The sequence below is a fragment of the Streptomyces sp. NPDC111802 genome (genome assembly GCF_055634335.1).
Genome location: NZ_JBVKCZ010000011.1, coordinates 1 through 109,814, shown reverse-complemented (window position 1 = coordinate 109,814; position 109,814 = coordinate 1). Strand labels below are relative to the sequence as shown.

At 69.9% G+C, this 109,814-nt stretch carries 114 protein-coding genes, 1 tRNA gene and 1 riboswitch (1 of these 116 running past the window's edge); of the genes, 53 read left to right on the top strand and 62 right to left on the bottom strand.

Features of this window, described 5'->3' with window-relative positions:
* Positions 1-500, top strand: the 3' portion of a protein-coding gene (locus ACZ7NC_RS14390; RefSeq protein ID WP_471488088.1) for an aldo/keto reductase. 346 nt of this gene lie to the left of the window's left edge; the window shows 500 of its 846 coding nt (coding positions 347-846); the start codon falls outside the window, past its left edge; it ends in the stop codon at positions 498-500.
* Here ACZ7NC_RS14390 and ACZ7NC_RS14385 read toward each other — a convergent pair.
* A complete protein-coding gene (locus tag ACZ7NC_RS14385) occupies positions 497-760 on the bottom strand; it encodes a hypothetical protein (RefSeq protein ID WP_471488086.1) in 264 nt (87 codons plus the stop codon). The two genes, ACZ7NC_RS14390 and ACZ7NC_RS14385, sit on opposite strands and share 4 nt — an antisense overlap.
* A gap of 115 nt (positions 761-875) precedes the next feature.
* On the opposite strand from ACZ7NC_RS14385, the gene ACZ7NC_RS14380 reads away from it, so the two are divergent.
* The 6 genes from ACZ7NC_RS14380 (at position 876) to ACZ7NC_RS14355 (ending at position 3,822) form a co-directional block, all read left to right on the top strand.
* Positions 876-1,715: a helix-turn-helix domain-containing protein gene (locus ACZ7NC_RS14380; protein ID WP_471488084.1), complete on the top strand. Its 840-nt coding sequence runs from the start codon at positions 876-878 to the stop codon at positions 1,713-1,715.
* Positions 1,699-2,034: a DUF397 domain-containing protein gene (locus ACZ7NC_RS14375; protein WP_471488082.1), complete on the top strand. Its 336-nt coding sequence runs from the start codon at positions 1,699-1,701 to the stop codon at positions 2,032-2,034. The genes ACZ7NC_RS14380 and ACZ7NC_RS14375 overlap by 17 nt, the downstream gene beginning before the upstream one ends.
* Positions 1,943-2,317, top strand: coding sequence for an RICIN domain-containing protein (locus ACZ7NC_RS14370; RefSeq protein WP_471488080.1), 375 nt, complete (start codon positions 1,943-1,945; stop codon positions 2,315-2,317). Before ACZ7NC_RS14375 ends, ACZ7NC_RS14370 begins: the two co-directional genes overlap by 92 nt.
* Positions 2,318-2,419: 102 nt before the next feature.
* Positions 2,420-2,593 (top strand): RICIN domain-containing protein, encoded by a 174-nt coding sequence (locus tag ACZ7NC_RS14365; RefSeq protein ID WP_471488078.1) that lies wholly within the window; start codon positions 2,420-2,422, stop codon positions 2,591-2,593.
* Positions 2,594-2,671: 78 nt separating this feature from the next.
* Entirely contained in the window at positions 2,672-3,205 is a 534-nt protein-coding gene (locus ACZ7NC_RS14360) for a DinB family protein (protein WP_471488076.1), read from the top strand.
* A gap of 41 nt (positions 3,206-3,246) precedes the next feature.
* Positions 3,247-3,822: a hypothetical protein gene (locus ACZ7NC_RS14355; protein WP_471488074.1), complete on the top strand. Its 576-nt coding sequence runs from the start codon at positions 3,247-3,249 to the stop codon at positions 3,820-3,822.
* On the opposite strand, the gene ACZ7NC_RS14350 is transcribed toward ACZ7NC_RS14355, so the two are convergent.
* From ACZ7NC_RS14350 to ACZ7NC_RS14280, 15 genes are all read right to left on the bottom strand, one after another.
* Positions 3,823-5,274 (bottom strand): MFS transporter, encoded by a 1,452-nt coding sequence (locus tag ACZ7NC_RS14350; protein WP_471488072.1) that lies wholly within the window; start codon positions 5,272-5,274, stop codon positions 3,823-3,825.
* A 75-nt stretch (positions 5,275-5,349) separates the two neighbouring features.
* A complete protein-coding gene (locus tag ACZ7NC_RS14345; protein ID WP_471488069.1) occupies positions 5,350-6,597 on the bottom strand; it encodes an aminotransferase class I/II-fold pyridoxal phosphate-dependent enzyme in 1,248 nt (415 codons plus the stop codon).
* A gap of 26 nt (positions 6,598-6,623) precedes the next feature.
* On the bottom strand, positions 6,624-7,994 hold the full coding sequence (locus tag ACZ7NC_RS14340; protein WP_471488067.1) for a condensation domain-containing protein: 1,371 nt from the start codon (positions 7,992-7,994) through the stop codon (positions 6,624-6,626).
* On the bottom strand, positions 7,991-9,553 hold the full coding sequence (locus tag ACZ7NC_RS14335; protein WP_471488065.1) for an amino acid adenylation domain-containing protein: 1,563 nt from the start codon (positions 9,551-9,553) through the stop codon (positions 7,991-7,993). The genes ACZ7NC_RS14340 and ACZ7NC_RS14335 overlap by 4 nt, the downstream gene beginning before the upstream one ends.
* Positions 9,546-9,833, bottom strand: a complete 288-nt coding sequence (locus tag ACZ7NC_RS14330) for a phosphopantetheine-binding protein (RefSeq protein WP_471488063.1) — start codon at positions 9,831-9,833, stop codon at positions 9,546-9,548. The genes ACZ7NC_RS14335 and ACZ7NC_RS14330 overlap by 8 nt, the downstream gene beginning before the upstream one ends.
* 59 nt (positions 9,834-9,892) lie before the next feature.
* Positions 9,893-10,645 (bottom strand): thioesterase II family protein, encoded by a 753-nt coding sequence (locus tag ACZ7NC_RS14325; RefSeq protein WP_471488061.1) that lies wholly within the window; start codon positions 10,643-10,645, stop codon positions 9,893-9,895.
* Positions 10,646-10,698: 53 nt separating this feature from the next.
* On the bottom strand, positions 10,699-11,415 hold the full coding sequence (locus ACZ7NC_RS14320; RefSeq protein ID WP_471488059.1) for a V-type proton ATPase subunit F family protein: 717 nt from the start codon (positions 11,413-11,415) through the stop codon (positions 10,699-10,701).
* Between the two features lie 125 nt (positions 11,416-11,540).
* Positions 11,541-12,197, bottom strand: coding sequence for a hypothetical protein (locus tag ACZ7NC_RS14315; RefSeq protein ID WP_471488057.1), 657 nt, complete (start codon positions 12,195-12,197; stop codon positions 11,541-11,543).
* A gap of 440 nt (positions 12,198-12,637) precedes the next feature.
* Positions 12,638-13,435, bottom strand: coding sequence for a dihydrodipicolinate synthase family protein (locus ACZ7NC_RS14310; RefSeq protein WP_471488055.1), 798 nt, complete (start codon positions 13,433-13,435; stop codon positions 12,638-12,640).
* Positions 13,428-14,594 carry an aminotransferase class I/II-fold pyridoxal phosphate-dependent enzyme gene (locus tag ACZ7NC_RS14305; RefSeq protein ID WP_471488053.1) on the bottom strand — a complete coding sequence of 389 codons (1,167 nt, stop codon included), beginning with the start codon at positions 14,592-14,594 and terminating at the stop codon, positions 13,428-13,430. Before ACZ7NC_RS14305 ends, ACZ7NC_RS14310 begins: the two co-directional genes overlap by 8 nt.
* A gap of 62 nt (positions 14,595-14,656) precedes the next feature.
* A complete protein-coding gene (locus ACZ7NC_RS14300) occupies positions 14,657-15,523 on the bottom strand; it encodes a hypothetical protein (protein ID WP_471488051.1) in 867 nt (288 codons plus the stop codon).
* A 55-nt stretch (positions 15,524-15,578) separates the two neighbouring features.
* Positions 15,579-16,571, bottom strand: coding sequence for a cytosylglucuronate decarboxylase (blsE, locus tag ACZ7NC_RS14295; RefSeq protein ID WP_471488049.1), 993 nt, complete (start codon positions 16,569-16,571; stop codon positions 15,579-15,581).
* A 51-nt stretch (positions 16,572-16,622) separates the two neighbouring features.
* Complete coding sequence (locus ACZ7NC_RS14290; protein WP_471488048.1) at positions 16,623-17,444, bottom strand: phosphotransferase family protein; 822 nt, start codon at positions 17,442-17,444, stop codon at positions 16,623-16,625.
* Positions 17,441-18,628, bottom strand: coding sequence for a DegT/DnrJ/EryC1/StrS family aminotransferase (locus ACZ7NC_RS14285; protein WP_471488046.1), 1,188 nt, complete (start codon positions 18,626-18,628; stop codon positions 17,441-17,443). Before ACZ7NC_RS14285 ends, ACZ7NC_RS14290 begins: the two co-directional genes overlap by 4 nt.
* Positions 18,612-19,901, bottom strand: a complete 1,290-nt coding sequence (locus tag ACZ7NC_RS14280; RefSeq protein ID WP_471488044.1) for a hydroxymethylcytosylglucuronate/cytosylglucuronate synthase — start codon at positions 19,899-19,901, stop codon at positions 18,612-18,614. The genes ACZ7NC_RS14285 and ACZ7NC_RS14280 overlap by 17 nt, the downstream gene beginning before the upstream one ends.
* A 395-nt stretch (positions 19,902-20,296) precedes the next feature.
* Here ACZ7NC_RS14280 and ACZ7NC_RS14275 point away from each other — a divergent pair, with 395 nt between their 5' ends.
* The 4 genes from ACZ7NC_RS14275 to ACZ7NC_RS14260 are packed head-to-tail and all read left to right on the top strand — an operon-like array spanning position 20,297 to position 24,117.
* On the top strand, positions 20,297-20,827 hold the full coding sequence (locus ACZ7NC_RS14275) for a nucleoside 2-deoxyribosyltransferase (protein ID WP_471488042.1): 531 nt from the start codon (positions 20,297-20,299) through the stop codon (positions 20,825-20,827).
* Between the two features lie 14 nt (positions 20,828-20,841).
* Positions 20,842-21,987, top strand: a complete 1,146-nt coding sequence (locus tag ACZ7NC_RS14270) for an acyl carrier protein (RefSeq protein WP_471488040.1) — start codon at positions 20,842-20,844, stop codon at positions 21,985-21,987.
* The gene (locus tag ACZ7NC_RS14265; RefSeq protein WP_471488038.1) at positions 21,984-22,847 is read left to right on the top strand and encodes a hypothetical protein; all 864 of its coding nucleotides are present in this window, start codon (positions 21,984-21,986) and stop codon (positions 22,845-22,847) included. The genes ACZ7NC_RS14270 and ACZ7NC_RS14265 overlap by 4 nt, the downstream gene beginning before the upstream one ends.
* 13 nt (positions 22,848-22,860) lie before the next feature.
* Positions 22,861-24,117 carry an MFS transporter gene (locus tag ACZ7NC_RS14260; RefSeq protein WP_471488036.1) on the top strand — a complete coding sequence of 419 codons (1,257 nt, stop codon included), beginning with the start codon at positions 22,861-22,863 and terminating at the stop codon, positions 24,115-24,117.
* A 21-nt stretch (positions 24,118-24,138) separates the two neighbouring features.
* On the opposite strand, the gene ACZ7NC_RS14255 is transcribed toward ACZ7NC_RS14260, so the two are convergent.
* Positions 24,139-24,912 carry a phosphotransferase gene (locus ACZ7NC_RS14255; protein WP_471488034.1) on the bottom strand — a complete coding sequence of 258 codons (774 nt, stop codon included), beginning with the start codon at positions 24,910-24,912 and terminating at the stop codon, positions 24,139-24,141.
* An 87-nt stretch (positions 24,913-24,999) separates the two neighbouring features.
* Here ACZ7NC_RS14255 and ACZ7NC_RS14250 point away from each other — a divergent pair, with 87 nt between their 5' ends.
* Both ACZ7NC_RS14250 and ACZ7NC_RS14245 read left to right on the top strand, forming a co-directional pair.
* On the top strand, positions 25,000-25,587 hold the full coding sequence (locus ACZ7NC_RS14250; RefSeq protein WP_471488032.1) for a phosphopantetheine-binding protein: 588 nt from the start codon (positions 25,000-25,002) through the stop codon (positions 25,585-25,587).
* 34 nt (positions 25,588-25,621) lie between these two features.
* Entirely contained in the window at positions 25,622-27,472 is a 1,851-nt protein-coding gene (locus ACZ7NC_RS14245; protein ID WP_471488030.1) for a hypothetical protein, read from the top strand.
* 26 nt (positions 27,473-27,498) lie between these two features.
* Here the strand turns inward: ACZ7NC_RS14245 and ACZ7NC_RS14240 are convergent, their stop codons facing one another.
* The 8 genes from ACZ7NC_RS14240 to thrC form a co-directional block, all read right to left on the bottom strand.
* On the bottom strand, positions 27,499-28,527 hold the full coding sequence (locus tag ACZ7NC_RS14240; RefSeq protein WP_471488028.1) for a helix-turn-helix transcriptional regulator: 1,029 nt from the start codon (positions 28,525-28,527) through the stop codon (positions 27,499-27,501).
* 63 nt (positions 28,528-28,590) lie between these two features.
* Entirely contained in the window at positions 28,591-29,700 is a 1,110-nt protein-coding gene (locus tag ACZ7NC_RS14235; RefSeq protein ID WP_471488026.1) for a hypothetical protein, read from the bottom strand.
* Positions 29,701-29,740: 40 nt separating this feature from the next.
* Complete coding sequence (locus ACZ7NC_RS14230; protein ID WP_471488024.1) at positions 29,741-30,685, bottom strand: hypothetical protein; 945 nt, start codon at positions 30,683-30,685, stop codon at positions 29,741-29,743.
* A 167-nt stretch (positions 30,686-30,852) separates the two neighbouring features.
* Positions 30,853-31,980, bottom strand: a complete 1,128-nt coding sequence (locus tag ACZ7NC_RS14225; protein WP_471488022.1) for an NADH:flavin oxidoreductase — start codon at positions 31,978-31,980, stop codon at positions 30,853-30,855.
* 338 nt (positions 31,981-32,318) lie between these two features.
* Positions 32,319-33,941 (bottom strand): chaperonin GroEL, encoded by a 1,623-nt coding sequence (gene groL, locus ACZ7NC_RS14220; protein WP_471488020.1) that lies wholly within the window; start codon positions 33,939-33,941, stop codon positions 32,319-32,321.
* Positions 33,942-34,334: 393 nt separating this feature from the next.
* Positions 34,335-34,541, bottom strand: a complete 207-nt coding sequence (locus ACZ7NC_RS14215; protein WP_006382349.1) for a cold-shock protein — start codon at positions 34,539-34,541, stop codon at positions 34,335-34,337.
* Positions 34,542-34,991: 450 nt separating this feature from the next.
* Positions 34,992-35,267, bottom strand: a complete 276-nt coding sequence (locus ACZ7NC_RS14210) for a MoaD/ThiS family protein (RefSeq protein WP_062927577.1) — start codon at positions 35,265-35,267, stop codon at positions 34,992-34,994.
* A complete protein-coding gene (thrC, locus tag ACZ7NC_RS14205; protein WP_471488018.1) occupies positions 35,264-36,550 on the bottom strand; it encodes a threonine synthase in 1,287 nt (428 codons plus the stop codon). The genes ACZ7NC_RS14210 and thrC overlap by 4 nt, the downstream gene beginning before the upstream one ends.
* A gap of 18 nt (positions 36,551-36,568) precedes the next feature.
* Positions 36,569-36,738, bottom strand: a riboswitch (SAM riboswitch).
* Between the two features lie 146 nt (positions 36,739-36,884).
* On the opposite strand from thrC, the gene ACZ7NC_RS14200 reads away from it, so the two are divergent.
* Positions 36,885-37,829 carry a glucosyl-3-phosphoglycerate synthase gene (locus ACZ7NC_RS14200; protein ID WP_471488016.1) on the top strand — a complete coding sequence of 315 codons (945 nt, stop codon included), beginning with the start codon at positions 36,885-36,887 and terminating at the stop codon, positions 37,827-37,829.
* 95 nt (positions 37,830-37,924) lie between these two features.
* The gene (locus ACZ7NC_RS14195; protein WP_471488014.1) at positions 37,925-39,337 is read left to right on the top strand and encodes an alpha,alpha-trehalose-phosphate synthase (UDP-forming); all 1,413 of its coding nucleotides are present in this window, start codon (positions 37,925-37,927) and stop codon (positions 39,335-39,337) included.
* A 1-nt stretch (position 39,338) separates the two neighbouring features.
* Here the strand turns inward: ACZ7NC_RS14195 and otsB are convergent, their stop codons facing one another.
* The 3 genes from otsB to ACZ7NC_RS14180 form a co-directional block, all read right to left on the bottom strand.
* Positions 39,339-40,157, bottom strand: a complete 819-nt coding sequence (gene otsB, locus ACZ7NC_RS14190) for a trehalose-phosphatase (RefSeq protein ID WP_471488012.1) — start codon at positions 40,155-40,157, stop codon at positions 39,339-39,341.
* 324 nt (positions 40,158-40,481) lie between these two features.
* On the bottom strand, positions 40,482-40,745 hold the full coding sequence (locus ACZ7NC_RS14185) for a DUF3263 domain-containing protein (RefSeq protein ID WP_471488011.1): 264 nt from the start codon (positions 40,743-40,745) through the stop codon (positions 40,482-40,484).
* A gap of 90 nt (positions 40,746-40,835) precedes the next feature.
* On the bottom strand, positions 40,836-42,140 hold the full coding sequence (locus ACZ7NC_RS14180; RefSeq protein WP_471488009.1) for an ABC transporter substrate-binding protein: 1,305 nt from the start codon (positions 42,138-42,140) through the stop codon (positions 40,836-40,838).
* Between the two features lie 110 nt (positions 42,141-42,250).
* Here ACZ7NC_RS14180 and ACZ7NC_RS14175 point away from each other — a divergent pair, with 110 nt between their 5' ends.
* The 3 genes from ACZ7NC_RS14175 (at position 42,251) to ACZ7NC_RS14165 (ending at position 45,480) form a co-directional block, all read left to right on the top strand.
* Complete coding sequence (locus ACZ7NC_RS14175; RefSeq protein ID WP_471488007.1) at positions 42,251-43,195, top strand: ROK family protein; 945 nt, start codon at positions 42,251-42,253, stop codon at positions 43,193-43,195.
* A complete protein-coding gene (nagA, locus tag ACZ7NC_RS14170) occupies positions 43,195-44,406 on the top strand; it encodes an N-acetylglucosamine-6-phosphate deacetylase (RefSeq protein WP_471488005.1) in 1,212 nt (403 codons plus the stop codon). Before ACZ7NC_RS14175 ends, nagA begins: the two co-directional genes overlap by 1 nt.
* A gap of 144 nt (positions 44,407-44,550) precedes the next feature.
* Complete coding sequence (locus ACZ7NC_RS14165; RefSeq protein ID WP_471488003.1) at positions 44,551-45,480, top strand: 1-phosphofructokinase family hexose kinase; 930 nt, start codon at positions 44,551-44,553, stop codon at positions 45,478-45,480.
* Positions 45,481-45,483: 3 nt separating this feature from the next.
* On the opposite strand, the gene ACZ7NC_RS14160 is transcribed toward ACZ7NC_RS14165, so the two are convergent.
* Both ACZ7NC_RS14160 and cdgB read right to left on the bottom strand, forming a co-directional pair.
* A complete protein-coding gene (locus tag ACZ7NC_RS14160; protein ID WP_471488001.1) occupies positions 45,484-46,431 on the bottom strand; it encodes a CBM35 domain-containing protein in 948 nt (315 codons plus the stop codon).
* Between the two features lie 118 nt (positions 46,432-46,549).
* On the bottom strand, positions 46,550-48,205 hold the full coding sequence (cdgB, locus tag ACZ7NC_RS14155; RefSeq protein ID WP_471487999.1) for a diguanylate cyclase CdgB: 1,656 nt from the start codon (positions 48,203-48,205) through the stop codon (positions 46,550-46,552).
* A gap of 336 nt (positions 48,206-48,541) precedes the next feature.
* Here cdgB and ACZ7NC_RS14150 point away from each other — a divergent pair, with 336 nt between their 5' ends.
* On the top strand, positions 48,542-49,141 hold the full coding sequence (locus ACZ7NC_RS14150) for a flavin reductase family protein (protein ID WP_471487997.1): 600 nt from the start codon (positions 48,542-48,544) through the stop codon (positions 49,139-49,141).
* Between the two features lie 115 nt (positions 49,142-49,256).
* On the top strand, positions 49,257-49,772 hold the full coding sequence (locus ACZ7NC_RS14145) for a GNAT family N-acetyltransferase (RefSeq protein WP_471487995.1): 516 nt from the start codon (positions 49,257-49,259) through the stop codon (positions 49,770-49,772).
* Positions 49,773-49,792: 20 nt separating this feature from the next.
* Here the strand turns inward: ACZ7NC_RS14145 and ACZ7NC_RS14140 are convergent, their stop codons facing one another.
* A complete protein-coding gene (locus ACZ7NC_RS14140) occupies positions 49,793-50,671 on the bottom strand; it encodes a sigma-70 family RNA polymerase sigma factor (protein WP_471487993.1) in 879 nt (292 codons plus the stop codon).
* A gap of 92 nt (positions 50,672-50,763) precedes the next feature.
* Entirely contained in the window at positions 50,764-51,201 is a 438-nt protein-coding gene (gene arfB / locus ACZ7NC_RS14135) for an alternative ribosome rescue aminoacyl-tRNA hydrolase ArfB (protein ID WP_471487992.1), read from the bottom strand.
* A gap of 167 nt (positions 51,202-51,368) precedes the next feature.
* On the opposite strand from arfB, the gene ACZ7NC_RS14130 reads away from it, so the two are divergent.
* The 3 genes from ACZ7NC_RS14130 (at position 51,369) to ACZ7NC_RS14120 (ending at position 53,043) form a co-directional block, all read left to right on the top strand.
* A complete protein-coding gene (locus tag ACZ7NC_RS14130; protein ID WP_471487990.1) occupies positions 51,369-51,944 on the top strand; it encodes a TerD family protein in 576 nt (191 codons plus the stop codon).
* Positions 51,945-52,020: 76 nt separating this feature from the next.
* Positions 52,021-52,563, top strand: a complete 543-nt coding sequence (locus ACZ7NC_RS14125) for a GNAT family N-acetyltransferase (protein WP_471487989.1) — start codon at positions 52,021-52,023, stop codon at positions 52,561-52,563.
* 6 nt (positions 52,564-52,569) lie between these two features.
* Entirely contained in the window at positions 52,570-53,043 is a 474-nt protein-coding gene (locus tag ACZ7NC_RS14120) for a hypothetical protein (RefSeq protein WP_471487987.1), read from the top strand.
* 13 nt (positions 53,044-53,056) lie between these two features.
* Here the strand turns inward: ACZ7NC_RS14120 and ACZ7NC_RS14115 are convergent, their stop codons facing one another.
* Complete coding sequence (locus ACZ7NC_RS14115) at positions 53,057-54,493, bottom strand: M1 family metallopeptidase (RefSeq protein ID WP_471487985.1); 1,437 nt, start codon at positions 54,491-54,493, stop codon at positions 53,057-53,059.
* A 43-nt stretch (positions 54,494-54,536) separates the two neighbouring features.
* Between ACZ7NC_RS14115 and ACZ7NC_RS14110 the strand changes: the two genes are divergently transcribed.
* Positions 54,537-55,037, top strand: coding sequence for a hypothetical protein (locus ACZ7NC_RS14110; protein WP_471487984.1), 501 nt, complete (start codon positions 54,537-54,539; stop codon positions 55,035-55,037).
* 344 nt (positions 55,038-55,381) lie between these two features.
* Here the strand turns inward: ACZ7NC_RS14110 and ACZ7NC_RS14105 are convergent, their stop codons facing one another.
* Positions 55,382-56,059 carry a pentapeptide repeat-containing protein gene (locus ACZ7NC_RS14105; protein WP_471487982.1) on the bottom strand — a complete coding sequence of 226 codons (678 nt, stop codon included), beginning with the start codon at positions 56,057-56,059 and terminating at the stop codon, positions 55,382-55,384.
* 189 nt (positions 56,060-56,248) lie between these two features.
* On the opposite strand from ACZ7NC_RS14105, the gene ACZ7NC_RS14100 reads away from it, so the two are divergent.
* The 5 genes from ACZ7NC_RS14100 (at position 56,249) to ACZ7NC_RS14080 (ending at position 61,537) form a co-directional block, all read left to right on the top strand.
* Positions 56,249-57,427 (top strand): FAD-dependent oxidoreductase, encoded by a 1,179-nt coding sequence (locus ACZ7NC_RS14100; protein WP_471487981.1) that lies wholly within the window; start codon positions 56,249-56,251, stop codon positions 57,425-57,427.
* A 60-nt stretch (positions 57,428-57,487) separates the two neighbouring features.
* Positions 57,488-58,468, top strand: coding sequence for a zinc-binding dehydrogenase (locus ACZ7NC_RS14095; protein ID WP_471487979.1), 981 nt, complete (start codon positions 57,488-57,490; stop codon positions 58,466-58,468).
* 173 nt (positions 58,469-58,641) lie between these two features.
* Positions 58,642-60,075, top strand: coding sequence for an MFS transporter (locus ACZ7NC_RS14090; RefSeq protein WP_471488294.1), 1,434 nt, complete (start codon positions 58,642-58,644; stop codon positions 60,073-60,075).
* Positions 60,076-60,145: 70 nt separating this feature from the next.
* A complete protein-coding gene (locus ACZ7NC_RS14085; protein WP_471487978.1) occupies positions 60,146-61,033 on the top strand; it encodes an aminoglycoside phosphotransferase family protein in 888 nt (295 codons plus the stop codon).
* A 9-nt stretch (positions 61,034-61,042) separates the two neighbouring features.
* Positions 61,043-61,537: a GNAT family N-acetyltransferase gene (locus ACZ7NC_RS14080; protein ID WP_471487976.1), complete on the top strand. Its 495-nt coding sequence runs from the start codon at positions 61,043-61,045 to the stop codon at positions 61,535-61,537.
* A 290-nt stretch (positions 61,538-61,827) separates the two neighbouring features.
* On the opposite strand, the gene ACZ7NC_RS14075 is transcribed toward ACZ7NC_RS14080, so the two are convergent.
* From ACZ7NC_RS14075 to ACZ7NC_RS14050, 6 genes are all read right to left on the bottom strand, one after another.
* Positions 61,828-63,120, bottom strand: a complete 1,293-nt coding sequence (locus ACZ7NC_RS14075; protein WP_471487974.1) for a wax ester/triacylglycerol synthase domain-containing protein — start codon at positions 63,118-63,120, stop codon at positions 61,828-61,830.
* Between the two features lie 50 nt (positions 63,121-63,170).
* A complete protein-coding gene (locus ACZ7NC_RS14070; protein WP_471487973.1) occupies positions 63,171-64,379 on the bottom strand; it encodes a beta-ketoacyl-[acyl-carrier-protein] synthase family protein in 1,209 nt (402 codons plus the stop codon).
* Positions 64,376-64,666, bottom strand: coding sequence for a phosphopantetheine-binding protein (locus ACZ7NC_RS14065; RefSeq protein WP_471487972.1), 291 nt, complete (start codon positions 64,664-64,666; stop codon positions 64,376-64,378). The genes ACZ7NC_RS14070 and ACZ7NC_RS14065 overlap by 4 nt, the downstream gene beginning before the upstream one ends.
* Before the next feature lie 26 nt (positions 64,667-64,692).
* Positions 64,693-65,940 (bottom strand): wax ester/triacylglycerol synthase domain-containing protein, encoded by a 1,248-nt coding sequence (locus ACZ7NC_RS14060; RefSeq protein ID WP_471487970.1) that lies wholly within the window; start codon positions 65,938-65,940, stop codon positions 64,693-64,695.
* Between the two features lie 79 nt (positions 65,941-66,019).
* On the bottom strand, positions 66,020-66,301 hold the full coding sequence (locus ACZ7NC_RS14055; RefSeq protein ID WP_471487968.1) for a hypothetical protein: 282 nt from the start codon (positions 66,299-66,301) through the stop codon (positions 66,020-66,022).
* A 74-nt stretch (positions 66,302-66,375) separates the two neighbouring features.
* Positions 66,376-67,146, bottom strand: a complete 771-nt coding sequence (locus tag ACZ7NC_RS14050) for a hypothetical protein (RefSeq protein ID WP_471487967.1) — start codon at positions 67,144-67,146, stop codon at positions 66,376-66,378.
* A 411-nt stretch (positions 67,147-67,557) separates the two neighbouring features.
* Here ACZ7NC_RS14050 and ACZ7NC_RS14045 point away from each other — a divergent pair, with 411 nt between their 5' ends.
* The 3 genes from ACZ7NC_RS14045 (at position 67,558) to ACZ7NC_RS14035 (ending at position 69,092) form a co-directional block, all read left to right on the top strand.
* Positions 67,558-68,043, top strand: a complete 486-nt coding sequence (locus ACZ7NC_RS14045) for a hypothetical protein (protein WP_471487966.1) — start codon at positions 67,558-67,560, stop codon at positions 68,041-68,043.
* Between the two features lie 212 nt (positions 68,044-68,255).
* Entirely contained in the window at positions 68,256-68,543 is a 288-nt protein-coding gene (locus ACZ7NC_RS14040) for a hypothetical protein (RefSeq protein WP_471487964.1), read from the top strand.
* A gap of 258 nt (positions 68,544-68,801) precedes the next feature.
* Complete coding sequence (locus tag ACZ7NC_RS14035; RefSeq protein ID WP_471487962.1) at positions 68,802-69,092, top strand: hypothetical protein; 291 nt, start codon at positions 68,802-68,804, stop codon at positions 69,090-69,092.
* 70 nt (positions 69,093-69,162) lie between these two features.
* Here ACZ7NC_RS14035 and ACZ7NC_RS14030 read toward each other — a convergent pair whose 3' ends face one another.
* The 5 genes from ACZ7NC_RS14030 to ACZ7NC_RS14010 form a co-directional block, all read right to left on the bottom strand.
* Positions 69,163-69,636 carry a hypothetical protein gene (locus ACZ7NC_RS14030; protein ID WP_471487961.1) on the bottom strand — a complete coding sequence of 158 codons (474 nt, stop codon included), beginning with the start codon at positions 69,634-69,636 and terminating at the stop codon, positions 69,163-69,165.
* 110 nt (positions 69,637-69,746) lie between these two features.
* On the bottom strand, positions 69,747-70,064 hold the full coding sequence (locus ACZ7NC_RS14025) for a hypothetical protein (RefSeq protein ID WP_471487959.1): 318 nt from the start codon (positions 70,062-70,064) through the stop codon (positions 69,747-69,749).
* A 294-nt stretch (positions 70,065-70,358) separates the two neighbouring features.
* Positions 70,359-70,736 carry a hypothetical protein gene (locus ACZ7NC_RS14020; RefSeq protein WP_471487957.1) on the bottom strand — a complete coding sequence of 126 codons (378 nt, stop codon included), beginning with the start codon at positions 70,734-70,736 and terminating at the stop codon, positions 70,359-70,361.
* Between the two features lie 279 nt (positions 70,737-71,015).
* On the bottom strand, positions 71,016-71,252 hold the full coding sequence (locus ACZ7NC_RS14015) for a hypothetical protein (protein WP_471487955.1): 237 nt from the start codon (positions 71,250-71,252) through the stop codon (positions 71,016-71,018).
* 190 nt (positions 71,253-71,442) lie between these two features.
* A tRNA-Thr gene (locus ACZ7NC_RS14010) sits at positions 71,443-71,517 on the bottom strand.
* Between the two features lie 216 nt (positions 71,518-71,733).
* Here ACZ7NC_RS14010 and ACZ7NC_RS14005 point away from each other — a divergent pair.
* The 3 genes from ACZ7NC_RS14005 (at position 71,734) to ACZ7NC_RS13995 (ending at position 74,310) form a co-directional block, all read left to right on the top strand.
* Complete coding sequence (locus ACZ7NC_RS14005; protein WP_471487953.1) at positions 71,734-72,822, top strand: ABC transporter ATP-binding protein; 1,089 nt, start codon at positions 71,734-71,736, stop codon at positions 72,820-72,822.
* Positions 72,823-73,050: 228 nt separating this feature from the next.
* Complete coding sequence (locus tag ACZ7NC_RS14000) at positions 73,051-73,509, top strand: hypothetical protein (RefSeq protein ID WP_471487951.1); 459 nt, start codon at positions 73,051-73,053, stop codon at positions 73,507-73,509.
* 69 nt (positions 73,510-73,578) lie between these two features.
* Positions 73,579-74,310 carry a nucleotidyltransferase family protein gene (locus ACZ7NC_RS13995; protein WP_471487949.1) on the top strand — a complete coding sequence of 244 codons (732 nt, stop codon included), beginning with the start codon at positions 73,579-73,581 and terminating at the stop codon, positions 74,308-74,310.
* A gap of 154 nt (positions 74,311-74,464) precedes the next feature.
* Here the strand turns inward: ACZ7NC_RS13995 and ACZ7NC_RS13990 are convergent, their stop codons facing one another.
* The 6 genes from ACZ7NC_RS13990 to ACZ7NC_RS13965 form a co-directional block, all read right to left on the bottom strand.
* Positions 74,465-76,105 carry a DoxX family protein gene (locus tag ACZ7NC_RS13990; RefSeq protein ID WP_471487947.1) on the bottom strand — a complete coding sequence of 547 codons (1,641 nt, stop codon included), beginning with the start codon at positions 76,103-76,105 and terminating at the stop codon, positions 74,465-74,467.
* A 134-nt stretch (positions 76,106-76,239) separates the two neighbouring features.
* Positions 76,240-77,181, bottom strand: coding sequence for a 23S rRNA (guanosine(2251)-2'-O)-methyltransferase RlmB (gene rlmB / locus ACZ7NC_RS13985; protein ID WP_471487945.1), 942 nt, complete (start codon positions 77,179-77,181; stop codon positions 76,240-76,242).
* 99 nt (positions 77,182-77,280) lie between these two features.
* On the bottom strand, positions 77,281-78,678 hold the full coding sequence (cysS, locus tag ACZ7NC_RS13980) for a cysteine--tRNA ligase (RefSeq protein WP_471487944.1): 1,398 nt from the start codon (positions 78,676-78,678) through the stop codon (positions 77,281-77,283).
* Between the two features lie 85 nt (positions 78,679-78,763).
* Positions 78,764-79,261 carry a 2-C-methyl-D-erythritol 2,4-cyclodiphosphate synthase gene (gene ispF, locus ACZ7NC_RS13975; RefSeq protein ID WP_471487942.1) on the bottom strand — a complete coding sequence of 166 codons (498 nt, stop codon included), beginning with the start codon at positions 79,259-79,261 and terminating at the stop codon, positions 78,764-78,766.
* Complete coding sequence (gene ispD, locus ACZ7NC_RS13970) at positions 79,251-80,027, bottom strand: 2-C-methyl-D-erythritol 4-phosphate cytidylyltransferase (protein WP_471487940.1); 777 nt, start codon at positions 80,025-80,027, stop codon at positions 79,251-79,253. The genes ispF and ispD overlap by 11 nt, the downstream gene beginning before the upstream one ends.
* Before the next feature lie 266 nt (positions 80,028-80,293).
* Complete coding sequence (locus ACZ7NC_RS13965; RefSeq protein ID WP_003953493.1) at positions 80,294-80,776, bottom strand: CarD family transcriptional regulator; 483 nt, start codon at positions 80,774-80,776, stop codon at positions 80,294-80,296.
* 614 nt (positions 80,777-81,390) lie between these two features.
* Here ACZ7NC_RS13965 and ACZ7NC_RS13960 point away from each other — a divergent pair.
* Positions 81,391-82,074, top strand: coding sequence for a copper chaperone PCu(A)C domain-containing protein (locus ACZ7NC_RS13960; RefSeq protein WP_471487938.1), 684 nt, complete (start codon positions 81,391-81,393; stop codon positions 82,072-82,074).
* A 62-nt stretch (positions 82,075-82,136) separates the two neighbouring features.
* On the opposite strand, the gene phoP is transcribed toward ACZ7NC_RS13960, so the two are convergent.
* Together phoP and phoR are read right to left on the bottom strand one after the other, a co-directional pair.
* A complete protein-coding gene (gene phoP, locus ACZ7NC_RS13955; protein ID WP_004000192.1) occupies positions 82,137-82,808 on the bottom strand; it encodes a two-component system response regulator PhoP in 672 nt (223 codons plus the stop codon).
* 5 nt (positions 82,809-82,813) lie between these two features.
* Positions 82,814-84,100 carry a two-component system sensor histidine kinase PhoR gene (gene phoR, locus ACZ7NC_RS13950; protein ID WP_471487936.1) on the bottom strand — a complete coding sequence of 429 codons (1,287 nt, stop codon included), beginning with the start codon at positions 84,098-84,100 and terminating at the stop codon, positions 82,814-82,816.
* A gap of 368 nt (positions 84,101-84,468) precedes the next feature.
* Between phoR and phoU the strand changes: the two genes are divergently transcribed.
* Complete coding sequence (phoU, locus tag ACZ7NC_RS13945) at positions 84,469-85,170, top strand: phosphate signaling complex protein PhoU (RefSeq protein ID WP_471487934.1); 702 nt, start codon at positions 84,469-84,471, stop codon at positions 85,168-85,170.
* 113 nt (positions 85,171-85,283) lie between these two features.
* Positions 85,284-85,448: a hypothetical protein gene (locus ACZ7NC_RS13940; RefSeq protein WP_148000054.1), complete on the top strand. Its 165-nt coding sequence runs from the start codon at positions 85,284-85,286 to the stop codon at positions 85,446-85,448.
* A gap of 114 nt (positions 85,449-85,562) precedes the next feature.
* On the opposite strand, the gene ACZ7NC_RS13935 is transcribed toward ACZ7NC_RS13940, so the two are convergent.
* Positions 85,563-88,235, bottom strand: coding sequence for a SpoIIE family protein phosphatase (locus ACZ7NC_RS13935; protein WP_471487932.1), 2,673 nt, complete (start codon positions 88,233-88,235; stop codon positions 85,563-85,565).
* Positions 88,236-88,479: 244 nt separating this feature from the next.
* Between ACZ7NC_RS13935 and ACZ7NC_RS13930 the strand changes: the two genes are divergently transcribed.
* The gene (locus ACZ7NC_RS13930) at positions 88,480-88,728 is read left to right on the top strand and encodes an SCO4226 family nickel-binding protein (protein ID WP_471487930.1); all 249 of its coding nucleotides are present in this window, start codon (positions 88,480-88,482) and stop codon (positions 88,726-88,728) included.
* Positions 88,729-88,764: 36 nt separating this feature from the next.
* On the opposite strand, the gene ACZ7NC_RS13925 is transcribed toward ACZ7NC_RS13930, so the two are convergent.
* The 3 genes from ACZ7NC_RS13925 to ACZ7NC_RS13915 all read right to left on the bottom strand — a co-directional run bounded on the left by ACZ7NC_RS13925 (position 88,765) and on the right by ACZ7NC_RS13915 (position 91,324).
* Positions 88,765-89,571 carry a calcium-binding protein gene (locus tag ACZ7NC_RS13925; protein ID WP_471487928.1) on the bottom strand — a complete coding sequence of 269 codons (807 nt, stop codon included), beginning with the start codon at positions 89,569-89,571 and terminating at the stop codon, positions 88,765-88,767.
* Positions 89,572-90,005: 434 nt separating this feature from the next.
* A complete protein-coding gene (locus ACZ7NC_RS13920; protein ID WP_471487926.1) occupies positions 90,006-90,554 on the bottom strand; it encodes a GNAT family N-acetyltransferase in 549 nt (182 codons plus the stop codon).
* The gene (locus ACZ7NC_RS13915; RefSeq protein WP_471487924.1) at positions 90,551-91,324 is read right to left on the bottom strand and encodes a GntR family transcriptional regulator; all 774 of its coding nucleotides are present in this window, start codon (positions 91,322-91,324) and stop codon (positions 90,551-90,553) included. The genes ACZ7NC_RS13920 and ACZ7NC_RS13915 overlap by 4 nt, the downstream gene beginning before the upstream one ends.
* Before the next feature lie 438 nt (positions 91,325-91,762).
* Here ACZ7NC_RS13915 and ACZ7NC_RS13910 point away from each other — a divergent pair, with 438 nt between their 5' ends.
* From ACZ7NC_RS13910 to ACZ7NC_RS13865, 10 genes are all read left to right on the top strand, one after another.
* A complete protein-coding gene (locus tag ACZ7NC_RS13910) occupies positions 91,763-92,023 on the top strand; it encodes a DUF6284 family protein (protein ID WP_471487922.1) in 261 nt (86 codons plus the stop codon).
* Positions 92,023-92,445, top strand: a complete 423-nt coding sequence (locus ACZ7NC_RS13905; RefSeq protein WP_471487920.1) for a hypothetical protein — start codon at positions 92,023-92,025, stop codon at positions 92,443-92,445. The genes ACZ7NC_RS13910 and ACZ7NC_RS13905 overlap by 1 nt, the downstream gene beginning before the upstream one ends.
* Positions 92,445-93,299 (top strand): protein spdB, encoded by an 855-nt coding sequence (locus ACZ7NC_RS13900; protein WP_471487918.1) that lies wholly within the window; start codon positions 92,445-92,447, stop codon positions 93,297-93,299. Before ACZ7NC_RS13905 ends, ACZ7NC_RS13900 begins: the two co-directional genes overlap by 1 nt.
* On the top strand, positions 93,299-93,646 hold the full coding sequence (locus ACZ7NC_RS13895) for an RRQRL motif-containing zinc-binding protein (RefSeq protein ID WP_471488292.1): 348 nt from the start codon (positions 93,299-93,301) through the stop codon (positions 93,644-93,646). Before ACZ7NC_RS13900 ends, ACZ7NC_RS13895 begins: the two co-directional genes overlap by 1 nt.
* Positions 93,646-93,957 (top strand): hypothetical protein, encoded by a 312-nt coding sequence (locus ACZ7NC_RS13890; protein ID WP_471487916.1) that lies wholly within the window; start codon positions 93,646-93,648, stop codon positions 93,955-93,957. The genes ACZ7NC_RS13895 and ACZ7NC_RS13890 overlap by 1 nt, the downstream gene beginning before the upstream one ends.
* A 330-nt stretch (positions 93,958-94,287) precedes the next feature.
* Complete coding sequence (locus tag ACZ7NC_RS13885; RefSeq protein ID WP_471487915.1) at positions 94,288-96,180, top strand: FtsK/SpoIIIE domain-containing protein; 1,893 nt, start codon at positions 94,288-94,290, stop codon at positions 96,178-96,180.
* Positions 96,181-96,292: 112 nt separating this feature from the next.
* Positions 96,293-97,144, top strand: a complete 852-nt coding sequence (locus ACZ7NC_RS13880; RefSeq protein WP_471487913.1) for a bifunctional DNA primase/polymerase — start codon at positions 96,293-96,295, stop codon at positions 97,142-97,144.
* A 2-nt stretch (positions 97,145-97,146) separates the two neighbouring features.
* Complete coding sequence (locus ACZ7NC_RS13875) at positions 97,147-98,622, top strand: ATP-binding protein (RefSeq protein ID WP_471487911.1); 1,476 nt, start codon at positions 97,147-97,149, stop codon at positions 98,620-98,622.
* A gap of 491 nt (positions 98,623-99,113) precedes the next feature.
* On the top strand, positions 99,114-99,353 hold the full coding sequence (locus ACZ7NC_RS13870; protein ID WP_471487909.1) for a helix-turn-helix domain-containing protein: 240 nt from the start codon (positions 99,114-99,116) through the stop codon (positions 99,351-99,353).
* A gap of 86 nt (positions 99,354-99,439) precedes the next feature.
* Positions 99,440-100,675 carry a tyrosine-type recombinase/integrase gene (locus tag ACZ7NC_RS13865; protein ID WP_471487907.1) on the top strand — a complete coding sequence of 412 codons (1,236 nt, stop codon included), beginning with the start codon at positions 99,440-99,442 and terminating at the stop codon, positions 100,673-100,675.
* Positions 100,676-100,753: 78 nt separating this feature from the next.
* Here ACZ7NC_RS13865 and ACZ7NC_RS13860 read toward each other — a convergent pair whose 3' ends face one another.
* Positions 100,754-101,515: a phosphoglyceromutase gene (locus tag ACZ7NC_RS13860; protein WP_471487905.1), complete on the bottom strand. Its 762-nt coding sequence runs from the start codon at positions 101,513-101,515 to the stop codon at positions 100,754-100,756.
* Between the two features lie 201 nt (positions 101,516-101,716).
* Between ACZ7NC_RS13860 and ACZ7NC_RS13855 the strand changes: the two genes are divergently transcribed.
* Positions 101,717-102,973 carry an MDR family MFS transporter gene (locus ACZ7NC_RS13855; protein ID WP_471487903.1) on the top strand — a complete coding sequence of 419 codons (1,257 nt, stop codon included), beginning with the start codon at positions 101,717-101,719 and terminating at the stop codon, positions 102,971-102,973.
* Between the two features lie 21 nt (positions 102,974-102,994).
* Entirely contained in the window at positions 102,995-103,531 is a 537-nt protein-coding gene (locus ACZ7NC_RS13850) for a hypothetical protein (RefSeq protein WP_471487901.1), read from the top strand.
* Between the two features lie 7 nt (positions 103,532-103,538).
* On the opposite strand, the gene ACZ7NC_RS13845 is transcribed toward ACZ7NC_RS13850, so the two are convergent.
* Complete coding sequence (locus ACZ7NC_RS13845) at positions 103,539-103,976, bottom strand: DUF2000 family protein (protein WP_471487899.1); 438 nt, start codon at positions 103,974-103,976, stop codon at positions 103,539-103,541.
* Between the two features lie 49 nt (positions 103,977-104,025).
* Between ACZ7NC_RS13845 and ACZ7NC_RS13840 the strand changes: the two genes are divergently transcribed.
* A complete protein-coding gene (locus ACZ7NC_RS13840) occupies positions 104,026-104,832 on the top strand; it encodes a helix-turn-helix transcriptional regulator (protein WP_471487897.1) in 807 nt (268 codons plus the stop codon).
* Here ACZ7NC_RS13840 and ACZ7NC_RS13835 read toward each other — a convergent pair.
* The 3 genes from ACZ7NC_RS13835 to mshA all read right to left on the bottom strand — a co-directional run bounded on the left by ACZ7NC_RS13835 (position 104,811) and on the right by mshA (position 108,440).
* On the bottom strand, positions 104,811-106,484 hold the full coding sequence (locus ACZ7NC_RS13835; RefSeq protein ID WP_471487895.1) for a glycosyl hydrolase family 28-related protein: 1,674 nt from the start codon (positions 106,482-106,484) through the stop codon (positions 104,811-104,813). The two genes, ACZ7NC_RS13840 and ACZ7NC_RS13835, sit on opposite strands and share 22 nt — an antisense overlap.
* 125 nt (positions 106,485-106,609) lie before the next feature.
* Positions 106,610-107,110 (bottom strand): type III secretion system chaperone family protein, encoded by a 501-nt coding sequence (locus ACZ7NC_RS13830; protein WP_471487893.1) that lies wholly within the window; start codon positions 107,108-107,110, stop codon positions 106,610-106,612.
* Complete coding sequence (mshA, locus tag ACZ7NC_RS13825) at positions 107,103-108,440, bottom strand: D-inositol-3-phosphate glycosyltransferase (protein WP_471487891.1); 1,338 nt, start codon at positions 108,438-108,440, stop codon at positions 107,103-107,105. Before mshA ends, ACZ7NC_RS13830 begins: the two co-directional genes overlap by 8 nt.
* A gap of 244 nt (positions 108,441-108,684) precedes the next feature.
* Between mshA and ACZ7NC_RS13820 the strand changes: the two genes are divergently transcribed.
* Complete coding sequence (locus tag ACZ7NC_RS13820; RefSeq protein WP_471487889.1) at positions 108,685-109,536, top strand: class I SAM-dependent methyltransferase; 852 nt, start codon at positions 108,685-108,687, stop codon at positions 109,534-109,536.
* Positions 109,537-109,814: the final 278 nt, after the last annotated feature.

Sequence of the window (109,814 nt, the reverse complement as noted above, 5' to 3'; positions counted from 1 at the left end):
TCGACCGGATCGAACTGCTCCAGCTCCACCGCCTCGACCCGGGCGTCCCCGTCCCCGACCAGCTCGGCGCCCTCCGCGACCTGCGTGACGAGGGCAAGATCGGCCGGATCGGCCTCTCCGAGGTCACCGTCGCCGAACTCACCGAAGCGCGTGCCGTCGTGGACATCGCGAGCGTCCAGAACCGGTACAACCTCCTCGACCGCGAGCACGAGCCCGTCCTCAAGGCGTGCGAGGAGGCTGGCATCGCCTTCCTGCCGTGGCGTCCGGCGGCGGCCGGCACCTCGGGAGCACGGTCGTCGCAGATCGCCGCGGTCGCGAAGGAAGCCGACGCCACACCGACCCAGGTCGCCCTCGCCTGGCTCCTCGCCCACTCGCCGGTGATCCTCCCGATCCCGGGGACGTCGAGCGTGGCGCACCTGGAGGAGAACGTGGGCGCGTCCGCCGTACACCTCACCCAGGACCAGTACGACCGTCTGACCGGGCCGTCGGCGGACGCCTAACGCGGCAGTCTGCTCTCCCTGTTGACCTGCCGGACCCGCGCGAACAGCTCCTCGTTCGTCGGCGAGGGATCCATGGGCCGGCCCCGCAACGCCGCCGCCAGCCGCTCGGCGGTCCGCACATTGCAGCGCCCGAGCTCGACGAGAGCGAACGGCTCCTTACTCGCACCGGTGACTGGATCCACCCGCAGGGACGGCAGCACGAGCCCTACGCCCGCGAGAGCCTCCCGCAGGGACACCACCACTTCTTCGGTCGACCGCACGTCTCACTCACCTCTCTACGCAGAGTTGCGATTCATGACACAGCGTGGCGGGTGCGGCCCTAACCTGGCCAGAGGGGGCACCCCAACAACCTCTGCTGTCCGACCGGGAGTTGCCATGCCGGGACCCAAGGACCTGGATCCTGCCTCTTCGCCACGTGCGCTGCTGGGCGCGGAGCTGCGGCACGCCCGCGAGAAGGCCGGGCTCAGTCAGGAGAAGTTGGGTCAACTGCTGTTCGCGAGCGGCTCGTTCGTGGGGCAGCTGGAGGCGGGTACGCGGCGGATCCAGCCCGAACACGCAAGGGTGTTGGACGAGGAGTTGGGGACGGGAGACTTCTTCCAGCGAAACTGCAGTGCGGCGGCCAGGTCGAAGTATCCGGAGCACTTCGCGGAGGCGGCTGAGGCAGAAGCGACGGCCACGGAAATCCGGGAGTACGCACCGCTACTCATCCCCGGGCTGCTCCAGACCCCCGCCTACACGCGGGCTGTGTGCCGTGCGCATCAGCCGACTGCACCGGAGGAGAAGATCGAGGACCTGGTGACGGCCCGTATGGACCGGGCCCGCATCCTCGATAACCCAACAGAGCCGTTGTTGTGGGTGGTGCTTGACGAGGCCGCGCTACGACGGCCCACGGGCGGGCCCGGTGTGATGGCGGGCGCCCTTCGCCACATCATCGGCCTTGCGCGTCGGAGCCGGATCATCGTGCAGGTACTGCCGTTCGAGGCGGAGGCGCACGCGGCGATGCAGGGTGCCATCAAGCTGATGGACTTCGAAGACGCGCCCCCACTGGTCTACTTCGAAGGTGTCGGCACCGGACGGCTGGAGGACGACCCGGCCATGGTGAGGTACCAGCGCCGCACCTACGACCTCCTCTCGGCCTGCGCGTTCTCGCCGCAGAAGTCTCTGGCCCTCATCGAGACCATGGCGCAGGATTACGCCCATGAGGAGCATCCCTGAGTACGACCTGGACGCGGCCACCTGGTACAAGTCCAGCTACAGCGGCGGCGATGGCGGCAACTGCCTGGAAGTCGCGCGCTGGCACAAGTCGAGCTACAGCGGCGGCGGGGGCGACAACTGCCTGGAGGTCGCGCGCTGGCGCAAGTCGACGCACAGCGGCGGCAGCGGAGGCGACTGTCTCGAAGTCACCCACGACCTCCCCACCCTCGTCCCCGTCCGCGACTCCAATGACCCCCACGGCCCCAAGCTCATATTCGGCACCCCCGCCTGGTCGGCCTTCGTCGAAGACCTCAAGGTCGGGCGGCGACCGCGCGGCTGATGGCCCGCGCCACGGTGACCACGGCGGGGACGGGACCACGGTGGAGATCCATGTCGACCACACCGATCAGAACCTGCACGTGGTGGGCGGGGACGGGGCCAACGGGAACGACATCATGCAGTTCCCCGACATCAACCACGAGTCCGCCCTCTTCCGGCTCTCCCCCAACGGGACGGACGAGTCGGGGCAGACGATGTACCGGATCGTCACCGACAGCTCGGAGCGCTGCCTGGACGTGGAGAACGGTCGGGAGTCGGTGGCGGGCTCCCCGCTGCATGTGTAGGACTGCCACGCGCCGGACGGCGCGCCCGAGCCCGGCGGCCCGCTGGCCGATTCACAGAACTGGGTCCTGGAGCACCCCGACCCGCGCTTCCCCAACCGGCTGATGCTCCGCAACGTCGAGTCCGACATGTACGCCAACGTCTCCGGCGGAAGCAGCGAGGTGCGAAGCCGGCTCATCCAGTACCCGTGGGAGGGTGACGCGGGCGGGCGGCCCGTCCGGCACGAGATCTTCTACGTCCACCCGCAGATCAGCGCGACACAGCCCGACCCCGCCTGACCGCAAGGCGGAATCCGTAGGCAAGTCCTGGGGCATAGAGGTCAGGATCTGACCTCTATGCCTCCTAACGTGGCTGTCATGACTGAGACCACGCACAACACCACCACCGACGAGCGCACCGACCTGCTGGAGGCGCTGGCCAAGCACCGGCACTTCCTGCGCTTCACCACCCGTGACCTCACCGACGAGCAGGCGGGGCAGCGGACCACCGTCAGCGAGCTGTGCCTGGGCGGCCTGATCAAGCACGTCACCTCGACGGAGCGGAACTGGGTGGACTTCATCCTTCAGGGCCCGTCGGCCATGGGCGACTTCAGCGCCATGACCGAGGCCGACTTCGCCAGGCGGGCCGACGAGTTCCGGATGCTGCCCGGCGAGACGCTGGCCGGCGTAGTGGCGGAGTACGAGGAAGTGGCCCGCCGGACGGACGAGTTGGTCGCCAAGCTGCCCGACCTGAACGCCGCTCACCCGCTGCCCACCGCCCCGTGGTTCGAGCCCGGCGCCCGCTGGTCGGCCCGCAGGGTGCTGCTGCACATCATCGCCGAGACGGCCCAGCACGCCGGACACGCCGACATCCTGCGCGAGGCCCTGGACGGGGCGAAGAGCATGGGCTGAGCGATGGCGCGAAGGGCGGGGGGCCGCACAGACTGGCAACCATGAACCACGCGCAACTGACGGCCCTGGGCCGAGCCCTCCGCCTCCTCGGCGAGCACGGCGAGGCCCTCACCACCGACACGCCGGACGCCCGGCTGCACGAGGTCAAGGCCGACCTGCGCCGCGCCCTCGATCTGCTGGACGAGAGTGTCACGACGGCCGCCCGGACCACCCGGTGCCCGGAGCACCCGGGCGGCCCGGTGGACCCTGCGGCCCCCGACCTCTGCCTGCTCTGCGAGACCCGGCGCCGGGCGGCCCGCCGCTCCGAGTACAACGGCACCGGCCCGGCGGCCCCCCGCTCCCCCGAACACCCCGTGCCGTCCCGCTACGGCGTCCGCGGCGACCGTCCGCAGCCCCAGCAGCGCTGGCTGCCGGAGCTGTGGAACGGACAGGAGTGGCAGCTGTGCGGCACCCCGCGCCGCGATCGCCGGGAGGCCGAGCTCTATCTCGCCGCCCAGCGGCACGGGCCGCGTCCCGCCATGGCCTACCGGCTGGTGCACGAGTTCACCGACTACGAGGTGCTGCGCGTCTGGGGCACGCCGGTGAAGGTCGACATCGAGCCGATGGGCAATCTGTGACTACGACTTCGCCGTCGCCCCCGCCTGCTCGGCGGCGCCCTCCGCCACCGGCCCGGCGGCACCTGCCACCGCCTGCCACGGAATGAACGACGCCACCGCGAACGCCAGCAGCGCCGCCCCGGCGCCCACCGCCAGGACCACCTTGAAGGCGTTCTCGGACGGGAGGGCGTAACCACCGAGGTCCGTCGTCATCTGAGCGAGGATGACGCCCGCGACGGCACTCGCCGTGGACGTACCGAGGGAACGCATCAGCGTGTTGAGGCTGTTCGCGGCGGCCGTCTCCGACGCGGGCACGGCGCTCATGATGAGGGCGGGCATCGAGCCGTAGGCGAAGCCGACGCCGGCGCCGATGACGCAGGCGACCAGGATGAAGTGCCAGACCTCCGACATCAGGACGATGTTGAGGCCGTAGCCCGCGGCGACGATGAGCACGCCCACCATCAGCGTGACCTTCGGACCCCTGACCCGGGAGATGGCGGCCGACACCGGGGCCGTCGCCATCATGACCAGGCCCGACGGCGCCATGCACAGGCCCGCGACCAGCATCGACCTGCCGAGGCCGTAGCCCGTCCGCGCGGGGAGCTGGAGGAGCTGCGGGATGACCAGGCTCATCGCGAACATCGCGAAGCCGACCGCGATCGAGGCCAGGTTGGTGACCAGCACCTGACGGCGGGCGGTCGTGCGCAGGTCGACCAGCGGCTGGTCGGTCCGCAGCTCCCACCAGCCCCACGCCGGCAGAATGACCGCGGCGGCGGCGAACAGCCCGAGCGTCGTGCCACTGCCCCAGCCCCAGTCCGCGCCCTTGGAGACGGCAAGGAGCAGGCACACCAGCCCGGCCGCCATGCCCATGCCGCCGACCAGGTCGAAACGGCCCCCTGTGCGCACCTTCGACTCGGGCACGAACAGCAGCACACACCCCAGCGCCACCACACCCATGCCGGCCGACGTCCAGAACAGGACGTGCCAGTCGAAGTTGTCCGCGATGAGCGCGGCGGCGGGCAGCCCGAGCGCACCGCCGATGCCGAGCGAGGCACTCATCAGCGCGGTGGCGGAGCCGAGGCGCTCGGCGGGCAGTTCGTCCCGCATGATGCTGATGCCGAGCGGGATCACCCCGGAGGCCAGGCCCTGGAGCACCCGCCCGACGATCATCGGGACCAGCGAGTCGCTCAGGGCACACACCACGGAGCCGCCCACCAGCAGCACGACACTCACGAGCAGCATCCGCCGCTTGCCGTACATGTCGCCGAGCCGCCCCATCACGGGCGTCGCGACGGCGGCGGCGAGGAGTGTCGCCGTGACCGCCCAGGCGGTGTCCGAGGCCGGGGCGTCGAGCAGCCGCGGCAGCTCCGGGACGATCGGGATGACCAGCGTCTGCATCAGCGAGACGACGATCCCGGCGAAGGCCAGCACCGCCACCACGGCGCTCGACCTCGGCGGAGAGGGGTGGGACATGGCGGGGCCTCCGTCGGCGTACGAGCGTGAAGACACGCGTGATTGACCGAGGCAACTTTAAGTCAGTTGATTGACTTACTCAAGGGTGCTTCCGGCACGCATGTCGCCCAGCGTTTCCGCGATCACTTCGATGCCGGCGATGAGTGTGTCGGCGTCGGGAGTGACGCTGACACGGAAGCACTGACGCGTATGAAGTCCCAGCCCCCGGCTGTGCTCGGGGTCGGTGAAGAAGTGCCGACCTGGTACGACGAAGACGCCCCTGGCCTTCAGTGCCTCGTACAGCGCCAGGTCGTCGAACCACTCCTCGTCCACCCAGACCCAGAAGAACATGCCGCCCTCGCCCTCGTGCAGCCGCCATGCGACGTCGGCGGGAAGGCGGTCCAGGAGCAGCGACTTCACGAACTTCCTGCGCTGGGCGTAGAACGGTCCGATCTCGAAGGCCACAAGGGAATCGAGGACGTCCGAATTCAGGGCCCGGGCCAGCGCGGCTTGGACCAGCTGTGGCGCGTGCAGCGTGGAGTTGGCCATGCAGGAGACGATCGGAGAGATGTACCGCTCGTCCGCGATGGCGAATCCGAGACGCTCTCCGGGAAGTCCGGTCTTGGAGAGCGAGAAGACGTTGATGACGCGGTCGTGTCGCAGCGGGGGTGTCGTCACCTCGCCGATGCGGGGGAACGGCGCGCCGTACGCGTTGTCGATCATCAGCGGTACGTCGTGGGCCTCGGCGGCGGAGACGAGGCTCCGGATCTCGTCGGGCGCGGCGCATCGGCCGGTCGGATTGCTCGGGGTGGACATCAGCATCAGCCCGACGTCGGTCAGCCTCTCGACGGCGGGCATGTCGAAGAGATAGCGGAACGAGCGCTCATCCTGCCGTTGCAGGATCGGTTCCACCCCGGTGACTCCTCCGGGCACCAGGGAGAGTCCTTGGTAGCCGGTGTAGTCCGGCATCATGGGCAGCACCAGCTGTGTGTCACGGACCTCGCCGGGCCCGGTGAACAGCGTCGCGGCGATGAAGCAGAGCATTTGGCTGCCGGGCCCCACCACGACGTTCTGGGGTCCGATGTCCCAGCCGTAGTGCCTGTTGAAGTAGCCGACGATCGCGTCCACGAGCGTGGGCAGCCCCCTGGACGGACCGTACTGGCAGCTGACGGTCCCGAAGCTGTCATCCAGTGCCTCGGCAGTCATGCGCCGCCAGGTGTCGCTGACCTCCGGTATGTCCGCGGGGTTGCCTATGCCGAGATTCAGCCACTCCCGGCCCGTGGCCGAGCCCATGGAGGTGGCGATGTCCTCCATGATGAGCCGCAGCCCCGACAGCCTCGCCATCTTGTTTCCCGCCCGAGAGAGCCCCACTACGTCATGTCCTTTCTGCTTTCCCCGAGGCCGTCGAGCAGCCACGCCACCGTTCCGTCCGGGTTGTCACAGGCCCTGTCGAGAAGGGCCACGAAGTCATCCGTGATCCGCTCGGCCACACCGGCGGGGAAGAGGTCCACCGCGTAGTCCAGGAATCCGCGGTAATCCCGGTCCTGTGCCACAAGGGTGAAACACAGGTCGAACTTCGAGACCCCCGAGTGCACATGGACGCGCCGAGCCTCCAGCCCGGGCAGCCGCATCCGTGACGGCTGGGCGTCATCGACCACGAGCACCGTGCGGACCAGGCCTCGGCCGCCGGCTTGGCCTCGTCGTCGTGTCATCCCGACCAGTTCGCCGTACGAGATGTCCTTGTACGTGATCGCTTCGTGCCCGCGGGTGCGCACATGGGCCACCAGCTTCGCGAAGGACGCGTCGGCGTCCACGGTCACCCGCAGCGGCAGCAACGCGAGCATCGGAGCCATCACTTGGTCGTGGCTTGCGGACTCACGGTGCGAGACAGGAGTGCCCACGATCACGTCCCGCGCGCCCCCGGCCGAGTGCAGCAGCACAGACACGATGGACGCGAATACGGCGAACGGCGTGACACGAAGCCGTCGGCAGACAGCTCGTACGCGCTGAGCTGTGTCCGCGTCGACTTCGAAGGTGATCCTCCCCCCGCGATCCGCGTGCTCGCCGCCCGCGCCGGCCGATGCCACAGCGTCATCAGCGGCGAGCGTGCCGGCCACATCCGGGGACAGTGCGCGCAGGTTCTCCCGCCAATACGCCCGCACCGACGGGTCTGTCCGGGTCGACTGCTTGGCCAACGCGTGGGCGCCCGGCTGCAGTTCCACTGGAGCGACCGCCGCAGGGCGCCGCTCGACGTAAGCCCGATAGTGCTCTTCGAACTCCCCTTCCAGGGTTTGCAGTGCCCAGCTGTCGACCACCAGATGGTGCAGCTGGACGACGAGGACGGTCGTGTGCTGCGCCACCTCGACCAACGTGGCCCTTATGGGGCTCTCGGCCACGTCCATGGGACGACGCACCAGTTCCTTCAAGGTGTCGTCGAGGGACGCGGCGGCGCAGGACACGGTCTCCAGCTCCAGTGCGTGCTTCTCGGGAAGCACCCTCTGCACCAGGCGGTCGTCGTCCAGGCCGAACCGACTGCGCAGCCCCTCATGGCGCGCCACGATCCGCTCCAGTGCCCAGTGCACAGCACCCCGGTCGAGGGCGCCTTCGAGGCGGTGGACCCATGATTCGAGGTAGCGGGACTCGCCGTCCCGCAGATGGTCGTCCAGCCAGATCGCTTCCTGTTCGGCCGTCATCGGGTAGACGCCCGGACCGGTCCGCACCTGCTGTTGTCCGCCCGTCAAGGCCGACCGCCCCGAGAGCGCGCCGCCATCCGCCGCAACTCGGCCTGATCGGCCTTGCCGTTCGCCGTCACGGGAAAGCGGTCCAGCCTCCGGATCACGCGCGGCACCAGGTAGTCGGGCAGGAGGAGGGACAGCGCTTTGCGCAGCTCTCGCTCGCCCAGGAGGCTGCCGGTGTCCCCGGAAGCGTCCGCCGGCTGCGCCACGTAGCACAACGCCAGGCCGGTCACCTGACCGTCCGGTGCGCTGAGCGGTACCACGATGCACTCGCGGACGCCTTCGATTCCACGGGCGGCGTTCTCGATCTCGGCCAACTCGATGCGGTATCCGCTGATCTTGACCTGTCGGTCACGCCGGCCGCGGAACTGCAGCACACCCTCGTCGTCGACGAGCCCGAAGTCACCGGTGCGATAGATGCGTACCGGAGAACCGTCGATCTCCACCGTCGGGAACTTCTCCGCCGTCATCTCCGGCTCGTCCAGGTAGTGGACGGCGAGACCGGTTCCCGCGACGCACACCTCGCCCGTCTCGCCGGCGGCACAGGGCGTGTCCGTCGACGACAGGATCAGTACGGTCGTGCCGGGCACGACACTGCCCACCGGGATGCCCTCAGCGATGTCGCAGTCCTGCGGACGGATGAGGTGGGTCGTGGTGAGCATGCAGTTCTCGACGGGCCCGTACCCGTTGCGCAGCGGTATCGACGGGTGGCGCTCAAGGAAGGTCCGCACATGTCCGGGGGACAGCTTCTCGCCACCGATGAGCATCTGCCGCAGCCCGGTGAAGCAGTCCACGTCCTCGTCGACGAAGAGATTGAAGAGCGAGGTCGTCAGCCACACCGTGTCCACGCGGGCGGTGTGGATCAGCTCCCGAAGCGTGTTCGGCAGCAGGTGCCCCTGCGGAACGAGAACCGCGCATCCGCCGGTGCTCAGCTGGCCCCACAGCTCGAACGCGTACATGTCCCACGCGATGGCCGCTGCCTGCGGTGTGACGTGTCCCGGCCCGAAACCCGCGAGGCCGTGGGGTCCGAAGAGCCGGGTGACGGCACGGTGCGGGACGACGACGCCCTTGGGACGGCCGGTGGTGCCCGAGGTGAAGAACACCGTCGCGGGATCGGCCGCGGTGACGTGAGCCGGGGTGAAGGCGGACGCCCTGGCCGCCGGCTCGGTGAGGTCTTCGAACTCCACACGGAGGACCTCGGCATCTGCCTCGACCCCTGTGGCGGGTCCGGTGACGACGACCTTCGGTGCCGTCTGCGCGAAGATCGCGGCCTGGCGGTCGGCCGGCCAGGTCGGGTCGATGTTCGCATAGGCCGCTCCGCACTTGAGTACCGCGAGCTCCACGGCGACCAGTTGGGGAGAGCGGGGCAGGACGAGCGGGACGATCTGTCCGGGGCCTGCCCCATGGGCGGCCAGCAGCGCGGCGTAGGCGTCCGAGGCCGCGTCGAGGACCCCGTAACTGATGGTGGAACCGTCAAGGATCAGCGCAGGGGCATCGGGCTGCTCGGCGGCGTGGCGGGAGAACGAGGCGTGGATCAACGACGCGGCTCCGCCCGGCTCAGACATGTGCCTTCTCCGCCTTGGTCCGCAGCTCCTGGACGAACTCGTGCAGGACGTCATTGGAGAAGAACCAGAGCGGCAGCGCCTTCATACCGAGGACTCGTTCGATCCGTGTGCAGATGCGGATCGCCTGCAGCGATGTTCCGCCGAAGTCGTAGAAGCTGTCGTCACGGCCCACTCGGTCCACGTCGAGGACCTCGGCCACGATGTCCGCCACCTGCTTTTCGAGCTCGTCCTGTGGTGCCTCGTAGGGAGCCTCCACGAAATCCTCGCGTCCGGCCGTCATGGGCGTACTCCTCACTGTCTCGGATAAAGGGCATACGGGCGATTGCCGTGTGTGGTCGGTCAGTTCCCGCAATACGGGGCGAGCGCCGCGGCGATGTGGGAGTGCACCGCTGCGGCGGAATCAAAGATCGCGAAATGTCCGCCGGGCAACGCGTGCAGCGCGAATTCCCGTGCGGTGTGTATCGCCCAAGGCTCTGTCGCGGCCACATCCGCGCCCTGGTCGTCGATCCCTGCGAAGGCGGTGACCGGAATGTCCAAGGGCGGTTCCACCGTGTACTCGTAACCTTCGTTGACGGAGAAATCGGCGGCCAGCAGAGGCTGGAGCAGGGCGAGCAGATCCGGCTCGGCAAGGACTTCCTCCGGTGTGCCGCCGAGCTGACGCAGCAGGTCGGCCAGCTCGACCAGGTCCATGTTCGCCAGGTCGTGTCTGGTGAGAGGGGTCTGCGGAGCGCATCGCCCGGACACGAACAGATGGACCGGAAGTGGGCCGTTGATCCGACGCAGCTCTCGCAGCGTCTCGAAGGCGCACAGTGCACCCGTGCTGTGACCGAAGACGGCGTACGGCGCCCGCACCGAGTCGGTGATCACCCCCGCCAGCTCCTTGGCCAGCGGCTCCACGCTCGTGAACGGCTGCTGCCCGAATCGTCGTTCACGACCGGGAGGCTGGACCGGGCACGCCGCGATCCCGGGCGGAAGACCCTGTCCCCAGCTCCTGTATGTGGTGGCACCGGCACCCGCGTGCGGCAGGCACAAGAGCCTTATGCCGGCCTCCGGATGGGTGCCGAACGGCAGCCAGGGATTCCCCTTCTTCATGCTGTCCCCATGGATCGTGTGCGCGTCTGTGAATTCCCCCCGCGGCCCATCGTTCAGCGAGCCAGGCTGGTCTGACGGATATGGGAAAGGATGGAGTCCCGTGTGGCGGCCTCGCTGGCCGGATCGTTCCCCACGCTGTCGACGACGACCGACTTCGTCGCCGCCGCGCCCGGCCAGTCCCCCTTGAACGGATGGTCCCGGGACACGATGTGGAGTACGTCGCCTTTCCAACGCGGTGCGGCGTTGTTGTGCGCGGCGATGAGATGGGTGATCCAGCCGGCGTAGTGCTTGATGAACAGCTCGGCCGAGTCCTCGATCTCCTCGACGCTCGCCCCCTCGTCGGCCATCATGTCCAGCGCGAAACTCCGCAGGATCTTCCGGACTTCTCCGATGGTCCGGAGCGGGTCGTTCCGCAGCGCGTCGGCGGAGAAGAGAAGGCCGCCCGAAGTCGCGTCGAGGGCCGCGACCGCCTCGTCGCCGCCGAAAGCGGCGAACGCGGTACGGCACTCCTCCTCGACCGCCTGCGCCGGACACGGCCCGCTGTCCAGAAGGATCAGCGCCGGCGCCGTTCCCCGCACGGAGGTCAGCTGCGCCGCGGCCTCCTGAGCGATATGTCCCGCCATGCAATAACCGATGACTCCGGCCACCAGTGACGGTTCGACGCCGGAATTCCCGACCAGTTCCCGCGCATATGACTCGGCGTACAGTTCGTCGGGCAGCTCGCTCTTCATCGCATAGCGAACATCGAATCCGTCGTCTTCCAGCCGCATGTCACTGACATGCTTCGTATCCCGGCGCCCGGGGTAGTCGAACACAAGGAGCTGGGGCCTTTCCATAAGCCTATGAGCCCAATCTGTAAGGTAGCCCGACTTTCAAGAAGGGGAGAGCGCGGCCCTCACCAGCTCGTCGCTCCCCGGAAGGTCCCCGGTGCGGGCATGCCGGGTGCCGGCGGCAGTACCGGGAAGAGCGGGCTGACGCCGGACGCCGCGCACCAGCTGTCGCTCCCCGACGACCTGTCGCACGAGTGGATCCGCTCCCAGCGCAGCGCCGCGGCGTTCAACTCGACCAACGCCCGGTAGATCTCGGCGGCTTCCGCGAGGCGGCCGTCCTGCGGAGCGACGGGAGCCTGGCGTTCAGCCAGCCGGCCGAGGTACTCCCAGTCGGTGGCGCCGACTGACTCGACCGCGCCGCCGAAGGCCTCCCAGAGTTCCGCCGCCACCTGCCGAAGCCGCCCGAGCAGTTCGGTTTCGCGACCGGTCGACGGGCACCGCCGCTGCGGCCCCGGGTCGGCCGTCCCAACGGCCCGCCTGTTCCCGCCCACGATGCTGACCACCTTCGCCGGGAGGCTGTCCTCGGGTGTCCGGCACCCGTCCACAACCGGGTCCTGCCGGCCTTCCGGGAACTCCCGCCCGAGTGCCGCCATCGAGCCGGCGAAGTCGATCAGCCGGACTGCTCGTCGAACGCTGTGGACCGCCAGGTGCAGGTCGCGGGCCTCAATGCAGCGTGCTGCCAACGAGAGGCCGTCGACCGAATGGGCGGCGATGAATTCCATGAGTGGCCGGGCCGCCGACGAGAACGGCCGCCGTGGGAGTCCGCTCCCGGGCACGTCCCCTCCAGAACCTTCCATCACTGCCAGCCGGTGTCGTTCAGCGACATGACGGCCGGGGAGGCCGCCGAAGCATCAACCTGCACGGGGGCGGGGTGACTGCCCCCCGACACGGAAACGACCACCGCCGAAACAGCGAGAACCACGGCGACAAGAGCGGACGAAAACTTCGCGGACATGGTTTGTTCCCCCTAAGAAAAGCTCTCAGATTTCCTCGAGCTCAACCTCTGAAACGGAGTGCACCTATCGCTCTCAACGCACTGACCGGTTCAGTGAACGAAGAATTTCCGGACACCTCAAGAGTCACCCAGCCCCCAACTGCACCGCAACACACGGGTACTGGCCACAAGTGCGCACGGAACTTGAAGCTACCGACGGCCGACCCCTCAGCTCGATTCCGCCAGGGCGGCCGTCCGCAACACCCCCTGGCGCACGAGGGCTTGCTTGGTCCGTGCGACATAGTCCGCATCGAACAGGCCGAGTCGGCGACAGGTGTCGGTGACCTCGTCCTGGAGCCCGGAGGTCGGGCGGGCCGCGAACCGGCCGCAGAGCTCCGGCTCGATCAGGGCCAGCGGTCCGATCAGCCCGGCAACCCCGGGTGTGGCGGTCAGAAGGTCCTCCCAGCCCTGATACACGTCGACATCCCCGACCGCGTCCACCAGCGACCGCGTCACCTGGGGGGCTCGGCTGGACTCCTTCACGCCGACGACGTTGGGCAGCGAGCACACCGCGACCAGCGTCCCCAGGTCCAGCTCGACGCCGCTGACCACGCTCTCGTTGTAGAGATGGACGGGGATGTCGAGGGATGCCGCGATCCGCGCGTACGCCCGGTACACCTCCCGCCGACCGTGGCCGGCCGACCAGGGCGGCCCCACGAAGACTCCCGCGGCACCGTGCCGAGCGGCCCAACGGCCCCGGGCCACTGCCTCTTCCGGGTCGGCGCACTGGATGCCGGTGAGCACCGGCAGGCCGTCGGCAGCCTCCAGGGCCGCAAGATTGACGGTGCGCCAGCTCTCCGTATCCAGCTGCCAACCCTCGCCACAGCTGATGGTGGGCACCACGGCCCGGACGTGCGGGCGGACCCGGGCCACCAGGGCGCGCACACAGGCCGGGGAAACCCGCCCATCGGCGTCGAACGGCGTGATCAGCGGAGCCATGACCCCGCCCGGACGCCACTCACCCATGACGCACCACCACCTCGCGCAGTCGGCGCATGGAGGCGGCGAACTCCTCCGGGTCGCGGGCGAGCGCCACGCGGATCCACCGCTCGCCCTGCTCCGGACGGCTCCAGAAGAAGAAGGTGCCCGGCAGCACATGGACACCCGCGTCGGCCAGTTCCTGCTGCAGTTCGGTCGCGCTGGGGGCGCTCTCGGCCAGCTTGAACCAGGCGACGCTGACCGGGACCGCGGGCTCCTGGTGGTGCAGCACGGTGCCTCGGGTGAGTTCCCGGGCCAGCGCCCGGTTCGTCGACAGCACGTCGGACACGGACGCGAACCCGTCCGCCACGGAGTCCTCGATGTACTGGGTGAGCACGTTGAGGGTGAACGGGGAGACGTTCAGCAGCACGCTGGTGTGAATGTTGTACAGCTCGGGATAGATGTCGGCACTCGCCGTGATCAAGGCGCACTTGGCGTCCTGCACCGGCCAGGTCTTGCCGGTGTCCTCCATGGCGATGTAGCTGACGCCGGACGCCTCCAGGATCTCGTAGACGTCGATCCGCCCGCCGGGAGAGCCGAGCGCGAACGCGGCGAAGCAGAGGTCGAGGACCAGCAGGCGGTCGTTCTCCCGGCAGAACCGGACCACCTCCTCGAAAATCCGCCGGCCTCCGGTCAGCAGGCTGTGACCGGTGGGGTTGTTGGGATCGACGAGGAAGACGACCTCGGTGCGGGGCTGCTGCGCCAGTTGGTCGTAGACGGTGTCCGGGGACGACAACACCCGCTCCGGCAACGGCACCAGCTCGATGTCGAGGTTGACCAGCAGATCGCGCAGATTGTCGAAGCACGGTTCGATCAGCGACACGCGCGCGCCGCGCCGCTTGAGGTACATGCCGGCGACCACGGTGGAGATGGAAGCGGCGTAGGTCAGCAGTGTCCGGTTGAGGCCGAGCGCGGTGTGCTGGCCGCGGAAGCGGAAGAACGTATCGATGAAGCGCTGTTCGAAGGTGCTCTGCTTGCCCGCTTCCGACTCGTACCAGAGCTGGGGCAGCGACGCCACGATCTCGCGCTGGCCCGGGGACTGGGACTGGTGGGTGTGGGCGTCGGCCAGGTTGTGCTCCGAGCGCAGGGCCCGGATCTCGTGCTGAGTGAGGTCAGCGGCGCTCACGGACAGGGCGGTGCCAGACATGGTGCTCCTTGGACGGTTCAACGGCTTCGGTCGGACGGTCGAAGCAGGGGGAACGGTGCGGGTCAGACCGGTGCGAGACACAGTTGCCGGATCTGGCGGGCGAGCTGCGTCGCGCCGCCGAGAGCTCCCGCCCCGCCTGTGTCCACGGGCCAGACGTCCGGAGTCACGATCAGGTCGGTACGGTCATCCGCTCCGCCTGCCAGGACGCCGAGGCCTTCCCGGACGCGCGACTGCCGGATGCCGGCGGCGGGCAGCAGCCGCAGCGGCAGGTTCGCGGACTGGGCGAAGGTCGTCGCCAGCAGGGTCGGCCCGGCCACCAGCAGGTCGGCCCGGCGCAGGGCACGGGGCCAGTCGGCGACGTCGACCCGTACGAAGGCGAACTCGTCCAGCAGGCTCGCCAACCGGGCCCAGTCCGCTGCGGCCAGGTCGGTCAGTACCGGAATCGGCCCCGCGGCCGGGCCTGCCTCCTGCAGCGCGGCGCGCAGGGCCGCCACGGTCTGTTCCGGGTCCGGGCAGCCGCCGGTCAGCTGGACGGCTGGACCGCTGCCGCCGGCCGAGCGGACCCGCCTCGACGGAGCCACGTTGGGCACCCGGATCTCGGACCGGGCGAACTGCCGTTCCCGGGTGCACGACTGGGTCAGCCAGCCCGGTACCTGCCAGCTCACGATGGTCGCGGACACGTCGGCCGTGCCCGGGTCACCGGGGGCGGCTCCGGCGGCGTGCAGGTAGACGGTGGGCAGGCCGGCCGCCATCAGTTCGGCGCACCGGTCCGGATCTCCCACGACCAGGGCGGCCGTCGCGGAGTCGTCCGCGCGGGCCCGTCGGAACTCGGCCAGGTGGGCGGCCACGAACTCCAGGTCGGCTGCGGCCTCCAGGTCGTCGGGGCGTGCGTGGAGGACGAGCGAGGGCCCGTCTTCGGGTGTGGTCAAGGCATGCTCCTCGGTGGATGATGACGCGCTCGGTCCGGACCTCCCGTGGTCGGTGTCAGTAGTGCCAGGCCGGGACGGCTCCGAGCCGGGCCATGTCGTCGCTGTAGCCCGCAGCCGTGGTCGAGCAGCCGTTGCACACGCGTGGTCCTTCGGTCCGGAACAGCTCGGCGTGCTTGCGCAGCGCGGGGCTGTCGAGGAACACACGTCCTTGCTCGTCCCGCAGCGGTGCTCCCCCGGGCCCGTCGCCGTCCCGGTGCGGCAGACAACTGCAACCGAACGCGCGCCCCTGCTTGGGGTCGAGATAGATCACGTCGTCGGTGACGTAGCAGAGCGGGAGCGAGGCCCGCGGGGTGACGCCCTGGTCGAAGAAGGCGCCCTGTTCCTCGGGCGTGTCCCCGTAGAACCGCTTTCCGAGCGGGACCAGGACCTGCTCCGGATCGCCGGTGTAGATCGGGTCGCACACCCGCAGCACGTCCTCGCGCGAGGGGTAGGTGATGGTGCGCTCCAGCTTGAGTGCCGACAGCTCCCACTGGCTCACGCCGGCTTCGGTGAGCACCCGCTGCAACTCGGGCAGCTGCTCGTAGTTGTGCGGCCCCGCAACGGTGTTGACCCGGGTGAGGATGCCGGCGGCCCTGGCCGCACGCAGTCCCTCCAACGCACGGTCGAAGCAGCCCGGGGTCCGACGGTAGACGTCGTGGGTCGCCCCGGAGGAACCGTCGATGCTGACCACGATCTGCGCGAGTCCGGCAGCGGCCAGGGTGTCGACCATCTGTGGCAGTCGGAAGCCGTTGGTGATCAGCGACATCCGCATGCCCGCCGCGGTGCCGGCCTCGACCAGCTGCACGACCTGCTGGTGCATCAGCGGCTCGCCGCCGGTGAATCTGACGTAGCCCACTCCGGCGTCGACGGCCTGCGGCAGGAGCTCGGCGAAGTCGTCCACGGTGAAGCGGTAGCTGTCCCGCGAGAGCGCGAACTCGCACATGAAGCAGTCCGCGTTGCAGGCCTCCAGAATCCTGATGAACAGGTAGCGGTGACGATCACCACTCATCGTGTCTCTCCTTGAGTCGGGTGTTCCGGGAATCGGACGGCGGGTCGGGGGTCAGCCACGGCCCCACGTCCCGCGGTGCAGCCGCTCCTTCACCAGGTCGGCGATCCGGGCACTGGTGCCGGTGGGAAAGACGCCACCCACCTCCAGCGCCACGTGCCGGGCGAGGAGGTGGCCGGCGACCAGGTCGAGGTCGGGCTGCCGTCGGGCGTGGGCCCGGTAGCCGGGCAGGAGGTGGTCCAACTGGTCGGGGGCGAGCTGGCCGAGGTCGCTCTCGGGGCTGGCCGCGCGGGCGTCGGTCCAGTCGAGGACGAGGGCGACCCGCCCCGCGCGGGAGACCAGGTTGGGCGAGCGGAAGTCGCCGTGCCCGGCCACCTCGCGACTGGTCCGCCAGTCCTCGGCCGCCTGTCGGAGCAGGGCGTCGGCCCAGGACCCACCGGGGATCCCCACTGCCCTGCCGCCGCGCAGGGCGGTGTCGTAACGTGCCCTCCGGCGCGGCAGGTTGTGGGCCTCCTGGGGGAACCGGTGCCCCGACACGGTATGCAGTGACGCGAGCGTCTCACCCGCCGCGGCGAGGCCCGACCGGCTCTCCACCGGCACCCCCGCGACGTGCCGATACACCAGGTAGGGGCGTCCGTCGGCCAGCACTCCGCTGCCCGCCTCCTCGGGCGCGGGCACACCGTGGCTGCGAGCCACCCGCCAGCAGCTCAGCTCCTGTGCGGTGTCCAGCGGCCAGGACCGGCCGACCCGCAGCACGAGTTCGGAGCCGATGTAGACCGCGCAGTTGCCGCCGTGCAGCAGGCGCACGTCGCGTACGTCCGGGTCGCCGCACCGCCGCAGCACCTCCGCCGCCCGGGCGAGCTCGCCGGCGCTCATCCCTTCAGCAGCTCCGCCGTAGCGGCCGCGATCCTCCGGGCGTCCTGAGGGCTCATCTGGGTGCCGAGCACCAGGGTCCGGTCCCACAGAGCGCGCTCGGTGCCGAGGAGGTGCTCCTCACGCTCACCCCACCAGCCCCGCGAGGTCATCCAGGGCTTGACCCACGGCATGCCGATCAGGGCGGGGTAGTGCCAGCCCGGGATGCCCTCGGCGACCAGCGCGTCCACCAGCCAGTCGCGGTGGCCCGCCCACTCCTCGTCCAGGATGAGCGCCACATCGAACCAGGCCGGAGTGCAGTCGAGGCCGACGGCCGGCCGAGCGGTGCGGATCCCGGCCGCGTCGAAGATCTCGAACATGGCGTCGGCCGTGGCGTTGCGCGCGGCGACCCGCTCGGGCAGCTGCCGCAGGGCGGCATGGGCCAGGATCGCCTCGATCTCGCCGCCGCGGAAGTTGTACCCGGGGAAGACCCCCTCGAAGTTGCCGGACTTGCCGTGGTGCCCGTAGGTGCGCATCCGCCAGTCGATGTCCGGGTCGTCATAGACGTTGAGGCCACCCTGCCCCGCGGTGACCAGCTTCTTCGTGGAACCCGCGAAGGAGCCGATCTCGCCGTACGCGCCCACCGGCTTACCGCGCAGCGTGGCGCCGTGCGCCTGGCCACCGTCCTCGACCAGGTACCGCGCACCCGAAGAGCGCCGGATGGCCTCGACGTCGGCCACGTTGCCGAAGAAGTGGGTGATCAGAGCCGTGTGCACGGGGGTTCCGTCGGTCCACTCCGCCACTTCGTCGACGCACTGCAGCGTGTCGGGATGGGTCGGCAGGAAGACCGGGCGGGCCCGAAGGTGGTAGATCGCGTTGAGACTGGCCACGAATCCCGAGTCGCTCAGCGCGACCGGCGTGCCCTCGTCGACCCCGAGTGCGAACAGCGCGGTCTGCAGCGCTGCGGTCCCGGACTGATGGAAGAAGGCGCGCTCGCGGCCGATCAGCGCCGCGAAGTCCGCCTCCAGGCGCTTGCTGTGCGGGCCTCCGCCCCAGTAGACGGTGCGCCGGGTGCGGATCAGCGCCGCCACGTCGTCGGCCGCCTCGGCGACGATTCCGGTGTCCTCCCAGGGGAGTTCGTCGAACCGGGGGGTGCCTCCGTTGATCGCCAGGGACCGGTCCTGCTTGAGTTCATCGGGATGCCGCATGGGCATATGTCTCCATCTCTCGCGCGTCGCTAAGCTGGTTGTGAATACGCAAAGTTGCTGCGGCCGGGGGGCGGACGCCCGCGTGGCCGGTCCGCGTCCGCTCGACGACCAGGTCCACGATGTCGGCCACCTCGGCGGCACCGTCGGCCCCGGTCGATCCGGAGAACGGCGCCATCCGGGCGCCGGGCCGGCCCGAGGCCGCGATGGCCTCGCTCAGCCGGGCGGTGAGCCAGGACTTGTGCTCGGACCGCCGTTCGGCGGCGGCCGCGATGCACCCGTAGAGGTAGCGGACGGCTTCCGCCTCGCCGCGCGCCTTGTGCGTGTCGAGCACGGCTTCGTCCACCACGTCCGCCGGCCAGCCGACCACGATCCGGGGATCGACCTGACCCGCGACGTCGGCCGCGTTGACGATCTGACTGAGGTTCTGCGGTGGGAGCACCACGCAACGCTGGTTCAGTGAGGCCGTCTCGAGCAGGGTTGTGCGCCCGGGCGAGGTGACGACCAGCTCGGCCGTGCGCAGCGCTTGCAGGAACTCCCCGCGTGGCAGCCGCCCGCCACGGATCGAGAGCCCGGTCGCCGCGGGCGTCCGCGGCAGCCGATCGAGGTCCAGATTGCCCGTGGTGATCACTTCCCGGAAGCCCTGATCCCGCAGCGCCGTGAGGGCGCTCTCCAGGACGAGCGACAGATAGGCGTTGTCGTCGCCGTCCCGGAACGGGGACTCCAGACCGCCCAGGTTGAGGACCGCGCGGCCGGCCACCGGTGCCGGTCCGTCGTCGCCCGCCATGCCGACCACCGGCCCGACCCAGTGCAGTGACCGGATGCGCCGCAGCGACGACCAGCAGGCCCGAGGCAGTGCCGGACACAGCTGGGCGCAGTAGGCCTCGACGTCGACGGGCAGTTCGTCGCGGTCCGTCCAGAGGAACGGGAGGCTGTCCAGGTACACCACCGGCACCCCCACCGACTGGAGCCGGGAGGCGAGTTCCGGATCGAGCACCACCAGGGCGGCCGAAACGCGATGGGCCGCGACCAGCGCGGCAAGCTCCGCGTCGTCGGCCGGCACATCCAGCCAGGCGTCGATCGGGTGCGCGCCCAGCACCGGCCGGCCGAGCGCCGAGGCCAGTCCGACAAAGCCGAGACGATCACCGTGCCTGGCACGCAATACGTCCATGACAGCGGCGATCTTTCCGACGCTGCCCCAACCGAACTGCACGCCGGCGATCGCGACGACAGGTTCTTCTCCATGGGCCGAGAAAAGCGACCCGGTGCTGGTCATGTATCCCCCAGGAGAGTCAGAAACTTCCGGCCGGGGCGACCCTCTCGCCAACTGCGCCGAATCACCCGGTCAAGAATTCCGACTGCCTTTTGCGGCAGCCCTTAGAGATACTCCACACTCCCGCTGGACGAGTCCACCGAAAGCTACTGGCCACAAGTGGCCGACAGACTTGCTGACACTGACCGAGCCGTTCTTCAGGCGCCTGAGCAGCTAGGATTTGGCTTGCCGTAACCGGACACGAATGTGTTGACAGTCCCCGACAGCCGCTTCTATGGTCATCCGCACCACAGCGCCAATGACAATTGGTGTCGGGAGAACGGCACTTAACCCCGGAGCACATTCGAGTGCTTCACGCATGCAGTTCTTTCCATTCATTCCACTCAAGAGGTGACACCTTGCAGGCTGCCCCAGTCCAGGTAAGCGTCGATCTCACGGGAATCAATGTCTTCGTCGGCGGGCCCATCCAGTACGCGATCGAGGACGAAGGGTTCTACTCGCCACTTCGCCGCACCCTTCACGGCATCATCGAGGCGGTCCAGGAAGCCAACGGCACCGTTTTCTCGGCCCACGTCGCCGAGAAGTTCGGAGTCGACACCCCGCTGTTCTCCCCCCAGCAGGTCTCGGTTCGGGACTTCGACTGGATGCGCCGGTGCGACGTCTTCGTTCCGGTGCTGCCCGTGCTGGGGGACGACCTGCTGCGTACGGACGGGACACACATCGAGATGGGCTGGGCGTCCGCGCTTGGCAAGCCCATCATGCTGGTCACGCGGCAGCCCATGGCGTCCAACGCGAGTCACCTGCTCCGCGGTCTGCCGGAGATCGCCGACGTATCGCTCTTCGACGACCTCGAAGTGACCCAGGATCCCGGAACGCTGCTCGAGTCGATCGCACGGTCCGCCCGCCCCGCGGTCCGCGCGGCTTCCTGACAGGAAGAAGCATCATGACTGACGGGTACTTTGAACGTGACTGGGTGATCCGCTGGCTCGCGAAGAACCTGGGTCTCACGGTCTCGGCGGAGAGTCCACTGCGCGGTGACATCGATTCACTCATCATGGCCGAACTCCTGACCGCGGCGGAGTACGAGCTGTCCCGCGACGCCTGGTCCGATTTCACGCCGGCCTGCTTCGACACGGTCGAAACGCTGTCGCAGCACCTGGCGAACTCCCCGGCGGGCGTGGAGAAACACTGGTACCGCCCGCTCGACGCGACCGGCCGCCTCGGAGCGGCTCACGACGGCTTCGACCGGGCCCGCACATCCCTAGGAGACGTCGTCGTCGGGGCAGCCACGAAGCCCGCCGCCACCGGCGGGACCGGCAGCGTCATGTTGGTCGGCGAGCCTGCCGTGGCGATCACGGATCTCGTCGCCGACCTCGACGCAGCTGTGGCCGCTTTCGGTCCGACCTCGGTGTGGTACCCGATGCTCACCAACGCCGGCACCGGTCGTGACCACCCGCAGAATGTCGCCTCTTCGCTGGAGACCGGTCGCCTGCAGCATGCGGCATGTCTGGAGCTGCTGGAGGAGCTCGACGAGCGTCCTGACGGCCTGTACTGCGGCATCGGGTACGCCTACCGACGGGAACCGGCACGGCGATGGGACAGCGCGGGGCGGCTCGAGGCCTACCGGGTCTGGGAGGCCGTGTGGTGCGGGCCCAGCGAGAACGCGCCGACCGCGATGGCGGAGATCAAGCGCGCGGTCGCGGCCGTCCTTGAGCGGTTCTCGAAGGGCGACTGGGCGCCGGCGCTCGACGGCTTCACGCCCGGCGTGACGCGGAAGAGCGAATGGACGGTTGCGGACGGCGAGCCGGGCGCGGGGATGGCCTTGTCGTCGCTGAACGACCACGGTACGACGTTCGTCCGCGACGGCCGGTCGAGCTTCTGCCTGGGCGTCGGAGTCGACCGCCTGGCCGACCTGGACCTGCTGTGGGCCCGCACGAACGAATGGACGATCCCGGACGGCGCCGCGGGCGCGGGGACGGCCTTGTCGTCGCCGGACGACCACGGCACGACGTTCGCCCGCAACAGGCGGCCGAGCTTCTGCCTGGGCGCCGGAATCCGCCCGAATCCCACCGGACTGGATCTGCTGTGATCGACACAATGCAGCAGTGGGGTCTGTCCGGCCGCAGGATGACGGCAGTCGGCGAGGGGACGCCGGCGATGTGGCGGGACGCGGGCCTCGTCCCCTGCCCCGGCGATCGGGGCGCGGGGATCGTTCTCGGCTCATTCGGCGACCGGACCGACGAGTTGCTCACCGCCCCCGCGTTCGCCGCGCAGCCTTGCATAGGCCAGAGTTCCGGGGACGTCCGACAGCTGCCGGTCAGCGTCGTATGGGAGGTTCTGCTCCCGATGCTGCTCGCCGCCGGCAAGCCGAGCGACGTGGTCGTCCGGATCAATCTGGCCGAGGAACAGCTGAAGTACCCGCGCCGAGCCGAGCAGTTCGCGCATGTCGCGGACGCGGTGGCGGCCGCGACGAAAGAACTCGCGGACCAGCTGGGCCTACCGAGCAAGGTGGAGGTCAACACTCGCCCCCCGGCGTCCGCGGTCTCGGTCGACACATCGACGCTGTACGGGATCTTCGCCCCGTTCCAACCCGACATCGACCACCCGCGGGGCTTCCAGAACGAGGACGACATCCTCATCGCGTTCACGTGGTACCTCGCCCGCTACCGCGAACTCCCCGACGGCGCCTGCATCGTGGAGGGGGCCCACATGGTCGACGCCGTTCGAGCCGCGCTGGGCCCCGACGCCCCCTACCTGGCAGCCCTCGCCCTGCCCGCACCGAGCGGGCGGGCATGCCTCGTCCAGGACGCACCGGTGGGCGAGAGGATCACCATGACGAACCTTGAGGCCCTGCCGCTCGACTGGTGGCCGGAGCGGGTCGTCCAGTCCGTCTTCGGGAGAAGTCTGCGGGCACTCGCCCTCGATTTCCGTGACAGCTTGACGTCCTGAGAATTGGATCACGATGAAGACTGGTAACCAGCTGAGGGTTCTCGCCGCAGTCCGCTGGGTGCATCTGCCGTTTCTCCTGGCCTTCGTCGGTCGACTGCCCCTGTACATGACCTCCGTCGCGCTGGTGCTGTGGACCGATGCCGCAGGTGGGTCCGCCGTTCTCGGTGGGTTCTACGTCGCGATGCTGAACTTCGGGGTCGCGGTGGCGGCTCCCTGGCTCGGCCACCTGGCGGACCGACGCAGTCGCCCCTTCGCCCTGCGCCTCACCGGCATCGTGCATCTGCTGGCGCTGGGGGCGTTGTCCTTCCAGTCCCCGTCCTTCGTGCCTGTGAACGCAGTCCTGTGTCTGTTGGCCGGACTGTCGACACCGCCGATCGGCTCTGTACTCCGGTCGATGGTCACGGACCGGGCGCAGGGCGACGAGCGAGAAGCGATCTTCACCGCTGAGGCCATGGCCGGATCGCTGTTCGCGATTCTCGGTCCACTGGCGCTCTCCGGCTTTGTCCTGTTCGGCGGCGCTCAGACGGCGCTGACCGCTGGAGCTGTCCTCCTGGGCGGATCGGCCGTCGGGCTGTCCTTCCTCCCGATCATGCGCACTGTCCCCCGGGCGCCGGAATCAGGCGACGGTCACGAACCCGGTTCGCACGGCGCACTCGCTCCGCTGCGGCAGCGCGGCTTTCGCGCGCTGACCATCCGGATGGTCATCGAGGCGATCGCGGGCGGTGTGGAGCAGGTCGCGGTTCCGGCGTTCGCGGTGTCGATCGGTTCCGCGGCGCTGACCGGTCCCCTGTGGGCCATCTCCGGCGGCATCGGCCTGGCCGCGGGTGCCGCGTACGCCGTCAGGACATGGCGGATGCCCAAGGAGACGCTGTACTGCATCGGTGTCACAGGCCTGGCCGTGTCGTACCTGGTGCCCGCTTTCGCGTATTCCTTCACCACGATGGTGCTGGCCCTGTCAGCGGGCGCCGTCCTGGTGGTGCCCGTGATCGCGACGGAGTACGACCTCGTGGCGCGAACGGTGCCGGAGACGCAACGCAACAGCGGCTTCGCCATCATGACGTCCGCGGCCATCTGCGGCACAGCGATCGGAGCGCAGACCGGCGGCTTCGTGATCGTGCACAGCGACTACCGAGGTGCGTTCGTCTTCGCGGCTGTCCTCGCCGGCCTTGCGGCGCTCATGTCCTGGCGGAGCCGCAGGCTGTGGGCCGAACCTCTGACCACCCCGGTCGCGCCGGCGCTCCCCGCGGCGCTCGAGGGCTCCGGCCGGTAGACGAAATGGAGCAGATCCATCTCACGCCCCGCCGAGCAGCAGGCCACGGTTCTCCTGCAGCCAGCGCGCTTCATCGCGCATCTCGGTCGCATCGCCCCGTGCCAGGAAGCCGGCCCACGGTTCGATTCCGCGCGCGCCCAGGCGTCGGATGCGTTCGGCTTCGCGTTCCTGAAGCCCCTCCAAGGCGTCCAGCACGGCCGGCGGTTGCGCCCCGTAGGCGGAGCAGAGAACCGCGAGACGGGTACGCAACTCCGTCATGCCGGTGGTGCCTTGGTCCCGTTCGGGATCCGTCGGGCGCAACGGCACAGCGTACCAGGCGAGTTGCGCCAGGTCGTCGATGGCGTATCCGGGTGCCGCGAAGTCCCAGTCGATGAAACCGGTCAGGCGGTCGCCGTCCCAGATGGAGTTCCACAGGCCGAGGTCGCCGTGCCGGATCACCATGCCCGGCTTCCATTCCTCTTCGCGCAGCTGCCAGCGAGTGCCGGGCGAAGGCCGGAAGTCACGCACGGCGTGGTGGTAGTCCCGCAGCCAGTGCCCGAGTTCCACCAGTCCGTGCGTAGAGCGCAGAAAGGGAGGCCAAGGCTTGAAGGCGGGCTCTCCGTGGAGCAGGGACAGCACCTCCTCCTGGCCGTCCACGCCCAGCGCGCGCGGCGCTTTGCGGAAGCCCACCCTCTCCAAGTGCTGCAACAGCGAATGCACCGCCGGCGTCCACTCCCTCACGGGACGTCTGATGGTGTCGCCGACCCGCCGAACCGTGGTCACGCTGCCCTGGTCGCTGGCCCCGTCCTCAATCACCCAGCGATGGTAACGCCATTGAGTTGTCGCCCGACTGAACGCTGAACAATGCCTTCCGCATCGAATTTCCGAATTGGAGATATCGCCGTGACCGCATCTTCCCAACCGGCCGCCGACCCCGAGACTCACCGCGTCGAGCCCGGCGAGGTGGAGCGCGGGCTGCGCCGCCACCGCCAGGTGCGCGAGGCCGTCGTCCTGCCCTCCGGCGAGGGCTCCGATCGCCGGCTGGTGGCGTTCGTCGTCCTCGACGACTCGCTCCCCCTGAAGGAACTGCGCGCCTACGCCGAGGCCGAACTGCCCGACTTCATGGTGCCCGGCCACTTCATCGCCCTGCCCGAGATCCCGGCGGGCGACCACGGCGAGCGTGATGTGCGGCGACTCCAGGAACTCCTCGACCAGCACCACGTACGGCAGCAGAACCACACCGCTCCCGCCACCGAGACCGAGCGTCTCCTGGCGGACGTGTGGGAGTCGCTCCTGGGCGTCGGCGACATCGGCGGCAACGACGACTTCTTCCAGCTCGGCGGCCACTCCCTGCTCGCCTTCCGTATGCAGAGCCGGATCAAACGTGAACTCGGGGTGATCCTGGAATACCGCACGGTGGTCGCCAACCCGGTCCTGTCCGCTCTCGCCGCCGAGATCGACGCAGCCAGGAACGAGGTGGACTTCCTTTGAACCGGATACAGAAACACGAGAGAGGCGATGCGCCGTGACGTCCACCGAGCGCAGTGAGATGTTCCATCCGTGCGACACCACCGCTGCCCTGTCCCAGGCGGCCACTCGTTTTCTTGACGGACAGTCGAAGGCAGTTCCCTTCCTCGCCTCCGACCGCCCCGACCTGCGTGCGTCGGCCGGCAGGGCCGAGGAGCTCTACGGCACGGTCCACGTTCCGGAACCCGCCGACACGGGCCTGGACCTACTCGGCGACGCCCCCGAGGCCGACGCCGTCCGTGTCCTGCTGCGCCCGCTGGCACGCACCTGGACGACGGACCCCGCGGTGGCGTCCGGTGCGCGCTCGCTGCTCATCTGCGGTCTCTACCAGAACCTGTTGTCGAAGATCGTGGCGCCCCTCGTGGGCTACTGCGCCCCCCGCCCAGGGGTCTCCGTGCTGACCGGTAGGGATCTGGCGTCCGTGAGCTGGATGATCGCGAAGCAGTACGCCCGGGTGAGGCCGGACGTCACTCAGCAGGCGCTGCTCACCAGCCAGGACGTCGTGGACGACCCGCCGAAGGACGTGGCAGTGTTGTCCTACGAGGACTTCCAGACCCGTGACATCCGCGGATTCCTGTCCGAGTCGCCATGGCGGCGCCTGCAGTTCCAGTCGCACGGAAAGGACCAGGTCCTGCTCCTGGGGGACTGGGCGCTGTCCGGAGTCAGCGACGTCGACGCGCCCGAAGGCCCCGTCACACTGCGGCCCCGATTCGGCTACGGCTACCCGGACCCCGAGAACAAGCTCAAGTTCATCCGGTTCTCCGAGTTCGCGGCGGCCGAACTGATATTGAGTTCCTGCCACAGCGGTCCGTTCGCCGACACCGGCTCCTACGCCGTGCGCTACCAGATGGTGCTGGCGGCCATCGACGGCACCGCGCAGACCGTCGTCGCCGCCGTCACGAACAGCAACGTCGGAATGCCGGAGTCGGCGCGGTTTCTCGCCCAGCACGACTCCGGCGAGGACATGGCGGCCGTGCTCAACGCCAGCGTCGGCGACGTCAACCCGTACGGCGTCTTCCTGCGTCACGGCGTGCAGTGGGAACCGAACGCTCCGGCGGCGGCCATGGCGGCCGTCAGCGCCGGTGATCAGAGACAACAGGAGACCGACAGGCTCCTGGCCCTCGCGCTCGACCGGGCCGTGGGATGGGCGGAGAGCGGGATCCTCCCCGCCGACCACCCGTCGAAGGCGGCCTGCGCCAAGTTCCTGAAGAAGTACACCCGGCTGCTGTGCCGGACGTCCGCCACCGAGTCGGAGCGCATCCATGCCCAACTGGTGCGCGATCTGGCCGCGTTGGACCGCTCCATCGCCGAACGGATCGCGGCCGACCCGGACGATCCGATGATGGACTACCCCGACTACTGGGCCGATCGCAGCGTGGTGCGCTCGACGCCCGAACAGGTGGCGTGCGACACCTGCGGAGACATCGCGCAGAAGTTCGTCCGGACCGGCAAGAGCCGCGTCATCCCGGACGTCGAGGTCGTCGGGTGCCTGCGCTGCGGCGACGGCGACTTCCGTCCTGCGCACGGCCCGGTTGTGATCACCAGGTCACCCGTGAGCACCTACATGGGTGCGTCGGTGACCGTGCAGCTCGAGATCTCGCAGGCCCGGAAGGGCACCGTGCACTACGGCTTCTACACGCCTCCCTACCTCACCGACTACACCCTCAGCGCCCCCTTGCGTTCCACCGCGATCGAGGAGGCCGGCGTGTTCACGGACCGGTTCACCCTGGCCCTGGGCGAGTCGGTCGTCCCGCAGATGTACTACTACACGGTGTACGCGGTCCAGGACCTGAGCATCAGCATCGCCCGCCACAACCTCGGGGTCCGACCGGGCCCGGCTCTGGTCTGAAGATCTTCCCTGCGGCGGCAGACCTGTCAGACGGCGGTGTCCTGCTGGGCGCCCTCGGTCCAGGACGTGTCGATCCAGCCGAGCCTGGCGGCGAGCATGCCGGCCTGGAAGCGACTGTCGGCTCCCAGTTCGGCGAGGATCTCGGAGATGTGACGACGGCAGGTGCGCGTGGACATGTTCATGCGCTTGGCCACCACCTCGTCCTTGGCACCCGCCGCCATCTGCCGGAGGATGCCGGCCTTGATGTCGTCGATGGTCTCTCCGTAGCCGACCCGGGTGTAGACGAACGGCGTCGCCAGCCGCCAGGTCTGCTCGAGCGACTGGTACAGGTACTCCACGACCGCGGGCTCGCGGATGATGACGGCGCCGCCCCCGCGGTCCCTCCGATCGGCCAGGAAGGCAACCTCGCGGTCGAATATGACGACCCGTTCGATGATCCCGGAGGCGGTCCGTATCTCGGAACCGGCCGCCTGCATGATCGAGAAGTGGCGCTGCACCGCCGGGCTCGACAGCACGGTGTGCGGATAGATCGTCCGCATCCGTACACCGCGCTGCAGCAGAGCCAGGTCGCGCGGACGGCTGTCGGCGACGGCACTCTCCTGCAGCGCTTCCGGCTGGGCCGTGAGCACCTCGCTCACACAGTTCTGCCCGGCGTGGCTCAGCAGCGAGCGGATGAGCTGGAGGTCGTTGCTCCGTTCGACCGTCTGCGCTTGGTCGCCGAAGCCACCCAGCGAGTCGTAGGCCTCCTGCAGGCCCTCGATTCCCGCGCGAACCTGCTCCGACTCGGCGTGCAGCCTGTTGATCTCCGCGGCGCGCTGGGCAACGGAAGCGGTGAGCGCGAGCCGCGGGTTGAGTACCGACACCACACCCGTCCCGGACTCCACGCTCACCAGGTGCAGGGAGACGAGGATGTCGATGTCGGCCTGGGTGAACGTTTCGGCGCCGGCCGACGACTCGCCGCCGAGCAGGGTGTTGCGCGGTGCCGAGCCGCCGCTCTCCACCAGAAGTCTGTAGAGCCTCTCGGCACTTGCCGTCACGGCATGTGGCATCGACATGGCATCCCCCTGCGCCGTGGTCGGCCGGAATCATGATGACCGGCACGCCGGATCATACAATCTTCAGAGACCCACCACGGGTACACGAGCAAGTTCAAGTCCGGCGTCGATACCGGATGATCTCCAACTGCGACTGAGATGACGGGCCATCAAACGCACGTCTGCCGTGTCCAGCGTCGGTCGCGACGAACCGTCATGGACCATGCCCAGGACGGGCACGAGCAGGTCGGAGAACAGCTCACACCATTCCGCGAGCGAAGTGACCTCGCGTCGACCGAGTTCGACGATCCTTTCGGAGAATCCCAGGTACCCGATGGTTTCATCGAGTTGGGCGGCGAGTTCGTCCAGCGCGCGATCATCGAACGACGACGGAGCCGGCGAATCGAAGATTTCCTGCCAGTCCGGCCCGTCACGCAGGGCGAGAGCCAACAGGAAGCGGTATTTCGCGAGTTCGAGCTCGGCATTCGCCCAGCTGTAGCTGATGAGGTCGTCGAGGTCGACCAGGTCCGCCACCCACCGGAAACGCGGCGCGCGGCGTGGCCCCAGACAGACCTCAAGGAACTCCCGGACATGACGCACAGGGCCGGAGCACGCGGCGTCCGGCGTGAGGAACACCCCGCGGTCCTCGGTCTCCCGGAAGAATTCGTCCGGACTCGGCGCCGCCTTGCAGTCGCCCCCCGCGAGCATTATGTACTCGGGCGTCATCGCCATACCGAGGCTCGGCTTGTACAGACTGGCGATGCGCCGCGGGACGATGGTGCGGCTTCCTTCGCCGGACCGCCGCGCGTACAGGGTCGGGAGCGTGGTGAGTACCCGGCCGAACACCCAGGCCCAGCGCCAGTCCAGTTCCTCGTGGCCGTACCGGCGGTGGAAGGCCTCGCGGATCTCCGCGACACCCTCGAGGACGTCGGGCCAATCGGCCTGCATGCTGCGCAGCGCTGAGACGTTCATCTCGTAGCCGGACCGGGAGCCGGAGTACGGGCAGCGGCGCATGTCATAGGGGACGCCTTCGCGTACCCGGGCGGCGGCGTACCGCTCGCCCAGTGGACGGCCGTCGTCCGCGTAGAGCAGCCGGGAGACGTCGAAGCCGAGGATGTAGAACTCGCAGAGTTCCCAGACCCGGCCGGGCGACGGCGGCTGACCCTTGTCGGTCAGGTCGTGCGCTGCGGACACGCGGATTCCTCCCAGTGGTGCGGGCGTCAGGGGCAGATGGTCAATCGAGGACGGGGGTGTGCCGGGACCGGTCGTAACCGCTGAGCTCCACCGGCATCGGAAGCGGTACCCGCCGCCAGGAACGCGGCGTGAAGCGCCAGAAGCGGCCGTTGCCTCCCGATCGTTCCGCCTCGTCCTCCCAGTGCGCGGTCGACGAGCCGGTCAACACGACGAACTCGTCACCGGCGACGAAGCCGATGCTCGCCCGCGGCTCCAGCAGGAGGTTGCCGATGGTCTGGTACATGGCGTTTCCGGCGAAGTCCGGGATCTCGAACGTGTTCCGCGCGACCTCGCGGATGAACCCCGGGTCCCCGCTGCGGGTCGCCGCGTCGAGCTGGCCCTGCGGATTCGCGGTGCCGACGAAGACCAGCGATGCCTGGCACAGCAGGGCGGCGTCGGCCCGGGTGATCGACCGGCCGCGGGTCGCCGCCTTCGCAGAGACCTGCGTCGACGTCGTCACCTGCTGACGGACCAGGTACTTCTTGCAGTTGGGGAACGCCTCGAGGATGGACACCTCGAGCGGGTCGGTGCGGGAGTCCACGACCTCACCGTTGACCCGGAAGCGCCGACGGGTGTGCGGATCGAGGTACACGAGACCGATCCGCCGATCTCGTCGCAGGTTGTCGAACAAGGCGTCCTCGGGGCTCACGGCCGCGCGCGGGATCGTGAGGCCCGACGAACCGAGCGCGCCGAATGCCCCGGCATCGGCGGCGAGCAGCGACAGCATCGGTGCGCCGTTCGTTCCGATCGTCGTTGCCACGGCAATGCGTGCGGAATCTATGAGTGATCGTCCGCCCTCCGCGAGGAACGGCTTGACGACTGGTCCGAGGCATTCTGCTTCGACTGTCTGGCCGGCCCGGATCTGAGCGGTCAGCTCACCGGAATGGAAATTCGCCGGCCGGTCGGAATCCCGTGGCATTTTCCCCCGATTCAATTTGTACGACAAGCGACGCACGCGATATTAGGCAGGGGATCCAGCGGTGATCAAGAAACTTCCGGTGGCAGGTACTGGCATGGTGTCAGAACGTGTCACCGAGCCGCGGCCATCACCGAACTGCCGGAAGCCGCGGCTTTCGTACGCCGACCAGGCCGACCAGACCGACCGGGCAGACGTCAGCTCAGGGTCTTCAGCGACGCCGCGTCGTACGGCGCGAGCTCCTCGAAGCGGCCGGCCAGCACCTTCGCCGCCCACTCCGGGTCCTGGAGCAGCGCCCGGCCGACGGCGACGAAGTCGAACTCCTCGGACTCCAGACGGTCCAGGAGGCCGTCGATGCCCTTGAGCGCGGAGCCCTGGCCGGCGAACGCGCCGAGGAACTCGCCGTCCAGGCCGACCGAGCCGACCGTGATGGCGGGCCTGCCGGTCAGCTTCTTCGTCCAGCCCGCGAGGTTGAGGTCGGAGCCGTCGAACTCCGGGATCCAGTAGCGGCGGGTGGAGGCGTGGAAGGCGTCGACGCCGGCCGCGGCGAGCGGGGCCAGGATGGCCTCCAGCTCCTCCGGGGTCTCGGCGAGACGGGCGTCGTAGGCCTCCTGCTTCCACTGCGAGTAGCGGAAGATGACGGGGAAGTCCGGCGAGACCTTCTCGCGTACGGCGGCCACGATCTCAGCGCCGAACTTCGTACGGGCGACGGGGTCACCGCCGTACGCGTCCGTGCGGCGGTTCGTCCCCGACCACAGGAACTGGTCGACGAGGTAGCCGTGCGCGCCGTGGATCTCCACGCCGTCGAAGCCGAGGCGCTCGGCGTCCGCGGCGGCCTCGGCGAAGGCGCCGATCACGTCGTCCAGGTCCTGCCGGGTCATCGCCCTGCCGGTGGCCTCGTCGGCGCCGATACGCAGACCCGAGGGGCCGACGGCGGGGGCGTCGGCGAACGGCGGCTGGCCCTGCTCGCGCACCATGCCGATGTGCCACAGCTGCGGCACGATGGTGCCGCCCGCCGCGTGCACCGCCTCGGCGACCTTCGCCCAGCCCGCCAGCTGCTCCTCCCCGTGGAACCGCGGCACCCGGTTGCTCTGCCCGGCCGACTCATGGCCGACGTACGTCCCCTCGGTGACGATCAGCCCCACCCCGGCGGCGGCCCGACGCGAGTAGTACGACAGCACGTCCTCACCGGGGACGCCGCCCGGCGAGAACATCCGGGTCATCGGCGCCATCACGATGCGGTTCGGGACGGTGAGGCCGTTGATCGCGGTCGGCCGGGACAGGATCTGGGCCGCGCGGGAGGCGGCGGACTCGGTGACGGTCACCTGGAGGGCTCCTTGGAAGCGGGACTGTTTATACCGTTCGGTATGTGCGCACGCATTGTTGCACCACATTAAGCAACGGTGGGGGTGAGGCCACGCATTCCCGAGTGGAGGGTGAGGTTTTCGTGGGCGGCTGCGGGCCGGTGGGGGCTGGTCGCGCAGTTCCCCGCGCCCCTTGGGTACGTGCAGTGGACGTCCCTCCAGGGGCGCGGGGAACTGCGCGAGCAACCACGAACCACCCGCGCCCGCCAAACGCACCGAGGGCGGCACCCCCTGTCGCAACAGGAAGTGCCGCCCTCGGTAAGGACGTTGATCAACCGGAGCCGGGGCCCCGAGGTCGATCAGAAGTCCATGTCACCGCCCGGCATACCGCCACCGGCAGGCGCGGCGGCCTTCTCCGGCTTGTCGGCGATGACGGCCTCGGTGGTGAGGAACAGCGCGGCGATCGACGCGGCGTTCTGCAGCGCGGAACGCGTCACCTTCGCCGGGTCGATGATGCCCTCGGCGATCATGTCGACGTACTCACCGGTCGCGGCGTTCAGGCCGTGACCGACCTGAAGGTTGCGGACCTTCTCCACGACGACGCCACCCTCGAGACCACCGTTGACGGCGATCTGCTTGAGCGGGGCCTCCAGGGCGAGCTTCACGGCGTTGGCGCCGGTCGCCTCGTCACCCTCGAGGTCCAGCTTCTCGAAGACACCGGAAGCCTGGAGCAGGGCCACGCCACCACCGGCGACGATGCCCTCCTCGACGGCCGCCTTGGCGTTGCGCACGGCGTCCTCGATGCGGTGCTTGCGCTCCTTGAGCTCCACCTCGGTGGCGGCACCGGCCTTGATGACCGCGACACCGCCGGCGAGCTTCGCCAGGCGCTCCTGCAGCTTCTCGCGGTCGTAGTCCGAGTCGCTGTTCTCGATCTCGGCGCGGATCTGGTTGACCCGGCCCTGCACCTGCTCCGTGGAGCCGGCGCCGTCGACGATGGTGGTCTCGTCCTTGGTGATGACCACCTTGCGGGCGCGGCCCAGCAGGTCGAGGGAGGTGTTCTCGAGCTTGAGACCGACCTCCTCGGAGATGACCTCGCCACCGGTGAGGATGGCGATGTCGTTCAGCATCGCCTTGCGGCGGTCACCGAAGCCCGGGGCCTTGACCGCGACGGACTTGAAGGTGCCGCGGATCTTGTTGACGACCAGGGTCGACAGGGCCTCGCCCTCGACGTCCTCGGCGATGATCAGCAGCGGCTTGCCCGACTGCATGACCTTCTCCAGGAGCGGGAGCAGGTCCTTGACGGAGCCGATCTTGGAGTTGGCGATCAGGATGTACGGGTCGTCGAGCGATGCCTCCATCCGCTCCATGTCGGTGGCGAAGTACGCCGAGATGTAGCCCTTGTCGAAGCGCATACCCTCGGTGAGCTCCAGCTCCAGACCGAAGGTCTGGGACTCCTCGACGGTGATGACGCCTTCCTTGCCGACCTTGTCCATGGCCTCGGCGATGAGCTCGCCGATCTGGGTGTCGGCGGCGGAGATGGAGGCCGTGGAGGCGATCTGCTCCTTGGTCTCGACGTCCTTGGCCTGCTCGAGCAGGGCGGCGGAGACGGCCTCGACGGCCTTCTCGATACCGCGCTTGAGGGCCATCGGGTTGGCGCCGGCGGCTACGTTGCGCAGGCCCTCCTTGACCAGGGCCTGGGCGAGAACGGTCGCCGTGGTCGTACCGTCACCGGCGACGTCGTCCGTCTTCTTGGCGACTTCCTTGACCAGCTCGGCGCCGATCTTCTCGTACGGGTCCTCGAGCTCGATCTCCTTGGCGATGGAGACACCATCGTTGGTGATCGTGGGGGCGCCCCACTTCTTCTCGAGGACGACGTTGCGGCCCTTGGGGCCGAGCGTCACCTTCACGGCGTCCGCGAGCTGGTTCATGCCGCGCTCGAGGCCGCGCCGCGCCTCCTCGTCGAACGCGATGATCTTGGCCATGTGAAGTGGTCCCTCCAGGACTGGGGGTGATTCCTTCGGACCGCGCCCGCGCCCGCGACGGACGGCTCGCATGCCTTGTGATTCCTTGCACCACCCGGCCTGCGGGCCTCACCGACCCGGTCCTTCGTTGTCACTCTCACCTTCAGAGTGCTAACGCCAATGATTAGCACTCGGGGTACGAGAGTGCAAGGCGCCCGCGAAGCGGGCTCGATGGGGGGTGGCGGCCGGGCGACGGGCGGGCGCAAGCGGCTCTCGGGGATCGGGCGGGCGCTCGGCCGGACGTGAACGGGTGCCGGACAGGGCCGGACAGGTCCGGACATGGCGAAGGACCCGCACCCCGGGGAGTGCGGGTCCTTCGAAGAAGAACGTCGCTGCTGTTAGTCGACGCGTGCTTCAGGTGGTCGCGAGACGGACCATGTCCGCCTGCGGCCCCTTCTGGCCCTGCGAGATCTCGAAATCGACCCGCTGACCTTCCTCCAGGGTGCGGTACCCGTCCATCTGGATCGCGCTGTAGTGGACGAAAACATCCGCACCACCGTCGACCGCGATGAAGCCGTACCCCTTCTCCGCGTTGAACCACTTGACGGTGCCCTGAGCCATGCCTAACTCCCCTATTACTGGCCCTTGCACAGATCCACACTTCGCGGATCCGGGTCAGACCTCACCCCCCATCGGTCGGGGGCGTGCGCCGGAACGCGTCGACCGCGGCTGAATGTATCTGCCCAACTGCCGTCTGCAACAGGTCAATCGGACGAGAAATCCGGGCACGACCGGTCGGGAATGTGGGGACAATTCCGCTGACTTCAGGTCAAGTCGGACCCGGCAAACGGCACAAAAGCCGCAAAAAACCCGCACACTTTGGCTACTTCTTGTCGGGCCTGCGGCAGAAATCAAGGGCAACCGACTCGGAGATCGGCCGCGCATTCCCCAACTGTACCCCGCTCAACCACACAGAATTGCCCCCTCCGCTTCTCTCACGGAGGGGGCAATTCGATGAACTCTTAGTGACCGGGGTTACCGATGGTAATGATCGGTCATTCGGTCAGCCGGTCAGCCGCCGGCCACGGCCGGAATGATGGAGACACCCGCACCGTCCGGGGTCGCCGTCTCCAGCCCCTGCTCGAAACGCACGTCGTCGTCATTGACGTACACATTGACGAACCGGCGCAGCTTGCCCTGGTCGTCGAGCACCCGGGCGGCGATCCCGGTGTGGTTCTTCTCCAGATCGGCGATGACCTCGCCGAGGTTGGCGCCGTCGGCGGCGACCTCGGCCTGCCCGCCGGTGTAGGTGCGCAGGATGGTGGGGATGCGGACGGTCACGCTCATGCGAGGCCAGCCTCTCGGAAGGAGTCCAGGTTCGGGCGGATGGTGGCGGTGAGACCGGTACCGGCCACCGCGTCAAGGGTCTTGAGGCCGTCGCCGGTGTTGAGGACGACGGTGGTCCTGGTGGGGTCGAGGACCCCGTTCTCGATGAGCTTCCTCGTGACGCCCACCGTCACACCACCCGCGGTCTCCGCGAAGATGCCCTCGGTCCGGGCGAGCACCTTGATCGCGTCCACGACCTGCTCGTCCGTCACATCCTCCACGAACCCGCCCGTGCGGCGCGCGATGTCGAGGACGTACGGGCCGTCGGCCGGATTGCCGATCGCCAGCGACTTGGCGATGGTGTTCGGCTTCTGCGGGCGGACCACGTCGTGGCCGGCCTTGAACGCCGTCGACACCGGCGAGCAGCCCTCGGCCTGCGCACCGAAGATCTTGTACGGCTTGTCCTCGACGAGCCCGAGCTTGATCAGCTCCTGCAGCCCCTTGTCGATCTTGGTGAGCTGCGAGCCGGACGCGATCGGGACGACCAGCTGGTCCGGGAGCTGCCAGCCGAGCTGCTCGCAGATCTCGTACGCCAGGGTCTTGGAACCCTCGGCGTAGTACGGCCGCAGGTTGACGTTCACAAAGCCCCAGCCCTCGCCGGCCGGGTCGCCGATCAGCTCGGAGCAGAAACGGTTCACGTCGTCGTAGTTGCCCTCGATGCCGACGAGCTCGCCGCCGTAGACCGCGGCCATGACGACCTTGCCCTGCTCCAGGTCGTGCGGGATGAACACGCAGGACCGGAAACCGGCGCGGGCCGCGGCGGCGCCCACCGCACCGGCGAGGTTGCCGGTCGAGGAGCAGGAGAGGGTGGTGAAGCCGAAGGCGCGGGCGGCCTCCAGGGCCTGGGCGACGACGCGGTCCTTGAAGGAGTGCGTCGGGTTGCCGGAGTCGTCCTTGACGAACAGCTTGCCGGCGTCGACGCCGAGCTCGTTCGCGAGGTTGTCGGCCTTGACGAGCTTGGTCCAGCCGGGGTTGATGTTCGGCTTGGTCGCCACGTCGGCCGGGACGGGAAGGAGCGGCGCATAGCGCCAGATGTTCGCGGGACCCGCTTCGATCCGCTTACGGAGCTCCTCGGTGTCGTAGGCCGAGAAGTCGTACGCGATCTCCAGCGGGCCGAAACACTCCTCGCACGCGAAGACCGGGCCGAGCGGGACCCGGTGACCGCACTCGCGGCAGGACAGCGCCGCGGCGGGACCGAGGTCTACGGTGGAGTCGGTGGTGCTTGCAACAGTCTGCACAGCCATGTGAGGCGAGGCCCTTTCTCCTCATCTTCCTCACGACGCATCTCGCCGTGAGACGGATTTGGCACCTTCCCTAGCCGGGAGCCTCGCGGAGACGATCAACGGTGACGATCGACGCTGATCTACGAGAACCGACTGGAGGGTTGCCGGGGCTTCATCGGGCCGTATCCCTCTGCCCCTCTGGATGAGCGGTATGCGGTTGTTGACGACGGTCGACCCAGGACATGCGATGGTCATCCGCGTTGTTCAAGACTGTAACCGAAGGCCAGGACAGTTGAGATAGCCGTCCGAACCGCGAGATGGATCATCGCGTCCCGACAGTGAGGAGCCGCCCACCGTGCTGGAAGAAACTGAGCGCTGGCTGAGCAGCCGCTCCTGGTCCGTTGCCGATCGCCCGCCGCATCACATCCTCGCCGCCAAGCAGCGCACGGGCCAGTCGGTGTCCGTCGTGCTGCCCGCACTCAACGAGGAGGAGACGGTCGGCGAGATCGTCTCGATCATCGCCCATGACCTGGTGCGGCAGATTCCGCTGGTCGACGAGATCGTCGTCGTCGACTCCGGGTCCACCGACCGCACCTCCGAGGTGGCCGCCGCCGCGGGCGCGCGCGTGGTGCACCGGGACGAGATCCTCCCACGCGTCCCGGCCGTGCCCGGCAAGGGCGAGGTGCTGTGGCGCTCGCTGCTGGTGACGAGCGGGGACATCGTCTGCTTCATCGACGCCGACCTGAAGGAGTTCTCCTCCGACTTCGTCTCCGGCATCGTCGGCCCGCTGCTCACCGACCCCGACGTGGACCTGGTCAAGGCGATGTACGACCGCCCGCTGGGCTCGGCGGCCGGACAGGGCGGCCGGGTGACCGAGCTGATGGCGCGCCCGCTGCTGAACATGCACTGGCCACAGCTGGCCGGTTTCGTGCAGCCGCTCGGCGGCGAGTACGCGGCGCGCAGGTCGCTGCTTGAGCAGCTGCCGTTCCCCGTCGGATACGGCGTCGAGCTCGGCATGCTGGTCGACGCCCTGCATCTGGTGGGCCTGGACGCTCTGGCCCAGGTGGACGTGGGGGTGCGCAAGCACCGCCACCAGGACGGACAGGCGCTCGGCCGGATGTCCGCCGCGATCTACCGCACGGCCCAGCTGAGGCTGGCCCGCGGTCATCTGATCCGCCCCTCCCTCACCCAGTTCGAGCGGGGCGAGGACGGTTTCGAGCCGCGTACGTACTCGGTGGACACCGAGGAGCGGCCGCCGATGGTGGAGATCGCCGAGTATGCGACGCGGAAGGTCGCGTAAACACCGGAAACCGGCCGTATACAGGGCGTACAAGTGCCGCCCACTGAGCGGAACCGCACGTTTGAGCGTTTCCGGCGCGGGCTAGGTTGAGGCGTATGGCTTCCACGCAGGGTGCTGCCAAGGTGCTGGTCGCGTCGAACCGCGGCCCGGTCTCGTACGAGGTGCGCGACGACGGCTCGCTGCACTCCAAGAGAGGCGGCGGCGGAGTCGTCTCCGGGCTGTCGGCGATCGGTCCGGACGCGGACGCCCTGTGGGTGTGCTCCGCGCTGTCCGTCGGGGACCGGGAGGCGGTGCGGCGCGGGGTCGGCGAGGACGGCGTGCTGATGCTGGACATCCTGGCCGACGTGCACGCGGACGCGTACAACGGCATCGCCAACTCGGTCCTGTGGTTCGTCCACCACATGCTGTACCAGACACCGCTGGAGCCGGTCTTCGACGCGGAGTTCCGGCGCCAGTGGGCCTCGTACGAGACCTACAACCGCGCCTTCGCCGAGGCACTGGCCCGGCAGGCGGCGCCCGGGGCGGCGGTGCTGGTGCAGGACTACCACCTGACGCTGGTGCCGGGGATGCTGCGCGAGCTGCGCCCGGATCTGCGGATCGGCCACTTCTCGCACACGCCGTGGGCGCCGCCGGAGTACTTCCGGATGCTGCCCGACGACATCGCGGGTCAGGTGCTGCGCGGGATGCTCGGCGCGGACCGGCTGGGATTCCTCACGCGGCGATGGGCGGACGCGTTCGAGGCGTGCTGCGCCGACATCGCCGGAGGGCTCGGGGGGACGCGGATCGGGGTGCACGGGCTGGGGGCGGACGCGGACTTCCTGCGGGCGCGTTCGCACGAGACCGACGTGGCCGAGCGGATGGCCGTGCTGCGCGGCGAGATCGGCACGACCGCGGACGGGAGGGCCCGCAGGACGATCGTGCGGGTCGACCGGACCGAGCTGTCCAAGAACATCGTGCGCGGCCTGCTGGCCTACCGGCAGCTGCTCGACGACCACCCCGAGTGGCGCGAACGGGTGGTGCACGTCGCCTTCGCGTACCCCTCACGGCAGGACCTGGCGGTGTACCGCGACTACACGGCCGAGGTCCAGCGGCTGGCGGAGGAGATCAACTCCCAGTACGGGACACCGGGTTGGACCCCGATCGTGCTTCACGTCAAGGACGACTTCGCCCGCTCGCTGGCCGCGTACCGGCTGGCGGACGTGGCGCTGGTCAACCCCATCCGGGACGGCATGAACCTCGTCGCCAAGGAGGTGCCGGTCGTGTCCGACGAGGGCTGCGCGCTGGTGCTGTCACGGGAGGCGGGGGCCTTCGAGGAACTCGGCGAGGACGCGTACGCCGTCAACCCGTACGACGTGATCGGCACGGCGCGGGCGCTGCACGAGGCGTTGACCATGCGGCCGGAGGAGCGGGCGGAGCGCTCGAAGCGGCTGGCGGCGGCAGCGACCGCGCTGCCGCCCGCGCAGTGGTTCCTGGATCAGTTGCGGGGGTTGGAGGAGGGGCGGGCGTAGATCAACCCGCCTGAGCGGCGATCTGCCGCAACAGCCGTACGACCCCTGCCGGGCCGTCGACCACGACGTCCGCCTGCTTCGACAGCTCGGTGACCTCCTCGCTGCCGCTGCACACCAGGAGTCCCGGGGTGCCGTCGGAGCGGAGTCGGTCGACGGCGGCGTAGGCGGGGAGGTCGCCGAGGTCGTCGCCGGCGTAGAGGACGGACTCGGCGCCGAGTTCCCGGACGTATTCGGTGAGCGCCACGCCCTTGTCCATGCCGGGTGGGCGCAGTTCCAGGACCATACGGCCGGGTTCGACGATCAGGCCGTTGCGGGTGGCGAGGTCGGCGAGGGGTTCGCGGAGGGCGTCGAAGGTGCCTTGCGGGTCTTCAGCTCGTCGCGTGTGTACGGCGATGGCGTGCCCCTTGTCCTCGATCCATGTGCCGTTGCCGCCCAGCAGCCCGGGCAGTTCCGCCCGGACGGCGGCCACGCCGGGGTGCGGGTCGGGTGCGGTGACCTCGCCGCTGACGGCGTCCCAGCGCTCGGCGCCGTAGTGCCCCAGCACGACGAGGTGCTCCAGCCCCGGGACCCCGGCGAATCCGCCGTACCGCACGGCGACGTCGGCCGGGCGGCCGGTGATCACGGCGACGGCGGCGACCTTGGGGGCGAGTGCGGCGAGCGCCGGGAGGGCGTCCGGGTGCGCCCGTGCCTTCTCCGGGTCCGGCACGATCGGAGCGAGCGTCCCGTCGAAGTCGAGTGCGATCAGCGCGCGGTCGGGACGCGCGAGGATGGCGGCGAGTCCGTCACGGCCGGGTCGGGTCGAGGGGGTGGGCAGAGCCATAGGGCGACCCTATCCACCGGTGACCGAATGAACCGCACGGAACGGAAGGTTCTCGCCCCCGCCGCCCCTACCCGTCCCATCCCTGGGGGCTGCCGCCCCCAGACCCCCGCTTCGGCCCTGAACGGGCCTCGTCCTCAAACGCCGGACGGGCTGGATATACGGACCGGCGTCGAAAACGGCGGGCGGGCCGAAATCAGCCCCTCCGGCGTTTGAGGAGCGGGGGTCCAGGGGGCGGAGCCCCCTGGCGGGGTCGAAGGGGCAGCGCCCCTGGGGGATGGGACGGGTAGGGGCGGCGGGGGCGAGAAACCTCCCGGCCCGCACCCGTCACCGCTCCCCCCGCCGAGTCTCCCGCACCCGCCGCAGCCGATTCACCGTCACCGGATCATGGGCCAGCGCCCTCGGGTCGTCCAGCAGCGCGTTCAGCAACTGGTAGTAGCGGACGGGAGCCAGGCCGAGCTCCTCGCGTATCGCCCGCTCCTTCGCGCCAGGTCCCGCAAAGCCCCGCCGCTCCAGAGCGAGCACGGCCCGCTCCCGTTCGGCGAGGCCGGAGGCGGGGTCAGAGGCGGGGTCGGGCTGGTCCTGGGTCATGGCTCGCACCGTAACCCCCGCCACCGACAACCGGCCCACCGACGACCGGCGACCGGCGACCGGCGACCGGCGACCGGCGACCGACGTCGACTACTCCGCACTCTCCGCCCGCGAAGCCGTCGACTGCAACTGCCCCAGAATCGCCGCCGGGCTACCCCCGGGGGACACGGCCTTCCCGATCCGCTGCTTGACGTCCGCACTCACCGCGGCCCACGACGTCCGACCGACCGGGTAGAGCTCGGAGAGCGGAAGTTCCTCCAGGAACGGCTTGAGGCCGGCGTCCTGCTCGGCCCCGGTCATCACCCTGGACGCGGAGTTCGTGACCGGAAGCAGGTCGTACTCACGGGAGAAGTCCAGGACGTTCTCCTTGTCGTAGACGAAGTCGAGGAACTCGCCCACCTGGTCGGCATGGCCGTTCTCCTTGAACGCCATCATCCAGTCCGCCACACCCATGGAGACCTTGCTCGGGCCGTCCACCCCGGGCATCGGCACGATGCCGTACTTCACGCCCTTCTTCCCGGCCATCTGCATCAGCGACGGATGGCCGTTGAGCATGCCCACGTCCCCCGCCGCGAACGCCGAGAACGCGTCGGCCCGGTTGAGCTCGCCCGGCGCCACCGGCCCCGTCAGCCCCTTGCCGACCAGGTCGTTCTTGAGCCAGTTGAAGGTGGCGACGTTCTCCGGGGCGTCGATGCTGTACGTACCGAGATTGCTGTCGGTGTACCCGCCCCCACCGCTCAGCAGCCACTGCATCGTCTCGGCCTGCGCCTCCTCGGGCCCGAGCGGCAGCGCGTACGGGTACTTCACGCCCTCCGCCTTCAGCGCCTCGGCGTCGGCGGCCAACTCCTTCCAGGTCGTCGGCGCGGCGACACCGGCCTTCTCGAAGAGCGTCTTGTTGTAGAAGAGCAGGCGCGTGGAGGAGGCGAACGGTATGCCGTACTGCACCCCGTTCACCTGCCCCGCGTCCGCGAACTGCGCGACGAAGTCGGCCTGGACGGGGATGGAGAGCAGTTCGTCGGCCTGGTAGAGCAGGCCCTTCGCGGCGTAGTCGGCGTACGCGCCGATCTGCGCCATGTCCGGCGCCTCCCCGGCGTCGACCATCTTCTTGACCTCGGCGTCGACGTCGTTCCAGGAGTACACCGTGACGTCGACCGTCACACCGGGGTGCTCGGCCTCGTACGCCTTGACGAGCTTGTCCCAGTACTTCTGGGAGCCGTTCGCCTCGCTGTCCCCGTAGTCCGCGGCGACCAGCCGCAGCGTCACCTCGTCCGAGCCGCCGGTGAGCCCACAGCCGCCCAGGGCCGCTGTCAGACCCAGTGCGGACACCGCCGCGATCACTCCCGTCCGACTACGACTACGACTACGCCGCTGCACGCCAACCCGCCCCACACCCATGTTCGAAAGATCGTGGTTGATTTTCGAAACGTCATACATATTGCCCCCTAAGGTCTACACCACGTAAGTGGACTAGACCTCTCCCGGGTGCGCAAGCCACACTGTCCCCCGTGAGACATGTCATCGCCCTCGATGTGGGCGGCACCGGGATGAAGGCCGCCCTGGCCGGGGCGAGCGGCGAGTTGCTGCACCAGGCCCGCCGGCCGACCGGGCGCGAGCGCGGGCCGGACGCGGTCGTCGAGGGCATCCTCGACTTCGCCGCCGAGCTGCGCGCGTACGGCGAGGAGCGCTTCGGCGAGCCCGCGGTCGCCGCCGGTGTCGCCGTCCCCGGCATCGTCGACGAGGAACGCGGCGTCGCCGCCTACGCGGCCAACCTGGGCTGGCGGGACGTACCCCTGCGGCAGCTGATGGCCGACCGGCTCGGCGGCGTGCCCGTCGCCCTCGGCCACGACGTGCGCACCGGCGGTCTCGCCGAGGGCCGCATCGGCGCGGGCAGGGGTGCCGACCGCTTCCTCTTCGTGCCGCTCGGCACCGGGATCGCCGGCGCCATCGGCATCGACGGCCGGGTGGAGGCGGGTGCGCACGGCTTCGCGGGCGAGATCGGCCACATCGTCGTACGGCCCGGCGGTGCCCCCTGCCCGTGCGGACAGCGCGGCTGCCTGGAGCGGTTCGCCTCCGCGGCCGCGGTGAGCGAGGCATGGGCCGCCGCCTGCGGTGACCCCGAGGCGGACGCCGCGGACTGCGCCAAGGCCGTCGCGTCCGGCGATCCGAACGCCGTACGGGTCTGGCAGCAGGCCGTGGACGCCCTCGCCGACGGCCTGGTCACCGCACTCACCCTGCTGGACCCCCGCACCCTGATCATCGGTGGCGGCCTGGCCGAGGCCGGGGAAACCTTGTTCACACCGCTGCGGGAGGCCGTCCGGCGGCGGGTCACTTTTCAGAAGCTGCCGGAGATCGTCCCCGCGGCCCTTGGGGACACGGCCGGTTGCCTCGGTGCCGGCCTCCTGGCCTGGGATCTCCTCGACCGAACCGACCGTACGGAGGTAACTCCCTGATGGCAGCCGACCTAGGGGCGCGGGGAACTGCGCGACCAGCCCCACACAACCCGCACCCCGCACCGCACAAGGCGCCCCTCGTCCTGTCCGGCGCCAACGTGGTCATGCCGACGGGAACCCTCAATGGGGGCCAAGTGATCGTCGACGGCACCCGAATCACCGCCTCAGCCCCGGAGAACGCCCAGGTCATCGACGTGACCGGCCACTACCTGGTGCCCGGATTCGTCGACATCCACAACCACGGCGGCGGCGGAGCCTCCTTCACCTCGGGCACCCCCGAAGAGGTACTGAAGGGCATCCACACCCACCGTCTGCACGGCACCACCACCCTCGTCGCCTCCACCGTCACCGGCGACATGGACTTCCTCACCCGGCGCGCGGGCCTGCTGTCCGAGCTGGCCGAGCAGGGCGACATCGCGGGCATCCACTTCGAGGGGCCGTTCATCTCCCCGTGCCGCAAGGGCGCCCACTCCGAGGAGCTGCTGCGCGATCCGGCCCCGGCGGACGTCCGCAAGCTGATCGACGCGGCACGCGGCCACGCGACGATGGTCACCCTCGCCACCGAACTGCCGGGCGGCATCGACTCCGTACGGCTGCTCGCCGAGCACGGTGTCATCGCGGCGATCGGGCACACCGACGCGACGTACGAGCAGACGGTGGAGGCGATCGAGGCGGGAGCCACGGTCGCCACCCACCTCTTCAACGCGATGCCGCCACTCGGTCACCGCGAGCCGGGCCCGATCGCGGCCCTGCTGGAGGACGAGCGAGTGACGGTCGAGCTGATCAACGACGGCACGCACCTGCATCCGGCGTCCCTGCAACTGGCGTTCCATCACGCGGGCGCGGACCGGGTCGCGTTCATCACGGACGCGATGGACGCGGCCGGCTTCGGCGACGGCCGCTACATGCTCGGCCCGCTGGAGGTCGAGGTCGCCGACGGGGTCGCCCGCCTCGTCGAGGGCGGCTCGATCGCGGGCTCCACCCTCACCCTGGACCGCGCCTTCAAGCGGGCGGTGACGATCGACCGGCTGCCGGTCGAGGACGCGGTGGCGGCCCTGTCCGCCAACCCCGCCAGGCTGCTCGGCCGCTACGACCGGATCGGCTCACTGGAGCCCGGCAAGGACGCCGACCTGGTGGTACTGGACTCCGACTTCGACCTCAAGGGCGTCATGCGCCGGGGAGAATGGGTGGTCGATCCCCAACTGGGGTGATGTGTCCGCCTGTTGGGGGCGGTGGTTGTCCTGCGAGACTGGGACGACTGCCGCCCGTTTGGCATGATCGGCATCTGCCGGACGGAACATCCGGCAGACGGACGGCACACACATGCTGAACTCTTCGGGGGAGGTCGAGTACAGGTGATCCTCACGGTCACGCTGAACACCGCTCTCGACATCACCTATCGCGTACGGTCCCTGCGCCCCCATGCGTCCCACCGCGTCTCCGAGGTGACCGAACGCCCCGGCGGCAAGGGCCTGAACGTGGCCCGGGTGCTGGCGGCCCTCGGCCATGAGGTGACGGTCACGGGCTTCACGGGCGGCGCGACGGGCCGGGTGGTCCGGGACCTGCTCACGGCCACGCCGGCCGTGGTGGACGCGCTGGTGCCGGTGACGGGCCCGACCCGCCGGACGATCGCCGTGGTGGACGAGCTCACCGGCGACACGACCCAGCTCAACGAACCCGGCCCGACGGTCACGCCCGCCGAGTGGTCCGCCTTCCAGAAGGCGTACGAGGATCTCCTCACCTCGGCGTCGGCGGTGGCCCTGTGCGGCAGCCTGCCGCCGGGAGTACCGGTGGGCGCATACGCCGCCCTGGTCCGGGCCGCGAAGGCATCCGACGTCCCCGTCCTGCTGGACACCAGCGGCGAGGCACTGCGCCGGGGCGTCGCCGCCCGCCCGGACCTCATCAAGCCGAACGCCGACGAACTGGCCGAACTGACCGGCTCCCACGAGCCGCTACGCGCGACCCAGGACGCGCGTCGCCGCGGCGCCCGCGCGGTGGTGGCCTCCCTGGGCGCGGAAGGCCTGCTCGCGGTAACCCCCGAGGGCCGCTGGCGCGCCACCCCACCCACCCACCTCCACGGCAACCCGACCGGCGCGGGCGACGCGGCGGTCGCGGGCCTGCTGTCGGGGTGGGCGGAGAAACTCCCATGGCCGGACCGACTGGCCCGCGCGACAGCACTGAGCGCGGCGAGCGTCGTGTCGCCGGTGGCCGGAGAGTTCGACCGGGACGCCTACGAGGAGCTGCTGGGGCGGGTGGCGGTGACCGGGGAGGTCAGCGCGGCCTGACTGCTACGAGTCGACCCAGCCCTTGACCAGCCACATCTGGTCGATGAGGGCGTCGCACTGGTTGCCCTGCTCGCAGGACACCTTGATCGTGTTCGTGCCCTTGTTGAGCTGGACGTAGTTGTAGGTCTTCGTCCAGCCCTTTTCGTAGTCGCCCTCGGGGCCGCCCGACCAGTTCTTCAGGTCGACCGGGGCAGTGGACGCCGTGCCGTTGATCGTGAGGGTGGCGTTCTGGTCCTTGCCCGGGACGCTGTAGCCGACGTACACGGTGTACTTGCCGCTCTTCGGGATGCCGTTCACGGACCAGGTGACCGAGGAGCCGACCGCGTTGAAGCCGGTGACGTAGACGCCGCCGTCCGCCTGGGCGCCCTTGATGTCGGACGCGGTGGTGGCGCCGCCGGCGAGGGCGAGTGCCTTGGCGTCGATCGTCGGCAGGTCGTCCTCGGCCGCCTGGCTGTTGCTGTGCGACGGGCTCGGCGCGCTGCTCTGCTGGGACTGAGTCGGGGTCGCCCCCGTGTCGCCCCCCGCCTTGTCCTTCTCGTCGTCGCCGCCCAGCATCGCCACGCTGATCCCGATGACCACCGCCGCCACGACCGCGATCGCGCCGATCAGGAGGCCCTTGGTGTTGGGGCCGCCGCGGCCGGGGCCGGTGCCGCCGCTGTAGGACGTCTGGGCCGTGGTAGCCCCGCCGGGCAGGGTCTCCGGTGCCGCGTAGTGCGCGTTCGGCTGGCCGTACGTGCCCTGCTGTTGCGGTACCTGGCCGTAGGCGGCCGTCGGTGCCTGCTGGCCGTACTGGCGCTGTCCGACCGCGCGTGCGCGGTTGCCTCCCACCGAGTTCGGGTAGCCGTAGCCACCGGAGGGCGGCTGGGCGCCGTTGGCCTGCCCGTCGGCGTAGAGGTAGCCGAACGGGTCGTCGTCCTCGGGCGTACTGGCGCCGTTGTTGCCGGACGTCATCCCTTGGTACTCCTCACCAGGTGCGGGCGTTGCGATAGCACGGTCAGAAAGGCGAGCCTACCCGCTCCTGCTGGCCCAAACGGGTGACTCAGACCGCATCAGCTCGCTGACCTGGGATTCATCCCGCGCGTCTGTGTTGTTTGGGACGAGATCGTTTCTCTACGTACATCCGCTCGTCGGCGGACTTCAACACTTCGTCCGCGGTCATCCCGCAGTGTGCCCACCCGATGCCGAAGCTCGCGCCGACCCGTACGGCACGCCCCTCCGCCCGGATCGGCTGGATGATCTCGTTACGCAGACGTACGGCGAGGTCCTGCGCGTCGGCCCGGCCGAGCCCGTCGGCGAGGATCACGAACTCGTCGCCGCCGAGCCGGGCGACGGTGTCGCCGTCACGGACCTGGCGGGACAGCCGCTTCGCGACCTCGATGAGAACCGCGTCACCCGCGTTGTGCCCGAACCGGTCGTTGATCGACTTGAAGCCGTCGAGGTCGCAGAAGAGCACCGCGAGCCCCTTGGTGCCGTCGTCCCGCTCGCCCTCGTCCGGGGCGATGGTGTGCACGTGATGGTCGTAGGCGTCGAGCGCCGTCGCGCCCGGGAAGTCGAAGCCATGGCCGTTGGCGTCGAAGACCGCCGGGTGGCCGTAGGCCACGTCCATGGACTCCAGGGCGCCCGCGTGGGCGGGGCGCTTGCACAGCCGGGCGGCCAGGCGCGAGCGCAGCTCGGCGGAGTTCGGCAGGCCGGTGAGCGAGTCGTGCGAGGCCCGGTGGGCGAGCTGCAGCTCGCGGCGCTTGCGGTCCTCGATGTCCTCGACGTGGGTGAGCAGGAAGCGGGGCCCGTCGGCGGCGTCCGCGACGACGGAGTTGCGCAGCGAGACCCAGACGTATGTGCCGTCGCGGCGCCCGAGCCTGAGCTCCGCCCGTCCGCCCTCCGCCGAGGTCCGCAGCAGGGTGCCGATGTCCTCGGGGTGGACGAGGTCGGAGAAGGAGTAGCGGCGCATCGCGGAGGCGGGGCGGCCGAGCAGCCGGCACAGGGCGTCGTTGGTGCGCAGGATCCGGCCGTGCTGGTCGCCGCCCATCTCGGCGATGGCCATGCCGGAGGGGGCGTACTCGAAGGCCTGCCTGAAGCTTTCCTCGCTGGCGCGCAGGGCCTGCTGATCCCGTTCGAGCCTGACCAGTGCCCGCTGCATATTCGCGCGTAGACGTGCGTTGCTGATGGCGATCGCCGCCTGGAACGCGTACATCTGGAGCGCCTCGCGCCCCCACGCGCCCGGCAACCGGCCGTTGCGCGGCCGGTCCACGGACAGGACCCCGATCAGCTCGCCGCACGCGCCGCCCTGCACACCTGGCGTGTACATCGGCGCGAAGAGGCGGTCCGAGGGGTGCCACTCGTCCTCGAAGCGGGGCGCGGGACCGTCGGTGTACCACTGCGGGACGTCGTCGTCGTCGAGGACCCAGCCCTCGGTGTGCGGGATGAACACCAGGTCGCCCCAGTGCTCGCCCATGCTCAGCCGGCGCTCCCACGACTCACGGGAGCCGACGCGGCCGGTGATCAGGGCCTCGGCGGCGGGATTGCCGGCGAAGGCGGCCACGACGAGATCGCCGTCGGGCCGTACGAGGTTGACGCACGCGAGCTCGTAGCCGAGGCCGTTCACGACGCCGTCGGCCACGGTCTGCAGCGTGTCCGCCAGACTCCGGGCCGTGTTCATGTCAGCCATGACCTGGTGCAGTTGTCGCAGGGTCGCAAGACGGACATACGGCTCCGACTCGGTCTCCATGCTCGCCCTCCCCCCGAGACCTCGCAGCGAATCAAGGGTTCTACTTCGGCGTAACGTCCCTTGCTAGTCCCCGCCACTGAATCACAGCGCGCTGCTCACTCGGTACACAGGGTCAACAATTAATGGCTCTTGTGACTCAAGTCACAGGTAAACGTGAACAATTGAGCGGTGTTTCTGCGTTTTTCCTGTGTGTTTACTGGACGCAAAGTGGGTGCGTTCGTGGAGATCGCACGAAACCGCCTGAACACTTCCGCGCGGGTCCGTCCGGAGTCCTAGGACCGTTCTCGGGCGCAGGCCCGATGTGGGGTGCGCGGGACCGACATTAGCGTTTCCGGCGTGCCGAACACTTCTCCCCCCGCGCAGCCCGTGACCGCCGTCCTCCCCGCCTCCCCCAGCCCCTTTGGGCATGCTGAGGGAGTGAGCAACGACGAGTTCCGTGCCGCGATGTCGCGGTTGGCCGCGGGTGTGGTCCTGGTGACCGCGCTGGAGCCGCCGCTGGACCCCGACGATCCGCACGCACCGGCCGGCGAGGACGTCGGCATGACCGCCACGGCGTTCATGTCGGTGTCCCTGGACCCGCCGTTGGTGCTGGTCAGCCTGCGTGAGGGGTCCCGCATGGACGACCTGCTCGCCGAGCAGCCGCTGTGGGCCGTCTCGGTCCTCGCCGAGAGCCAGCGGCACATCGCCGGCCGCTTCGCCATGAAGGGCCGCGTCAGCGACCGCCTGCTGTTCGCCGACATCCCGTACGTCCGCGGCAAGGAGACCGGCGCGCCGCTCGTGGGCGGCGCCCTGGCCACGCTGGAGTGCAGTACCGAGCAGCGGGTGACGGCCGGCGACCACACCCTGGTGATCGGCCGTGTCCTGTCGGCCTCGTTGCCGAGTGCGGACGGGGGGCCGCTGACGTATTTCCGGGGCCGTTACCGGCAGTTGGGCTGATTTCCGTGCGGGGGGTCGGGCGGAATCGCGGGGCCGGGGTCGGGGCGAATCGTGCGGCAGGGGTCGGGAGGGAATTCCGTGGCCCGCGAATGATCATCCGGCTTATCGTGCGCGGATGACGTCGATCACTTCAACGATGCACCTCGAAAAGATCACACCTGCGAATTTCGAGACCGCCACCGCCATCCGGGTCCGCCCCGACCAGGAACACGCGGTCTCCCCCGTGACGCAATCCCTCGCCGAGGCATACGTCCATCCCGAAGGCGTCGCCTGGCCCCGGCTGATCGTCGACGCCGACCGCCCGGTCGGCTTCCTGATGGCCTTCCTCGACATCGACTGGCGCGGCGACGGCACCCTGTTCCGCTCCGGGCTGTGGCGGCTGAACATCGCCGCGGCGGAGCAGGGGCGGGGGTACGGGCGGTTCGCGGTCGAGTCCGTGGCCAGGGAGATACGGCGACGCGGTGGGCGGGAGCTCTACGTCACCTGGCATCCGGGGCCCGACGGTCCGCAGGGCTTCTATCTGGGGCTGGGGTTCCGGGCGAACGGGGAGACGTCCGGGGGGCAGACGGTGGGGGTGCTGGATCTCGACGAGACGCCTCTGGGGGCCGGCGCTTCATCCCGGGGTGTCTGAGCCTTCCGGCTCGGCGGCGTCTAGACCGGGCCGATGTCGAGGCGGGCCACGCGCTCGGGGGCCGTCACGATGTCGATCACGGCGATCCGATCCCGTACGAACGCAAACCTCAACGCCCGCTCCACCCGCCCGTCGACCCGCACCACGCACCCGACCGCCCCGTCGACCAACGCATGCCCGGCGACCAGGGCGGGCCGCGCGGCGAGGGCGACGGACCCGAATGTCGACGCGCCCCGCGCCACCGCCGCCGCACCGGTCGTCACCCCGGCCTCGGTGCGGGCGATGACGTCCGGGTCGAGGACATCGAGCAGTCCCTCGAAGTCACCCTCCCGCGCGGCGGCGAGAAAGGCGTCGACGACCTCCCACTGCCTGCGCCGCGGTGCGCTGTCGTGGTCGCGCACATCGGCGCCCCGCACCCGGCGCCGGGCACGGCTGGCGAGTTGCCGTGCGGCGGCCGGCGTACGGTCCACGACGGCCGCGACCTCCTCGTACGGCACGGCGAACAGGTCGTGCAGCACGAACGCCAGCCGCTCGGCGGGCGTCAGGGTGTCCAGTACGACGAGCAGGGCGACGCCCACCGAGTCGGCGAGGAGAGCGTCCTGCTCGGGGTCGACGGGGGGCGCGGCGGCGGGCGGGGGTGCCGTGGTGTCCAGGGGTTCCTCCGCGCGGGACTTGCGGGAGCGGAGCATGTCCAGGCAGACGCGGCCGACGACGGTCGTCATCCAGCCGCCGAGGTTGTCGACGCGGCTGGTGTCGGACCTGCTGACCCGGAACCAGGCCTCCTGCACGGCGTCCTCGGCCTCGGCGGTCGAACCGAGCATGCGGTGGGCGACGGCGCGCAGATGTCCGCGATGCGCCTCGAAGCGCTGGGCGAGGAAGTCGGTGTCGTCGGCGCTCATCTGTCGTCAGCCTCTCGTCGTGGTCCGTCGTCACTGGGCTGACGGATCGGGAGGCGCGGATGTGACAGACGTGGTGGTACGCGGGTACGGGCCTACGCCCAGCCCCGCCCCGAGCGGCCGCGCTTGGTGTCCGAGCGCTGCTTCTTCTCCCTCAGCCGTCGCTCGTTGATCCCCCGGGGGATGCGGGTCGGCCTGCGTGGCTTCGGTGGCGGGGCCGTCGCCTCGGCGAGGAGCGCCGCGAGGCGTACGGCGGCGGTCTCGCGGTTGCGCCACTGGGAGCGGTGTTCGGAGGCGCGGACGGTGAGGGTGCCGTCGACGAGCTTGTCGGCCAGGCGTTCCAGGGCCCGGCGCTTCCACACCTCGGGCAGCGCCTCGGTCTTCGCCAGGTCGAAGCTCAGCTCCACCCTTGAGTCACTGGTGTTGACATGCTGGCCACCCGGGCCGCCCGACCTTGAGAAACGCCACATGAGCTCGGCCTCGGGCAGGGAGACGGAGCCACGGATGACGTGCGGACCAGACATGCCGTACATGTTCCCGCGTCTGTCCGGTCCACGTCACGCGAATATCCCCTGAGCCCCTAAGAGTGCTCTTTGGCAAAGAAAGTAAAGACACCTGGAACCTGCGGTACCCCTCTCGGCGTTCATAGGGGTAGCTGTAGCTTCTAGCCGTACCGCAACGAGGGAAGGGACTCCCAACAATGGCTGTAAGCCTGTCCAAGGGTGGCAACGTCTCGCTCACCAAGGAGGCTCCGGGCCTGACCGCCGTCACCGTGGGCCTCGGCTGGGACGTCCGCACCACCACCGGCACGGACTTCGACCTCGACGCCTCCGCGATCGCGGTCAACCCCCAGGGCAAGGTCTACTCGGACGCCCACTTCGTCTTCTTCAACAACAAGCAGACGCCGGACAGCACCATCGTCCACACCGGTGACAACCGCACCGGCGAGGGCGCGGGCGACGACGAGGCGATCAACGTCAACCTGGCCGGCCTCCCGGCCGATGTCGACAAGATCGTCTTCCCGGTCTCGATCTACGACGCGGAGAACCGCTCGCAGAACTTCGGCCAGGTCCGCAACGCCTACATCCGCATCGTCAACCAGGCAGGCGGCGCCGAGATCGCCCGCTACGACCTGTCGGAGGACGCGGCCACCGAGACCGCCATGGTCTTCGGCGAGCTGTACCGCAACGGCGCCGAGTGGAAGTTCCGCGCGGTCGGCCAGGGCTACGCCTCGGGCCTGGTCGGCATCGCGCAGGACTTCGGCGTGAACGTCTGACGGACACCACGCTGTACCGGAACCCCCGGCTTTGGCCGGGGGTTCCGGTGTTCGGGCCCTTCGATAGGTTGCCCGAATGATCCTCGACGCCCTCCCCCTCACCCCCGACCGCGACATCCCGGCCCCGGTCCTCACCGAGCTGACCGCCCTCTACGCCTCCAACCGCGACTTCCACGCGCTCAGCGGCGACTTCCCGGACCCGGACGACATCCGCCCGGAACAGGTGGCAGCCGCCCTGGCCGACGAGCTGGCGGAACCCGGGGCTGAGGTCCTGCTCGCACGCAGTGAGGGCCGGCTGGTGGGCATCGTGGTGACACTGGCGCAGCATCCGGACCCCGTCGACCCGGACCCCTGGATCGGCCTGCTGATGGTCGACGGAACGGCCCATCGCCAGGGATACGGCAGGCGGCTGGCCACCCTCGTCGAGGACCGCTTCCGCTCGGCGGACCGCACCGCCGTACGCCTGGCCGTCCTCGACAACAACCCCGGCGCCCTCGCCTTCTGGACCGCCCTCGGCTACGAAACCATCGGCTACGGAAGAGACCGCCTGGAGGACCGCCCCTGCACGGTCCTGCGCAAGGAGCTGACGCCCTCCTCACCCGGTAACGGCGGAGCCTGAACCGGCGTGGACTGGACGACCCTGGCCGCCACCGCGCTCGGCGCGCTCGTCGGTGTCGGTTCGACGCTGCTCGCGGACCATGTCCGCCGGCGCCGCGATCTGGCCGACCGGACCCGGCAGGAGCGCAAGCAGATCTATGTGACCGTCCTGACGAAGTACCGGCTGGCCTACGAGGCCATGCACACGGCCGCCGTGACGGGTCGCGGCCAGGAGGACGGGGCGCGGGAGTCGGCCGTGCGGGAGGCGTTCCGGGCGTCGGGCTGCGACGAGGCCCGGGAGAGCGCCCTGATATGCGCCCCGCAGGAGATGTCGGACGTTCTCGAGGAGGTGTACGCGACCCTGCGGGACCTCCAGGACGCGTTCGCCGCCGGTGATCCGCCGCTCGACTCGCCGGAGTTGCAGGAGCGGCGGCTCAAGCACGCCGAGGCGGTCTGGGCCGCGCGGGCGGCGATGCGGCGGGATCTGGAGCGGACGGGGTGAGGGGCCGGGGGTGTCATGGGCGGTCGGGTTTGCCCTCGCCGTACAGCCAGTCCTCCCAGATGGCGGTGAAGTCCTTGTCCGGGGCCTTCTTCTCGACGTAGGCCGTGAAGTCGTCCGTGTCCGCGTTCCCGTGACGGTGGGCTGCCGCCCAGCCCTGGACGATGTCGTAGAAGGTGTCGTCGCCGACCGTTCGGCGGATCTTGTGGAGGACCATCGCGGCGCGCTCGTACACCGGGGAGTCGGAGATGTTCGCGGCGCTCGTGGGTTCGGCGGGCGGGAAGGACCAGAGGTCCTCGTGGTCGTCCTCGCCGTGGTCGTACAGGGCGTCGAAGGTCTCCTGGGCGCTGTCGCCGCCGTTGTCCTCCTGCCACAGCCACTCCGCGTAGGTCGCGAAGCCCTCGTTCAGCCACATGTCCCGCCAGCTCCTGGGCGTCACGGAGTTGCCGAACCACTGGTGCGCGAGCTCGTGGACGAGCAGCTCGGTGCTGGGGGCGCCGGGGAAGACGGGCCGGTTCTGGGTCTCCAGGGCGTAGCCGGAGGCTTCCTCGGCGGCGACGATCGCTCCGGTGGAGGAGAAGGGATAGGGGCCGAAGTTGTACTCCGCCCACTCCATGATCTCGGGGATCCGGGCCAGCACCTTGCGGGCGGGGGCGGCCTGGGAGGGCGTGACCGCGGTGTAGACGGACAGCGGGCGCCCCGCGGCGCCCGGGACCGTGGAGCGGCGGATGTCGTAGTCGCCGATCGCGAGCGTCGCGAGGTAGGTGGCCATGGGTTCCGCCGTGCGCCAGTGGAATGTCGTACGGCGCTTGTCGGGGTTGGTGCTCCGATCGGCCAACTCCCCGTTGGAGACGACCTGGAGCCCCTCCGGCACGGTGACCGAGATGTCGTACGACGCCTTGTCCGACGGGTGGTGGTTCCCCGGGAACCACGCCATGGACCCCACCGGCTCCCCGAGGGCGAGCGAGCCGTCGGCGGCGGCGGCGAGCCAGCCCTCCTCGGAACCGTCGGGGTCGGTGACGGTCCCCGGAGTTCCGGAGTAGCGGACGTCGATCCGGAAGGTCTCGCCCTCGTCGAGCTCGTCGCGCGGACGGACCACCAGCTCCTGGCCGTTGCGGCTCCAGCGGGCCCGCTCACCCTCCACCGAGACCCGCTCGACGTCCATCCCCTTCAGATCGAGGTCGAAGGCCGAGAGGTCCTTGCCCGCATGTGCGGTGATCTCCGCCGTGCCTGCGAGGTGGCGGTCATCCGGGTCGTAGGCGAGGTCCAGGGCGTAGTGCGTGACGTCGTAGCCGCCGTTGCCCGCCTTCGGGAAGTACGGGTCGCGTACGCCGGAACCGCCCGGTGTGCCATGCACTCCGCCGCCGCACGCGGTGAGGGCGAGGGCGAGCAGGGCGCAGCCGACGGCCGGGAGGGAACGGACGGTCGGGACAACAGACGCGGAACGGGACACGCCAGTGATCCTATGAGCGGCGGGCCGTGACACCATCACCTCCGTGCTCGACATCGGCTACGCCCTCTCCACCCGCTTCCCGGACCCCCCGCAGACGGACTACCGCCGCGCGGACGTCCGCGCCCTGCGCCACGACCTGTTCTGCGGGGACGTCTATCTCGCCGACACCAAGGCGGACCGGGAGCTGTCCACAGCCTGGGGATGGGTGCCGGTACTGGACTTCGCGTGGGCCCTGTGCGACATCGCCGAACGGCTGGACCGGGACCCGGCAGGCTCCCGCGCCTCCCGCCCCCAGCGAGCGGAACTGGACTTCACCGAGTCCACGGACCGCATGCTCTTCGAGCGGCGCTTCGGCTGGGTGGACATCGAGGCGGACTGGATGCCGGCGGAGGAACCCCCGCTGTCCTTCTCCCACTCCGAACTGCGCCGCGAGGCCCGCGACTTCCTGCACGACCTCCTCGCCGACCTGATCGACCTGCACGACGACCTGGGCGAGAACCCGGCGATCTGGGCACTCCAGGCCCGCTATCCCCGAGTGACGTGAACCGGGAGGCCGCCTGCCACACGGCCGCCCATCGAATCGCCGGCCATCGAATCACCGGTCATCGCAAGGCCGCTCACCGAATGGCCGGCCTCCGCAAGGCCGCTCACCGAATCGCCGGCTCCGCAAGGCCCTCCACCGCAAGGCCCCGCAGCGAATCACCGCCCCCGCAAGGCGCCGCACCACAAAGCCCCGCACCGAATCACCGCCCCCCGCAAGACCCCCCACCACAAAGCCCCGCACCGAATCACCGCCCCCGCAAGGCCGCCCACCGAAGCCCAGCCCACCCCAAGGGCCCACCCCGAAAGACCGGCCCACCTCCGAAGACCGCCCCACCCCAAGGCCCCTCACCCCTCCACCCGCACCCCCAACTGCGCAGCCAACACCGGCGCCAGATCCAGCAGTTGAGCCGCGCTGATCACCGCCCCGGCCAGCCGGTCCACCCCCCGCGCGATCTCCAGCTCCGCCGCCCCTCTCAGATCGACGTCCGCCAGCGTCGCCCCCGTGAGGTCCGCCCCCTTCACCGCGCAGTCCGTGAACTCCACCCGCTCCAGCCGGGCACCCCCGAAGTCCGGCTCGACCAGGACGCAGCCCTCGAAGACGACGTCTCTCAGCCTGGCCTTGCGCATGTTCAGGTAGTCGATCTTGCCGCCCCGGATCACGACCCGCTCCAGAACGGCCCCGTGCAGCTGCACCCCGCCCAGGCGGGCGTCGATCAGCTCCACGTCCCGCAGCGTCGACTCCGCCAGGTCGGTGCCGACACCCCGTGGCGCGGTGAGGACGGAGTCGAGGATCCGGGCGTGATGAAGCGCCGTCTCGTCCAGGACGCAGCCCTTCAGCGCGCAGTCCATGAAACGGGCACCCCGGCCGTTCTGCCCGGTGAGGTCCTCCTCACGGAACTCCAGGCTGTCGTAGTCCCCGTCCGCCTCCAACTGCCCGTCCCGGTAAGCCTCCAGCGCCGGCAACCGCAATTCCGGCCGCCGCGCCCCCTTCACTCCGCCCTCACCCATCGCTCTCCTCGCCATGCCCCCATGTTGCACCCCACCACTGACAACCACCCTGACCTGCGAAAACACCGCCCATGTCACATTCCGGGTCCCCCACGCCGTCGTACTCGCAGAGAACGCGACGCACACGACGCAGAACGCGACACAGAGGAACGCGCCGCGGCAGAACCCGACAAGACGACGCCGATCAAGAGGGAGACCCCAGCCATGCACCGCATCACCGTCATCGGCGGCGGCTTCGCCGGACTCACGGCGGCCATCACCGCCGCCGAGGCGGGCGCCAAGGTCACCGTGTACGAAGCCCACCACACCCTCGGCGGACGGGCGCGGACCGCCGAGGGGCCGTACCGGACCAACGAGGGACCGCACGCCCTGTACAGCGGCGGCCCGCACTGGGCCTGGCTCAAGCAGCGGGACCTCATCGGGCCGCTCGCGCCGATCCCGCCCCTGGAGGCCGCCCGGCTCCGGCTGCGGCACCGCGGCGTCCTGCGCCGCACCCCGCCCTTCGCCATGCTCAAGCTGCTGAGGCCCGCCCTGCCGCAGGCGCCCGTCGACGTCGACTTCATGACCTGGGCCACCGGTATCGCCGGCGAGGAGGGCGCCCGTGCCGCCGCGCACTACTCGGCCGTCGCCCTGTTCCACCACGACCCCGGTGCCCTGTCGGCGGCGTTCGTGCGGGAGCGGCTGCGCCGGGCAACCAAGCTGCCGCCGGAGGCGCACTATCCGGTGGGCGGCTGGGCGAAAGTCATCGACCGGATGGCGGCGCGGGCGTGGAATCTCGGGGTGCGGATGGAGACCCTCTCCCGCGTCGACAGCCTCGACGGCCTCGACAGCCTGACGACCGACGCGCCCGTCGTCGTCGCCACCTCCCTAGACTCGGCCCGCCGCCTGTTGAAGGACGACTCCCTGACCTGGACGAGCGGTCGCACCGCCCTCATCGACCTCGCCGTACGTACCCGGCGCGGGGACGCCTTCGTCGTCTCCGATCTCGACGAGACCGGCTGGATCGAGCGGTTCACCGCGCAGGACCGGTCGCTGGCGCCGGCCGGTGAGCAACTGATCCAGGGACAGATCCCGATCGCCCCGCACGAGTCCAGGGCCGACGGCATCGCCCGTGCCGAGCGGCTGCTCGACCTCGGCTTCCCTGGCTGGCGCGAGCGCGTCACCTGGCGGCGCGAGGCCCTCGCGAACGGCCGTACCGGCGCCGTCGACCTGCCCGGCACCAGCTGGCGCGACCGCCCGGCAGTCGACCGGGGCGACGGTGTCTATCTGGCGGGCGATCAGGTCGCCGCCCCCGGCGTGCTGTCCGAGGTCTCCTTCAACAGCGCGCTCACCGCCGTGTCCCTGGCCCTCGGCCGGCACGCCCTTGACCTCAAGCGAGCTTGAGGTTGAAGGCTGACCTCCTGACAGCTTCCGAGCACCTGGCCCGTCTCATGGGGGATCCCGATGCACGCCATCCGTCTGCACTCCTTCGGCCCGGCCGAGAACCTCACCCACGAGGAGCTCGACGACCCCGTACCAGGACCCGGCCAGGTCCGGATCGCCGTGGCGGCGGCCGGCGTCCACCTCCTCGACACAGCTCTGCGCGAGGGCGTCCAGGGCCCGGCCCCCGAGCCGCCGACGCTGCCCACGATCCCCGGCCGTGAGGTCGCCGGAGTCGTCGAGTCCCTCGGCGAGGGCGTGGCGCGGCTCTGGCTCGGCAAGCGCGTCGTCGCCCACCTCGGGTTCGCCCCGGGCGGCTACGCCGAACTCGCCGTCACGGACGTCGACCGAGTCCACGAGATCCCGGAGAACCTCGACTTCGCGGAGGCCGTCGCCATGATCGGCACGGGGCGTACGGCGATGGGGATCCTGCAGTTCGCCGACCTCGGCCCGGACGCGGTGGTCCTGGTCCCGGCGGCGGCGGGCGGCATCGGCACCCTGCTCGTGCAGTACGCGAAGAACGCCGGCGCCGTGGTCGTCGGGCTGGCCGGGGGACCGGAGAAGGCGGCCCGAGTGCGGGACAACGGCGCCGATCTCGCCGTCGACTACACGGACCCGGTGTGGCCCGGAAAGGTCCGCGCCTTCCTGGGCGGCCGGGGTGCCACGGTCGTCTTCGACGGCGTCGGCGGCGACGTGGCCCGCGAGGGCGTCGCCCTGCTCGCGCCGGGCGGCAGGCACCTCGTCTTCGACTGGTCCGGCCAGGGGCTGCGCGACGGTGAGCCCTACCTGGTCGACGGCGTCTCCGAGAACGTCCTCGGCCCCGCGATGATGCGCCGGGCCGGCGGCCCCAACCCCGTACAGACCCTCGAACTGCGCGCCCTCGCCGAGGCCGCCGCGGGCCGCCTCACCCCGGCCGTGCAGCGCTTCCCGCTCGCCGAGGCGGCAGCCGCGCACCGCGCCCTCGAAAACCGCGCGACCACCGGAAAGGTGGTGCTGGAGCCATGACCGGCCGCAAGCCCTCGCCACGTCCGAAAGATCCGAAAGACCAGCACCAAGATCCGAAAGGCCAGCACTCCCCAGATGCGACCCCCGCCGAATCATGGTCTTCTGGCCGGGTGACCGTCACCCGAACGGGTGAACACACCCGGGATGCCGACCCCCGCCGCTGGTGGGGTCTGGTGATCATCGCGCTCGCGCAGCTCATGGTCGTCCTCGACGCGACGATCGTGAACATCGCGCTCCCGTCCGCGCAGAGCGACCTGGGCATATCCGACGCCAACCGCCAGTGGGTGATCACCGCCTACACCCTGGCCTTCGGCGGCCTGCTGCTGCTCGGCGGACGGATAGCCGACCTTGTGGGCCGCAAGCGCACCTTCGTCATCGGCCTCGTCGGCTTCGCCGCCGCCTCCGCGCTGGGCGGCGCCGCCACCACGTCCGGCATGCTCTTCGGCGCCCGCGCCCTGCAGGGCGTCTTCGCCGCCGTACTGGCCCCGTCCGCCCTGTCGTTGCTGACCACGACCTTCACCGACCCCAAGGAGCGCGGCAAGGCCTTCGGCATCTACGGCGCCCTGGCCGGCAGCGGCAGCGCGATCGGGTTCATCGTCGGCGGCCTGCTCACCGAGTACCTGAACTGGCGCTGGTGCCTGTACGTCAACGTGCCCATCGCCGTGATCGCAGTCATCGGCGCCCTGGCCCTGCTGCACGACAGCCCCACCCACCCGGGCGCCCGCCTCGACGTGCCCGGCGTGCTGCTCGGCTGCGGCGGACTGGTCGCCATCGTCTACGGATTCGCCGAGGCGCAGCCGCGCGGCTGGACCGACCCGATGGTCCTCACCCTGTTCGCGGTGGGGATCGCGCTCCTCGCGATCTTCGTCTGGTGGCAGACCAGGGCCCCGATGCCGCTGCTGCCGCTGCACATCATCAAGGAACGCAACCGCGCCGGCTGCTTCCTCACCATGGCGCTGGCCGTGATCGGCATGTTCGGCCTGTTCCTGTTCATGACCTACTACCTCCAGGTCATCCTCGACTACTCGCCGGTGATGACCGGCCTCGCCTTCCTCCCGCTCACCGCCGCGATCATCACCGGTTCCACCCAGATCGCCGCCCGCCTCCTGCCCCGTGTCGCCCCCCGCGTCCTCATGGGCCCGGGCGCCCTGCTGGCGGCGGTCGGCATGGTGCTGCTGACCCGGCTGACGGTGCACTCCTCGTACGCGAGCGACATCCTGCCCGCCCTGATCCTGCTGGGCCTCGGCATGGGCCTGATCTTCATGCCGGTGTTCGCCACGGCGACGGCGGGTGTGGCCCCGCAGGACTCCGGTGTGACCTCGGCGACCGTCAACACCTCGCAGCAGGTGGGCGGCTCGATCGGTACGGCCCTGCTGAACACGATCGCCACCACCAGCAGCGCTGCCTACATCACCGCCCACCTCACCGACCCGGCGCAGCGGGCCCTGGTCACCAAGGAGGGCGTCGTACACGGCTACACCGTCGCCATCTGGTGGGCCGCCGCCATCATGCTCCTGGCCGGCGTGGTCGCGACCCTGATGGTGACGGCTAAGGCCCCGAAACACGGCGCCGAGCATCAGCCGCCGGTGCCGGAGCCGGTGGCCTGACCCGGGGCGTTCGCTGCACGCCGGCGTCAATTCGCGTGAGCCGATTCCGGCACCCCAGTAGGGTCGCAAAGTGATCGACATTCCGGACGAGCTCATCGCCCAGCACGTGCGGTACGACGGAGAGGCGGGACGCGCCTACGTCATCGCCCTCGCCGAACGGGCCGCCCGCTTCCTGGAGCACTGGGGGTTACGGCAGGACGGGCCGACGATGTACGGCCGCTGCGCGCTGGTCCTGCCCGTGCTGGCCACCGACGGGACGCGGGCCGTGCTCAAGCTCCAGGACGTCGACGAGGAGACCGTCGGCGAACCAGTGGCGCTGCGGGCATGGCGGGGCGACGGGGCGGTCCGGCTGCTGGAGTCCGACGACGCGACGGGCACGCTGCTGCTGGAGCGGCTCGACCCCGACCGGCTGCTGAACGACCTGCCGGACTCCCGTGCGGCCACGCTGATCGTCGCCCGGCTGCTGGCCCAGCTCACCGCCACCCCCGCCCCACCGGGCATGCGCCGGCTCGGTGACATCGCCGCGGCCATGCTGCACCGTACGCCCGCGGCTCTGGAAGGGATCCCCGACCCCGATACCCGCCGGCTCGTCGCGGACTGCGCGGCGGCGGTGCGCGAGGTCGCCGGCGAGCCCGGTGACCGGCTGCTGCACTGGGACCTGCACTTCGAGAACGTCCTCGCCTCCGACCGGGCTCCCTGGCTCGCCATCGACCCCAAGCCGCTCGCGGGCGACCCCGGGTTCGACCTGTTCCCGGTGCTGTGGAACCGCTTCGAGGCGGACGAGGTGGAGTGGCGCTTCGACGCCATGACCGGGGTCCTCGGCCTCGACCGGGGCCGGGCCCGTGCCTGGACGCTGGGCCGGGTCCTGCAGAACTCGCTGTGGCAGATGGAGGAGGACGGCGACCCGCTCGCCGCCCATCTGGAAATCGCGAGGCGCCTGAGGAACCACCCTGGTTAGCCTCACCCCATGATCCGACCCGCCACGCCCGCCGATGTCCCCGATCTGCACGCCCTGATCCGCGAACTCGCCGAGTACGAGAAAGTGCTGGAAGAGGCGAAGGCCACGCCGGAACAACTCCACGAGGCCCTCTTCGGCGACCACCCCGCGGCCTACGCCCACATCGCGGCCGACGACGCGACCGGCGAGACCGTCGGCTGCGCCGTCTGGTTCCTGAACTTCTCCACCTGGCGCGGCGTCCACGGCATCTACCTGGAGGACCTCTACGTCCGCCCCACCGCCCGAGGCGCCGGCCACGGCAAGGCCCTGCTCGCCGAACTGGCCCGGCTTTGCGTGGAGCGCGGCTACCAGCGCCTGGAGTGGTCCGTACTGAACTGGAACACCCCGTCCATCGCCTTCTACGAGTCCCTCGGCGCCCGCCCCCAGAACGAGTGGACGGTATACCGCCTGACGGACGAGGCCCTGACAAAACTCGGCGCCGATTCCACACCCCCGACGGCGTGAACGCTCCCCCTGGCCCGCGATCCGTGGGGGAGCGCCATCTCGCCCACGCGTACGAGATCGTCACGCACCAGCACAACGACCTGCGCCTGACCGACCGTGTCACCCCACCACGCCACCGTACCACTCCCGCCCCTACCAGGTCCCGCGCGCCGACCGCTTCACCGCCGCCCTGCTCGCTCCCATCAACGCCCCGCCCCTGAAGGACCCGCCGCCGGTCGGGGCGGCGGGCGGCACTTGCCCGCACCCTGAGAAACACGACGCGCGAAAACCCTGACCAGCCCGCGCGATCCTCAGACCGCCCGCGCGGCAGGCGCCCCGGCCGCCGCGACCGCCTCCAGCTCCCGGACCACGGCATCGCCGATCAGCCGGGCGTCACCGGCGCGCAGATGGCTGACGACGGTGAGCGTGTAGGCGTCGGCGGTGTGCACGAGGCACAGGTTCGCCGTGCCCGGCGGGGAGAGCTGCGGCAGGGGGACGACACGCGACAGGGGGCGGCCGTACAAGTGACTGGGAATGTCCCGCCACTTGAAGGCCGTGCACAGACTCGTGGTCAGCTCGGGGCGCGCCAGGCGCCGGGCCATCACCCCGGCCAGCCACGGCACGGCACGCGCGGCTGCCTGGAGCGCGGGAAGGATCGCGCGGTGGGCGTCGCAGCGGTGCTCGAACGCCGCGACCTGGTCCTGGCAGGCCCGCAGCCGGGCCACCGGCGAGTCGAGGTCGACGGGCAGCTCGACGCGCAGCGCGGTGACGCCGTTGCCGAGCCGCTGTGCGTCGTGCCGGGTCCGCAGGTCGACCGGCACGGTGGCGTACAGCGGGGACGACGGCCCCTTCGGCCAGGAACGCAGGGGCCCGTGGCAGGCGCGCAGGGCACCGGCGTACGTACTCAGGAGCAGCTCGTTGAGCGTGGCCCCGCGCCCGCCGGCCGGCTGTCGCCGGGCCGCTCGCATCACCCGCGGGTCGATCCCGACCACCGCCACCGACGGCCGCGGTTCACCATCGCCCTCGTCGTCGCCACCGGACGACGCGGGCACGGGCCGGCCGGGAGCCCCGATGCGCCGCAACTCCCGTCCCACGGTGGCGAGAGGGACCCGCGGCCGCCGTAGCGCAGCCGCGGCGGGCGCCGACTGCCGCGGCGGCGTGGCGTCGTCCATCAGCAGCCGGAAGAGGGTCTCCAGGGACCGGCCGTCCAGCAGCGCGTGATGGGCGAGCAGCACCACGGCGTGTTCGCCCGTCGGGCCGGCGGGCCGTGTCACCAGCAGCTTCCACGGGGGCCGTTCCGGCGGCAGGGGGTGCGAGACACCGTCGGACAGCAGCGAGGCGACATCCTGGTCGGTGACGGCGATGTGCGCGGCGGGGTCGAACGGCCGGTCGGCCGACCACCGATGACCCGACAGCGCGGAGGGCCCGACCGGAGGCACCGGCACCAGGCTCATCCGCTCCAGCGCACCCCATCTGTCAAGGACCCGGGACCGCACCCGCGCCACGTCGAACGGCCCCCCGTCCTGGGGGAACACCGCGGCGATGCCGATCGTCCCCGGCAGCCCGTTGCGGAGATGCCCTTCCTCGACGGCCGTCAGCCTCATCTTCCACAGCCTCCCGTTCCAAGGCCCCCCAGAGTCCCCGCCTTTGCCGGTCAGACGTGGGGCGAGTCGAAGACGACACAGGCGTTGTGGCCGCCGAAGGCGAAGCTGTTGCTGATCACCGGTCCGTCCAGGATCTTGCGGGCCTCGCCGGTGACCACGTCCAGTTCGCAGCGGGGGTCGAGGCGCGTGAGATGGGCGGTCGGCGGCGCGAGCCCTTCCCGCACCGACAGGACCGTGATCACGGCCTCCAGCGCTCCCGCCAGCCCCAGCCCGTGCCCGGTCACCGCCTTGGGGGCGGTCACGGGCACCGCGCGCGGGCCGAACAGGGCGCTGATGGCCCGCGCCTCGGCGAGGTCGTTCAGCTCGGTGCCGGTGCCGTGCGCGTTGACGTGGGTGACGGCCTCGGCCGACGTACCGGCGTCGGCGAGCGCCTGCTCCATGCACGCCCGCGCGCCCGCCCCGTCAGGATGCGGCGCCGTGAGGTGGTGGGCGTCGGAGGTGCGCCCGTACCCGGTGAGGGTGGCGTGGATGCGGGCGCCGCGCGCACGGGCCAGGTCGAGGCGCTCCAGCACCAGGAACGCCGCCCCCTCGGCGAGGACGAAGCCACGCCGCCCGATGTCGAACGGCCGTGACGCGGACGCCGGATCCTCGCACTCGGTGACCATCGCCCCGGCCCGTCCGAAGGCCAGCGCGGTCGTGGGCGTCAGGGGGCTGTCGTGCCCGCCCGCCACCACCACGTCCGCGCACCCCGCCCGGATCATCTGCATCGCCTCACCCACCGCGTGCGTCCCGGAGGCACAGGCGGTGGAGACCGTCAGAGTGGGCCCGGTCACCCCGAGCCGGGCGCTGATCCAGTACGCCCCCGCGTTGTGCATCAGCCGGGGCGCGTAGAGCACATCGGGATGCCCGATGCCGTCCTCCTGGCTGATCACCCCGCCGTACCCGGTACCGGTGACCACCGCCCGCCGCCCGGGAGCGACATGCAGCCCCCCGGCGTCCTCCACGGCGTCCACGGCGGCGCACACGGCCAGCTGCACCGACCGGTCCGCCCGCCGCGTCTCCTTGGGCGACAGATAACCGGCGGGGTCGAATCCGGTCATCGCGGACGCGGGGTGTACGACGCCGCCCTCGTCGTCGAAGGCGTGCAGCGAGATCGCCGAACGGCGGTCCAGGAGGCTCTCCCACAGCGCCGCCGGAGTCGCCCCGGCCGCACTGCGGACGCCCAGCCCCGTGACGGCGACGGCGTGCCGGCCGGTCATCGGGCGAGGGGGCTGTGGACGTCACCGGCGCCGGCGCGCAGCCGCACGATGAGGTCGGCGACATCACCCACGGTGGACACCCGGCTCTTGTCCGTCCCCCGCAGCGACACCCCGAACAACTCCTCGGACGCCGCCTCCAGTTCGGTGACGTCCAGACTGTCGGCTCCCAGGTCGGCGACCAGCCGGGCCTCGGGCACGACCGCCTCCTGCGGCACCGACATCACCCGCGCGCACAACGGGCGCAGCGCTTCCCATACGTCACCTTTTTCACGGCGTGCGGCTTCCATGCAACTGCCTCCATCTCCTGGTGCCGTCAGAGCACTGACGGCGTCGCCGTCCGAGCCCATGTCTCGAACTCCGTGACGACCGCGTCGGCGAGCCGACCCGCGTCGTCCGGGCCCGCGTTGCCCACCGCGGTGAGCGTGAACGCGTCCCCTGCCTGTGCGAGGGCGAAGCTGACGGTGCCCGGGTGCTGCAAGGGCGGCAGCCCGACCGTGCGCACGAGCCGGCAGCCCTGGAAGGTGCTCGCTCCGCCGGGCCACTTCATGGCCGTGGTCGCGGTCGCCGCGAAACAGGAGTGCCGGCCACGGCTGGTCAGCAGCCGGGTCACCCAGGGCCCCGTACGCCGTGCCGCTTCCGCCGCCGGGAACAGCACGGTGGCGTGCACGGCGGCCCGCTCGGGGACACCGGCCAGCGCGGCCTGACACGCCCGCAGCCGCGCCACCGGTCCGTCCACGTCCACGGGCAACGGGACCCGGACCACCGTGAGGGTGTTGCCGAGTTCGCCCGGATTCGCCCGCCCGCGCAGATCGCACGGTACGGCCGTGTACACGGGCACGTCCCGCTGCCGCCACCCCCGCACCGGGCCGTACCGGGCCCGCAGCGCCCCGGCCACCGCGCCCACCAGCAGCTCGTTCAGCGTCGCCCCGCGCCCGTCGGCGGGCTGCCTGCGCGCGGACCGCACGGTGTGCGCGGGCAGTTCACTCACCGAGACCGAGGTGTACGTCTCCCCCGGCGCCCGCGTCGGAAGGGCCTGCCCCGGCGCCGACATCGCCCTGAGCTCCCGGCCGGCCGCCCCCAGCCCGCTGCGCGGCAACGGCACCGGCTGGCCCGACTCCCCGGCCCGCGCGGGGTCGTCCATCAGCGAGCGCATCAACGTCGCGAGCGAGCGCCCGTCCAGCAGCGCGTGCTGGGCCACCAGCGCCAGGGCGAAGTCACCGCCGTGCGCCGCGTCCGGGACCACCAACAGCCGCCAGGGCGGCACTCCGTCGGCGAGCGGCCGGTCCACACTCCGCGCCCACAGCTCGTCCAACCCGCTCCGCGCCACGGCGACCTGCGCGACCGGATCGAACGGCCCCGGTACGACCCACCGCGCACCCCCGCGCCGCCCGGCCCGCCTGTCGAGCACATGGCTCATCCGCTCCAGGCCCGCCCACCGCTCGACGACCCGCGCCCGCACGCGATCCACGTCGGGCCGCTCACCGGCGAGGACCGCCGCAAGCCCGATGACTCCAGGGCACCCGTTCAGCAGCAGCATTTCGTCGGCACAGGACAGTCGCACGGGTCCCTCCGGATCTCCAGGGCCAGCATCAACGCCCGCCCCGTGACGGAGCGGGCGTTGAACCGGACGCTTCGTGGGCCTACTTGAGCGCCTGGCTGTTACAGCCCATGTCCGAGCCGAGGTGGCTGGGCTGCGCGCCCGGCGATCCTTCGCCGTTGAGCGCGTTGGCCAGCACGCTGTTGAGGGCACCGACATTGCCGAGGATGTCGATGTTCATGTCGTGCGAACGGCATTCGATGCCCTGCGTGATGTCGACGTCGTGGGCCATCGCCTCACCGTGGGCAGCGGCCGTGCCCACGCCGAGGGAGCCGACACTGCCGAGGACGGCGCCCACCAGGGCGGCCTTGTGAAGCTTGCGCATTTCTTCTCCGTTGGTCGAACAGATGGGGTGTGCAGCGAGGGGAGTTGGAACGGTGGGCTCTTACGGCAGAGCCGTCAGCCGAGCCGGGGCAGGCCGAGCTGGCCCACGGGAGGCGCCGCGACCTGTCCGAGGCCGAGCCCGGGCACCTGCGGGGCGCTGGCCGGCGAGACCAGCGGGTTGATCAGCGGGTTCACCTCGGGGTTCACCTGCGGGTTCACCTGCGGCGCGACCCGCGGCGGGGGCTCCGGGTTGAAGACCTGCGGCGCGGAGACCTGCGGAGCGACCTGCGGCATGACCTGCGGGGCCGTCTGCGGGGTGACCTGCGGCACGACCTGCGGGGCCGCCGCCTGGGGGGCCGCCGCCTGCGGGGCGGAGTGCGGCGCCCCGGAGGCCTCCGCGAAACCGCCCGACGAGGCCGATGCGGTGGCGTAACCGGTCTGCTCGCGCGGGGCGGGCTGCGGAGCCATGTACTGCGGCGCCGGCTGGGGCTGGTAGTGCGGACGGCTGGCCTGCGCGGTACCTGCCGAACGAGCCGACGCCGTCACCTGCGGGGCACTCTGCTGCGGCGCGTACTGGGGGGCCGGAGCGTATTGCGGCGCGGGGGCGTACTGCGGCGCCGGAGCGTACTGGGGGGCCGGAGCGTACTGCGGCGCCGGGGCGTACTGGGGAGCGGGAGCGTACTGAGGAGCGGGAGCGTACTGAGGTGCCGGGTACTCGGGAGCGGGCGCCGGAGCGGCACCTGCGTACCCGACGGGATATTCGGCCGCCTCGCTGACGCCGGCGCCGATGGCGGTCAGACCGCCGGCCGCTGCGACGACGAGCGCGGCCTTGTGAAGCTTGCGCATGGAACCCTCGGCCCTTCATTACCTGTACAGGGAAATCCGTATGTATTTCAGTGCAGTCTTGCGTGTGCTCAGTCTGATATTCGTACTGCGCCCTTACAGGGGTAATGCCTGAGCTGTCATGTGGACTTCACGCCGGAGCAGGCAGCGGAACCCGTTGCCTCTCTCTGATTTCCTGTCGCTGCCCTCTCTCGACTGGCAACGACATTTCCTGGGCCGGGTCACGGGATCCGCAATTCCGTCACTCCATTGCCATCCATCGGATTTACACACCCGTCCGGCAATTGGGTGACCACACCTCGACCCACGTGACTGAAATCGCGGTTGTCTCGTTCCGCACCAGGAGAGAGCGATGGTCCATCGCAGCCGCATTTCCGTACGTTCCATGCACAGGTCAATGAAGGGCCGAGTTCCATGCGCAAGCTTCACAAGGTCGCGCTCGTCGTAGCAGCAGCCAGTGGCCTGTCGGCCGTAGGCGTCGGACCGAGCGTCGCCGACGCTCCCGTCGGGTACAACGGCAATGTTCCGACACCTGTCGGGCAGCAGGACCTCCAGGCCACGTCATGGACCCGCTCACAGGCCAGCGCGCAATCCTCCAACTCGCCCCACGCGCAGCGGCAGGCGGCGCCGCGCCGGGAGGGCGCCGACGTCAGCCCGCAGGTCAACCCCCAACTGAGCCCGAAGATCAGCCCGCAGGTCAATCCGCAGCCGTCCGTGGCGCCGTCCGGGCCGATCGAGCAGGCCAACCTGTTCCGCCCGTACCAGGAGTGCAGCCCGCAGTCCCTGCTCAACGCGGCCGTCCCGGTCGCCGTACTCGGCGCTGCCGAAACCGAGGGCGTCGACTGCGACCAGGCCAACAGCCAGGCGAACTCCCTCTCGCACGCCCGCTACACGCACTGAGACAGCGTCGCGGCCCTCAACGGGAGGCCGTGACCGACGACTTCAGCAACGGGTCACAGGCGTCCGCGATGCGACTTCCGGGTGCTTCCCGTGCGAGATCACAAACCTCGGCGCGTCGTTCATACATGTCCAATTATTTCCTATTAATCTCCGGTAACTGTACGAAGTCGATCTCCTACAGATCGCACCCACCTCACTCCACCGGAGATGACATGCACAAGCTTCGCAAGGCCGCCGTCGTGGTCGCCGCCATCGGCACCGTCGGACTTCTGGGCGCCGGTACGGCCACCGCCGACGGTCACGGCGGCAAGGGCGGCGGCGACAAGTACAGCGTGCTGCAGAGCTCGAACTGCAAGTCGCACGACCTGAACGTCGACGTCCTCGGCCAGGTCGGCGTCCTCAACGGCCTGCTGGGCAGCGCGCTCAACGGCGAGGGCGACCCGGGCGCGCAGGACACGCACCTGGGCTCGACGATGGGCTGCAACAACAGCGCCTTCTAAGGCACTGACGGTCGCGCAGACGACCGAAGCGGGAAAACAAGTCCCGGTACCGAGCCGCGAGCCCGGTACCGGGACTCCTTTTTGTGCCGGATTCACTTACCCGGCGCGATAATTCATGGCCATCGGCCAAGATGGTGAGACTTTCCCGAATTCGGGCGTGCCGCCGATTGCGTCGGAATACTTCCTATTAGCCTCCGTAATTGTACGAAGTCGATCTCGCACGGATCGACGCCCAACTCCACTCCACCGGAGATGAACATGCACAAGCTCCGCAAGGCCGCCGTCGTGGTCGCCGCTCTCGGCACCGTCGGCCTCCTCGGTTCCGGCGCCGCCCACGCCGACGGCGACTACGGCCGCAAGGGCACCAGCATCGACGTCCTGCAGAGCACGAACTGCAAGTCGCACGACGCCAACGTCGACATCCTCGGCCAGGTCGGCATCGCCAACGGCCTGGGCGGCAACCTGCTGAACGGCGAGGGCAGCCCGGGCGCGCAGGAGACCTCGCTGGGCTCGAGCATGGGCTGCAGCAACAGCGCCTTCGGCAAGTGACGTAAGCCGGACCCCACAACGCAAATGCCGGATCGGGATCACTCCCGATCCGGCATTTGCCGTCAGTGCGTCAGAAATCGAACTTGGGAAGCTTGACGCCCTTCGGCAGCTCAGCCCTGTTGTTGCATTCCACCACCGGCCCGACCGATACGGACCCGCCGTTCACCAGACGGTCCTCGGAGCCGACGAAACGCGGCCGCTCGACCGTGGTGCAGTCCTGCTTCTGCTGGACGACATACCCGTTGCTCTTGTCCTTGTGCACGACCTCGCTCTGCTTGACACAGACGATGTCCCCCTGGGCGGTGAGCGTGCAGTTGCCCTTGGGGTCATCGGCGTACGCCGGCGCGGCGCCGCCGTAGATCACGGCGAGGGCTCCGAGGAGCCCCGAGACGGTTGCGATCTTCTGTCGACCGATCATGTGCTGCGTTCCTTTTGCCTTGGAGAAGGTCGAAATGCCACAGCCCGGCCGCGCTCCCCGATGGGTCTGCCGCGCGTCCGGGCTGCGATTGCTAAGGGTGTTGTCCAGCACACCGTTGAACTGCAAGACCTGATCCAGGAGTTGGGGCTTTCAGATCGTGCGCCATGCATACGGTGTTCCGACGGGTGTCGATGCGCCTGTGCCCTGAGAATCGCGCATCGACGCTCGGTGTCCTCTTACTGAGCGGCGTACGGCGCCGGGGCGGCGGCCGGAGCGGCGGCCGGGGTGGAGTACTCGCCGTAGCCGTACTCCGGCGCGGCGGCCTTGGGAGCGGCCTCCGGCGCGGCGGCCGTACCGGCGTACGGGCCCTCCGCAGCCTTGTCGTGCGGGGTGTCACCCCACGTGGCCATGGCGTTGGCCGTCGAGTTGGCCACCGCGGTGACGGCCTGGCCGTCCCAGTCGTCGTGGGCGAAGGCGCTGCCGGCCCCGACACCGAAGGCGGACAGCCCCGCGACCGCTGCGGCTACGACTGCAACGCGCTGAAACCTGCGCATAGTTAGACCCTTTCTTCCCAGGCACGAAGCCCTGGCTTGACTACTTAATGTGAGCATATACAAGCGAACGGTAGCAATTTGGGACCTTTGCCCCTTCTCTGTGTCGTGTCGGCCCATGCCAAGGCACCGGTGCGCACACCGATTTCCCTGAAAAGAAAACGAGTCCGCACCGCGGCCGAGTCACGGGCGGTGCGGGCCGGTCACCCGTTTGCCGACAATTCCCTTGTGCGGGCGCGAAAACGGCGGATGGCCGGACCGGTTCACCCGGTCCGGCCATCCGCCGCTCGAAGACGCTCAGCCCAACAGGCGGGCCAGCAACGGGCTGGCGGGGTCCGGGTCGTTGTCCTCGGCGCTGGGGGCGGTCGCGGTCATGGGGGTGTTGTTCTCGGCGCAGGTGATGCGGGGGCCGATCTTCGTCTGGCCGTTGGACAGAAGACCCGGCGTGGGCAGGCTCACGGGGTTCGACGGCTGGCAGTTCACCGTCCGGCGGAGGACGAAGCCGTCACCCTCGGGCGTCTGACCCGTGAGCTGCTGGGTGCAGATGATGTTGCCCTGGGGATCGAGGGTGCATGCGCCCGGACCCGCCGCGTGGGCCTGGGTGGCGCCGAAACAGGTCACGGCGAGGCCGCCGAGAAGCCCCGCGACAGCCATGAACTTCTTCCCGGTGAACATGTGTTGCGTCTCCTTTGTGGGGGTGTTCGCTTACGAAGTGAAGGACTGACTGACAAAGGACAGACAAGGACCGTCAAGGATCGACAAGGACCGACCCGAAGGCGGTCGGCCCGCGAAGGACCAACCACGCATCTCCGCACCGCGGTTCAGGGCCGCCGCGAACGTGTACGGGCCGCAGGAGCACAGGCGCGCTCCGGGCAACCGCACAGGAACGGGCCCCTTCGGGAATGACCCCGAAGGGGCCCGCGAGAGGCGTCGCGCACGACTACGCCGCCGACCTCAGCCGGTGAAGGCGTTGTTGAACTGACCGCAGGTGGTGTCGAAGGTCTCGGAGAGGCCGAGTACGGCGACCGGCACATCGGTCGCGGCCACCGTCTGGGGGCTGCACTCCTGGTACGGACGGTAGTGGTCCGACACGGACGGCGTGACGTCGTAGGCGACGCTGGTGCCGGCACCGATGGCGGACAGGCCGCCGGCAGCCGCTGCGGCGATCATGACCTGGTGAAGCTTGCGCATGGAACCCTCGGATTTCATTACATGTACATTGAGGCTGATTGCCCACTGTGACTGAACGAACACTAGCAGTAGCGATCCTATTCCACGCCGGTGCATGTCCCGTGTCCCAATGGGGACATGGGGCCTCGAAAAGGAATGGGAAAAGACGTGCGGGGCGGTGTCATTCGACAACCGCCCCGCCGTGAGAGAGAGCCCCCTGTCGGATTCGAACCGACGACCTGCTGTTTACAAGACAGCCGCTCTGGACCAGCTGAGCTAAGGAGGCCTGCACGCGCTGTCACGCACGCGCCCGTGCAGTGTACCCAGGTTCCGAGGGGGCCCTGTCGAAAATTTCCGCGAAGTTCACATGCCCCCAGGTACTGACAGACCAGGCGAACGCCAGGTACCGTCCAGATCCAGTCCGCACATGTGGACTAAACCAACCACCTTCCTACAACGGATCGTCCGGCACGTTCCTGCCGGTAGAAGGGGGCCCTTCACCATGGCCACTGTCTCGTTCGACAAGGCGACCCGCATCTACCCGGGCACCGAGAAGCCCGCCGTGGACGCGCTCGACATCCACATCGAGGACGGGGAGTTCCTCGTCCTGGTCGGCCCGTCCGGCTGCGGCAAGTCGACCTCGCTCCGCATGCTGGCGGGGCTCGAGGACGTCAACGCCGGCGCCATCCGTATCGGTGACCGCGACGTCACGCACCTGCCGCCCAAGGACCGGGACATCGCCATGGTGTTCCAGAACTACGCGCTGTACCCGCACATGTCCGTCGCCGACAACATGGGCTTCGCGCTCAAGATCGCCGGCGTCAACAAGGCGGAGATCCGCAAGAAGGTCGAGGAGGCCGCGAAGATCCTCGACCTCACGGAGTACCTGGACCGCAAGCCGAAGGCGCTCTCCGGTGGTCAGCGTCAGCGTGTCGCCATGGGTCGCGCCATCGTGCGTGAGCCGCAGGTCTTCCTCATGGACGAGCCGCTGTCCAACCTGGACGCCAAGCTCCGCGTCTCGACCCGTACGCAGATCGCCTCGCTCCAGCGCCGTCTCGGCATCACCACCGTCTACGTCACCCACGACCAGGTCGAGGCCATGACGATGGGTGACCGGGTGGCGGTCCTCAAGGACGGTCTGCTCCAGCAGGTCGACACCCCGCGCAACATGTACGACCGCCCGGCCAACCTCTTCGTCGCCGGCTTCATCGGCTCCCCGGCCATGAACCTGGTCGAGGTCCCGATCACCGACGGCGGTGTGAAGTTCGGCAACTCCGTCGTGCCGGTCGACCGGGACGCGCTCGCCGCCGCCCCCGACAAGACCGTCACCGTCGGCGTCCGCCCCGAGCACTTCGACGTGGCCGGCGCCGACTCCGACCAGGGTCTCGCGGTCACCGTCAACGTGGTCGAGGAGCTCGGCGCCGACGCGTACGTCTACGGCACCGCCAAGATGGGCGAGGACTCCAAGGACCTCGTCGTCCGCGTCAGCGGCCGTGACGTGCCGGAGAAGGGCAGCACGCTGCACATCGTCCCGCGTTCCGGTGAGACTCACGTGTTCTCCACCTCCACGGGTGAGCGGCTCTCCGACTGAGCGCATCCGAGGACAAACCGGCAGTACAACCCCGGGTAATTCACCCGGGTTGACGAAGAGGGCCCCGCAGAGCGCTGCGGGGCCCTTCTCGTTGTCGACAAATACCCCGGCATACCGGTCATTTCGAGCGCTGTTCGTCAACACGCCACCGTAGTTTGAGTGCCTCTTCGTCCCCCGAACCGGTGACTAAATGTCGCCATATCAGCACCGAACGCTACCCTCACTCGCGTGAAGCACTCCACCACCCAACAGACACGACGCGGCCACCGGGGCCCTGCCCGCCAGCTCGGCCGCACCATCGCCCTTGTCCTGCCCGTTGTCCTGGTGCTCTCCGGGACCCTCGCGGTCACCCGGGTCAACTGGTCGGGGGACCCCGCGGACTCGGTGCTCACCGCGACCGACGTCTCGAGCGCGGGTGACGCCAAGCACGCCGCCCCGCGCGCCCCGCAGGACGTGCTGCGCGACCAGTTGCTGACCGAGCTGCAGGAGAAGGACCCGGGCGTCGCCCTCACCCACCTCCAGCAGGCCGTCGACGAGCGGCCGTCCCTCGCCCGGCACTGCGCGTCGATCGCCCGCGCCCTCGGACGGGCGGCGGTTCGCGTGTACGGTCCGACGCGGGCTCAGTCGTACTCCAGGCCCGTGTGCGACACGGCGTTCGCCTCGGGTGTCGCCACGGCCCACGGATAGCCCTCGGGGCTACTTCAAGGAACGGTTGCCGGCGAATGCCGTGAGCGGGGCGCCGCGTACAGTTCGGGCATGACTGATCCGAACGCCGCGTCCCGCCCCGTTCAAGCCGTCATCCTGGCCGGAGGCCAGGGGTCCCGGCTGCGCCCCTACACCGACGACCGGCCCAAGCCGATGGTCGAGATCCCCGGTACGGGGACGCCGATCATCGGCCATCAGCTTTCCTGGCTGGCCGAGGAGGGGGTGACGGATGTGGTGATCAGCTGCGGTCATCTCGCCGAGGTGCTGCAGGACTGGCTGAAGTCGGCCGATCTTCCGGTGCGGGTCACGACTGTCGTCGAGACGGAGCCGCTCGGGCGGGGTGGCGGGCTGAAGTACGCGGCGGCGCATCTGCCGCACCCCGAGAAGCCGTGGTACGCCACGAACGGGGACATCTGGACGCGGTTCTCGCTGCGGGACATGGCGGACTTCCACACCGAGCGGGACGCCGAGGCGACGCTCGCTCTGGCGCGGCCGCGCCTTCCGTGGGGTGCGGTGCAGACGGACGGCTTCGGGCACATCACGGACTTCATCGAGTCTCCGCCGTCGACGTTCGAGATCAACGCGGGTGTGTACGTCTTCTCGCCCGCCTTCGCCGACCTGCTTCCCGAGCGCGGCGACCACGAACGTACGACGTTTCCCCACCTGGCCCGCGAGCGGCGGCTGGCCGGGTTCCCGATCCCTCAGGGTGCCTACTGGCGCGCCATCGACACGGCGAAGGATCTGACGGAGGCGGCGAAGGAGCTGGCGGCTCTGGGGCGCTGAGCCCGGGCGCCGGCGGGGGCGGGGTGCACCGCCTTCTCGACGTCGGTGTGTAGCTCAAGGGCCATGACGAGGGGCCCCGGACGGAATGCTGTCCGGGGCCCCTCGTCGTGTCAGCCGGTGGGGTTGGTGCCGAGTAGGCCGTCCATCGGCCCGTTCACCCCAACAGGCCACCTACCAGGCCCGGTTCGTCGTCTCCGGAGCCGCCCGTGGAGCCGCCGCCGGAGGTGGGGCCTCCGGAGGTGGGGCCGGTGGTGGTGCTGGGGGCCTCGTCGGCGGGGGTGGTCTGCTGGGGCGGGGCCTGGCCCTCCGTGCCCTGGGTCTGACTGGGCGTGCCCGCGCCGGTCGTGCCCGCGTCGCTGGTGGCGCCCGGCGTGGCCGCCGCGCCGGACGGCGTGGCCGCCCCCGAGGTCGCGCCCTGACTGGGCGAGTTGGAGGCCGACGGCGTCTTGTCACGCTGCCTCTGCGACTCCTCCGGCAGGGGCGAACCCGGGAGTTCGTTGCGCGGTGCCTCGCCGGGGCCGGGAACCACCACGCGGTCGGCGTCGCGGACCGCGCCCCCCAGCAGGGAGCCGATCAGGAGGGTCAGGCCGGTGACGATCGCCGTGACCAGGGCGCCACGGCGCAGGACGTAGTTGCGCAGCTCCCAGATGTCGGAGCGGGGGCCCAGGCGTCGCCAGGCCATGCCCGCGAGGCGGCCGTCGATGGAGTAGACGGGGGCACCGGCGATGATCAGCGGGGACCACGCGGCGAGATAGATGATGTCCGGGGCGTCGTAGGCCGGGACGCTCTTCCAGCTGACGGTGACCAGGAGCGCCGCGGACAGCAGGGCGCCGACGACCGCCGCGACCCGCTGCCAGCACCCCAGGACCGTGAGGACGCCCACGATGACCTGGAAGAACGCGATGACCAGGCCGGAGCCCACCGGGTGTTCCAGCGCGAACTGGCGCAGTGGCTCCGCCACTTCCCAGGGGTGCAGCGTGTTCAGCCACTTGACCATGGAGCCGCGCTTGCCGCCGTCGAAGTAGACGGGGTCGCACAGCTTGCCCATGCCGGCGTAGATCGAGATGAAGCCGAGGAAGACCCGGAGAGGGAGCAGGACCACGCCGAGGTTCATACGACGGCCCGGGTAGTACGCGTGCCGCGCCGGGTCGTCGCCGGGACGCTTGGGCGGCGTGCCGGTGTCGTCCTCGCCTTCCGCCTGCTCGAACTCCTCGGGCGCGTACGCGAACTCCTCGTCGTACGCGCTCTCGACCGTGCGCATGTTCGGCAGCAGTCTGGTCTCGAGGGACTCATGCGTGCGCTGCGGCCCCACGATCGGCGTTTCGACCGTCTGCGCCATCTCGTCGTCGTAGGCGTCGCCGTACGGGCCGTCATAGCCGCCGCCGACGTCGACTCGCGGGATGACCTGCGTGCCGCCTCCGGTCGGGGCCGGTTCGTCGCCGTGGCGGACACTGCCGTCCCGCACGGCCTGGAGCAGGCGGTGTGCGCCGGTGTCGTCGGGCGCGGACGTGCCGTTCCAGACGGCGACCCGGCGGCGGGGGCCGGAAGCCACGCCCGCTCTGCCGGCCGCGCCCACGACGGGGATGCGGGCGGTGTCCTCGGTGGCGCTCAAGTGCCGTGCGATCTGCGGGGATTTGCCACGCCCGGTCGACGCGCCCAGCAGCACGCGGAAGCTCGCGTGATTGACGATGATCTGCGCCGGATCGCTCGGCACCTTCACCATGCTCAGCGCGGGAGCGTCGTCGTATCCCGACGAGCGGTCCCCCGTGGGTGTGCGGGGTGTTCTGGTGTCCACGCTCAACTAACCGAGTGACGTGAGGTTAGGACACTGCTTTGACCGGTCCGATCTGTCCGGACCCCGTCAAAGATGCGCAGGTCGCACCACTGTCACCAGAATTAACCCGCACGGGTGACGCCACGCATGCCTGTTCAGACGCGTCGACGGTTCGCCTCGTACAGGACGATGCCCGCCGCCACACCGGCGTTGAGCGACTCGGCGCCGCCCGGCATCGGGATGCGTACGCGGAAGTCGCACGTCTCGCCGACCAGGCGGGACAGGCCCTTGCCCTCGCTGCCGACCACGATGACCACCGGACCCTCCAGGGCCTCCAGGTCGCCGAGTTCGACCTCACCGTTGGCGGCGAGGCCGACGACCACGATGCCCGCCTTCTTGTACGCCTCCAGGGCACGGGTGAGGTTCGTGGCGCGGGCGACCGGAGTGCGGGCCGCCGTGCCCGCCGACGTCTTCCAGGCGCCGGCCGACATACCCGCCGCGCGGCGCTCGGGTACGACGACTCCGTGGCCGCCGAACGCGGAGACCGAGCGGACGACCGCGCCCAGGTTGCGCGGGTCCGTCACGCCGTCGAGGGCCACGATGAGCGCGTCCTCGCCCTCGCCCGCGGCGGCGTCGGCGAGGTCCTCGGGGTGGGCGTACTCGTAGGGCGGGACCTGCAGGACCAGGCCCTGGTGGTTGAGGCCGTTCGTCATGCGGTCCAGCTCGGGGCGCGGGGCCTCCATGAGGTTGATGCCGCCGCGCTCGCCGGCGAGCTGGAGGGCCTCGCGGACGCGCTCGTCGTTGTCGATGAACTGCTGGACGTAGAGGGTCGACGCCGGGACGCCCTCGCGCAGCGCCTCGACGACCGGGTTACGGCCGACGACCAGCTCGGAGGTGCCCTTGCCGCCGCGCCTGGCCGGCGGACGGCCGCCCTGCGCGCGCCGCGCCTTCGCCTGTGCCACGCGCTGCTTGGCGTGGCCCTTGCGCATCTCGGCCGGAGGCGTCGGCCCCTTGCCCTCCAGGCCCCGGCGCCGCTGGCCGCCACTGCCGACCTGCGCGCCCTTCTTGCCGGACATGCGGCGGTTGTTCGCGGCCATGACCTACCCGTCTGTCGTGAGGTGTTCGTACGTACGTCTATGAAGTGTGCCGCCCGGGAGGCCGGGCGGCACAATCGATCTTCCGGAAGCCGAGTTCCGTCAGCGTGGGCCCAGGCTCCAGCGCGGACCCTGTGGGCTGTCCTCGATGACGAGGCCCGACTGGCCGAGCTGGTCGCGGATGGCGTCCGCGGTGGCCCAGTCCTTGCGGGAGCGGGCCGCCTCGCGCTGGTCGAGGACCATGCGGACCAGGGTGTCGACCACGCCGTGGAGGTCGTCGCCGCGGTCGGTCTCGCCGGCCCAGTGCGCGTCGAGCGGGTCCAGACCGAGGACGCCGAGCATGGCGCGGACCTCGGCGAGGCGCGCCACGGCGGCTTCCTTGTCGTCGGCGGCCAGGGCGCTGTTGCCCTGCCGGACGGTGGTGTGCACGACGGCCAGTGCCTGCGGGACGCCCAGGTCGTCGTCCATCGCCTCGGCGAAGGCGAGCGGCACCTCGGGGGCGGGCTCGACGACGCCGGCCTTCTCCACCACGCGCTGCACGAAGCCCTCGATGCGCGCGAACGCCGACTCGGCCTCGCGCAGGGCCTCCTCGCTGTACTCGATGGTGGAGCGGTAGTGCGGGGTGCCCAGGTAGTAGCGCAGCACGATCGGGCGCCACTGCTTGACCATCTCGGACACGAGCACGCTGTTGCCGAGCGACTTCGACATCTTCTCGCCGCTCATGGTGACCCAGGCGTTGTGCACCCAGTACTGCGCGAAGTCGTCGCCGTAGGCCTTGGCCTGGGCGATCTCGTTCTCGTGGTGCGGGAAGATCAGGTCGAGTCCGCCGCCGTGGATGTCGAAGGCGGAGCCCAGGTACCTGTGCGCCATCGCCGAGCACTCCAGGTGCCAGCCCGGCCGGCCCCGGCCCCACGGCGTCTCCCAGTCGGGCTCGCCCGGCTTGGCGGCCTTCCACATCGCGAAGTCGCGCGGGTCCCGCTTGCCGGTGATGCCCTCCTCGGCGGGCTGCCGCATCTCGTCGAGGTCCTGCCGGGACAGCTCCAGGTAGGAGGGCCAGGAGCGGACGTCGAAGTAGACGCTGCCGTCCGCCTCGTAGGCGTGTCCGCGCTCGATGAGGCCGCGCATCATCTCGACCATCTCGGTGACATGGCCGGTGGCGCGGGGCTCGTACGTCGGCGGGAGGCAGCCGAGGGCGGTGTAGCCGTCGGTGAAGGCGCGCTCGTTCTCGTAGCCGATGGACCACCAAGGGCGGTTCTGGTCGGCGGACTTGGCGATGATCTTGTCGTCGATGTCCGTGACGTTCCTGATGAACGTCACGTCATAGCCGCGGTAGGTGAACCAGCGGCGCATGATGTCGAAGTTGAGGCCGGAGCGGATGTGGCCGATGTGCGGTGCGGCCTGCACGGTGGCGCCACAGAGGTAGATCGAGACGCAGCCCGGCTTGAGCGGGGTGAAGTCACGGATCTGCCGGGCGCTGGTGTCGTACAGGCGAATAGTCACGACACCAGGGTAGTGGGCCGGTGGGTGTGCCTGGTGCCTTATGGCGGTTCGACCGTTTACCGGCCGCGGGCGGTGCCCGGCCGCCTCAGCCGACCCGCACCACCAGCGCCGTCGCCACCGCCATCAGGCCCTCGTCGCGGCCCGGGAAGCCGAGGCCGTCCGTGGTCGCGCCGGATACCGACACCGGGGCTCCGGCCGCCTCCGACAGGATCTTCTGCGCCTCGTCGCGGCGCTTGCCGATCTTCGGGCGGGGGCCGACCACCTGGACCGCGATGTTGCCGATGCGGAAGCCCGCCTCGCGCACGACCCGGGCGGCCTCGGTGAGGAGTACGACGCCGGAGGCGCCCGACCACTGGGGGCGCCCCGTGCCGAAGTGCTGACCCAGGTCGCCGAGGCCGGCCGCCGAGAAGAGGGCGTTGCAGGCGGCGTGGGCGACGACGTCCGCGTCGGAGTGGCCGGCGAGTCCCGGGCCCTCGCCCTCCCACCTCAGGCCCGCGCACCACAGCTCGCGGCCCTCCTCGAAGGCGTGGATGTCGGTGCCGATGCCGACCTGGGGCAGCGGCATGACCTGCTCAGAAGCCATCGTTCAGCCTCCGGCGGGCCAGGACCGCCTCCGCCAGGACCAGGTCCAGCGGGCGCGTGACCTTGAAGGCCTCCTCGTGGCCGGGGACCACCACGACCGTCAGCCCGAGCTGCTCGACCATGCTCGCGTCGTCGGTGACGTCGTGCGTCACCGTCTCGTGCGCACGGATCAGCGTGGCGCGGTCGAAGCCCTGCGGCGTCTGCACGGCACGGAGTCGGGCGCGCACCGGGGTGGCCACCACCGGCTCCGGGTCCCCGGGGGTCCTCGCGGGCTCGACCTCCTTGACCGTGTCGGCGAGCGGCAGCGCGGGTACGACGGCCGGCGCGCCGTCGCGTACCGCCTCGATCACCGTGTCCACCGTGTCCACCGGCACCAGCGGGCGGGCCGCGTCGTGCACCAGGACGATGTCGTAGTCCGGCGGCAGCGCGTCCAGGCCGAGCCGGACGGACTCCTGGCGGGTCTCGCCGCCGGGGACCACCAGGAAGTCGGTGCGCTCGGGCAGCGCGTGCGCGTCGAGCAGCGACTTGACCTCGGCCGCGCCGTCGGGCGGGGCGACCACGACCACCAGGGAGACCGCGCGGGACGCGGCCAGCGCGCGGACGGCGTGGATGAGCATGGGCGTGCCGTTCAGCGTGCGAAGCGCTTTGGGCGCGCCCGGACCCAGGCGTACACCCCGTCCCGCGGCCGGAATCACCACGGCCGTACGGGAGCCGGCGGAGGTTCCGGCGCGGACTTCCGAGAGCGAAGGGCGCGAATCGTCAGACATCGGTTCCTGTCAGGTTTGTGTGCTCGGCCTACTTGGGTATGGCCACAGCGTGCCGGGCGCGACGCCTTGACCGCACCCTTCCGTGACAGCGGTCGAGCATGCTGCCCGGGCCCGGCACATCAAGTATCGGGGGCACCCGAAGCAGGACGTACGGCGTCTGTGCGCGAACATGCCGCAGCGCCCGGCGACAGCAATTACGTCATCGGGCACCGCGGCACTTTTTTGAAATCACTCAGCGCTGTGCTGAACGAGGCGGATGGACCGCGTCAGGACGCGAGGACCTCGTCGAGCAGGGCCTCGGCCTTGTCCTCGTTGGTGTTTTCCGCGAGGGCGAGTTCGCTCACCAGGATCTGGCGGGCCTTGGCGAGCATGCGCTTCTCACCGGCGGAGAGTCCGCGCTCGCGCTCACGACGCCACAGGTCACGCACGACTTCCGCGACCTTGATGACATCGCCGGAGGCGAGCTTCTCCAGATTTGCCTTGTAACGACGGGACCAGTTCGTGGGCTCCTCGGCGTACGGCGCGCGCAGCACCTCGAAGACCCGGTCCAGCCCGTCCTGACCGACCACATCACGCACGCCGACGAACTCCGCATTGTCCGCTGGCACACGTACCGTCAGGTCACCCTGGGCGACCTTCAGCACCAAGTAGGTCTTGTCCACGCCTTTGATCTGGCGAGTTTCGATAGCCTCGATCAGCGCGGCCCCGTGATGGGGATAGACCACGGTGTCGCCAACCTTGAACGTCATGTGACAGGTACCCCTTCCGTGGCTATCCAGGGTAACACGGAAACTGCGGGTTCTGAATGGCGTTTTCGCAGGTCAGGGCATATCTCGGGGCTTGACAACTCCAACAGGAACGTGCTTCGCGGGCCGACCGGAAGAAGGTATTCGCAGGTGAGAGCGGCTCTGCGGGCAAGGAGAAACGGGCACGTTACACACATCCGGCGGCACGTCCGAGTGGCCGAACGTACACATATGTCCGGTTCCAAGTGTGCGACTTCCGCTACTCCGTTCGGCGTCCCGAGTCGGGTACCGGACGATTCCGGGAATTGATCACGGCCAGGTCGGCGGTGCGATCGGTGATCAATTCCGGGAGGGCCGCACATTCCTTCACGGAAATTTTGCGGGAGCGCTTGCGAGGGGCTTATGTGAATGACGGACGAGCGGGATCGCAATGTGACTCCCGGGTCACTTGTGGGTGAAGAGCCGGGTGGTGGAAGAGGTACTTCGGCGGCACTTCGGTCGCCGAGGGGAGGGTCGGGTGCGGTCGCGCCGGAACGGCTCGGTAACCTAAGGCCGCTGACAGACACTTAGGGCGGCTTTACGCGCCCGCCCGTTCGAGTCAAGGAGTTGCCGCCGCCGTGAGCAGCAGCCTTCGACGCGGTGCACTCGCCGCGGCCGCCATCGCGTTCTCGATCACGTCGCTCGGTGCGTGCGCCGCCGGCAACAACAGCCAGACGCTGGAGATCAAGCCGGACAACGCGGCCACCTCGGTCGGCGACATCAAGATCCAGAACGCCATCGTCATCACCCAGCCCGACCTGGAGTCCACCGGCCCGGCCGCGGTCTCCGCGACCCTGTTCAACTCCGGCAAGACCGCCCAAACGCTGGACGCCATCAAGGTCGACGACACCGACAAGACCGCGGAGCTCAAGCCCGCCAAGGGTGGCAGCCTGACCATCCCGGCCGGTGGCTCGCTGATCCTCGGCGGCAAGGACAACGCCTCCGCCGTGCTGCCCGGCAGCCGTGAGGCGATCCGGGACGGCAACGCCCAGAAGATCACCTTCACCTTCAGCAAGACCGGTGATGTGAGCCTGCGTGCGTTCGTCGTTCCGGCCGAACACTACTTCGAGAGCTGGGGGCCGACCGAGGTCCCGTCGGCGCCGGGTACGACGTCCTCGCCGAGCGCGACCCCGGGCGAGGGCGCCGGGGCCACGCCGACCGGCGAGGCATCCACGAGCGAGACGCCGGGCGCCGGCGCCGAGGCCGGTACCGGTGCGGCGACCCCGTCCGACAGCGCCTCGCAGTCGGCAGCCGGTCACTGAGCAGCCGTACGACGAAGGGCGGGACCTCTGCGGAGGCCCCGCCCTTCTCGTCGTAGCCGGGTTTACGGCTCGAACTTGTAGCCGAGGCCACGCACCGTCACCAGGTACCGCGGCGCGCCCGGGTCCGGCTCGATCTTGGCGCGCAGACGCTTGACGTGGACGTCGAGGGTCTTGGTGTCACCGACGTAGTCGGCACCCCAGACGCGGTCGATGAGCTGCATACGGGTCAGCACGCGGCCCGCGTTGCGCAGCAGCATCTCCAGCAGGTCGAACTCCTTCAGCGGAAGGTCGACCTTGGAGCCGGAGACCGTGACCACATGGCGGTCCACGTCCATCCGGACGGGGCCCGCCTCCAGGGCGGCCGGCGTCACCTCCTCCGGCTCACCGCGACGGCGCAGGACGGCCCGGATACGGGCGACCAGCTCGCGCGAGGAGAACGGCTTGGTGACGTAGTCATCGGCTCCTATTTCCAGGCCGACCACCTTGTCGATCTCGCTGTCCTTGGCGGTGACCATGATCACCGGGACATTGGAACGGCCGCGCAGCTGGCGGCAGACCTCGGTGCCCGGCAGGCCGGGCAGCATCAGGTCGAGGAGGACGAGGTCGGCGCCGTTGCGCTCGAACTCGTCGAGTCCGTCGGGCCCGGTGGTCGCGACCGCGACCTCGAAGCCCTCCTTGCGGAGCATGTACGACAGGGCGTCGGAGAAGGACTCCTCGTCCTCGACGACGAGCACTCGGGTCACGGAAGGACCTCCGGGGCGGAAAGCGTTTCGTACGCGGGTGAGTCGGGGGAAGTGGGGGATGCGTGGGGAGCTGGTGGTGCGGACTGCCCGGCCTCGTCGTCGAGATCGGGGTGCTGCTGAGCGCGGTCGCGGGCCGCACCCGCCTCCGGCAGCCGCAGGGTGAACGTGGAGCCCTGTCCCTCGGAGCTCCACACCGTGACCTCCCCGCCGTGCGAGGCGGCCACGTGCTTGACGATCGCTAGACCGAGGCCGGTGCCACCAGTGGCACGGGAACGGGCCGGGTCCACGCGGTAGAAGCGCTCGAAGATGCGCTCCTTGTCCTTTTCCGAGATGCCGATGCCCTGATCGGTCACGGCGATCTCGATATGGTCCCCGCCCGGGGCGCTGAGCCGGCGTGCGGCGATGCCGACGCGGGTGCGGGCGGGTGAGTAGTTGACGGCGTTCTCGACGAGATTGCCGAGGGCGGCGGCGAGCTGGCCGCGGTTGCCCCAGATGCTGAGTTCCTCGGTGCCACCGGCGGCCATGGTGATCTGCTTCGTCCCGGCGGCGTGCCGGCAGCGGTCCATGGCCTCGGCGACGAGCTCGTCGACGCGGACGGGTTCGGCGTCCTCCAGCGGATCGTCGTTCTGCACCCGGGACAGGTCGATGAGCTCCTGCACCAGGTTGGTGAGCCGGGTCGCCTCGATCTGCATACGGCCCGCGAAGCGCTCCACGGCCTCGGGGTCGTCGGAGGCGTCCATGACGGCCTCCGACAGCAGGGAGAGCGCGCCGACCGGCGTCTTCAGCTCATGGCTCACATTGGCGACGAAATCACGCCGGACCGCCTCTATGCGCCGGGCCTCGGTGAGGTCCTCGACGAGGAGCAGGACGAGACGGGAGCCGAGGGGCGCGACACGGGCGGACACGGCGAGGGCCTCGCCGCGTCCGGTGCCACGCCTGGGCAGATCCAGCTCGACCTGTCGTATCTCACCGTCACGTCTGGTGTCCCGGGCCATCTGGAGCATGGGCTCGACGGAGAGCTTGCCGCCGCGCACCAGACCGAGGGCGTACGCCGCCGAGCTGGCCTTGACGACCGCGTCCCCCTCGTCGAGCACCACCGCGGAGGAGCGCAGCACCGACAGGACCGTGTCCACGCCGGGAGGCAGGACCGGGTCGGTGTGCAGAGAGGTCCGGGTGGGTCGCTTCAGGTCGCGTTCGCTCCAGCGGAACGCCAGCATGGCGATTACGCCGGTGAGAACCCCGGCGATCGCTGCCGCTGCGGCGACCGCCGCGTTCACGTCCATGCACCCAGGTTAGGCATGTCGCGGGCCGTGCCCACAGCCGTCGGAGTGCGAGCTCGAACACTCGTCGCCCAGAGTTCACCTTGGAGCCAGTGTTGGTTCATTTGGGGTGGCGGAAACGGACGCGTAGAGCCCGGATCGTGAGGGCGTGGGGTTCGTACAGCCGGTTCTGCGCGTAGATCACACCATCGGTTTAGCGTAGAGATCGCACTGGCGGTTTCACGACAGTCCGACTGTCGTTTTCACGACGGTCCTACTGTCGGAGGTCCTGACCGTAGGACTGCCGGTCCGAATCAACGACAGGGCTGCCGGTCCGACGACAGTCTCCTGGCCCCCGGAACCCCCGAGGCAGACGTAAGAGAGGGACCCTGATGCGGGACGCGTACCACGAGGAACTGGACTCGATCGGCGACGGTCTGGTGGAGATGGCCCGACTGGTCGGGTCGGCGATCGGACGCGCCACGGCGGCGATCCTCGACTCCGACCTGAAGCTGGCCGAGAGCGTGATCGAGGGCGACCAGAAGGTCGACGACCTCCAGCACGAACTGGAGGCCCGGGCCATAGCCCTGCTGGCGCGCCAGCAGCCGGTGGCGACGGACCTCCGGATAGTCGTCACCTCGCTCCGTATGTCGGCGGACCTGGAGCGCTCGGGCGACCTGGCCCAGCACGTGGCGAAGCTCACGCGGCTGCGCTACCCGGCGCGCGCGGTGCCGCAGGACCTGCACGCCACGATCCTGGAGATGGGCCAGCTCGCTCAGCGCCTGATGGCGAAGGCGGCCGAGGTGATCGTCACGAAGGACGTCGACCTCGCGATGCAGCTGGAGCAGGACGACGACGAGATGGACCTCCTCCACCGCACGCTCTTCCAGCACCTGATGGACGAGCGCTGGAAGCACGGCATCGAGACGGCGGTCGACGTGACGCTGCTCGGCCGCTACTACGAGCGGTACGCCGACCACGCGGTGGCGGTCGCGAAGCGGGTGGTCTACCTGGTGACGGGTGAGCACGCGGATGAGCTCCAGGCCGACATCCAGCCGGACATCCAGCCGGTTTCAGGAGTGGAGGGGGCGTAGCCCGCTTCGTGCCGGGGGCTCGGGCCGGGCACCGCTCGGGCCTCCGTGCGCCGTTGATGCGCCTGGCGGAGCGGGCATGGAATGGGCACAGGCACCAGCCCCGAGGAGGGACCATGGCCGAATCCCCCAGCACCCCCGGCACGACGCCCGACCCCACCCAGGAACGCCCGACCGAGCAGCCCGCCGACATCAGGAGCCTCCCGCTCTTCGGCGCCTGCGGCTGCGGCTCGGGGTGCGGGTGCGGGTGCCAGTCCGGGAATCCCTGCCAGTGCGGGTGAGGGTGTAGGACACGGCGAGGCCGCGGCGTACGACGCCGTGGATCTCGTACGACGACGAGGGGCCCCGGCGCGACGGCCGGGGCCCTTCGTCGTGCCGCCGTCGTGCCGCTCTTCCTACGGCAGTGCCTGTTCGGCCCAGATCACCTTGCCCTGTGCGGTGTACCGCGTGCCCCAGCGCTCGGTCATCTGCGAGACCAGGAACAGGCCCCGGCCTCCCTCGTCGGTCGTCGCGGCATAGCGCAGATGCGGTGAGGTGCTGCTGGCGTCGGAGACCTCGCAGATCAGCGTGCGGTCGCGGATCAGCCGTACGTGGATCGGTTCGCAGCCGTACCGGATGGCGTTGGTGATCAGTTCGCTCAGGACGAGTTCCATGGCGAAGCCGAGTTCGGCCAGGCCCCATTCCTCCAGCTTGCCCGAGACGGCTTCGCGCATCCCCGACACGGCCGACGGGTCGGGCGGCACGTCCCAGTCGGCGACCTGGTCGGGCGGCAGCGCCCGGGTGCGGGCGATGAGCAGGGCGACGTCGTCCTTGGGGCCGGCGGGAAGCAGTTCGTCCACCACCGCCTGGCAGCTCTCCTCCGGCGCCCGGTCGGGGCGGCCCGCCAGTGCCTTGCGCAGCAGCTCCTGGCCCACGTCCAGGTCGCGCGTGCGGTCCTCGATGAGGCCGTCGGTGTAGAGGACGAGCTGGGTGCCGTCGGCGAGGTCGAGTTCGGCCGTCTCGAACGGCATGCCGCCGAGGCCGAGCGGCGGCCCGCCCGGCAGGTCGGGGTAGCTGACCTCGCCGTCGGGGCGGACCAGTGCGGGCGCCGGGTGGCCCGCCCGCGCCATGACGCAGCGGCGCGTCACGGGGTCGTAGATCGCGTAGAGGCAGGTGGCGCCCACGACCTCCGCGGCCGTCTCCGCGCGGGCCTCGTCCTGGTCGATACGGCCGACGAGGTCGTCGAGGTGGCTCAGCAGTTCGTCGGGCGGCAGGTCGAGCGTGGAGAAGTTGTGCACCGCGGTGCGCAGCCGGCCCATCGTCGCCGCCGCGTGCAGACCGTGGCCGACGACGTCGCCGACGACCAGTGCCACCCGGCTCCCCGGCAGCGGGATCACATCGAACCAGTCCCCGCTCACCCCCGACTGGGCCGGGATGTAGCGGGAGCCGACGTCCAGGGCGCTCTGCTCGGGCAGGGCCCGCGGCAGCAGGCTGCGCTGGAGGGTGACCGCGACGGCGTGCTCGCGGGTGAACCGGCGGGCGTTGTCGATGCTGACCGCGGCACGCGCCACCAGCTCGTCGGCCAGCGACAGCTCCTCCTCGTCGAACGGTTCGTGCTGCTTGGTGCGCCAGAAGTTGACCATGCCCAGTACGGCACCGCGGGCCTGGATCGGGGCGGCGATGAGCGAGTGGATGCCGTAGTCGAGGATCTGCCAGGTGCGTTCCGGGTCCTGCGCCTGCCAGCCGGGCGCGGTCGTCAGGTCGGGCACCAGCTCGGAGCGGCCGGTGCCGTAGCCGCGTGCCTGGGGTGTGGAGGGCAGGAAGTCGATCACCCGGCCCTGTTCGTAGAGGGGATGGTCGTCCCGGATGCCGTGCACGGCGACCCGGCGCATGTCGGTCGCGGTGGGGGCCGGCTCCTCGCCCTGTACGACGCCGTCGGCCAGGTCCACGGTGACGAAGTCGGCGAACCGGGGAACGACGATCCGCGCCAGCTCATCGACCGTGCGGGCCACGTCGAGGGTGGTGCCGACGCCCAGCCCCGCGTCGTACAGCAGCTTGAGCCGCTCACGTGCGGTCTCCGCCCTGCCCGAGACCGCTTGCAGCTCGGTGGTGTCGCGGAGGGTCACCACTGTTCCCGCGGGGCGGGGGCCCTGGTCCGTGTGCCGCTGGTTGATCGCCAGCAGCCGTTCGCCCGCGAAGTGCACCTCGTCGGTGGCCTCGCGTCCGGAGACGAGCAGGTCCACCATTTCGTCCTCGAGACCGGGCAGCTGCCCGACGTGCCGTCCCTCGGCGTCCGGGGACAGCTCCAGCAGCCTCCTGGCCTCGTCGTTCGCCAGTTGCAGCCTTCCGTCGTCGTCGATGATGAGCACGCCCTCGCGCACGGAGTGCAGCACGGCGTCGTGGTGCTCGTACATGCGGTTCATCTCGTGGGCGGCCAGGCTGTGCGTCTGGCGGCGCAGCCTTCTGCTCACCAGCGCCGTGCCCGCCGTCGACACCACGAGCGCTCCGGCCCCGGCGGCCAGGATGATCGGCAGTTGCCGCTTCACCTCGCTGGTCACGTTCTTGACCTTCAGCCCGGCGGAGACGAGGGCGGTCACCTTGCCGTCGGTGTCGTTGATCGGAACGGTCGCCTGGACCTCGTCGCCCAGCGGGCCGTGGACGCTCTCGGTGTACACCTTGCCCGCCAGGGACGGCTCGATCGTGCCCACGAACCGCTTTCCGATCCGGTCCGGCAGGGGGTGGGTGTAGCGGATCCCCTTGGTGTCCATGACCACGATGAAGTCCACGCCCGCGGTGCTGCGGCCCGCCTCGGTGAGCGGCTGGAGCACCTTCGACGGGTCGGATGCCTTCAGTGCCCCCAGGACGCCCGGGGAGTGCGCGAACGTCTGCGCCACGGCTATGGAACGGCGCTTCGCCTCGGTCCGCGTTTCCCGGCTCGACTGCAGAATGAGGGCGACGACACCACTGACCACGAGCAGCACGACCAGCGCCACCTGGAGCACGAACACCTGGCCGGCGACGCTTCGGGGGCTCTTGCCGGCCAGCGAGCGAAGCGAGATCCGCTCAAACCGACCGAATCGGTCAGACATGGGGGCATTTGTAGCATCAGTGATACCTGCTGGCTATGGGCTGTCCAAGCAATGGACCTGATCGATCAGGCGGCGGGCATTCACGGGGCGCAGGGCAATCACCGGCCGCGGGCTGTTTCACGGGCCGCGGGTGCCGGGGCCCTTCGCCGTGCTGCTCCTTCCGGACGGGCGCAGCATGGAAGGAGCAGCACGGCGAACACACTCCGAGGACAGGGCGTCCGAGGATCATGAGGAGGTGCGAGGCATGGCTCGGTTCATGGACGTACACCACAACATGAAGGGCGTCACGGCCGACCAACTGCGCGAGGCCCACAACGCCGACCTCGCCATAGAGAAGGACGAGCACGTGCACTTCGAGAAGGCGTGGGCCGACCCCGAGGCCGGTGTCGTCTACTGCCTCTCCGAGGCGCCCTCGGCCGAAGCGGTCCAGCGCATCCACGAGCGCGCCGGGCACAAGGCCGATGAGATCCACCCGGTGCCGCTGACGGTCTGAGGACGCGGCAGGCAGGCCCGCTTCACCGGTCCGGGCTCACTTCACATCGACGAAGTCGGCCCGGCCGGACCTGGCCTGGGTGAGGGACGTACCCGCGAAGTCGTAGCGGTACTCGCCGTCCGCCGTCGCCTGCACGGTGGCCGTGGCCCAGCCGTTCCGGTCGGTCTTGACCTTCTTCAGCGTGGTGAAGGCGCCGCTCGTGCCCTTGCGGAACTGGAGCAGCACCTGATGCCCGATGAGGGGCACCTCCTTGTGCTGCTCCCAGCTGGCGACGATCATCCGGGCCCTGACCGTGAGGTTCTGGCCCTTCCTCACCGGCTCGGGGGTGGCGTCGGCCTGGGACAGGTGGGTCTGGCGCTTGATGCGGGCCGGCCATGGTTCGTCGTCCTCACGGGTGACGTTGCCCGCGCCGTCGACGGCCACGGCGCTCACGACCCAGACACCGGCGAGGGCGTTGCTGCGGAGGTTGTCGTACGGGTCGGCGACCATGACGGCCTGGCACTTGGACGTGGTCTCGTTGATCTTCACGCAGCGGTCGAACCCGGCCTGCTCCATGCGCCCGTCGGCTTCCGCCGGGCTCGCTCCGTGCCACAGCTCGTACGACACGCTCTCGACACCGGACGGGTCGCTGACCGTCGCGGAGACCAGGAACGCGACCTTCCGGGTGGCCCCGACGACAACGGTGTAGTCGCGGTTCTGATTGACCTGGATGTCTCTGAACGTCGTGGGCGAGTCGTCCCGCTCGACCCCGGCGGCCGGGACGGCGAGAGCGGTAACGGCGAGGGCGGCGCTGAGGGCAGCGGCGGTGGCGGCGGCGGCGGTGACAGTGGCGCGTAGGCGCATGGTGTGGTTTCCCCCCACGTTTGATGCATCGGGTGGTGACTTCACCTGCAGCAGACAGAGGGGGCGTGTGAGGGGTTGTGCACTGTCGCCGACCCGACCCATCACTTAACCCTGGCTTCTCCTCGGGTTGGTGAAGCCATCGACTGCCAGCCAACTTCCTTACGCGCGAGATGAGTTCGAAAATGCCCCCGATCCGCGCCATGAGCGCAGGTCGGGGGCATGATCGCAATGCCTACTTCTTCTTGCCCTGGGTTTCGACCGCCCGATTTTTGGGGCTGGTCAGCGGGGGTGCTCACCTCAACTGACCTGCGGTCGGGCGGTCGTTGGTGGTCGTTGTCGGTCGTTGGTGGTTGACCTCGGAGGTTCCACAGAGGTTCCACAGAGGGCCCGGCAGAGTCGCCCCGGGCACTCACTCACGAAGAGGAGCAGCCTCGTCATGGCATGCGAGTTTCGTCGGTGAAACCGTGCTCGGCAGGACGTGTTGGACGCTGAGCAAGCCAGCCAGATACCCGAGGGCCGCCGTTCACGGCCACTCCCTCAAGGACTGTCCGAACATGCTCGAAGCCTTGCCGAAGGTAGTACGCCTGAAGCCCCTCGTTTGTCGTCCACGCGTCCAGACGGAGCCACTTGGCTCCGGCCCGGTAAGCCCGATCCCCCGCCCAATCGAGCAGGCGCCCCCCGACGTTCGCCCCGGCATGCGTACGCGCCACCGTGAGCTTGTTGATGAACAGAGAAGGCTCTGAGAGTTCCTGCTCTGTCCAGAGTCCTGCCTCTGCATCAGGAGTCAGAGTGATGGTCGCGACCGTCGCATCGCCGTCCACAGCCATGAAGACGGTACCTGCCTCGATGGTCTCCAGTAGCTTGTCAGCAGGATAGGGGCGTCGCCACTGGTCGGTACCGAGACGGGAAAGCCAAGCTGCGGCCTCCTCACGGAATGCCAGCAGCCTGGAGACGTCGTCTGGGCGGGCGGGGATGATTCTCACTGAGGCTCGTTCTCGCTTCGGGCGGTCAGGTCGCCGATCTCGTAGTTCATCCGGTTGAGGTCGCCCCGGAAGGTGGTGATGGTGCACCGGATGGGCCGGTCCTCGGAGTAGCCGGTACGCGTCCAAAGCAGCACCGGAACTCCAGCGCCGATCTCCAACAGTCGAGCTTCCTCCGGTGTCGGCATGCGCGCGGCGATCTCGTCGAAGTACCCGATCTGCTCAATGCCTTGAGCCGCTAGGTACCGCGTGGTTCCCTCTTCGATGTCTCCTGGCTCGGCAAGTCGCGGCGACGCGTCGACCAGCCACGATGGGTAGTAGGTCGCTTGCGTCGACCAAGGGACGTCGTCCACATAGCGATGACAAAACCGCAATACCGCCTTCGTGCCTGTCGTGATGTTCAGACGCTGGGCGATCTCCTCCGGCGCTGGCAGCATCTCGACCCGGAACGTCTGGTGCGGCCGTCGACCCGCGTTGGTGACGTCGGTGTTGTACGAGTCCCCGTTCTGCGGGAAGTTCAGATTCTCGAACCGGGACGCATTGAGTTCGAACACCTCGTGAGACTTGACCTCATAGCCGAGCCCCTGGCTGGACGTCAGTAGTCCCTCGCTGACCAGCAGGCTCAGCCCGTTGCGGACGGTGTTCCGGGACGCGTCGAACCGCTGCTGTAGGTCGTTCTCGGAGGGCAGCCGCGACCCCGGCGGGAACGTGCCGTTGTCGATCTCGCGGCGTAGGGCATCGGCGACTTGCCGGTACTTCGGCTGCTTGTTCATGCCCTCATCATGACGCACTCGCGCAACTTGTTGGTACATGTGGGCCAACCCCCTTGACGACTCACTGTCCGTGGGTGCAGCATCACTACGTCAGCTTGTACCAACAAGCTGGACAGGTGGTACAACACCTTCAAGTGTGCACTCCTGTACTGACAGCGCCCGGAGGAAAGCCCGCGAGGGTGAGTACGAAGGCAGCGACTGTTCCTTGAGAACTCAACAGCGTGCCGATGAAGTGCGCGGGCTCCGGCCCGCGTGCGAGTACAAGCCTGTTTTCGACTTTCCGCAGCTCAAGTGCTGCGGCCGGTTGCCTCCGCTGCTCGTCTCGCACGAGCAGCGCTGAGGGGAGCCGGACATTCCGACTTCAACGGCGTGCGGCCCCGGGTGGCTAGACCCGGGACCGCTGTCGGGCCGTTCCACCTGCAAGGGAGAACACGACCCATGGAACACATTGCCACGGTTGCGGACGCTGTTACCGCGTTCGCCGACTTCATGGAGCCGACGGACGCGGAGCTGGACGCGATCGAGCGGGAGATGCCCGTGATCCTGGCGGACGTCGACCTGTTGGACGCTCAGATCATCACCCTGGACCGCGCGCCGACCGAGCTGGACGCGCGGCGTATCCGCCGGGCCCGCCGCCGGGCGCTGGCCGCGCGGGTTGCGCTGGTCAACCGCGCGACCGTGCCGGGGGGTGTTGCCTGATGTCTCGCCTCGACCTCACCGAGTACGACCGCTGCACCATCGAGGCCGCCCGTCAGACATTGGCGGCTGCTGAGCGTGTAGACCTGCTGGACGGCTGTGCCGTGGCGCGCATGATCGGCCGTCTTGAGGTCGCTGTGGAGCGGCTGATCGAGATGGTTGACGAGACGCCCGGCGACAGCACCGTGCGGTGTCCGGCCGCGCACCCGGAGGACCCGACGCCGTGCGACGGCCCGGTCGTCGTGACCGTCCTGGACTCGCAGAACGCGGGCGCCGACGGCTGCGAGCTGCACGCCACCCGCCTGCTGGCCTCGATCACCGGCGCTCGCCCGGTCGCCAAGCCCGACGCCCCCGCCGGGGTGGCCCTGCGCGTCTTCCGCGCCGCGCACCGCATCCACCCCTTCCCGTGGCGGGAGGGCCGGTGATGAGTGCCAAGACTGTTCTTCCGGCCGTGGCGATGACGGCCGTGTCCATGGTGCTGACTCTGGCCGTGGTCGTGATGTGGCTGGGCACCGCGATGCCGTGGCCGGTCGCCCTGGTGGTCGGCCTCGGCATCGACGGGGGATGGCTGGCCACCCTCGCCTATGAGCGCCGTCTCGCGGCGCAGGGCGACCACAATCGCGCCGTTACGGCTGTCGGCTGGTCATTCGGTCTCGTCGCGACCGGTGTGCTGATCGCTCACGCGCTCACCGCCGACCATTCTGTCGGCGCGTGGCTGGCGGTGGCGTGGCTGCCGGTCGCGGCCAAGGCGTTGTGGCTGGTGCACGGTATGTGGGAGCGCACCGCACTGACCCCGCTCGCGCTGGACGCCATCGCGGGTATCCAGCAGGAGGCCCGCGATGAGGCGGCCGTGGCGCGTGCGCGGCTGCGGGCGGAAGCGGCGACCGAGGAGACGCGCCTTGCGGCCGTGACGCAGGCCGGTGCCCGCGTCGCACGCGTGCAGGCCAAGACCGCCGAAACCCTCGCCGGGGCATGGTCGACGCTGGAGACGGCGAGGCAGGGTGAGGGTACCGGCAGGGCGCTGACCAGCGTGACGGCCCGCGTCACACCCGGCGTCGCATCCGCTTGGGAGCTCCCGGTGTGGGGGCCCACTCAGCCGGTTCCCGCGCTGGAGGCCGGACCCGCCCTGAGTGACGGAGAGCTGGACGCGCTGGTCGACTCCATCCGGCTCAGCGAACAACCGGCCCTGTCCTACCGGGAGATGGCCGCCCGCTTCCGCGCGGCTGGCCACTCCGCCAGCGAGGTCCGGTTGCGCGCTGCGTGGAAGCGCGTCGCCTGATGGACGCGCTGCCGGTCTTTCGGTGGCACCTGGCGCCGGACGGCTACGCCACCTACCGCCAGCTCCGCGCCCGAGGGCTACGGCCCGGCGGTCAGGGCGTGGCCGCGCAGCTCGAACGGCCCCGGCGGCGCCGGGGCCCGTTGGTCGCCTACCTCTACCTCATCGACCAGGCCAAGCCGGTGCGTCCGATGACTCCGGCCCGGTGGGCGGCTCTGGCCAAGGCCAACACGGCCCGCCGCATGTGCCCGGAGTGCCGGCGGGATGCGGGATACGTCATCCCCACCTCGCTCGGCATGTGTTCTACCTGCGCCTTTCCCGACTGCTCTGTGCCCCCTGAGGAGGGCTGATGTCCCATCGTGATCCGCCGGGGATCGCCGCTCCGCACATCCCCGCCGACGCCTACCGCCGCGCGGAGGCCACCGGCCAGCCTGTTGTGATCGTCGTGCACACCACCGACCCGGCCGGACGCCCGCTGCGTCACTACCTGGTCCCGCTCGCGATCGCCGGGGCCGCCGCGATGGGCTGCTGGGGACTGGTCGCCGCGCTGTGCGCGCTGCTCGATGCCGCCGCGCACGCGGTGACCGTCATCGCACAGACCGCCGGACCGGTCGGCGTCGGCGGCGTGACCCTCAAGCTCGCCCGACCGAAGGGTAATTGAGCCCCCGACAGGGCGAGAGCCGTACGCGGCCCGCAGAGCGCTTGGACCCCCTCGCGCGGGGGTGAAGACTCCCGGGCCCGCGAACGGCCGCACAGGCCCCCTTGGAGACGCTGCGTGAGCGCGTTTTCCACCGCCCTACGCGCGCGCGTGCGTAGGGCCCCTCTCCCCGGAACGGCGCAACTCCGCAACTCCGCAGGTCAGACGCGGTTGCGGGGCATCAACCGGTGTTGCCGCCGCAACCGGCAGCGCCAACCATCCCAAATCGGGCGGGCCGGTGACGCCACGCGACGGCGCACCGGCCCTCATCCACGGTCTTGAAGGGACTCTTTCGTGGACTGGAAGAAAGCATGGTCGACCACCACCGACACGACCAATACGGCGTTGGACGTACTCGCGCCGATGTGCGCGCCGCTCGCGTCCCGTTGGGACCGTGAGGCGGAGCGCAGGACACTGCTCCGGACTCCGGAGAACCTGACGGCGCTGCTGAAGGCGCAGCGGGTCCACAACACGGCCACGGCGAACCTTCGGGTCGCCAAGAGCCTCCAGCAGAAGGCACGCGCCACCTCCAGCGGTCTCCTCTCGAAGGAACGCCGCGCGGCCCGCGCCGCTCTGAAGGCGACTCGGTCCGACGTCAAGGCAACTGGCGCCGGGCTGACGATCGCCCGGCGCAACTACCCGGCGACGCTCACGAGCGTGGCAGTCAAGGCCCACGCCGCGCACGCGGTGCCGGGCGGTCTGGCGTCGTGGCTGATGTCGGAGGCCACGCACGCACTCACGCTGTGGCCCGCGTCCATCTCCGCCGGGCTCATCGGGTTGAACGTCGCCGGGCTGTGGCTCGGCCGACGGCAGCCGTCGATGCGGCTCGATGACGGGATGAGCGCGGAAGAGCAGCGGCTTGCCTCCCGGCTCGATCCGACGTTCTGGGTGCCCAACGCCGACGCTCGCGGCCTATCGGGCACCGTGCCCACCCCGGCCAAGCTCACCCCGGCCGGGCTGGTCTCGCACGTGCGCCTGGACGGCCGGTGGACACCAAAGACGTTCCGCGCGAAGGCGGATGAGATCCGGGCGCTGCTCGGGGCGCGCACCGACCTGCGCATGGAAATCACCTCCGGCAGCCACGGGGACCGCGCCACGATCACGCTGCGGACGCGGAGCGCGGCTGACGGCATCGACCTGTCCGGATGGAAGCCGGGCGAGCCGTGGGGCGTCGACACGGTCACCGGCGAGCCGGTCATGGTCCCGCTCGGGCGCCGGATGCTGATCGCGGGCACGTCCGGCTCCGGCAAGAGCTGGTCGACCCGCGCTCTCCTCGCTGAGGCATCCGAGGCGCCGGATCACCGCCTGGTCGTCATCGACCCCAAGCGAGTGGAGGCGATCAACTGGGAACACCGCGCCCGCACCGCGATCACGATCGATGAGGTCCTGGACGTCACCGACGAACTGGTCGCTGAGATGCACGAGCGGCTCGCCCTGGTCCCGCGTGGGCGGGACACGATCGAGATCTCCGAAGAGCGGCCCCGGATCACGGTGTTCGTGGACGAGGGCGCCGAAGTCATCACCATGGGCCGCAAGAAGCGGGCCAAGGGCGGCGACGGCGAGTCGGGCGATCCCGACTGGTCGCAGATCATGGAGAACCTGGGCACCCTCGCGCGCATGGCACGCGCGGCCGAGATCATCCTGATCTGGGCCACCCAGAAGCCCACGATGGACGCCAAGGGCGGCATCGACCCGCAGATCAGCGCGCAGATCACCTACCGGGCCGCACTCGCCCTGTCCACCTCGGGCGAATCCCGTGTGGTCTTCGGGGAGGACGCCACCGAGAAGGGCTGGCACGCGCACGAGCTGCCCATGCCCGGCGTGGCGATGCTCCGCTCCGGACCCAAGGCCAAGCCCCACCCGATCAACACCCGCGCATTCTCCCCCGCCGACGTCATCGCGCTGCCCGACCGGCCCATCTGGCACCGCGCATCCGCCCGCCCCGCCGCGAACACGCTCCGACTGGTCAAGGAACCGACCACCGTCACGGCAACCCCTGCCACGGCGAGCAATCGGGACCGAGTGCGGCAGGCCGTCCAAGAGGGCGCCCGGACCCTGCGTGACATCACCGACCGGACCGGAATCAACAAGGGCACCGTCTCCCGCGAGATCAAGGCACTAATGGCCTCAGGAGCGCTCCGCAAGGCCGACGACGGCATGCTCCAGCCGGGCCAGGAAGCAGCCTGAGAGCCCCATCACCTGACCGCTCCCAGCAACGACAACGGCGGCCCCCTTCCGCCAAGAACCGGGGCCGCCGCCAATCCACCTGATCCCTTCAGACCTGTGGAGGTCTCCCAGCATGACGCAACCGACCGACATTCGGGGAGAGCACCTGCGTGCCGCTCTCTCCCTGGCAGCCTCCGGCATCCCGGTGCTGCCGTTACGGGCCAAGGTGCCATTCGGCAACTGCCGCCGCTGCGCCGACAACGCGTGCGGCGGCCGGCCGAACATGAAGACCGCCGGGCCCTGCGCCTGCCCGGCCCCCTGCCACGCATGGGCCGCCGCAACCACCGACCCGGACGTCATCCAGTCGGGCGTCTGGCGTCGCGCATGGATGCGGGCGACCGGTGTCGCCTACCACCCGGGCGGGGCGTGGCTGACGGTCGTGGACCTGGACAACGCCGACGCCATCACGTGGGCACGCGCGAACCTGCCCGCCACCCAGACCGTGGCCACGACGCGTGGGGAGCACTGGATCTACCAAGGCCCCATGCGCTCCGTGAACGCGGTCCGGCCCGGCGTGGACATCAAGTCCACGATGGCCTACGCCCGCTGGCTCGGGCCCGGCACCGGCACCATCACGGCACTGCCGGACGTCGTCCGCGCGCTGGCCGTGAAGGAATCCGCCCCGGTCCGACCGGCGGTCGTCACCGTGCCTGCTCTGACCGGGGGTGGGCAGTGCCGTCACCGCACACCCGCCTTCCTCGAACGGGGCATCGCCATGGCCGAGCAGCGCATCACCAGCGCCACCAGCGGCGTACACGCCACCGTCTACCGCACGTTCCTCGCCGTGCTGTCCACGCACGGTCGGTGCGGCTGCCTCACCGACGCCCACATTGCCCGACTGTTCACCGCCGCTCAGGCCAAGGGCGAGAGCCCTCGCCACTGCACCGACGCCTGGACCAACGCCCGCACCACGTTGGGAGTGTGACCGTGGCTGACGACGACAAGACCCCGGCCCGCGAGGTCATCACCGACTACGCGCAGGCGCACTTCCGGTACTTCCGCACCCCCGACGGGACCGTGTACGCCCAGCGCAAGGGCCACCCCGTGGCCCGTCCGATCCGCTCGCAGGGAACCACGGGAAGCCACCGGCAGGAACTCATGGTGGGACTGTTCCGTGACGGCAAGGGCGTCTTCAACGGCAGCGCGCTGAAGGAGGCCCTGGACCTGATCGAAGCGCTCGCGCTGAGCGAGGACGTGCAGCCCGTCTACATCCGCGTCGCTCCGGGCTTTGACGGGGCGACGTGGCTGGACCTCGGGCGCGATGACGGGCAGTCCGTCCGCATCCACCCCACCGGCTGGGAGATCACCACTCCGGACCCGCGTGAGGTGTGCTGGCGGCGAACCCAGCTCACTGGGGAGCTCCCGTTGCCGGTCAAGGACACCGACGGCAAGGGCATCGACGCGCTGATGCGGCTGTGCAACTTCGCCGCCGCCGAGACCGAGTGCCTGGCCATTGCCTGGCTCATCGGCTGTCTCGGTCCGTCCGTGCCCGTCCCAGCACCGTTCCTGACCGGGCCGCAGGGAGCGGGCAAGTCCACCGGCGGGCGGATGCTGATCCGGATCGTGGAGGGCATGAGCGGAGACCTGCGCCGGGCCCCCAAGGATGAAGAGAACCTGATCGCAGCGGTGTCGGCGGGATGGGTCACCGCCCTGGACAACCTCTCCCACATGACCCCGGACCTGTCGGATGCGATGTGCTGCATCGTGACCGGAGCCGAGAACGTCAAGCGGGCACTGTTCACCGACGGAGACGTGTTCCGCGTCGGCTACCGCCGCCCGCTGCTCCTGACCGGCATCGACGTGGGCGTCATCCGCCCCGACCTGGCGGAACGGCTCCTGCCGCTGCGTCTGGAGCGCCCCAAGGTACGGCGCACCGAAGCTGAGCTGTGGGCGGAGTACGCGGAAGTGCTGCCCGTCGTCCTCGGCTCGCTCCTGGACCTCACGGTCAAGGTCCGCGCGGCGAAAGCCGAGACGCCCACGGATCTGCGGATGGCGGACTTCGCGCACCTGTGCGCGCAGCTCGATGCCGCGACCGGGTTCGGCGTCCTCGCCGCCTACCGGGCAAGCCTGGACGACCTGAACGACGACGTGATCGAAGGTGATCTGCTCGCACAGACGGTCCTACGGCACGCCGACACCATCTCCCCGGGCGCGGCGCAGCGGATGACGTCCACGGAGTGGCTGCATCTCCTGAGCGGCCTCTACAACGGCGAGGGGATGCGTCCCCTGCCGAAGGGGTGGCCGACCACGGGAAAGGTGCTCTCCGACCGGCTCAAGCGCCTACAACCCACCCTGGCCGCCCGAGGCGTGCTCATCGACTCCGGGCGCACCAGCACGGGCCGCTACCTCGAAATGACCCGCCCCGCCCCGCCCGCCCCGCAGGAACCGAGGCGCATGTTCTGACCGACCGCCCGTCCCTGCCTGAACAAGCAAGAGGAGCACCACCGGCCAGGCGTGCTCCTCTTGCTGTTCGGCGGAACGCCGCCCAAAGGACGTGCCGCGCAGCGGCCCCTCATTGCCCTCTGGCGGCATCGCCGCCACTCAAGGGTCGCGCCGCGAAGCGGCTCCTTCTTCACGCTTTGAGGCGCCACCGCACTACAACAGACACCCCCTCTTTTGTCCTAAGAGGGAAGACGCTGCGTCATCTGCGTCACGCGGGACGCTAAATCACCCCTGACCTGCGAATACAGGCATGACGCAGACGGAGACCTCTGCGTCATCCTGCGTCATCTGCGTCACCCGATGACGAAACCCATGCCGCACGGATGACGCAAGCCCTAACCACCGCGTCAAGCAAAACCGCAGGTCAGAAGCCTAAATGTCGCTGATGACGCGATGACGCAGAAATCCGCACCTCGGACACACACGGCCATGCCTCCCCGCTAGGAGCCCCTATGGCAACGCCGACCGACCCCGACCCCCGCGCCACCCTCCGGGGCGGCCTCCCGGACCGGTACCTCACCCCGGACGACATCGCCGGGATGTTCGAGGTGCCCATAGAGACCGTCTACCAGTGGCGCAGGAAGCGCACCGGCCCGCCCGGCTTCCGTATCGGCAAGTACGTCCGCTACGACCCCGCCGACGTACGCACATACGTCACCCAACGCAAGAGCGCCGACCAGACCACCGCCTGACGCAGCTCAATCGCACAGCTCAGCACCCCAGGGAGGGCCGTCCAGTGGCCCTCCCTTTCCCATGTGCCAGGAGGGACAACCACCACATGGCTGGCCACATCTTCGACCGCTGGATCAAGACCACCACCGACGCCGACGGCAAGACCGCCCGCGTCAAGACCGACCGTTACGGCACGGGGATGCGCTACCAAGCCCGCTACCTCACGCCCGACGGCAAGCGAAAGAACAAGTCCTTCCCCGACGGACAGAAGCGCATCGCCGAGCAGTGGCTGAGCGCCATGCAAGCAGACGTGGCCCGTGGCGACTTCATCGACCCGAACGCGTCCCGTACAACGTTCCAAGAGTTCGCGGAGAAGTGGCTCGCAAGCCAGAGCGGCGACCCCAACACCCGTGCGTCGATGGAGTCTCAGCTCAAGCTGCACGCCTTCCCCCGCATCGGGTCGCGTCAGCTCGGGTCGTTCCAGCCGAGCCACATCCGCGAGTTCGTGATGCAGCTCGAAGCGTCCGGCATGTCCGGCGCGTACGCGCGCGTCATCTTCTCCAACGTCCGCGCCGTTCTCTCGGCCGCCGTAGAGGACGGATGCCTACGCCGGAACCCCTGCAACTCGCACACGGTGACCCCGCCGGCCATCGGTGCGCGACGTGTCGTCCCCTGGGAGCCTGAGCGCGTCTTCGCCATGCGCGCCGCCATGGTCGAGCGCTTCCGGCCCATGGTCGACGTCGGTGCAGGGTGCGGCCTGCGGCAAGGCGAGATCCTCGGTCTGTCCGTCGATGACATCGACTTCGACAACGGCACCGTGCACGTGGTGCAGCAACTCAAGCTGAGCCTGAGCAAGGCGGTGTTCGCACCGCCGAAGGGTGGCAAGCTCCGAGACGTTCCGCTGCCCGATCCCGTGGCGGAGGCCCTGCGGGAGCACATCAAGCGGTTCCCGCCTGTGGAGATCAAGCTCCCGTGGATGCGGGGCAACGGTCAGCCAGTGACGCGACGGCTCATCTTCACGGGCCCCAACGGCGGGCACGTCTGGCGTACGTCCCTGAACGAGGACCACTGGAAGCCCGCTCTCGCCAAGGCCGGAGTCATCCCCAAGGCCAAGAGCCGGGAGCACGCCGCCGCCCGCGAGCACGGCATGCACGCGCTGAGGCACTTCTACGCGTCCGTCCTGCTGGACGCCGGGGAGAGCATCAAGGCGCTCGCGGAGTACCTCGGGCACTCCGATCCGGGCCTGACCCTGAAGGTGTACGCGCACCTCATGCCGAGCAGCCGAGACCGCGCACGAAAGGCTCTCGGCAAGGCTCTCCGGCCCCAAGATCCCAAGGGCTGAGGTTCCAGGGAGGTTCCAGAACATGAAAATGCCCCTGATCCGCGCTTTCCGCGCAGGTCAGGGGCATGATCACAAACCCTACTTCTTCTTGCCCTGGTTCTTGACCGCCTCAATAGCCGCCGCAGCCGCCTCCGGGTCCAGGTACCTGCCGCCCGGGGTCACCGGCTTGAAGTCGGCGTCGAGCTCGTAGTACAGGGGGATGCCCGTCGGGATGTTCAGGCCCGCGATGTCGGCGTCGGAGATGCCGTCGAGGTGCTTGACCAGGGCGCGGAGCGAGTTGCCGTGGGCCGCGACCAGGACCGTGCGGCCGGTCAGGAGGTCGGGGACGATGCCGTCGTACCAGTACGGGAGCATACGGAGGACGACGTCCTTCAGGCACTCCGTGCGGGGGCGCAGCTCCGGCGGGATCGTCGCGTAGCGCGGGTCGTCCGACTGGGAGAACTCCGTGCCGTCCTCCAGCGGGGGCGGCGGGGTGTCGTAGGAGCGGCGCCACAGCATGAACTGCTCCTCGCCGAACTCCGCGAGGGTCTGCGCCTTGTCCTTGCCCTGGAGGGCGCCGTAGTGGCGCTCGTTCAGGCGCCACGAACGGTGGACGGGGATCCAGTGGCGGTCCGCCGACTCCAGCGCGAGCTGCGCCGTGCGGATGGCGCGCTTCTGGAGGGACGTGTGGACCACGTCGGGCAGGAGGTCGGCGTCCTTCAGGAGCTCGCCACCGCGGACTGCCTCCTTCTCGCCCTTCTCGTTGAGGTTGACGTCCACCCAGCCGGTGAACAGGTTCTTCGCGTTCCACTCGCTCTCGCCGTGGCGGAGGAGGATCAGCTTGTACGGTGCGTCGGCCATGAGTCAGAGCGTAATCCACGTATTCGGGGCTCAGGAGGGCCGCCCACCAGCCGGACGGCCGTCCGACAGTTGACGGGATCCGTTAATTGAGTGGCCTCACCGGGCGGCGCGTTTGTAAGTTGCGGTTGCTGCTTTGGCTGCTTACATCCCGGCAGCAGCTGCCGCCGACCGCTCGCTGCTACATCACTCGTGGGGAACCCTATGCCGCTCGCTGCCCTGAGACGCGCCACCCGAGAAACCGTCTCCGGGCTCCCCCGCGAGTTCTGGTGGCTGTGGACCAGCACCCTGGTGAACCGGCTCGGCGCCTTCGTCGCCACCTTCATGGCCCTGTACCTCACCCTCGACCGCGGCTACTCCGCCTCCTACGCCGGTCTGGTCGCCGCGCTGCACGGGCTCGGCGGGGTCGTCTCGTCGATCGGGGCCGGGGTCATGACCGACCGGCTCGGGCGGCGTCCGACGCTGCTCGTGGCGCAGGCCTCCACCGCCGTGTCCGTGGCGGTGCTCGGGTTCGTGCACCACCCCGTCGCCATCGCCGGTGTCGCCTTCCTCGTCGGTGCGGCCTCGAACGCGTCCCGGCCCGCCGTGCAGGCGATGATGGCCGACATCGTGCGGCCCGAGGACCGGGTGCGGGCCTTCTCGCTCAACTACTGGGCCATCAACCTCGGGTTCGCCGTCTCCTCCATGGCCGCCGGGTTCATCGCCGAGGTCAGCTATCTCGCCGGGTTCCTGATCGAGGCGGGGATGACGGCCGTCTGCGCGGTCGTGGTGTTCGTGAAGCTGCCGGAGTCGCGGCCCGTGGTGGAGCACAGCAAGGGGACCGAGGACCAGGTCGGGCTCGGCACCGTCCTGCGCGACGGGCGCTTCATGACCGTGGTCGGGCTGTCCTTCCTCGTCGCCCTCGTCTTCCAGCAGGCCTCGATCGGACTGCCGATCGCGATGGGCGACGCCGGGTTCTCGCCCGCCGACTACGGCCTGGCCATCGCCGTCAACGGCGTCCTGATCGTCGCGCTCCAGATCCCGGTCACACGGTTCATCGAACGCCGGGACGTGGGGCGGATCCTCGTCGTGTCCTCCCTGCTCGCCGGGTACGGCTTCGGCCTCACCGCCTTCGCCGGCTCGGTCGGCGTCTTCGCCCTGACGGTGTGCGTGTGGACCCTCGGCGAGATGCTGAACGCCCCCACCCAGACCGGCCTGGTCGTCCGCCTCTCCCCCGCCCACGGACGCGGCCGCTACCAGGGCATGTACACCCTGTCCTGGGCGGTGGCGGCCCTGGTCGCCCCGCTGATGTCCGGCTTCGTCATCGACCACCTCGGCGCCGAGTGGCTGTGGGGGCTGTGCGCGGTCGTCGGCACGGCGGCGGCGATCGGATACGGCGCCCTGATGCGGCGTCTGCCCGAAGAGACACCGGCAGCCACCGGCACCCCGGCCGACGCGAAACCGGAGGTCAGCACTGCCTGACAGCAGGGCACAATCCTCGGCATGAGCATCTCAGCGACCGCAACGAGCGCCGTGCTGCTGGTGGTTGGCGCAGCCGTCGGCGTCATACCGACGTATGTCATCGAACGGCGCAAGGAACGTCACGCCCTCGCCGTCCGCTGGGACTTGCCCCTGTACGACCTGTGCCGTGAACTCACCTCGGTGACAAGGCAGTTCGTCCATCTCGCCCGTCGTTACAACCGCACCCAGGACCCGGCGGCGCACTTCAGGCGCGTCGACGACGAGCACGCACGGCTGCGCGCCCTCGTCCAGCAGATACGGCTGCTCGGCAGCCGGGAACTCCAGCAGGCGGCCCGGGAGGTGGAGCATCACGCGTGGTGGCTGCGTGAGGTCCACGAGGGGCGGGAGGACGCGCTGATCTCGCACTACGGCGGCGTCGAGCCCGAGGTCCGGCTCCGCGACGCCACGCTGCGGCTCCTCACGGCGGCGCGGCGGCAGCTCGGCGTGAAGGACGCCGAGGACATCGTGCCCGACGACCCCATCGACCCGCGCCACGACAACACCACCGAGACCCGGTGAGCGCCGCTCACGGATGCATCCGCGCCCCCTTCATCACCTTGTCCACCGCGTTCCGCGGCCCGTACACCGCCAGCCCCACCAGATCCAGCTCCCCCGTGGACACGGCCCGCACCGCAGCCCGGTTGTCCCGGTCGTTGCCCGTCGTGAAGAGGTCGGACGTGAAGAGTGCGCGGGGCAGGGCGCGGGACAGGGCGCGGGTGTGGGCCGCCGTCAGCGTCTCCTTCGTGCCCTCGAAGACCAGCACCGGCTGGCGGAACATCGGCAGGTAGGCCACCTGGTCCGCGTCCTCGTACGGCTCCCCGATCACCTCGGGAAGCTCCGTCCCCAGGCCGCTGACCAGGAACGCCGTCACGTTCAGCCGCTGCCAGGGCTCCAGGTCCTCGCGCAGCAGGACGGCGATCTTGGTGTCGAAACGGACAGGGACCTGATCACTCGTATCGCTCATACGACGAGGCTCACCGACGCCGTACCACCGCGTCTTGTACGTTCTTTGCATGGCCGCCGGACGGAACCGCCAGGAAGTCTCCGCGTGGCGCCCCTCCGTCCCGGGCGTCACCGAGGTCTTCCACGCGCACTTCACCGAGTACGCCTACCCGATGCATGTCCACGAGGCCTGGACGCTGCTCATCGTCGACGACGGCGCCGTGCGCTACGACCTCGACCGGCACGAGCACGGCACCCCGCTCGACACGGTGTCCCTCCTCCCGCCGCACGTCCCCCACAACGGCTCCCCCGCCACCCCGCACGGCTTCCGCAAACGTGTCCTCTACCTGGACAGCACCCGCCTGGGCGACGACCTGATCGGCCCGGCGGTGGACTCCCCCGACCTGCGGGACCCGGTGCTCCGGCGGCGCGTCGGCCAGGTGCACGCCGCCCTCGCCCACCCCGGCGACGAGCTGGAGGCGGACAGCCGGCTGACCCTGATCGGTGACCGGCTGCGCGCCCAGCTGCGGCCCAGGACGCTCACCGGCGTCCCGCGCCGCGACCCCGCCCTCGCCCGCCGGCTCCGCGAACTGCTCGACGAACGGGTCGTCCAGGGCATCGCGCTCGACGAGGCCGCCGGGCTCGTGCAGGCCCATCCCGCCCATCTCGTACGGTCGTTCAGCACCGCGTACGGCATCGCCCCGCACCAGTACCTGATGTCCCGCCGGGTCGACCGCGCCCGCCGGCTGCTGCTGGAGGGCCGGTCGCCTGCCGAGGTGGCCGTCGCGACCGGGTTCTACGACCAGTCCCATCTCACCCGGCACTTCCGGAAGCTGGTGGGCGTGCCGCCGGGGCGCTATCGCAGCAGCTCGCGCTGAGCGTCGTACAGATTGCGCGGGCGTACGACGTCCGTGGTGCCGTACAGCTCCAGGCGGGAGTGGAGGTCCCCCGCGAAGTCGGGTACGTCGATCTGGTCGAACTCCCTGACCTCGCCCAGCCCGACGGTGGCGGAGTACGGCGCCAGGCCGTCGAGGCGGATCATGCCGGCGCGGCCGTTGGTCACCCGGACGTTCCAGTGGGTGAAGCGCGCGCCGAACAGCGGTCCCGCGCTGGCGTCGCCGCCGTGGCGGCCGTTGTTGTCCACGGTGATGTCGGTGCGGACGTTGGCGAAGGGCAGGCCGCGGTGGCTGTCGAAGGTGCCCATCCGCATGTCGCCGCGCGACCAGACGTTGTACGACGACAACCCCTCGACGTTGATGCCGTGGAGCTGGGTGCCGGAGGGCGCGGGGGCTGTGCGGGCCTCGATCGTGAAGTCCTCGATCAGGTTGTCGTGCGAGCCCTCGCGGCAGAAGTAGGGGTGATGGCTGCCCCGGCCCGCCACGCGCGTACGGCGGAGCGTGCAGGCGGAGGCCGCCACCAGGCCGAAGCCGTTGTCGACGTGGCGGACCGTCACGTCGTCCACCCAGCAGTCGTAGGCGCATTGGAGTACGACGCCGTTGTGGCCCTTGTCGAGGAGGTGGGGCTGCTGCGGGGTCTCCATCGCCTCCAGGGTCAGGCCCTCGACGCCCGATCCCGTCAACTCCTGGACGTGGGTGGTCAGTTGCGGGTTCCATTCCGGGCGTACGTCGAGCGGGAGCGGGCGCTCCAGGGTGACCTTGTCGCCCTGGACGCGGGCGATGCGCACCGGCCACTCATAGGGGACGTACGACGTCAGCTTCGTCTTGTCGTCCCAGGTGTACGACTCGGGCCCCGGGCCGCCGCCGCTCATGTGCTCCAGGAGGGTGTGGTCGACGTCGTCGGCGAGGCGCAGTAGGACCAGGGCACCGGCACGCAGCGACGAGGGGTTCGCGACGGTCACCGTCCAGGAGCCCTGCCGCGCCGGGCCGACCGCGGTGAGCGTGCGCCACTCGTCGCGCCGGTTGCCCGTCCAGCCCTCGAAGGGCCATGTCTTCGCCTTGATCGCGGCGACCAGGGAGTTCCAACGGGCCTCCGGCGCCAGCCAGATCAGACCGCCGGCCCAGGACCACGACGACTTGTCGCCGCCGTAGCGGGAGCCGTAGGGGCCGATCAGTTCGGTGAGGTTCTTCGTCGCGTAGAGCTTCGTACGGCCGCTGCCGGCGCCGCGCAGGACCACGTGGGAGTGGCCGACGCGGATCACGTCGTCGATGCGGAAGGTGCCGGGCGGGATGGTGACCGTGCCACCGCCGGCCCTTCCGGCGGCGGCGATGGCACGGTTGATCGCGGGGGCGGAGTCGGTCGCGCCGTCCGCCACGGCGCCGAAGTCGCGCACGTCCGCGACGACTCGGCGGCGGGGGAAGCGGGACGCGCCGCCACGGTGACCGGCCCGTCCCACATAGGGGATCTGGGGGTGGGTGAAGGGGGTGCGGGTGAACTCGCGCCAGAGGGGCGGGACTTCGGCGGCAGCGGCTTGTGCCCTACCGGTCGCCGCGCCGAGCGCCACGGCCGTGGCTCCGGCGAGCAGGGTCCGTCTGGTGAGGTGCGCATGGCCCATGTTCGTACGTCCTTCCATGCGGCTCTTCATGGATGTGAACGACGTTCAGAAGTGCGGTGGGCGTGAGCATGCCACGGCCCCCGGGAGTCGCGAAAGGGGTCGTGCGAGGTGAGTTGGTGCGGACCTTTAGTCCGGTCGCGGCGTCAGTCTGCCGGGCGCCGGGTCAGATGAGTGAACGCGCCCAGGTTGCGCGTCGACTCGCCGCGCGCGACGCGCCACTCGTACTCCTTGCGGATCGCGGACGCGAAGCCGAGCTCCAGGAGGGTGTTGAAGGCACCGTCCGCCGCCTCCAGGACCTGGCCGAGCAGACGGTCGATCTCGTCGGCGGTGACGGCGGCGAGGGACACCTTGGCGGTGACATAGACATCGCCGAGCCGGTCGACGGCGTAGCTCACCCCGTACAGCTTGAGGTTGCGCTCCAGGAGCCAGCGGTGGACGCCCGCCTCGTTCTCGTCGGGGTGGCGGATCACGAAGGCGTTCAGCGACAGGGAGTGGCGGCCGACGATCAGGGACACCGTCGTCGACAGCTTGCGGGTGCCGGGGAGCTTGACGACGTAGGTCCCGGACGCGGGGCTCTCCCACTCCAGTTCGGCGTCCTTCAGGGCTCCCTCGACGGCCTGCGCCGCCTTCTGTGCGTCAGCCATGGTGGGAGCGTACGCGACGCCGGTGGGCCTGGGTCGCGGCCGTGTACACGTCCGCCGTGGCGGCGGCCGCGGTGTCCCAGCCGAAGGACTGGGCGTGCCGGGCGGCGGCGTCGCCCATGCGCGGGGACAGGTGCGGGTCCTCGGCGAAGGCGTGCAGCACGCGCGCGTACTCGGCCGGGTTGTGGCCCTGGACGAGGAATCCGGTACGGCCGTCCCGTACGGCCACCGGCAGGCCGCCCACCGCCGCCGCGAGCACCGGCGTACCCGCCGCCTGCGCCTCGATGGCCACCAGCCCGAAGGACTCGCTGTACGACGGCATGACCAGCACCGATGCCGCCCGGAACCAGTCCGCGAGCTGCTCCTGGCCGACGGGCGGGCGGAACCGTACGACATCCGCGATGCCCAGCCGCGCGGCCAGCTTCTGCAGGCCCTCCGGCTTGGCGAGGCCGCTGCCGCTGGGGCCGCCGACGATCGGCACGACGATCCGGGAGCGCAGCTCGGGATGCTCGTCCAGCAGAACGGCCACCGCGCGCAACAGGATGTCCGGTGCCTTCAGGGGCTGGATACGGCCGGCGAAGAGCGGGATCAGGGCGTCCTGCGGGAGACCGAGGCGGGCTCGGGCGGCGGCTCGGCCGTCGGCGGGCGAGAAGCGGGTGAGGTTGACGCCGGGGTGGACGACGGCGACCTTGCCGGGGTCGGCGACATAGTGCCGTACGAGCTGGTCGGCCTCCTCGGCCGTGTTGGCGATCAGGCGGTCGGCGGCGGCGACGATCTGGGTCTCGCCGATCACTCGGGCCGCGGGCTCGGGGGTGTCGCCGTCGGCCAGGTTGGCGTTCTTGACCTTGGCCATGGTGTGCATGGCGTGCACCAGAGGGGCGCCCCAGCGCTGGGCGGCGAGCCAGCCGACGTGGCCGGAGAGCCAGTAGTGGGAGTGGACCAGGTCGTAGTAGCCGGGGCGGTGGCCGGCCCAGGCCTGCATCACACCGTGGGTGAAGGCGCAGAGCTGGGCGGGGAGGTCCTCCTTGTTGAGGCCCTCGTAGGGGCCGGCGTCCACGTGCCGGACCAGGACACCGGGGGCCAGCTCGACGACGGGCGGGAGGTCCGTGGCGGTGGTGCGCGTGAAGATCTCGACCTCGATGTTGATCGCGGCGAGGCGCTGCGCGAGCTCCACGATGTATACGTTCATGCCGCCGGCGTCGCCCGTGCCGGGCTGGTGGAGCGGTGAGGTGTGCACGGAGAGCATGGCCACCCGGCGAGGGCGGCGGTGCAGCCTGAGTCGCGAGGCGGACGCCGGGGAGCGACGCCCGAGCCTGCTGACGTACTGGCTCACGTGGCGTTCCTCCTTGGCCGCGGGCATGCCTGGTGGAGGGTTGAGCGCCCTCCAAGGCGGTCCAACACCGGAGGGAGGCATTCCCATTCCGGACGTGAGGGTTTTTGCCTAGGCGTTACCGGGTGTCGCTCAACCGTTCGAGGGTGGGATGCGTTGTCTGGGCGGGAGTGACAGGGGTGACAGAGGTGACAGGGTCCGGGGATGCCCGACGACCTCGCGCCGTAGGCCGCATACCCTCTTATGCATGACAGCCCGCACCGCCCTCCCCCACCCTCGGCGTCGGCCGAGCGGCGGGACCCCCGTCGTGGGAACGGTGACCCGCGGGACGACCAACCCCAACCGCCTGCGCCGCATGGACCGCTGGATCGCGGCGACGCACGGCGCCGAGCTGCGCCGGGCCGCCGATCCGGTCGCCGTCGACCTCGGATACGGCGCCGCGCCCTGGACGGCGGTCGAGCTCCTGACCCGGCTCCGCGTGCCGGCGCCCCGCGCGCGGGTCGTCGGCGTGGAGATCGAACCGTCGCGGGTCGCCGCCGCGCGGCCGTACGAGCGTGAGGGGCTCGTCTTCCGGCACGGCGGGTTCGAGATCCCGATCCCGCAGCGGCCGCTCCTCGTCCGCGCCGCCAATGTGCTGCGGCAGTACGACGAGGACGAGGTCGCCGGGGTCTGGCAGCGGCTGTGCGCACGGCTCGCGCCGGCCGATACGGCATCCGGCACCCGTGGCGGGCTGCTCGTCGAGGGGACCTGTGACGAGATCGGGCGTCGGCATGTGTGGGTGGCGCTCGGGCCGGAGGGCCCGCGAACGGTGACCTTCGCGACCCGGCTGGGGTCGCTGGAACGGCCGTCGGACCTGGCCGAGCGGCTGCCGAAGGCGCTGATCCACCGCAATGTCCCCGGGGAGCCCGTGCACGCCTTCCTGCGCGACTTCGACCGCGCCTGGGCCGCGGCCGCGCCCTTCGCTTCCTACGGCGCTCGCCAGCGCTGGATCCGGGCCGTGCGGGACCTCACGGCCGACTGGCCGGTGACGGACGGGCCGGGGCGGTGGCGGCAGGGCGAAGTGACGGTGCGGTGGGGAGCGTTGGCGCCGCGGGCCTAGGGCCCTGCCGTTTGGATCAGGCCGGCTGAGAGAGACTGCGCCTTTCAACCGACCCGAGCGGGGCCTGGTGCGTGCAGCTGCAAGGCGGAGGAGGGAGTCGACGCGGAGCGTCGGCGACTGACGACAACGCGGCAGATGTGCGTGCCAGGCCCCGCGACGCCGGCATGATCCAAACGACAGGTCCTAGTACTGCAACGGTGCTTGTTCTGATTGCTGGGCAGTTTCAGGGACTGTGTCCGCGTCGTTTGTAGTGGCTGATGCGGGCTTGGTGCTGGCGT

What these genes read in the sequence shown, in the direction of transcription:
- ACZ7NC_RS14095 (WP_471487979.1), top strand. Translation starts at nt 57,488, where the DNA reads ATGCACGCCATCCGTCTGCACTCCTTCGGCCCGGCCGAGAACCTCACC.
- ACZ7NC_RS14210 (WP_062927577.1), bottom strand. Translation starts at nt 35,267, where the DNA reads ATGAGCGTGACCGTCCGCATCCCCACCATCCTGCGCACCTACACCGGC.
- ACZ7NC_RS14140 (WP_471487993.1), bottom strand. Translation starts at nt 50,671, where the DNA reads ATGAGCGCCGACGACACCGACTTCCTCGCCCAGCGCTTCGAGGCGCAT.
- ACZ7NC_RS13890 (WP_471487916.1), top strand. Translation starts at nt 93,646, where the DNA reads ATGTCCCATCGTGATCCGCCGGGGATCGCCGCTCCGCACATCCCCGCC.
- ACZ7NC_RS14380 (WP_471488084.1), top strand. Translation starts at nt 876, where the DNA reads ATGCCGGGACCCAAGGACCTGGATCCTGCCTCTTCGCCACGTGCGCTG.
- ACZ7NC_RS14195 (WP_471488014.1), top strand. Translation starts at nt 37,925, where the DNA reads ATGGCTTCCACGCAGGGTGCTGCCAAGGTGCTGGTCGCGTCGAACCGC.
- ACZ7NC_RS13910 (WP_471487922.1), top strand. Translation starts at nt 91,763, where the DNA reads ATGGAACACATTGCCACGGTTGCGGACGCTGTTACCGCGTTCGCCGAC.
- ACZ7NC_RS14240 (WP_471488028.1), bottom strand. Translation starts at nt 28,527, where the DNA reads ATGTCGATGCCACATGCCGTGACGGCAAGTGCCGAGAGGCTCTACAGA.
- ACZ7NC_RS14335 (WP_471488065.1), bottom strand. Translation starts at nt 9,553, where the DNA reads ATGTCTGAGCCGGGCGGAGCCGCGTCGTTGATCCACGCCTCGTTCTCC.
- ACZ7NC_RS14345 (WP_471488069.1), bottom strand. Translation starts at nt 6,597, where the DNA reads ATGGCGAGGCTGTCGGGGCTGCGGCTCATCATGGAGGACATCGCCACC.
- ACZ7NC_RS13925 (WP_471487928.1), bottom strand. Translation starts at nt 89,571, where the DNA reads ATGCGCCTACGCGCCACTGTCACCGCCGCCGCCGCCACCGCCGCTGCC.
- ACZ7NC_RS14325 (WP_471488061.1), bottom strand. Translation starts at nt 10,645, where the DNA reads ATGAAGAAGGGGAATCCCTGGCTGCCGTTCGGCACCCATCCGGAGGCC.
- ACZ7NC_RS13865 (WP_471487907.1), top strand. Translation starts at nt 99,440, where the DNA reads ATGGCTGGCCACATCTTCGACCGCTGGATCAAGACCACCACCGACGCC.
- ACZ7NC_RS13965 (WP_003953493.1), bottom strand. Translation starts at nt 80,776, where the DNA reads ATGACGTTCAAGGTTGGCGACACCGTGGTCTATCCCCATCACGGGGCC.
- ACZ7NC_RS14145 (WP_471487995.1), top strand. Translation starts at nt 49,257, where the DNA reads ATGACGTCGATCACTTCAACGATGCACCTCGAAAAGATCACACCTGCG.
- arfB (WP_471487992.1), bottom strand. Translation starts at nt 51,201, where the DNA reads ATGTACGGCATGTCTGGTCCGCACGTCATCCGTGGCTCCGTCTCCCTG.
- ACZ7NC_RS14360 (WP_471488076.1), top strand. Translation starts at nt 2,672, where the DNA reads ATGACTGAGACCACGCACAACACCACCACCGACGAGCGCACCGACCTG.
- ACZ7NC_RS14070 (WP_471487973.1), bottom strand. Translation starts at nt 64,379, where the DNA reads ATGACCGGCCGGCACGCCGTCGCCGTCACGGGGCTGGGCGTCCGCAGT.
- ACZ7NC_RS13915 (WP_471487924.1), bottom strand. Translation starts at nt 91,324, where the DNA reads ATGAACAAGCAGCCGAAGTACCGGCAAGTCGCCGATGCCCTACGCCGC.
- ACZ7NC_RS14180 (WP_471488009.1), bottom strand. Translation starts at nt 42,140, where the DNA reads ATGGGTGTGGGGCGGGTTGGCGTGCAGCGGCGTAGTCGTAGTCGTAGT.
- ACZ7NC_RS14350 (WP_471488072.1), bottom strand. Translation starts at nt 5,274, where the DNA reads ATGTCCCACCCCTCTCCGCCGAGGTCGAGCGCCGTGGTGGCGGTGCTG.
- ACZ7NC_RS13935 (WP_471487932.1), bottom strand. Translation starts at nt 88,235, where the DNA reads ATGTCTGACCGATTCGGTCGGTTTGAGCGGATCTCGCTTCGCTCGCTG.
- ACZ7NC_RS14375 (WP_471488082.1), top strand. Translation starts at nt 1,699, where the DNA reads ATGAGGAGCATCCCTGAGTACGACCTGGACGCGGCCACCTGGTACAAG.
- ACZ7NC_RS14065 (WP_471487972.1), bottom strand. Translation starts at nt 64,666, where the DNA reads ATGGAAGCCGCACGCCGTGAAAAAGGTGACGTATGGGAAGCGCTGCGC.
- ACZ7NC_RS14160 (WP_471488001.1), bottom strand. Translation starts at nt 46,431, where the DNA reads ATGACGTCCGGCAACAACGGCGCCAGTACGCCCGAGGACGACGACCCG.
- ACZ7NC_RS13995 (WP_471487949.1), top strand. Translation starts at nt 73,579, where the DNA reads ATGACTGATCCGAACGCCGCGTCCCGCCCCGTTCAAGCCGTCATCCTG.
- ACZ7NC_RS14075 (WP_471487974.1), bottom strand. Translation starts at nt 63,120, where the DNA reads ATGAGGCTGACGGCCGTCGAGGAAGGGCATCTCCGCAACGGGCTGCCG.
- ACZ7NC_RS14330 (WP_471488063.1), bottom strand. Translation starts at nt 9,833, where the DNA reads ATGACGGCCGGACGCGAGGATTTCGTGGAGGCTCCCTACGAGGCACCA.
- ACZ7NC_RS14310 (WP_471488055.1), bottom strand. Translation starts at nt 13,435, where the DNA reads ATGGGTGAGTGGCGTCCGGGCGGGGTCATGGCTCCGCTGATCACGCCG.
- ACZ7NC_RS14370 (WP_471488080.1), top strand. Translation starts at nt 1,943, where the DNA reads ATGACCCCCACGGCCCCAAGCTCATATTCGGCACCCCCGCCTGGTCGG.
- thrC (WP_471488018.1), bottom strand. Translation starts at nt 36,550, where the DNA reads ATGGCTGTGCAGACTGTTGCAAGCACCACCGACTCCACCGTAGACCTC.
- ACZ7NC_RS14315 (WP_471488057.1), bottom strand. Translation starts at nt 12,197, where the DNA reads ATGGAATTCATCGCCGCCCATTCGGTCGACGGCCTCTCGTTGGCAGCA.
- rlmB (WP_471487945.1), bottom strand. Translation starts at nt 77,181, where the DNA reads ATGGCCGCGAACAACCGCCGCATGTCCGGCAAGAAGGGCGCGCAGGTC.
- ACZ7NC_RS14045 (WP_471487966.1), top strand. Translation starts at nt 67,558, where the DNA reads ATGCGCAAGCTTCACAAGGTCGCGCTCGTCGTAGCAGCAGCCAGTGGC.
- ACZ7NC_RS14035 (WP_471487962.1), top strand. Translation starts at nt 68,802, where the DNA reads ATGCACAAGCTCCGCAAGGCCGCCGTCGTGGTCGCCGCTCTCGGCACC.
- ACZ7NC_RS13870 (WP_471487909.1), top strand. Translation starts at nt 99,114, where the DNA reads ATGGCAACGCCGACCGACCCCGACCCCCGCGCCACCCTCCGGGGCGGC.
- blsE (WP_471488049.1), bottom strand. Translation starts at nt 16,571, where the DNA reads ATGAGTGGTGATCGTCACCGCTACCTGTTCATCAGGATTCTGGAGGCC.
- ACZ7NC_RS14130 (WP_471487990.1), top strand. Translation starts at nt 51,369, where the DNA reads ATGGCTGTAAGCCTGTCCAAGGGTGGCAACGTCTCGCTCACCAAGGAG.
- ispD (WP_471487940.1), bottom strand. Translation starts at nt 80,027, where the DNA reads ATGTCTGACGATTCGCGCCCTTCGCTCTCGGAAGTCCGCGCCGGAACC.
- ACZ7NC_RS14015 (WP_471487955.1), bottom strand. Translation starts at nt 71,252, where the DNA reads ATGCGCAAGCTTCACCAGGTCATGATCGCCGCAGCGGCTGCCGGCGGC.
- ACZ7NC_RS13940 (WP_148000054.1), top strand. Translation starts at nt 85,284, where the DNA reads ATGGCCGAATCCCCCAGCACCCCCGGCACGACGCCCGACCCCACCCAG.
- ACZ7NC_RS13880 (WP_471487913.1), top strand. Translation starts at nt 96,293, where the DNA reads ATGACGCAACCGACCGACATTCGGGGAGAGCACCTGCGTGCCGCTCTC.
- ACZ7NC_RS13895 (WP_471488292.1), top strand. Translation starts at nt 93,299, where the DNA reads ATGGACGCGCTGCCGGTCTTTCGGTGGCACCTGGCGCCGGACGGCTAC.
- ACZ7NC_RS14285 (WP_471488046.1), bottom strand. Translation starts at nt 18,628, where the DNA reads ATGCGGCATCCCGATGAACTCAAGCAGGACCGGTCCCTGGCGATCAAC.
- ACZ7NC_RS14125 (WP_471487989.1), top strand. Translation starts at nt 52,021, where the DNA reads ATGATCCTCGACGCCCTCCCCCTCACCCCCGACCGCGACATCCCGGCC.
- ACZ7NC_RS14355 (WP_471488074.1), top strand. Translation starts at nt 3,247, where the DNA reads ATGAACCACGCGCAACTGACGGCCCTGGGCCGAGCCCTCCGCCTCCTC.
- ACZ7NC_RS14260 (WP_471488036.1), top strand. Translation starts at nt 22,861, where the DNA reads ATGAAGACTGGTAACCAGCTGAGGGTTCTCGCCGCAGTCCGCTGGGTG.
- ACZ7NC_RS14005 (WP_471487953.1), top strand. Translation starts at nt 71,734, where the DNA reads ATGGCCACTGTCTCGTTCGACAAGGCGACCCGCATCTACCCGGGCACC.
- ACZ7NC_RS14080 (WP_471487976.1), top strand. Translation starts at nt 61,043, where the DNA reads ATGATCCGACCCGCCACGCCCGCCGATGTCCCCGATCTGCACGCCCTG.
- ACZ7NC_RS14020 (WP_471487957.1), bottom strand. Translation starts at nt 70,736, where the DNA reads ATGTTCACCGGGAAGAAGTTCATGGCTGTCGCGGGGCTTCTCGGCGGC.
- cdgB (WP_471487999.1), bottom strand. Translation starts at nt 48,205, where the DNA reads ATGGAGACCGAGTCGGAGCCGTATGTCCGTCTTGCGACCCTGCGACAA.
- ispF (WP_471487942.1), bottom strand. Translation starts at nt 79,261, where the DNA reads ATGGCTTCTGAGCAGGTCATGCCGCTGCCCCAGGTCGGCATCGGCACC.
- ACZ7NC_RS13835 (WP_471487895.1), bottom strand. Translation starts at nt 106,484, where the DNA reads ATGGAAGGACGTACGAACATGGGCCATGCGCACCTCACCAGACGGACC.
- ACZ7NC_RS13840 (WP_471487897.1), top strand. Translation starts at nt 104,026, where the DNA reads ATGGCCGCCGGACGGAACCGCCAGGAAGTCTCCGCGTGGCGCCCCTCC.
- ACZ7NC_RS13845 (WP_471487899.1), bottom strand. Translation starts at nt 103,976, where the DNA reads ATGAGCGATACGAGTGATCAGGTCCCTGTCCGTTTCGACACCAAGATC.
- ACZ7NC_RS14025 (WP_471487959.1), bottom strand. Translation starts at nt 70,064, where the DNA reads ATGCGCAGGTTTCAGCGCGTTGCAGTCGTAGCCGCAGCGGTCGCGGGG.
- ACZ7NC_RS14185 (WP_471488011.1), bottom strand. Translation starts at nt 40,745, where the DNA reads ATGACCCAGGACCAGCCCGACCCCGCCTCTGACCCCGCCTCCGGCCTC.
- otsB (WP_471488012.1), bottom strand. Translation starts at nt 40,157, where the DNA reads ATGGCTCTGCCCACCCCCTCGACCCGACCCGGCCGTGACGGACTCGCC.
- ACZ7NC_RS14100 (WP_471487981.1), top strand. Translation starts at nt 56,249, where the DNA reads ATGCACCGCATCACCGTCATCGGCGGCGGCTTCGCCGGACTCACGGCG.
- ACZ7NC_RS14365 (WP_471488078.1), top strand. Translation starts at nt 2,420, where the DNA reads ATGCTCCGCAACGTCGAGTCCGACATGTACGCCAACGTCTCCGGCGGA.
- ACZ7NC_RS14270 (WP_471488040.1), top strand. Translation starts at nt 20,842, where the DNA reads ATGACTGACGGGTACTTTGAACGTGACTGGGTGATCCGCTGGCTCGCG.
- phoR (WP_471487936.1), bottom strand. Translation starts at nt 84,100, where the DNA reads ATGGACGTGAACGCGGCGGTCGCCGCAGCGGCAGCGATCGCCGGGGTT.
- ACZ7NC_RS13850 (WP_471487901.1), top strand. Translation starts at nt 102,995, where the DNA reads ATGAGCATCTCAGCGACCGCAACGAGCGCCGTGCTGCTGGTGGTTGGC.
- ACZ7NC_RS14055 (WP_471487968.1), bottom strand. Translation starts at nt 66,301, where the DNA reads ATGCGCAAGCTTCACAAGGCCGCCCTGGTGGGCGCCGTCCTCGGCAGT.
- ACZ7NC_RS13860 (WP_471487905.1), bottom strand. Translation starts at nt 101,515, where the DNA reads ATGGCCGACGCACCGTACAAGCTGATCCTCCTCCGCCACGGCGAGAGC.
- ACZ7NC_RS13905 (WP_471487920.1), top strand. Translation starts at nt 92,023, where the DNA reads ATGTCTCGCCTCGACCTCACCGAGTACGACCGCTGCACCATCGAGGCC.
- phoU (WP_471487934.1), top strand. Translation starts at nt 84,469, where the DNA reads ATGCGGGACGCGTACCACGAGGAACTGGACTCGATCGGCGACGGTCTG.
- ACZ7NC_RS14320 (WP_471488059.1), bottom strand. Translation starts at nt 11,415, where the DNA reads ATGCGGCTGGAAGACGACGGATTCGATGTTCGCTATGCGATGAAGAGC.
- ACZ7NC_RS13930 (WP_471487930.1), top strand. Translation starts at nt 88,480, where the DNA reads ATGGCTCGGTTCATGGACGTACACCACAACATGAAGGGCGTCACGGCC.
- ACZ7NC_RS14290 (WP_471488048.1), bottom strand. Translation starts at nt 17,444, where the DNA reads ATGAGCGCCGGCGAGCTCGCCCGGGCGGCGGAGGTGCTGCGGCGGTGC.
- ACZ7NC_RS13900 (WP_471487918.1), top strand. Translation starts at nt 92,445, where the DNA reads ATGAGTGCCAAGACTGTTCTTCCGGCCGTGGCGATGACGGCCGTGTCC.
- ACZ7NC_RS14050 (WP_471487967.1), bottom strand. Translation starts at nt 67,146, where the DNA reads ATGCGCAAGCTTCACAAGGCCGCGCTCGTCGTCGCAGCGGCCGGCGGT.
- ACZ7NC_RS13855 (WP_471487903.1), top strand. Translation starts at nt 101,717, where the DNA reads ATGCCGCTCGCTGCCCTGAGACGCGCCACCCGAGAAACCGTCTCCGGG.
- ACZ7NC_RS14280 (WP_471488044.1), bottom strand. Translation starts at nt 19,901, where the DNA reads ATGACCAGCACCGGGTCGCTTTTCTCGGCCCATGGAGAAGAACCTGTC.
- ACZ7NC_RS14040 (WP_471487964.1), top strand. Translation starts at nt 68,256, where the DNA reads ATGCACAAGCTTCGCAAGGCCGCCGTCGTGGTCGCCGCCATCGGCACC.
- ACZ7NC_RS13830 (WP_471487893.1), bottom strand. Translation starts at nt 107,110, where the DNA reads ATGGCTGACGCACAGAAGGCGGCGCAGGCCGTCGAGGGAGCCCTGAAG.
- ACZ7NC_RS13820 (WP_471487889.1), top strand. Translation starts at nt 108,685, where the DNA reads ATGACAGCCCGCACCGCCCTCCCCCACCCTCGGCGTCGGCCGAGCGGC.
- ACZ7NC_RS14105 (WP_471487982.1), bottom strand. Translation starts at nt 56,059, where the DNA reads ATGGCGAGGAGAGCGATGGGTGAGGGCGGAGTGAAGGGGGCGCGGCGG.
- groL (WP_471488020.1), bottom strand. Translation starts at nt 33,941, where the DNA reads ATGGCCAAGATCATCGCGTTCGACGAGGAGGCGCGGCGCGGCCTCGAG.
- ACZ7NC_RS14215 (WP_006382349.1), bottom strand. Translation starts at nt 34,541, where the DNA reads ATGGCTCAGGGCACCGTCAAGTGGTTCAACGCGGAGAAGGGGTACGGC.
- ACZ7NC_RS14305 (WP_471488053.1), bottom strand. Translation starts at nt 14,594, where the DNA reads ATGTCTGGCACCGCCCTGTCCGTGAGCGCCGCTGACCTCACTCAGCAC.
- nagA (WP_471488005.1), top strand. Translation starts at nt 43,195, where the DNA reads ATGGCAGCCGACCTAGGGGCGCGGGGAACTGCGCGACCAGCCCCACAC.